This window comes from Arthrobacter sp. TMS2-4 (assembly GCF_054511075.1).
In genome coordinates, this window is record NZ_JBTNDI010000003.1 from 113,671 (window position 1) to 227,116 (window position 113,446).

Annotated in this window: 109 protein-coding genes, 2 tRNA genes and 4 pseudogenes (2 of these 115 running past the window's edge); 75 read left to right on the forward strand and 40 right to left on the reverse strand. The window is 67.7% G+C overall.

The genetic code is table 11. The annotated features are described in order from the left end of the window. From ACX80F_RS06025 to ACX80F_RS06035, 3 genes and pseudogenes are all read right to left on the reverse strand, one after another. Positions 1-464 carry the beginning of an APC family permease gene (locus ACX80F_RS06025; RefSeq protein WP_459335656.1) on the reverse strand. Its footprint begins 778 nt before the window's first position, so 464 of the gene's 1,242 nt are visible here — the first part of the coding sequence; it begins with the start codon at positions 462-464; its stop codon lies beyond the left edge, outside the window. 175 nt (positions 465-639) lie between these two features. Then, positions 640-834 (reverse strand): annotated as a pseudogene (locus ACX80F_RS06030) (DUF1622 domain-containing protein); the annotation flags it as partial. A gap of 63 nt (positions 835-897) precedes the next feature. Then, the gene (locus ACX80F_RS06035) at positions 898-1,164 is read right to left on the reverse strand and encodes a YrhK family protein (protein WP_459335480.1); all 267 of its coding nucleotides are present in this window, start codon (positions 1,162-1,164) and stop codon (positions 898-900) included. 318 nt (positions 1,165-1,482) lie between these two features. Here ACX80F_RS06035 and ACX80F_RS06040 point away from each other — a divergent pair, with 318 nt between their 5' ends. The 3 genes from ACX80F_RS06040 (at position 1,483) to ACX80F_RS06050 (ending at position 4,378) form a co-directional block, all read left to right on the forward strand. Continuing rightward, positions 1,483-2,349, forward strand: coding sequence for a metallophosphoesterase (locus ACX80F_RS06040; protein WP_459335481.1), 867 nt, complete (start codon positions 1,483-1,485; stop codon positions 2,347-2,349). Next, a complete protein-coding gene (locus tag ACX80F_RS06045) occupies positions 2,346-3,272 on the forward strand; it encodes an alpha/beta fold hydrolase (protein WP_459335482.1) in 927 nt (308 codons plus the stop codon). The genes ACX80F_RS06040 and ACX80F_RS06045 overlap by 4 nt, the downstream gene beginning before the upstream one ends. A gap of 80 nt (positions 3,273-3,352) precedes the next feature. Beyond that, positions 3,353-4,378 carry an AI-2E family transporter gene (locus tag ACX80F_RS06050; RefSeq protein ID WP_459335483.1) on the forward strand — a complete coding sequence of 342 codons (1,026 nt, stop codon included), beginning with the start codon at positions 3,353-3,355 and terminating at the stop codon, positions 4,376-4,378. Between the two features lie 53 nt (positions 4,379-4,431). Here the strand turns inward: ACX80F_RS06050 and ACX80F_RS06055 are convergent, their stop codons facing one another. Then, positions 4,432-4,998 (reverse strand): hypothetical protein, encoded by a 567-nt coding sequence (locus ACX80F_RS06055; protein WP_459335484.1) that lies wholly within the window; start codon positions 4,996-4,998, stop codon positions 4,432-4,434. A 411-nt stretch (positions 4,999-5,409) separates the two neighbouring features. On the opposite strand from ACX80F_RS06055, the gene ACX80F_RS06060 reads away from it, so the two are divergent. The 3 genes from ACX80F_RS06060 to ACX80F_RS06070 all read left to right on the forward strand — a co-directional run bounded on the left by ACX80F_RS06060 (position 5,410) and on the right by ACX80F_RS06070 (position 7,022). Continuing rightward, positions 5,410-5,832 (forward strand): hypothetical protein, encoded by a 423-nt coding sequence (locus ACX80F_RS06060; RefSeq protein ID WP_459335485.1) that lies wholly within the window; start codon positions 5,410-5,412, stop codon positions 5,830-5,832. A gap of 219 nt (positions 5,833-6,051) precedes the next feature. Then, entirely contained in the window at positions 6,052-6,492 is a 441-nt protein-coding gene (locus ACX80F_RS06065; protein WP_459335486.1) for a hypothetical protein, read from the forward strand. Positions 6,493-6,767: 275 nt separating this feature from the next. Beyond that, positions 6,768-7,022, forward strand: a complete 255-nt coding sequence (locus ACX80F_RS06070; protein WP_459335487.1) for a hypothetical protein — start codon at positions 6,768-6,770, stop codon at positions 7,020-7,022. 130 nt (positions 7,023-7,152) lie between these two features. On the opposite strand, the gene ACX80F_RS06075 is transcribed toward ACX80F_RS06070, so the two are convergent. The 4 genes from ACX80F_RS06075 to ACX80F_RS06090 all read right to left on the reverse strand — a co-directional run bounded on the left by ACX80F_RS06075 (position 7,153) and on the right by ACX80F_RS06090 (position 11,064). Further along, entirely contained in the window at positions 7,153-7,935 is a 783-nt protein-coding gene (locus ACX80F_RS06075) for an ANTAR domain-containing response regulator (protein ID WP_459335488.1), read from the reverse strand. 67 nt (positions 7,936-8,002) lie between these two features. Next, complete coding sequence (locus ACX80F_RS06080) at positions 8,003-9,055, reverse strand: CNNM domain-containing protein (protein WP_459335489.1); 1,053 nt, start codon at positions 9,053-9,055, stop codon at positions 8,003-8,005. Beyond that, entirely contained in the window at positions 9,052-10,512 is a 1,461-nt protein-coding gene (locus ACX80F_RS06085; protein WP_459335490.1) for a hemolysin family protein, read from the reverse strand. Before ACX80F_RS06085 ends, ACX80F_RS06080 begins: the two co-directional genes overlap by 4 nt. Positions 10,513-10,887: 375 nt before the next feature. After that, on the reverse strand, positions 10,888-11,064 hold the full coding sequence (locus ACX80F_RS06090; RefSeq protein WP_459335491.1) for a CsbD family protein: 177 nt from the start codon (positions 11,062-11,064) through the stop codon (positions 10,888-10,890). 280 nt (positions 11,065-11,344) lie between these two features. On the opposite strand from ACX80F_RS06090, the gene ACX80F_RS06095 reads away from it, so the two are divergent. Then, positions 11,345-12,790, forward strand: coding sequence for an AI-2E family transporter (locus ACX80F_RS06095; protein WP_459335492.1), 1,446 nt, complete (start codon positions 11,345-11,347; stop codon positions 12,788-12,790). A gap of 193 nt (positions 12,791-12,983) precedes the next feature. Here ACX80F_RS06095 and ACX80F_RS06100 read toward each other — a convergent pair whose 3' ends face one another. Together ACX80F_RS06100 and ACX80F_RS06105 are read right to left on the reverse strand one after the other, a co-directional pair. Continuing rightward, positions 12,984-13,733, reverse strand: a complete 750-nt coding sequence (locus tag ACX80F_RS06100) for a dienelactone hydrolase family protein (protein WP_459335493.1) — start codon at positions 13,731-13,733, stop codon at positions 12,984-12,986. 59 nt (positions 13,734-13,792) lie between these two features. Next, positions 13,793-14,659: an AraC family transcriptional regulator gene (locus ACX80F_RS06105; protein WP_459335494.1), complete on the reverse strand. Its 867-nt coding sequence runs from the start codon at positions 14,657-14,659 to the stop codon at positions 13,793-13,795. Positions 14,660-14,911: 252 nt separating this feature from the next. Here ACX80F_RS06105 and ACX80F_RS06110 point away from each other — a divergent pair, with 252 nt between their 5' ends. Continuing rightward, entirely contained in the window at positions 14,912-15,334 is a 423-nt protein-coding gene (locus ACX80F_RS06110; RefSeq protein ID WP_459335495.1) for a GNAT family N-acetyltransferase, read from the forward strand. An 88-nt stretch (positions 15,335-15,422) separates the two neighbouring features. Here the strand turns inward: ACX80F_RS06110 and ACX80F_RS06115 are convergent, their stop codons facing one another. Then, the gene (locus ACX80F_RS06115) at positions 15,423-16,445 is read right to left on the reverse strand and encodes an NAD-dependent epimerase/dehydratase family protein (RefSeq protein WP_459335496.1); all 1,023 of its coding nucleotides are present in this window, start codon (positions 16,443-16,445) and stop codon (positions 15,423-15,425) included. A gap of 227 nt (positions 16,446-16,672) precedes the next feature. Then, positions 16,673-17,689, reverse strand: coding sequence for a LacI family DNA-binding transcriptional regulator (locus tag ACX80F_RS06120; protein ID WP_459335497.1), 1,017 nt, complete (start codon positions 17,687-17,689; stop codon positions 16,673-16,675). A gap of 121 nt (positions 17,690-17,810) precedes the next feature. On the opposite strand from ACX80F_RS06120, the gene ACX80F_RS06125 reads away from it, so the two are divergent. From ACX80F_RS06125 to ACX80F_RS06170, 10 genes are all read left to right on the forward strand, one after another. Further along, on the forward strand, positions 17,811-19,109 hold the full coding sequence (locus tag ACX80F_RS06125) for an ABC transporter substrate-binding protein (RefSeq protein ID WP_459335498.1): 1,299 nt from the start codon (positions 17,811-17,813) through the stop codon (positions 19,107-19,109). 39 nt (positions 19,110-19,148) lie between these two features. Then, complete coding sequence (locus ACX80F_RS06130) at positions 19,149-20,144, forward strand: carbohydrate ABC transporter permease (protein ID WP_459335657.1); 996 nt, start codon at positions 19,149-19,151, stop codon at positions 20,142-20,144. After that, on the forward strand, positions 20,144-21,016 hold the full coding sequence (locus ACX80F_RS06135) for a carbohydrate ABC transporter permease (protein ID WP_459335499.1): 873 nt from the start codon (positions 20,144-20,146) through the stop codon (positions 21,014-21,016). The genes ACX80F_RS06130 and ACX80F_RS06135 overlap by 1 nt, the downstream gene beginning before the upstream one ends. An 8-nt stretch (positions 21,017-21,024) precedes the next feature. Continuing rightward, entirely contained in the window at positions 21,025-23,397 is a 2,373-nt protein-coding gene (locus ACX80F_RS06140) for a beta-xylosidase/alpha-l-arabinosidase (protein WP_459335500.1), read from the forward strand. Between the two features lie 17 nt (positions 23,398-23,414). Next, positions 23,415-24,650, forward strand: a complete 1,236-nt coding sequence (locus ACX80F_RS06145) for an endo-1,4-beta-xylanase (protein WP_459335501.1) — start codon at positions 23,415-23,417, stop codon at positions 24,648-24,650. Between the two features lie 136 nt (positions 24,651-24,786). After that, positions 24,787-26,292 (forward strand): arabinosylfuranosidase ArfA, encoded by a 1,506-nt coding sequence (arfA, locus tag ACX80F_RS06150; RefSeq protein WP_459335658.1) that lies wholly within the window; start codon positions 24,787-24,789, stop codon positions 26,290-26,292. Between the two features lie 90 nt (positions 26,293-26,382). After that, on the forward strand, positions 26,383-27,564 hold the full coding sequence (locus ACX80F_RS06155; RefSeq protein WP_459335502.1) for a Gfo/Idh/MocA family protein: 1,182 nt from the start codon (positions 26,383-26,385) through the stop codon (positions 27,562-27,564). Positions 27,565-27,610: 46 nt separating this feature from the next. After that, on the forward strand, positions 27,611-28,306 hold the full coding sequence (locus tag ACX80F_RS06160; protein WP_459335503.1) for a ThuA domain-containing protein: 696 nt from the start codon (positions 27,611-27,613) through the stop codon (positions 28,304-28,306). Continuing rightward, positions 28,291-29,409 carry a Gfo/Idh/MocA family protein gene (locus ACX80F_RS06165; protein WP_459335504.1) on the forward strand — a complete coding sequence of 373 codons (1,119 nt, stop codon included), beginning with the start codon at positions 28,291-28,293 and terminating at the stop codon, positions 29,407-29,409. The genes ACX80F_RS06160 and ACX80F_RS06165 overlap by 16 nt, the downstream gene beginning before the upstream one ends. Before the next feature lie 185 nt (positions 29,410-29,594). Then, positions 29,595-30,179 carry a helicase associated domain-containing protein gene (locus tag ACX80F_RS06170; protein WP_459335505.1) on the forward strand — a complete coding sequence of 195 codons (585 nt, stop codon included), beginning with the start codon at positions 29,595-29,597 and terminating at the stop codon, positions 30,177-30,179. Positions 30,180-30,933: 754 nt separating this feature from the next. Here ACX80F_RS06170 and ACX80F_RS06175 read toward each other — a convergent pair. Beyond that, positions 30,934-31,122, reverse strand: coding sequence for a hypothetical protein (locus ACX80F_RS06175; RefSeq protein WP_459335506.1), 189 nt, complete (start codon positions 31,120-31,122; stop codon positions 30,934-30,936). Between the two features lie 143 nt (positions 31,123-31,265). On the opposite strand from ACX80F_RS06175, the gene ACX80F_RS06180 reads away from it, so the two are divergent. From ACX80F_RS06180 to ACX80F_RS06190, 3 genes and pseudogenes are all read left to right on the forward strand, one after another. Then, positions 31,266-31,466, forward strand: coding sequence for a hypothetical protein (locus ACX80F_RS06180; RefSeq protein ID WP_459335507.1), 201 nt, complete (start codon positions 31,266-31,268; stop codon positions 31,464-31,466). Between the two features lie 336 nt (positions 31,467-31,802). Further along, positions 31,803-32,072 (forward strand): annotated as a pseudogene (locus ACX80F_RS06185) (hypothetical protein); the annotation flags it as partial. Between the two features lie 41 nt (positions 32,073-32,113). Next, positions 32,114-32,187, forward strand: a tRNA-Met gene (locus tag ACX80F_RS06190). A 617-nt stretch (positions 32,188-32,804) separates the two neighbouring features. Here the strand turns inward: ACX80F_RS06190 and ACX80F_RS06195 are convergent. From ACX80F_RS06195 to ACX80F_RS06215, 5 genes are all read right to left on the reverse strand, one after another. Then, the gene (locus ACX80F_RS06195; RefSeq protein ID WP_459335508.1) at positions 32,805-33,230 is read right to left on the reverse strand and encodes an SLATT domain-containing protein; all 426 of its coding nucleotides are present in this window, start codon (positions 33,228-33,230) and stop codon (positions 32,805-32,807) included. 314 nt (positions 33,231-33,544) lie between these two features. Continuing rightward, on the reverse strand, positions 33,545-35,896 hold the full coding sequence (locus ACX80F_RS06200) for an ATP-binding protein (protein ID WP_459335509.1): 2,352 nt from the start codon (positions 35,894-35,896) through the stop codon (positions 33,545-33,547). Between the two features lie 508 nt (positions 35,897-36,404). Further along, positions 36,405-36,614, reverse strand: coding sequence for a hypothetical protein (locus ACX80F_RS06205; RefSeq protein WP_459335510.1), 210 nt, complete (start codon positions 36,612-36,614; stop codon positions 36,405-36,407). A 168-nt stretch (positions 36,615-36,782) separates the two neighbouring features. Beyond that, complete coding sequence (locus ACX80F_RS06210; protein WP_459335511.1) at positions 36,783-37,148, reverse strand: DNA/RNA non-specific endonuclease; 366 nt, start codon at positions 37,146-37,148, stop codon at positions 36,783-36,785. A gap of 252 nt (positions 37,149-37,400) precedes the next feature. Further along, on the reverse strand, positions 37,401-38,633 hold the full coding sequence (locus ACX80F_RS06215) for a hypothetical protein (protein ID WP_459335512.1): 1,233 nt from the start codon (positions 38,631-38,633) through the stop codon (positions 37,401-37,403). 332 nt (positions 38,634-38,965) lie between these two features. Here ACX80F_RS06215 and ACX80F_RS06220 point away from each other — a divergent pair, with 332 nt between their 5' ends. Beyond that, complete coding sequence (locus tag ACX80F_RS06220; RefSeq protein WP_459335513.1) at positions 38,966-39,841, forward strand: DUF2971 domain-containing protein; 876 nt, start codon at positions 38,966-38,968, stop codon at positions 39,839-39,841. A gap of 530 nt (positions 39,842-40,371) precedes the next feature. Further along, positions 40,372-40,671, forward strand: a complete 300-nt coding sequence (locus tag ACX80F_RS06225) for a recombinase family protein (RefSeq protein ID WP_459335514.1) — start codon at positions 40,372-40,374, stop codon at positions 40,669-40,671. A 66-nt stretch (positions 40,672-40,737) separates the two neighbouring features. On the opposite strand, the gene solA is transcribed toward ACX80F_RS06225, so the two are convergent. Further along, positions 40,738-41,886 (reverse strand): N-methyl-L-tryptophan oxidase, encoded by a 1,149-nt coding sequence (solA, locus tag ACX80F_RS06230; protein WP_459335515.1) that lies wholly within the window; start codon positions 41,884-41,886, stop codon positions 40,738-40,740. Positions 41,887-42,024: 138 nt separating this feature from the next. Further along, positions 42,025-42,519 carry a Dps family protein gene (locus ACX80F_RS06235; protein ID WP_459335516.1) on the reverse strand — a complete coding sequence of 165 codons (495 nt, stop codon included), beginning with the start codon at positions 42,517-42,519 and terminating at the stop codon, positions 42,025-42,027. Positions 42,520-42,734: 215 nt separating this feature from the next. Here ACX80F_RS06235 and ACX80F_RS06240 point away from each other — a divergent pair, with 215 nt between their 5' ends. Then, the gene (locus tag ACX80F_RS06240) at positions 42,735-43,274 is read left to right on the forward strand and encodes an SRPBCC family protein (RefSeq protein ID WP_459335659.1); all 540 of its coding nucleotides are present in this window, start codon (positions 42,735-42,737) and stop codon (positions 43,272-43,274) included. 109 nt (positions 43,275-43,383) lie between these two features. Here the strand turns inward: ACX80F_RS06240 and ACX80F_RS06245 are convergent, their stop codons facing one another. The 4 genes from ACX80F_RS06245 to ACX80F_RS06260 form a co-directional block, all read right to left on the reverse strand. Beyond that, positions 43,384-43,602 carry a hypothetical protein gene (locus tag ACX80F_RS06245; RefSeq protein ID WP_459335517.1) on the reverse strand — a complete coding sequence of 73 codons (219 nt, stop codon included), beginning with the start codon at positions 43,600-43,602 and terminating at the stop codon, positions 43,384-43,386. Positions 43,603-43,696: 94 nt separating this feature from the next. Further along, a complete protein-coding gene (locus ACX80F_RS06250) occupies positions 43,697-44,503 on the reverse strand; it encodes an SDR family oxidoreductase (protein ID WP_459335518.1) in 807 nt (268 codons plus the stop codon). Between the two features lie 95 nt (positions 44,504-44,598). Beyond that, entirely contained in the window at positions 44,599-45,054 is a 456-nt protein-coding gene (locus ACX80F_RS06255; protein WP_459335660.1) for an Hsp20/alpha crystallin family protein, read from the reverse strand. Positions 45,055-45,272: 218 nt separating this feature from the next. Then, a tRNA-Val gene (locus tag ACX80F_RS06260) sits at positions 45,273-45,346 on the reverse strand. Positions 45,347-45,537: 191 nt separating this feature from the next. Here ACX80F_RS06260 and ACX80F_RS06265 point away from each other — a divergent pair. From ACX80F_RS06265 to nhaA, 3 genes are all read left to right on the forward strand, one after another. Next, positions 45,538-45,783 carry a DUF2630 family protein gene (locus ACX80F_RS06265; protein ID WP_459335519.1) on the forward strand — a complete coding sequence of 82 codons (246 nt, stop codon included), beginning with the start codon at positions 45,538-45,540 and terminating at the stop codon, positions 45,781-45,783. Further along, complete coding sequence (locus ACX80F_RS06270; protein ID WP_459335520.1) at positions 45,783-46,451, forward strand: haloacid dehalogenase type II; 669 nt, start codon at positions 45,783-45,785, stop codon at positions 46,449-46,451. The genes ACX80F_RS06265 and ACX80F_RS06270 overlap by 1 nt, the downstream gene beginning before the upstream one ends. 181 nt (positions 46,452-46,632) lie before the next feature. Next, positions 46,633-48,051, forward strand: coding sequence for a Na+/H+ antiporter NhaA (gene nhaA, locus ACX80F_RS06275; protein ID WP_459335521.1), 1,419 nt, complete (start codon positions 46,633-46,635; stop codon positions 48,049-48,051). 1 nt (position 48,052) lies between these two features. Here the strand turns inward: nhaA and ACX80F_RS06280 are convergent, their stop codons facing one another. Both ACX80F_RS06280 and ku read right to left on the reverse strand, forming a co-directional pair. Next, a complete protein-coding gene (locus tag ACX80F_RS06280; protein ID WP_459335522.1) occupies positions 48,053-48,307 on the reverse strand; it encodes a hypothetical protein in 255 nt (84 codons plus the stop codon). After that, complete coding sequence (ku, locus tag ACX80F_RS06285) at positions 48,307-49,146, reverse strand: non-homologous end joining protein Ku (RefSeq protein ID WP_459335523.1); 840 nt, start codon at positions 49,144-49,146, stop codon at positions 48,307-48,309. The genes ACX80F_RS06280 and ku overlap by 1 nt, the downstream gene beginning before the upstream one ends. A gap of 69 nt (positions 49,147-49,215) precedes the next feature. Between ku and ACX80F_RS06290 the strand changes: the two genes are divergently transcribed. The 4 genes from ACX80F_RS06290 (at position 49,216) to ACX80F_RS06305 (ending at position 55,214) form a co-directional block, all read left to right on the forward strand. Next, positions 49,216-49,710, forward strand: a complete 495-nt coding sequence (locus ACX80F_RS06290) for an SRPBCC domain-containing protein (RefSeq protein WP_459335524.1) — start codon at positions 49,216-49,218, stop codon at positions 49,708-49,710. Between the two features lie 77 nt (positions 49,711-49,787). Beyond that, a complete protein-coding gene (locus ACX80F_RS06295) occupies positions 49,788-52,289 on the forward strand; it encodes an ATP-dependent DNA ligase (RefSeq protein ID WP_459335525.1) in 2,502 nt (833 codons plus the stop codon). 41 nt (positions 52,290-52,330) lie between these two features. Continuing rightward, entirely contained in the window at positions 52,331-54,715 is a 2,385-nt protein-coding gene (locus ACX80F_RS06300) for a phosphoketolase family protein (protein WP_459335526.1), read from the forward strand. 34 nt (positions 54,716-54,749) lie between these two features. Continuing rightward, on the forward strand, positions 54,750-55,214 hold the full coding sequence (locus ACX80F_RS06305; protein ID WP_459335527.1) for an SRPBCC family protein: 465 nt from the start codon (positions 54,750-54,752) through the stop codon (positions 55,212-55,214). An 88-nt stretch (positions 55,215-55,302) separates the two neighbouring features. Here the strand turns inward: ACX80F_RS06305 and ACX80F_RS06310 are convergent, their stop codons facing one another. Continuing rightward, positions 55,303-56,004 (reverse strand): FadR/GntR family transcriptional regulator, encoded by a 702-nt coding sequence (locus ACX80F_RS06310; protein ID WP_459335528.1) that lies wholly within the window; start codon positions 56,002-56,004, stop codon positions 55,303-55,305. 142 nt (positions 56,005-56,146) lie between these two features. Here ACX80F_RS06310 and ACX80F_RS06315 point away from each other — a divergent pair, with 142 nt between their 5' ends. From ACX80F_RS06315 to ACX80F_RS06325, 3 genes are all read left to right on the forward strand, one after another. Beyond that, the gene (locus ACX80F_RS06315) at positions 56,147-57,511 is read left to right on the forward strand and encodes an SLC13 family permease (RefSeq protein WP_459335529.1); all 1,365 of its coding nucleotides are present in this window, start codon (positions 56,147-56,149) and stop codon (positions 57,509-57,511) included. A gap of 66 nt (positions 57,512-57,577) precedes the next feature. Continuing rightward, complete coding sequence (locus tag ACX80F_RS06320) at positions 57,578-58,804, forward strand: CaiB/BaiF CoA transferase family protein (RefSeq protein WP_459335530.1); 1,227 nt, start codon at positions 57,578-57,580, stop codon at positions 58,802-58,804. Continuing rightward, positions 58,771-60,303: a carboxyl transferase domain-containing protein gene (locus ACX80F_RS06325; RefSeq protein WP_459335531.1), complete on the forward strand. Its 1,533-nt coding sequence runs from the start codon at positions 58,771-58,773 to the stop codon at positions 60,301-60,303. Before ACX80F_RS06320 ends, ACX80F_RS06325 begins: the two co-directional genes overlap by 34 nt. 54 nt (positions 60,304-60,357) lie before the next feature. Here the strand turns inward: ACX80F_RS06325 and ACX80F_RS06330 are convergent, their stop codons facing one another. Next, on the reverse strand, positions 60,358-61,467 hold the full coding sequence (locus ACX80F_RS06330) for a GTP pyrophosphokinase (protein WP_459335532.1): 1,110 nt from the start codon (positions 61,465-61,467) through the stop codon (positions 60,358-60,360). Between the two features lie 184 nt (positions 61,468-61,651). Between ACX80F_RS06330 and ACX80F_RS06335 the strand changes: the two genes are divergently transcribed. Then, positions 61,652-62,473: an alpha/beta hydrolase gene (locus ACX80F_RS06335; protein ID WP_459335661.1), complete on the forward strand. Its 822-nt coding sequence runs from the start codon at positions 61,652-61,654 to the stop codon at positions 62,471-62,473. On the opposite strand, the gene ACX80F_RS06340 is transcribed toward ACX80F_RS06335, so the two are convergent. Genes ACX80F_RS06340 through ACX80F_RS06350 form a run of 3 tightly spaced genes read right to left on the reverse strand, consistent with a single transcriptional unit; the run spans position 62,470 to position 64,887 of the window. Continuing rightward, entirely contained in the window at positions 62,470-63,267 is a 798-nt protein-coding gene (locus ACX80F_RS06340; protein ID WP_459335533.1) for an isocitrate lyase/PEP mutase family protein, read from the reverse strand. The two genes, ACX80F_RS06335 and ACX80F_RS06340, sit on opposite strands and share 4 nt — an antisense overlap. Next, a complete protein-coding gene (locus ACX80F_RS06345; protein WP_459335534.1) occupies positions 63,260-63,901 on the reverse strand; it encodes an alpha/beta hydrolase in 642 nt (213 codons plus the stop codon). The genes ACX80F_RS06340 and ACX80F_RS06345 overlap by 8 nt, the downstream gene beginning before the upstream one ends. After that, the gene (locus tag ACX80F_RS06350; RefSeq protein ID WP_459335535.1) at positions 63,898-64,887 is read right to left on the reverse strand and encodes a ring-cleaving dioxygenase; all 990 of its coding nucleotides are present in this window, start codon (positions 64,885-64,887) and stop codon (positions 63,898-63,900) included. Before ACX80F_RS06350 ends, ACX80F_RS06345 begins: the two co-directional genes overlap by 4 nt. Before the next feature lie 139 nt (positions 64,888-65,026). Between ACX80F_RS06350 and ACX80F_RS06355 the strand changes: the two genes are divergently transcribed. From ACX80F_RS06355 to ACX80F_RS06375, 5 genes are all read left to right on the forward strand, one after another. Next, entirely contained in the window at positions 65,027-65,506 is a 480-nt protein-coding gene (locus ACX80F_RS06355; RefSeq protein ID WP_459335536.1) for a PGPGW domain-containing protein, read from the forward strand. A gap of 53 nt (positions 65,507-65,559) precedes the next feature. Next, the gene (locus ACX80F_RS06360; RefSeq protein WP_459335537.1) at positions 65,560-66,483 is read left to right on the forward strand and encodes a carbohydrate kinase family protein; all 924 of its coding nucleotides are present in this window, start codon (positions 65,560-65,562) and stop codon (positions 66,481-66,483) included. Between the two features lie 28 nt (positions 66,484-66,511). Continuing rightward, positions 66,512-67,042 carry a YbhB/YbcL family Raf kinase inhibitor-like protein gene (locus tag ACX80F_RS06365; protein WP_459335538.1) on the forward strand — a complete coding sequence of 177 codons (531 nt, stop codon included), beginning with the start codon at positions 66,512-66,514 and terminating at the stop codon, positions 67,040-67,042. 74 nt (positions 67,043-67,116) lie between these two features. Continuing rightward, positions 67,117-67,926 carry an HAD family hydrolase gene (locus ACX80F_RS06370; RefSeq protein ID WP_459335539.1) on the forward strand — a complete coding sequence of 270 codons (810 nt, stop codon included), beginning with the start codon at positions 67,117-67,119 and terminating at the stop codon, positions 67,924-67,926. After that, positions 67,904-68,734 carry a glycerophosphodiester phosphodiesterase family protein gene (locus ACX80F_RS06375; RefSeq protein WP_459335540.1) on the forward strand — a complete coding sequence of 277 codons (831 nt, stop codon included), beginning with the start codon at positions 67,904-67,906 and terminating at the stop codon, positions 68,732-68,734. Before ACX80F_RS06370 ends, ACX80F_RS06375 begins: the two co-directional genes overlap by 23 nt. Positions 68,735-68,771: 37 nt before the next feature. On the opposite strand, the gene ACX80F_RS06380 is transcribed toward ACX80F_RS06375, so the two are convergent. Next, positions 68,772-69,821 carry a phosphotransferase family protein gene (locus ACX80F_RS06380; protein ID WP_459335541.1) on the reverse strand — a complete coding sequence of 350 codons (1,050 nt, stop codon included), beginning with the start codon at positions 69,819-69,821 and terminating at the stop codon, positions 68,772-68,774. 29 nt (positions 69,822-69,850) lie between these two features. Further along, positions 69,851-71,179: a uracil-xanthine permease family protein gene (locus ACX80F_RS06385; protein WP_459335542.1), complete on the reverse strand. Its 1,329-nt coding sequence runs from the start codon at positions 71,177-71,179 to the stop codon at positions 69,851-69,853. A 98-nt stretch (positions 71,180-71,277) separates the two neighbouring features. Here ACX80F_RS06385 and ACX80F_RS06390 point away from each other — a divergent pair, with 98 nt between their 5' ends. Together ACX80F_RS06390 and ACX80F_RS06395 are read left to right on the forward strand one after the other, a co-directional pair. After that, entirely contained in the window at positions 71,278-72,129 is an 852-nt protein-coding gene (locus tag ACX80F_RS06390) for an SDR family NAD(P)-dependent oxidoreductase (RefSeq protein WP_459335543.1), read from the forward strand. Beyond that, positions 72,126-73,514 carry an aldehyde dehydrogenase family protein gene (locus ACX80F_RS06395; protein ID WP_459335544.1) on the forward strand — a complete coding sequence of 463 codons (1,389 nt, stop codon included), beginning with the start codon at positions 72,126-72,128 and terminating at the stop codon, positions 73,512-73,514. The genes ACX80F_RS06390 and ACX80F_RS06395 overlap by 4 nt, the downstream gene beginning before the upstream one ends. Positions 73,515-73,542: 28 nt before the next feature. Here ACX80F_RS06395 and pgm read toward each other — a convergent pair whose 3' ends face one another. Further along, positions 73,543-75,174 (reverse strand): phosphoglucomutase (alpha-D-glucose-1,6-bisphosphate-dependent), encoded by a 1,632-nt coding sequence (gene pgm / locus ACX80F_RS06400; RefSeq protein WP_459335545.1) that lies wholly within the window; start codon positions 75,172-75,174, stop codon positions 73,543-73,545. Between the two features lie 158 nt (positions 75,175-75,332). Here pgm and ACX80F_RS06405 point away from each other — a divergent pair, with 158 nt between their 5' ends. Together ACX80F_RS06405 and ACX80F_RS06410 are read left to right on the forward strand one after the other, a co-directional pair. After that, positions 75,333-75,500, forward strand: a complete 168-nt coding sequence (locus ACX80F_RS06405) for a hypothetical protein (RefSeq protein WP_459335546.1) — start codon at positions 75,333-75,335, stop codon at positions 75,498-75,500. Between the two features lie 49 nt (positions 75,501-75,549). After that, positions 75,550-76,734, forward strand: a complete 1,185-nt coding sequence (locus tag ACX80F_RS06410; RefSeq protein ID WP_459335547.1) for a glycerate kinase — start codon at positions 75,550-75,552, stop codon at positions 76,732-76,734. On the opposite strand, the gene ACX80F_RS06415 is transcribed toward ACX80F_RS06410, so the two are convergent. The 3 genes from ACX80F_RS06415 to ACX80F_RS06425 all read right to left on the reverse strand — a co-directional run bounded on the left by ACX80F_RS06415 (position 76,731) and on the right by ACX80F_RS06425 (position 81,323). Further along, a complete protein-coding gene (locus ACX80F_RS06415; RefSeq protein WP_459335548.1) occupies positions 76,731-78,254 on the reverse strand; it encodes a long-chain-fatty-acid--CoA ligase in 1,524 nt (507 codons plus the stop codon). The two genes, ACX80F_RS06410 and ACX80F_RS06415, sit on opposite strands and share 4 nt — an antisense overlap. A gap of 164 nt (positions 78,255-78,418) precedes the next feature. After that, positions 78,419-79,882 carry a peptide MFS transporter gene (locus tag ACX80F_RS06420; RefSeq protein WP_459335549.1) on the reverse strand — a complete coding sequence of 488 codons (1,464 nt, stop codon included), beginning with the start codon at positions 79,880-79,882 and terminating at the stop codon, positions 78,419-78,421. A gap of 46 nt (positions 79,883-79,928) precedes the next feature. Further along, a complete protein-coding gene (locus ACX80F_RS06425) occupies positions 79,929-81,323 on the reverse strand; it encodes an amidase (protein WP_459335550.1) in 1,395 nt (464 codons plus the stop codon). 82 nt (positions 81,324-81,405) lie between these two features. Here ACX80F_RS06425 and ACX80F_RS06430 point away from each other — a divergent pair, with 82 nt between their 5' ends. The 4 genes from ACX80F_RS06430 to ACX80F_RS06445 all read left to right on the forward strand — a co-directional run bounded on the left by ACX80F_RS06430 (position 81,406) and on the right by ACX80F_RS06445 (position 84,189). Beyond that, positions 81,406-81,732 (forward strand): rhodanese-like domain-containing protein, encoded by a 327-nt coding sequence (locus tag ACX80F_RS06430; RefSeq protein ID WP_459335551.1) that lies wholly within the window; start codon positions 81,406-81,408, stop codon positions 81,730-81,732. Next, the gene (gene pheA / locus ACX80F_RS06435; RefSeq protein WP_459335552.1) at positions 81,729-82,709 is read left to right on the forward strand and encodes a prephenate dehydratase; all 981 of its coding nucleotides are present in this window, start codon (positions 81,729-81,731) and stop codon (positions 82,707-82,709) included. Before ACX80F_RS06430 ends, pheA begins: the two co-directional genes overlap by 4 nt. A 44-nt stretch (positions 82,710-82,753) precedes the next feature. Next, positions 82,754-83,728, forward strand: a complete 975-nt coding sequence (locus ACX80F_RS06440) for a DNA topoisomerase IB (RefSeq protein ID WP_459335553.1) — start codon at positions 82,754-82,756, stop codon at positions 83,726-83,728. Between the two features lie 86 nt (positions 83,729-83,814). Beyond that, positions 83,815-84,189, forward strand: coding sequence for a hypothetical protein (locus ACX80F_RS06445; protein WP_459335554.1), 375 nt, complete (start codon positions 83,815-83,817; stop codon positions 84,187-84,189). Positions 84,190-84,217: 28 nt separating this feature from the next. Here ACX80F_RS06445 and ACX80F_RS06450 read toward each other — a convergent pair whose 3' ends face one another. Beyond that, entirely contained in the window at positions 84,218-85,324 is a 1,107-nt protein-coding gene (locus ACX80F_RS06450) for a diacylglycerol/lipid kinase family protein (RefSeq protein WP_459335555.1), read from the reverse strand. Between the two features lie 67 nt (positions 85,325-85,391). On the opposite strand from ACX80F_RS06450, the gene serS reads away from it, so the two are divergent. Next, entirely contained in the window at positions 85,392-86,672 is a 1,281-nt protein-coding gene (gene serS / locus ACX80F_RS06455) for a serine--tRNA ligase (protein ID WP_459335556.1), read from the forward strand. 46 nt (positions 86,673-86,718) lie between these two features. After that, positions 86,719-87,555 (forward strand): HAD family hydrolase, encoded by an 837-nt coding sequence (locus ACX80F_RS06460; protein ID WP_459335557.1) that lies wholly within the window; start codon positions 86,719-86,721, stop codon positions 87,553-87,555. A 63-nt stretch (positions 87,556-87,618) separates the two neighbouring features. Here ACX80F_RS06460 and ACX80F_RS06465 read toward each other — a convergent pair whose 3' ends face one another. Together ACX80F_RS06465 and ACX80F_RS06470 are read right to left on the reverse strand one after the other, a co-directional pair. Beyond that, positions 87,619-88,248 (reverse strand): hypothetical protein, encoded by a 630-nt coding sequence (locus tag ACX80F_RS06465; protein ID WP_459335558.1) that lies wholly within the window; start codon positions 88,246-88,248, stop codon positions 87,619-87,621. Between the two features lie 161 nt (positions 88,249-88,409). After that, positions 88,410-88,880 (reverse strand): annotated as a pseudogene (locus ACX80F_RS06470) (inorganic diphosphatase); the annotation flags it as partial. Between the two features lie 176 nt (positions 88,881-89,056). Here ACX80F_RS06470 and dacB point away from each other — a divergent pair. The 25 genes and pseudogenes from dacB to dhaL form a co-directional block, all read left to right on the forward strand. Further along, positions 89,057-90,487, forward strand: coding sequence for a D-alanyl-D-alanine carboxypeptidase/D-alanyl-D-alanine endopeptidase (gene dacB / locus ACX80F_RS06475; RefSeq protein WP_459335559.1), 1,431 nt, complete (start codon positions 89,057-89,059; stop codon positions 90,485-90,487). A gap of 78 nt (positions 90,488-90,565) precedes the next feature. Further along, positions 90,566-91,723 carry a zinc-dependent metalloprotease gene (locus ACX80F_RS06480; RefSeq protein ID WP_459335560.1) on the forward strand — a complete coding sequence of 386 codons (1,158 nt, stop codon included), beginning with the start codon at positions 90,566-90,568 and terminating at the stop codon, positions 91,721-91,723. Next, positions 91,716-92,882, forward strand: a complete 1,167-nt coding sequence (gene tilS, locus ACX80F_RS06485; RefSeq protein WP_459335561.1) for a tRNA lysidine(34) synthetase TilS — start codon at positions 91,716-91,718, stop codon at positions 92,880-92,882. Before ACX80F_RS06480 ends, tilS begins: the two co-directional genes overlap by 8 nt. Positions 92,883-92,885: 3 nt before the next feature. Next, on the forward strand, positions 92,886-93,437 hold the full coding sequence (hpt, locus tag ACX80F_RS06490) for a hypoxanthine phosphoribosyltransferase (RefSeq protein WP_459335562.1): 552 nt from the start codon (positions 92,886-92,888) through the stop codon (positions 93,435-93,437). A 178-nt stretch (positions 93,438-93,615) separates the two neighbouring features. After that, complete coding sequence (gene ftsH, locus ACX80F_RS06495) at positions 93,616-95,712, forward strand: ATP-dependent zinc metalloprotease FtsH (RefSeq protein WP_459335563.1); 2,097 nt, start codon at positions 93,616-93,618, stop codon at positions 95,710-95,712. A gap of 77 nt (positions 95,713-95,789) precedes the next feature. Next, on the forward strand, positions 95,790-96,407 hold the full coding sequence (gene folE / locus ACX80F_RS06500; RefSeq protein ID WP_459335564.1) for a GTP cyclohydrolase I FolE: 618 nt from the start codon (positions 95,790-95,792) through the stop codon (positions 96,405-96,407). A gap of 11 nt (positions 96,408-96,418) precedes the next feature. After that, the gene (folP, locus tag ACX80F_RS06505; protein WP_459335565.1) at positions 96,419-97,330 is read left to right on the forward strand and encodes a dihydropteroate synthase; all 912 of its coding nucleotides are present in this window, start codon (positions 96,419-96,421) and stop codon (positions 97,328-97,330) included. A 26-nt stretch (positions 97,331-97,356) separates the two neighbouring features. Further along, entirely contained in the window at positions 97,357-97,758 is a 402-nt protein-coding gene (gene folB / locus ACX80F_RS06510; RefSeq protein WP_459335662.1) for a dihydroneopterin aldolase, read from the forward strand. Next, complete coding sequence (gene folK / locus ACX80F_RS06515) at positions 97,755-98,249, forward strand: 2-amino-4-hydroxy-6-hydroxymethyldihydropteridine diphosphokinase (protein WP_459335566.1); 495 nt, start codon at positions 97,755-97,757, stop codon at positions 98,247-98,249. Before folB ends, folK begins: the two co-directional genes overlap by 4 nt. Positions 98,250-98,255: 6 nt before the next feature. Beyond that, positions 98,256-98,744: a DUF3180 domain-containing protein gene (locus tag ACX80F_RS06520; RefSeq protein ID WP_459335567.1), complete on the forward strand. Its 489-nt coding sequence runs from the start codon at positions 98,256-98,258 to the stop codon at positions 98,742-98,744. Continuing rightward, positions 98,737-99,252: a PH domain-containing protein gene (locus ACX80F_RS06525; protein WP_459335568.1), complete on the forward strand. Its 516-nt coding sequence runs from the start codon at positions 98,737-98,739 to the stop codon at positions 99,250-99,252. The genes ACX80F_RS06520 and ACX80F_RS06525 overlap by 8 nt, the downstream gene beginning before the upstream one ends. Further along, positions 99,249-101,024 (forward strand): PH domain-containing protein, encoded by a 1,776-nt coding sequence (locus ACX80F_RS06530; RefSeq protein WP_459335569.1) that lies wholly within the window; start codon positions 99,249-99,251, stop codon positions 101,022-101,024. The genes ACX80F_RS06525 and ACX80F_RS06530 overlap by 4 nt, the downstream gene beginning before the upstream one ends. After that, on the forward strand, positions 101,011-101,985 hold the full coding sequence (locus ACX80F_RS06535; protein WP_459335570.1) for a Rossmann-like and DUF2520 domain-containing protein: 975 nt from the start codon (positions 101,011-101,013) through the stop codon (positions 101,983-101,985). The genes ACX80F_RS06530 and ACX80F_RS06535 overlap by 14 nt, the downstream gene beginning before the upstream one ends. A 65-nt stretch (positions 101,986-102,050) precedes the next feature. Continuing rightward, positions 102,051-102,977: a pantoate--beta-alanine ligase gene (gene panC, locus ACX80F_RS06540; protein WP_459335571.1), complete on the forward strand. Its 927-nt coding sequence runs from the start codon at positions 102,051-102,053 to the stop codon at positions 102,975-102,977. A 42-nt stretch (positions 102,978-103,019) separates the two neighbouring features. Then, positions 103,020-104,522, forward strand: a complete 1,503-nt coding sequence (gene lysS, locus ACX80F_RS06545; RefSeq protein WP_459335572.1) for a lysine--tRNA ligase — start codon at positions 103,020-103,022, stop codon at positions 104,520-104,522. Continuing rightward, positions 104,519-104,713, forward strand: a complete 195-nt coding sequence (locus tag ACX80F_RS06550) for a hypothetical protein (protein WP_459335573.1) — start codon at positions 104,519-104,521, stop codon at positions 104,711-104,713. Before lysS ends, ACX80F_RS06550 begins: the two co-directional genes overlap by 4 nt. A 92-nt stretch (positions 104,714-104,805) precedes the next feature. Next, the gene (locus ACX80F_RS06555; protein WP_459335574.1) at positions 104,806-105,144 is read left to right on the forward strand and encodes a histone-like nucleoid-structuring protein Lsr2; all 339 of its coding nucleotides are present in this window, start codon (positions 104,806-104,808) and stop codon (positions 105,142-105,144) included. Between the two features lie 122 nt (positions 105,145-105,266). Further along, positions 105,267-107,774 (forward strand): ATP-dependent Clp protease ATP-binding subunit, encoded by a 2,508-nt coding sequence (locus tag ACX80F_RS06560; protein ID WP_459335575.1) that lies wholly within the window; start codon positions 105,267-105,269, stop codon positions 107,772-107,774. Between the two features lie 157 nt (positions 107,775-107,931). Further along, positions 107,932-109,950 (forward strand): S9 family peptidase, encoded by a 2,019-nt coding sequence (locus tag ACX80F_RS06565; RefSeq protein WP_459335576.1) that lies wholly within the window; start codon positions 107,932-107,934, stop codon positions 109,948-109,950. A 188-nt stretch (positions 109,951-110,138) separates the two neighbouring features. Beyond that, positions 110,139-110,393, forward strand: a complete 255-nt coding sequence (locus ACX80F_RS06570; protein ID WP_459335577.1) for a hypothetical protein — start codon at positions 110,139-110,141, stop codon at positions 110,391-110,393. 33 nt (positions 110,394-110,426) lie between these two features. After that, positions 110,427-111,020 (forward strand): annotated as a pseudogene (locus ACX80F_RS06575) (bacteriorhodopsin); the annotation flags it as partial. Positions 111,021-111,118: 98 nt separating this feature from the next. Further along, positions 111,119-111,628, forward strand: a complete 510-nt coding sequence (locus ACX80F_RS06580) for an amino-acid N-acetyltransferase (protein ID WP_459335578.1) — start codon at positions 111,119-111,121, stop codon at positions 111,626-111,628. 129 nt (positions 111,629-111,757) lie between these two features. Continuing rightward, on the forward strand, positions 111,758-111,934 hold the full coding sequence (locus ACX80F_RS06585) for a CsbD family protein (protein WP_459335579.1): 177 nt from the start codon (positions 111,758-111,760) through the stop codon (positions 111,932-111,934). Between the two features lie 213 nt (positions 111,935-112,147). Further along, positions 112,148-113,149 (forward strand): dihydroxyacetone kinase subunit DhaK, encoded by a 1,002-nt coding sequence (gene dhaK, locus ACX80F_RS06590; RefSeq protein ID WP_459335580.1) that lies wholly within the window; start codon positions 112,148-112,150, stop codon positions 113,147-113,149. Positions 113,150-113,151: 2 nt separating this feature from the next. Further along, positions 113,152-113,446: the start of a dihydroxyacetone kinase subunit DhaL gene (gene dhaL, locus ACX80F_RS06595; RefSeq protein ID WP_459335581.1), read on the forward strand. The gene runs 356 nt beyond the window's last position; only the first 295 of its 651 coding nucleotides appear in the window; the start codon lies at positions 113,152-113,154; its stop codon lies off the right edge, out of view.

Below are 113,446 nucleotides of genomic sequence, written 5' to 3' on the forward strand. Positions count from 1 at the left end.
AGCCCGGAGGCGAGGATCCCGCCGATGGCGAGGACCGCGATGCCGATGATCTTCAGGGCTGCGGTGACTGTTGCCGAGCGTTCCACCCACTGGTTACCGACCAGATTCACCAACGCGGCAGCGGCGATTGCAAGGACCGCCAGGACCGGTACCCACAGTGCTGAGTCCTGCATGCCGAAGGGACGCAGGAGGTAGGTGCCGAAGGTTCGACCCAGCAGGCTCTCGGCGAGGATCATCGATACATACATGAAGAGGGAGAACGAGCCGGCGATCACACCGGGGCCGTAGGCGGCTTTGAGCAGCATCGCGATCCCGCCGGACGAGGGATTCGCGGCTGAGTAGCGGATGTAGGAGTAGGAGCTGAAGGCGACGACGACGGCGCCGGCCAGGAATGCCAGGGGGACCCAGCCGCCGGCGAGTTCGGCGACCTGACCGACGAGGGCGAAGATCCCTGCCCCGATCATGACGCCCGTGCCGAGGGCGACCGATCCGACAAGAGAGAGTTTCTGCTGACCCTCGGACCCATCACCAGAATGCTGATCAGCAGGATCCTGTTCCGCAGCGCCCGCCGGATCTCGCGCCGAGCCGTCTTGCGGTGGGGTGTTCGAAGCCATCGTAAGGTCTCCTTCTATTGCTGCGTCAGCGACTATTGGTGGAACTGGACGATGGTTCCTTCTGCCAGGGCCATCTACCGGTGATCTCGAGTTCCGGGGAGAAGCTGAGGAACGTCCGGATGAGGACGATCAGGGCCAGAACGCCGACCGAGGTGGAGGTCGAGGTGACGGCTACCGTTCGGATGATGTCGGTTGCTACGAGGAGCTCGAGTCCGACGAGGTTGAAGGACTGATGAAGCCTGGGACCATCCGCCCAGTCGTGGTGACATGCAGTACGTCGTTGTCAGTAGTTGCCGGTGTCCGTCCTTCTCGACACTGAGGTGATGTGGATGTTCCTGCTGAGGCGTATGACGGGGCGTATGAGGAGTTCGATGGACCCGGCGAGGAACAACCAGGTTCCTGCAGTCGTGGTGCTCTCGTTGAAGAAGAGGATGCTGCCGGCGATGAACCACAAAGCGATCAGGACGTCGTTCACGATCGAGAGGGTTTCGTACCGGTTGTGGAGCACCAGCTCCGTGTTGCCGAAATCGAGATCCAGATCGTTGCCCACAGTTCGTGTCCTGTTCCTCATCGGCGTCAGATCGCGGCAGCCCGCATCCTTGCATCTCCAACAGCGCTCAGCCGCAAGTCTGATAAACCGTACGCAGGCCGAGCAGGGCAGGGCAACTTTCGCAATCGTGTTGAATTCGGGCCGGGTGTTGTTCGTGCCTGCCATGCTTGGGGGGTTTGTTCACGCCGCAGGTCTGTGCCGGTCGGCCTGTTTCAGGCACTCACTTTCGGGCGAGGCGCCTGATTCTGGGAGTTCTGCCCGGGCTTCCATAGCTTGTGTTCGAGTGAACTGACGGTGTCCGAAGGAGTGAGGAGACCTATGAAGCGCTTGGTGAAGTCGATCGTGACGATCGGGACGGTGCTGGTGGCACTGTTGGTGGCATACGGCGTGCTGGTGGAGCCTCGGGTGATGCTCGATGAACAGCGCCATGAAGCCATGGTGCCGGGCCTGACCTCGGAGGCGGATGGGACCGAGATCGCGGTCATCGCCGACCTGCAGGTGGGTATGTGGTTCGCCAACATCGACATGATCGAACGCATCGTGGACCGGGTGGTGGAGGAGGATCCGGCTGCGCTGCTGATCGCCGGTGATTTCGTGTACGGGGAAGATCCGAGGACGCCGGAGACGGTATCGGACTTGTTGGAGCCGGTTCGTGAGGCCGGCATCCCGGTCTTCGCGGTGCTGGGGAACCACGACTACCTCAGCGGTGAATCGGAGGCGTTGATCGATGAGCTGAAGTCGCGGGACGTGAACGTGCTGCAGAACGAGTCCGCCGCGCTACCGTTGCCGAGCAGCAGTACTGATCTGCGGATCGTCGGTGTCGCCCCGGCCTACAACGGGCTGGCGGACGTGCAGCAGTCCCTCGAAGGAGTGCCCGAGACCGCGCCACGAGTCGTGATGATGCACAACCCCACAACATTTCCGTCACTTCCCTCAGGCACAGCCCCTCTTGCCGTCGCCGGACACACCCACTGCGGGCAGATCGCAGTTCCGGGCACGCCTGATTGGTCGTGGCTCGCCTGGACCACTGATGAGACGATGGTGGCAGACGGCTTCGCACCGCAGGACTACGGCCAACAGGGCAACACCCTCTTCGTCACGTGCGGCATCGGCTTCAGCAACCTACCCATGCGCGTCAGCGCACCACCTCAGCTTGTCTTCTTCGACCTTCAGGCCACCTCATGACGGACCAGTCACCGGCCTCCCGAGTGGTAGAGGTGGTGTGCGACGACGGGGTCAGCCTCTACGTACGGAAGGACCGTGTGGGGGCTGGCGCCCCGACCTACGTGTTCGTCCATGGCGTCGCCTCCAGCTCACAGGAGTTCCGGGAGCAGCTCGAGGCCTTCCGAGGCCACGTGAACATGGTCTTCTACGACCAGCGCGGTCATGGGAAAAGTGCATGCGGTGATCCGGGAAGAATCTCCGTTTCAAGGCTCGCCCAAGACCTGAACCATGTCATCGAGAAGACGACCGCCCAGGATGAGCGCATCGTCCTGGTCACGCATTCGCTCGGCGGGATGGTGGGTCTTGCCCTCGTGGGTCAAGCCCCGGAACTCCTCGGGCCGAAGATCGCAGGCATTGCTCTGATCAGCACGGCCGCGACGAGGATCCCGGAAGTCGCGGCACCCAGCCCGGTAGCGCGCATCCTGGTGAGGAGCCGCGCCGCGCACGGTCTTCTGCAGTTCCTGGCTCTGTGTGCGCCCGCTCTGGATGCCCTGAAGCTTCCCGAGACTTTGCCGGGCCGCTGGTACCTCCGCTACACGATGTTCGGCCGCTCCTCTCCAACGGAGACACTTCTGCGAGCGAAACAGGCTTTGTGGGCTCACACGTCGGCCGCTGTCATCGCGTCCGCTTACCGATCGCTGTTGACCTACGACCGCACCGAATCACTCGAGCTGCTTCGACGAGTTCCTGTGCTCGTCGTCAGCGGAACCACTGACAGGACCATTCCCGTGCGGCGCAGCGAACTCCTGACCCGAAGAATCGGCGCCACTGCGGAGTTGGTCGTCGTCCCCGATGCAGGACACAGCGTCAATCAAACCCACCCCGCGGTTGTGAACGACGCACTGCGGCACCTGTCGAACCGAGCGATGCGAGCAATGCAATGAGCAGCCATAGCAGCCATAGCAGTCCGAGTGGTCAGAGCAGTGTATGGGCGTCGGCCTCCGGCCGGGCGTTGGTGACCTTGTTGCTCGTTATCCTCGTCGGCGTCGCCGTCCTTGCTGTCGGGTCCGTCCTGGTACGCCTGCAACTCATCGTCGTCCCTGTCCTGATCGCCCTTCTCCTGGCATCGGCCATCCACCCCCTGGTCGATATCCTGCATCGTCGCGGCGTCCCGACCCTGGCGGCCGTGTGGCTTTCCCTGCTGGCAGGAATTACCGCCGTCGGCGGGGTGGGGTGGGCGGTCGTCCATTCGATCACGTCCCAGTGGAGTCAGATTTCGTTCAACTCGGACCTGGGCTTCGACCGGATCGAACGCCGGCTCGCAGCGACCGCCCTGCCGTTCACGGAGGAAGAACTACGCCAGGCACGGGAATCCGCCCTGGAATCTTTCTTCGGAGGCCTCTCCTTCAGCGACGCCGTGGTTGCCCTGTCCCTCCTGGCCAATGCCTTCACCGCTGTCCTGCTGTCAATCGTCGTCCTGTTCTTCTTCCTCAAGGACGGCAGGAACATGTGGATCTTCCTCACCCGGCCGCTGAACGGGAGGACACTCCAAAGGGCCACATACGCAGGCGAGCAGGCGATCGTCACCATGGGCGGCTATCTGCGCGGAACCACGACCATCGCCCTCATCGACGCCATGGGTATCGGCCTCGCAATGTTCTTCCTCGGCGTCCCGTTCGCCCTGCCGCTGACCATGATCATCTTCCTCGGCGGGTTCGTGCCCGTGATCGGCGCAACGATCACCGGGATCTTCGCCGTGCTCGTCGCCTACATCACCAGCGGCACAGGTCCGGCCATCGCCCTGGCGATCGCCGTCGTCATCGTGCAGCAAACCGAAGGAAATCTTCTGCAGCCGCTGATCATGGGCAAAGCGGTCAAACTCCACCCCGTCGTGATCCTCCTCGCCCTCGGCGCGGGAGCGATCCTCGCCGGCGTCATCGGAGCCGTCCTCGCCGTCCCCGCCTGCGCAGTGGTATGGGCTGCGATCAAGGCGTGGAACGAAAAACCCGGGCAGGGTTCGCACCCGGCCGAGCAGCCAACAGAACGCTGACAGAAGGACGCCGATTAGTCGGACACCGGACCCCTGCTGGGTTCATTCGTTTGTCAGCTTCCGGCGACCATTGGTGCGGCCTCGGTGACTTCGATGTAAGCCTTTTCCTCACGTTGGGCGAAGTCGTCCTCGTCCAGTTCGACTGCCAGATCCCCCTCGATCGCTTCGACACGGAACTCCTCGCGGACAACTCCGACGACCCCGACGGGTTGACCTGGTGTGAGCCCGGGAATCTCCTGCTCGTGGACGATCAGCAGCGGCTCGATGACCACCTCGTCGATGTCGACGACGTCCTCGGCTTCCTGGTCGCTGTCGACTGCATCGACGATGGTGAAGACGTTCGGTGAAATGACCTCACCGACAATGGCGGCCACGGTGACTTCCTCACCCACGTAGAACTCCACGTCATCGTAGAACTCGCGGTCATACACTCCCGTGTAATCAGCGAAAGAATCCTCGGCACCCGAGTCCTCCTCCGCTACCCCGGCCTCCGGCGTCGTCTCGACGATCGCCGGCAGTTCGTCCTCGGGACTCGAGCATCCACTGATGCCCCAGAGAGCGGCAGAGAGCACGACCCCGGTAGTGATCGTGCGAGTCAGCCTGCTGTTGTCCAGACGCATGATGTTCCTCGATCCTGAGGACGCGACTGCACCTCTGTTCCTGCAGCCGCGTCCTCGATTGGTGTGAAGGTGTCCATCCACCCTGTCGATGACCGCACCCACCGGTCAACCACATCCGACATGCACGCTCCAGCGACGCTCGGCAGGACCACGCGGTATACGGCTGCCACAACCCCGGCCCACCCGGAACGCCTGAAAGTCAAGACACTGGACCCGAAGGTCGCGGGCAGGTCACGATCTGTCGCGAAGGTAACGCTGCGCCCGTGGGGAGGTCACAGCGCGGTGTCGGGCACGTAACGGCGGTGGACCCGGAACGGTAAGGGTCCTTACGGTCGAAGAGACGTACATAGCCATACGCAACCACAGCGGGAAGGCGGCCGCGTCACCGCTCGCCCGTTTGAAGGAGACATCATGACCACCCAGAAGCAGATTCTGTTCGCCCGGAAATTCGCTCTCGCCGCGCTCCTGCCCTTCGCCGCCGTGAGTTTCGTCGGCTGCGCCGAGGAGACCGTCGTTCAGGAAGCCGAAGAGGCGGGCCCCACCGCCGAAGCAGCCATCCTCGGCGAGACCGTCACCCTGCAGACCGAAGTTCAGGAAGTGGTCGGCCCCAATGTCTTCAGCGTCGGAGAAGACGAAACCCTCATCGTCGGCACCGGACTGGGTGAGGAAGTCGAAGAAGGCGACAACGTCCAGGTGACAGGCACGGTACGGAACTTCATCCTCACCGACCTGGAAGAAGAAGGATTCACCTTCGACGACGACGAGTCCACCTACGTCGTGGAATACGAGCAGGAACTCGTCGTCGTCGCCGACGACGTCGAGGACCTTCCCTAGTACCGCCCAACCACGTGCGGCCGACCCGAGGCCGGCCGCACCCCGACAGGAATGCGACGAAACGGGGCCTTGAGGCCCGAATAGTCCACCACCACACAGGCGTCGAAAGGCCCCGTTTCAGTCTCCGACATCCCTGTACCCACCAGTCCTACAGCCAGAAGGAATGCCGTGACACCGACTCCGAAAGCACCGCACGACCGTCGCCATACACTGCGTCCCTTGACCAGACGGATCAGCACTGTGGCCGCAGCCGCCACCATGACGTGTCTCGCCATCACCTCCTGCTCATCGCCCGACACCGTGGACCAGGACGTCAGCGCTGTCGGTGAGAACGGGGCAGTCGGGGACATAGACCTCCTGAGCATCCTTCTCGTCGCATCCGCCGAGGACGAGCCCGGACGGCTTCTGGGCACACTGGAGAACGAGTCGGACGAATCCGTTGACGTGACAATCAGCGACGACGACGACGAGATCATCGTCGCCGTCCCTGCGGGTGAGGAATACCGACTGGAGGACAACGAGCACATCTTCGACTCGGTCGGCGACGCGCCCGGAGCCAACACGACCATCACCGCGAGCACCGCAACTGAAAGCACCGAACTCCTCGTACCGGTCCATGACGGCGCCCTCGAACGATTCCAGCCCTACCTTCCCGACTAGGTCGAACGTCGTCTCCTGAATTGCGCGTGCTCGGCCAGCCGCCGCCGGGACCTTGTGGACCTTCTTCGGTCTGGGATTCGCGCCACGGCCGGAAAGCAAGAAGGTCAGCTCCACCATCGTGTGACGCATCCCCGAGCGACGACGCCCCGGAGCGAGGGCTACCCTGAAGAAGTCAGCAGTGTCTGCTGGGGCTCTTCCGGTTCCCCAGAGGTGTTCTCCTCAGGGACATGGACATAGTTCATTTCCCGGTTATAGGCGCCTAGGCGGGCATCCCCATGAATGAAGAAACCCAGCGACTCAGCATCCTCCTTGCAGCACGCGACGCGGACATCACCACGGAAGCCATCTGGTGGAATTACTTCGGCATGACTGGCAACCTGCAGGAGTTCGAGCTCGACGCGTACCTGCACGGCATGTATCACCTACCAGCCATGGACCGGGACCTCATCGCCATGGCCCTGAACGAACTGATCGACGACCTGCCCCAACACCCCAGGGCGGCCTGCTCCTACGACGCCCCGCGAATCTAGCGAGACCGTTTTTCGGACAGTCCCGGACTGACAGCGGGTGGGATGTCGGTGGGGACTTGCAGGGGTCAGTGCCCTTGCCTGCAGGGGAGCCGGGTCTGCCTGCGGACACGCTGCGGGAGATGCGTGGTGGCTATCCGCCGCGGCGCAGTGTCGTCACCTGGTAGATGATGGCGTTTGCTACGTCCTTCAGCTTGACGTGGGTGTCGTTGGACATTTTCTGCAGCCGGAGGAAAGCCTCTGCGCTGGTGCAGTGGTGCTGAGCCATGAGAATGCCCTTGGCCTGCTCGATGCCGGCCCGGGAACTCATGGCTTCCTGCAGTTGCTCCACCTCTCTGCGCGCGGAGCGATAGAGACCGGACGTCACCATGGTCGCCGCCGAGTACTCGGTGAAGCGCTGTTTCCGGTCCGCGTCGGACGCATCCGGATCAGCGCTGAGGTAGGCCAGAAGACGGACGAGATCCTCGCGGTGCTCGGTGACGTCGTGCACCTCCTGCAAGAGAGCGACCACGTGACCCTCGTCGTCCAGGACGGGGCTGTTGACCGGGCTCCAGTACCGCTCCAGGAACGCGCCGGGGTGGGCAGGATCAGGGATGTCGAAACGGTGCAGGAGCAGGCTGTCCCGCTGCCCGGTCTTCTTGACGCGTTCGAGCGATTCGCGCATGACCCGGGCCGGTTCCTGCTCCGCCTGTGACGGGCTCTCGGTGAACACCTCGAATGCCTGGCGTCCGACGAGATCAGTAGCGGAGATGCCCACGAGCTCGACGAACGCGGGGTTAACGTCGAGGATCACGTACTCGGGATCCATCAGCGAATACGCCGCCGCCGTTGCCTTGAAGATGCCCCGAGCATAGGCCCTGATCCGATCGACCGCGTCTGCCGCGTCTGGCGCGCCTCCACTGTCGTACTGTTCCACGTCGCTTCCCTCTCCCTTGCCAGTACCTCAGCATGCTTCGCGTGGCCGGAAAACGGAAGCTCGGTCGTCATGTCGACGGCGGGGTCCGACGTGAGCCCTTCTCGACGGCCGGGGTTGCTGATGAGGGCAGGACGTGCCCGAGGACGTCGGACAGGGTGATCACTCCGATGAGGCGCTCGTCCTCCATGACGACGGCGAGCTGCTTCCTTGCCCCCCGCAGTTGGGTGAGGGCTTCGTACACCGGGGTGGTGGCCTCGAGTTGGAAAGCGGGTCGGGCGAGGTCGCTGACCGGTCGGTCGACGGGTTCGAGGAGCGTGTCGCGCACGTGGACCACTCCGGGGCCCTCTGTCGTCGTCCCGCCCACCAAGATCCGCAGGTGCTGGGAGCGTGCGGCCATGGCTTGAACGTCGGCGATCGTCGCGGTGGATGGTACGGAGGTCGGTAGGCCGGGGGAGACCAGGTCCCTGACGGTCAGATTCTCGAGGTGCAGGACCCCGGAAAGCTGGGGCTGGAAAGAGGCATCGAGAGCACCGACGGACGCGGAGTGTTCCACGAGATGGCGGATGGTGTCGGCATCCTGGCCGCCGACAGCGGCTCGCTCCACCGGGGTGACACCGCTGGCGGCAACCAGCCGGTTTGCCACGGCATTCACCCATTTCAGAAGGGGACGGATAGGCCAGATGAAGATCCTCGACGGGATGCCGATGAGCTTCGCCGACCGCTCGGGATGCGCGATGGCCCAGGACTTCGGTGCCATCTCCCCGACGACGAGGTGCAGGAAGGTGACGAACAGCAGCGACAACGCGAACGCTGCTCCACCGGCAATACCGCCGGGCACGCCCCACGAGCTGAGGACCGGGCCCAGCCACGCATCGACCGCGGGCTTGGTGATCGCACCCAGGGCGAACGTGCATGCGGTGATGCCTAGCTGCGCTCCTGCGAGCATGAGGGTCAGCTCGTTGATGCCACGCAGCGCGGCGCGGGCGGAACGACTGGTCGCGGCTTCCGGCTCGAGGCGGTGACTGCGGGCACCGAGCAGCGCGAACTCGATGACCACGAAGAACGCGCTGAGGATGATCAGCAGGATCGTGGCGAGGGTGACGATCAGCGGGTCCGTCATCGGGTCTCCTCCTGCTGTGGTGCGGCCTGCCCGTGGTCAGGTGCTTCAGCCCCAGCGGTAGCACCCGGGGTGGCGCCCGTGTCAGCCTGCGTGTCCGTGTCGTCGAGAGTGATCTGGCGCAACCGGACGTCGAGCATGCTGGGAACGTGGCGGTCGATGTCGAGTACCGTGATGTCGAGGAGCCGGCGGACGGGTTCGTCCAGGACGTAGTCGCGTGCGTCGTCGGGAAGCTCCACCGTCACGCTTTCACCGAGTGCAGGCAGTTCACCTCGCGTGGCGATGAGGAGACCGGCGAGTGTTTCGTAGTCACCCTCGGGAAGGCTGTGACCCAGGGCCCGTTCCACCTCGTCGGTGTGGATGCTGCCGCTCATACGCCACGTCGTCTTGTCCTCTGTCTCGATGAACGGTGCTGCGTCGTCGTCATGTTCGTCGGTGAGTTCGCCGAGGAGTTCTTCTGCGAGGTCCTCGACGGTGATGACACCGGTGAACCCGCCGTATTCATCGATGACGCAGGCCAGCTGGTTACGGGACTGCATCAGCCGTTCCAGCGCGTCGGGCAGTGACATCAGGGTAGGCAGAACCAGGGCCGGACGCATGATCGTGGTGACCGCAGCGTCCCCGTCGATGTCCGGACGCAGCAGGTCCGACAGGTGCACCACGCCGAGAGGTTCCTCCTTATCGGAGACCACCGGGTACCGGGTGTGCGCCTCGGCCATCCTGGCGCGCACCTCGTCGATCGAGGAAGCAGGGGTAACAGTTCCGACCTGCGATCGGGGAATCATCGCGTGGTCGATGTCGCGGTCCGGGAAGTCCAGGATGCGGTCGATGAGCATCGACAGGTCCTCGGGCAGGTCACCGCTGTCCCGGGAGTCGGCGACGATCCGGTCGAGATCCTTCGCGGTCGCCGTGGTGTCGACGTCGTGGACGGGCTCGACCTTCACCAGGCGCAGGAGGGCGTTCGCGGCGTGGTCGAAAACGGTGATCAGCCAGCCGAAGGCGGCGAGGTAGATGGTGGTGGAGCGTGCGAGCCCGCGGGCTAGTGGTTCGGGGTTCGCGATCGCGAGGTTCTTCGGATACAGCTCGCCGAAGATCATCTGCACCACGGTGGCGAGGACCAGTGCCAGGATGGTGCCGATCGAGATGCTCAGGGCAGCAGGAACGCCTGCGCCGCCGAGCAGTACTCCCAGGGATTCCCCGACCAGCGGCTCGGCGACATACCCGATCATCAGACCGGTGACCGTGATGCCCAACTGGGCCCCGGAGAGCATGAACGAGGTGCGGCGTGTCACCTTCAATGCCCGTTTCGCGGCCACGTCACCGGCTTCAGCGCGCGCTGCCAGCCGCGTGCGGTCCACCGACATGTAGGCGAACTCCTGCGCCACGAAGTACCCGTTCGCGGCGATGATCGCCAGGATCACGACGACGCCGAGGAGGAGCGTGAGGACGGCCGCGATCACCGGCGTGGCCTTCGGCGCCAGACACGTTGTGTGCCCTCAGCATCAGATCTCGAACAGGACGTACACCCGGGGTCGGGGTCATCGATCGACCCATGACGCGCGATCAGTTGAACCAGCATCCCTTGGTCGGCGACAGAAAATGAATGACTACAACGATACCGAGGCACCATGGGAGCGGCTCTCATGATTGTGTGTATCGGGTCCTTGCGGCGGCGCCGGCCGCATGCCTGCGCCCTCCCGGATGTCGTGACAGGAGGGCACCGCGGGCGGGCGGACAGGGTACGGAAGAAGGGGAACGCACCGTTGAGGTGCGTTCCCCTTCTTCTCTTCACCTTCGCTACCTGAGTCCTGGCGCAGTGCAGGATTGCAGGAGCGTCAGTCTTTCTTGAAGGCGTCCTTGATCTTCTCGCCGGCCTGCTTCAGATCACCTTTGGCCTGATCGCCCTTGCCTTCGGCTTTGAGGCTGTCGTCACCTGTGGCGTCTCCGGCGGCTTCCTTACCCTTACCGCCAAGCTTGTCGGCGGTGTTGCCGATTTTGTCGTCCAGTCCCATGATGTTCTCCCTACGGTTGACGTCATTGGTGGTACCACCGGCCTCGTACACCGGCCGTTCCAGTCTATGCACGGTCACCCCCGAGCCCTGAGGTCCGAGCCACGAGCCCTGAGGGTGTTGCACGCTTCCCTTCCTGGTGCAGGCCGGCTCGCGTCACCTACCCCAGTGGGGTCCGGGTTCTCTTGTATCCGCCCGCATCCGACAGCGTGGTTTCGACGCATGGCGGGCAGAATCGTCTCCAGCACCCGCACGCAGCAGGGTTATCGAAAGGCCACACCTCATGAGTTCCTCCGCCTCATCACGAGCGCTCCCGCGCCGTACCGATCATCAGGATGCCTGGGCCGGACCGCTCGGCCGTGCGGCCCACAGAGCTACGCAGGTCCTGCTCCTGCTGGCACTGTTCACGGTGGTCGTCTATGCCCTGATCCAGATACGCCTGGTGATCATCCCGCTCCTGCTGGCCCTGATCCTCGCCTCGGCGATCGGACCGTTCGTGTCCTGGCTGCGACGCAGGGGATGGTCGAGTTCCCTCGCGACCGCGGCGTCCTTCGCCATCCTTCTCGCGCTTATCGGCGGCCTGCTCACGGGAATCGTGTTCGCGATCATGGGCCAGACCGACACCCTCACCAGCAGTGCCGTTCAGGGTGTTGATCAACTCATCGATTTCGTGGAGAACGGGCCCATCCCGGTCGATGACGGGCAACTCCAGGCGGCCCGCGACGCGGCGGCGGACTTCGCCACCAGCAGCGCCGCCGGCACCACCGCCCTGGCAGGACTGAGCGCCGCGACGAACTTCCTCACCGGGCTTGTGTTGATGATCGTCATCCTCTTCTTCTTCCTCAAGGACGGCGAGAAGATCTGGGCCTTCATCCTGAGGGCCTTCAAGGGCACCCGCCTGGTCAAAGCCCGGAAAGTCGGAGACCAGAGCGTCGCGGTGCTCGGCGGATACGTCCGCGGGACCTCGATCGTCGCGGCCGTGGACGCGTTCTTCATCGGACTGGCCCTGGTCATCCTCGGGGTACCCCTCGCCTTGCCGCTGGCAGCGATCGTGTTCATCGGGGCGTTCATCCCCCTGGTCGGCGCGACCCTGGCAGGCGCCCTGGCGACCCTTGTCGCCCTGGTCACCAACGGACCGGTCACCGCGTTGATCGTGCTCGGCGTCGTCATCCTCGTCAACCAGCTCGAAGGCAATTTCCTTCAACCGGTCGTGATGGGCCACACTCTCAGCGTCCACCCCCTCGTCATCCTCGTCGCCCTCACCGCGGGCACCGTCCTGGCCGGGATCATCGGCGCGATCCTCTCCGTCCCCCTCACCGCCGTGGCATGGGCGGGCATCAAAGCATGGAACGCCGACCGCGACGAGGACATCACCGAGGAGGCCATCGCCCGGGCCGAGACACACACCCTCATGGACGAACAAGGCCACGGACCCCGCAACACACCCACCAGCAAACCAGCCGAACAGAGTCCCCGACACGCTTCCGAAGGCGATTCCGGACAGGGTTCAGGGCAAGGTTCAGGGCATGACCCCGGAGCGGGCGAGCAGCAGGACGGGGTAGGCCAGACAGAGCTTGCCCGGGTCAGCGCGCACGCGACTGACCTGGGCGAGAGGAGCCCCGTCGATTCTCGCCAGGAAGCACTCGACGCCGCGGACACCAGCACCAGCACCGACGCCGACACCGGCGCCGGCCGTGACCCCGATCCGGGCGCCGGGCCGGGCCGGTAACCCCACGCGCCCACAGGTCAGCGGAGGTCCCGGCGGCGAGCCGACAGCAGCCTTGCCGGAGCCCCGAGAGAGGTTGACCGCCCGCCCCGGCCGGGAAATCGTTGCGTTCCTGGAATCGGGTGACCGGTCCCACGAAGTTCCAGGGCCCGTTGCTCAAGGATGGTGTCGCGGCCGGATCAGCCGCTGCTCATGGTCATGCTGAGGAGGATGTATCTGGGCGCAGGTGTGTGGTGAAGAACCGAATGATGCGCCGGCGGGCATCCGCGGTGGCGGCCTCGTCGTACTTGGTGCCGGAGATGCGGGCGAGGAAACGCAGGAACAGGGTCTGGTCCTCGGGTGCGTGGTCATTCATGAACCCGTGACCCACCCCCGGGTAGATCTTGACGTCGTGGGGCACCTCGAACTCGGTGAGCAGCTCGTCCAGCTGCTGACCGGCGCGCGCGCCCAGTGGGGACCTGTCAGCACCTCCGAAGCTCCCCACGACCGGGCACGCCTGCGTCAACCAGTTCCTTGCATCTGAGGGGCAGCCGCCGTAGTTGACGGCCGAAGCACTGAAACCGTGACCCTCGGCCAAGGCGATGGCGTACCCGCCTCCCATGCAGAACCCGACCACGCCCACGACATCTGTGCATCCGTCGTGAGCTCGGAGCCATTGCCGCGCTGCCTCGATGTCGTCGAAGGACCGACCCCGGCGCGGGCCGAGGGCTCTCATGATCGTGCGCAGGCAGCGCAGTCTGCTGCCCCAGTAGTAGAGGTCAGGTGCGATCGCCAGGAACCCTTCCCCAGCCAGCCAGCGGGCGTGGCCCTGAAGGTCCTGGCTCATCCCGGTGAAGTCGTGGATCACGACGACGCCTGGCCATGGTGGTTCCGTCGTCGGCACCGCCACATAGGCGGGCATCAACCCACGACCGGTGTCGATCTCGAGCAGTGCTGACGTCTTCATAGCTCAGTGTCGGCGACGTCGCGGTCTTTGGCCAGAGGAGGACCAGACCCGGTGGCCGGTTACGCGTGTTCTACAGGGAGCCACAGTTCGCACGTGGCTGTGCTGAAATCGTCGGCTCGTTCGAGGACCAAGACGATGGATGGGCCCGGGCGCAGACGCCACGGGTTGGAGGGGAACCAGTCCGTGGCAGTAGCCGCCCAGGCGGACTGCAGGGTAGCCGGGTACTCGCCCTCGGTCCGGAACACCGCCCACGTCCCAGCAGGTACCTCGATGACGTCCAGCTCCTCGGGCGCGCGGATCAGCTCGGTGATGGCAACTCCGTGCAGGTAGGTCAGTTCACTGCCCTCTGAGTAATCGGGGTCGACCTCGGCGCTCACCTGCAGCAGGCCGGCCGGCTCGGTGTTGCCCAGGCCTTTGAGCCGTGCGTGTTCCTCGGATGGTAGGGACGCGACGTGGGCCTGAATGTGCGGGTTGATGCCCTGGTGGATGAGGGGTACCCGGGCTGCGTGGCCGACGAGGCGGAAAGCCGGGCGTTCTGCGATGCGGGTGTCCATGGTGGTGTTCCCTTCTACGGTCAGGCGGAACCTGAGCTGTGGTTGAGTGCGAAGGGGGCCGCCGTCCCGCCGTACGTCGCGGGGCCTTGCGCCGTGCACGGAGCGGAAAGCCCGGCCAAAGGCTTCGGTCGAGCCGTAGCCGTAGCGCACTGCGATGCTCAGCAGGTCTTCGTCACCAAGCACGTCCGCTGCAGCGTGTGTCATGCGGCGGCGTCGAACGTACTCCGACAACGGGATACCGGCCAGCGAGGAAAACATCCGACGGAGGTGGTACTCCGTCGTCCCGAGGCTCATCGCAACAACGGAGACGTCCAAGTCGTAGGTCAGATTGTCCTCGACCAGTTCAACGAGTCTGTTCAGCTCAGTGATCACGGCTCTCCCTTCACCATCCAGCCTTCCGGGTCTCCGTCATCGGCACCCTACTATCGCGGTCCGATCGGATCACCGCCAGCGCGGTAAGTCCTGGCAACGCTCGAGACATGGCGGTCACGGACTACGGTCGCACATCGATACCCATTCCAACGGGACTATCCTCGAACCCTCCAAAACCCTCCAGAAACGGATGGTCCAGCGAGCGAGCATTTCGCCCGCTCTCGCCGAGTGAGCTTCATGTTTGGATGAAGCATGACGACCATACGTGTAGTGAATGCCGAGGACTTAGCGCTCAGTGAAGTCCTCGCGCTGTACGGTGCGGTGGAGTGGTTGGCCTACACGAAGGACCCGGACAACCTTCAACGAGCATTGGAGGGGTCCTCGACCCTCGTGGCCGCCCGTGATGGCGAAACGCTGGTTGGCCTGGCACGTGTCGTCTCCGATGGTGCCTCGATCTGCTACCTCCAGGACATCCTCGTACGGCCGTCACACCACAGGAGAGGCATCGGACGAGCCCTCGCTGAACGAGCGCTCGAACAGTATCCGCATGTGCGCCAGAAAGTCTTGATCACCGACGACGAGCCACAGCAAAAAGCGTTCTATGAAGCGCTCGGCTACACCCAGACCGAGGAGTTCGAAGGCGGATCAGTCAGAGCCTTCGTACGGTTCGATTGATCGTCAGGGTCCGCAAACGGATCGCTTGCCGGTACAGCCCCACCGTGGCGCAATAAAGTGCCATCCGGCGGGGAGCGCGGTCGGGGTGTCAGAGAGGACGCGGTGCGTACGCTTCGGCGAGCCGGTCCATCAGGGCGTCCATGTGGGCGTCCACGGTTCGGCGCGACGGATCCGCGTCATGCCAGGCGATCATTTCCCGAGCGCCTTGACTGAAGGGGATGCTGGCGGTGAATCCGGGAACGAGGGAGCGGATCTTCGTGTTGTCGAAGATCATCGTGTGCGATTTGTCGCCCAAGAGGCCCGCACCCCATTCACGGTCGGCTGCGGCGATGGAGTCTGAGGCGACATGGACCAGGAAGGGGTCCGGGACGCCGGCAGCCGCCGCGACCTGGGCGTAGATCTGATTCCACGACGGAGTCTCCTGACCGGTGATGTGCACGGCTTCACCGATTGCGGAGGTGTTTCCGAGCAAACCTGTGAACCCTTGTGCGAAATCGCGGCTGTGGGTGATCGTCCATAACGATGTTCCGTCTCCGGGCACGATGACGGGTCGCCCGGCGCGCATGCGTTCAACAACTGTCCATCCTCCGTCGAACGGGATCAGCGTCTCGTCGTAGGTGTGAGAGGGACGGACGATCGTGACGGGGAATCCCTCTTCGCGGTAGGCCGCAACGAGCAGGTCCTCACAGGCGATTTTGTTGCGCGAGTACTCCCAGAAGGGATTCTTCAATGGAGTGGATTCCAGTATGGGCAGGTGTGTTGGCGGTGTCTGATAAGCCGATGCCGAGCTGATGAAGACGTATTGTCCGGTGCGTCCGGCAAATATCTCGATGTCCTGCTTCACCTGATCGGGAGTGAAGTTGACCCAGCTGACCACGCAGTCGAAGTTGTGACCGGTTATGGCATCGGAGACGGCCTGCTTGTCCCGGGAATCCGCGACCAGGGTGGTGACAGCATCGGGTACTTGGCGCAGGGTGTTGATCCCGCGGTTGAGTAGATAGACGTCCATCCCTGCCTCGACTGCCTGTTTCGTGCAGGAGGCGCTGATGATTCCGCTGCCGCCGATGAAAAGTACTTTCAAGCCCTGCATGGTTTTCTCCTGGTGGTTCATTCGACCCCGCCTGTTGCAAGTTCGCTAACGATACGCCGCTGAAAGTCCTGCCGAGTGCTTCGTTGTTCGCTCGACCCGGGCGGGTCCGATCGCCACCTCAATGGCTTCCGGGACCACTCCAGCGCATCATCAGCATCCGGCTGGACAGGTGCTGTTCACCGGCACCGCGTTCGTGCCCATGCAGGATCGCGACGTCGAGGGATGGGCTCCATCTCAGCCTCGGCCCGTCAGCCCGCAGCCGGCGCGGCGGTACTGTCACGGACGACGAGCCGCGTTGCGAGGTCCATCCGGGGGATGGTTTTGAGGGTGCTCTCACTCATGCGGATCACGAGCCGCGCCGCTTCCTCGCCCATCGCCGTGAGCGGCTGATGCACGGTTGTGAGCGCAGGACTGGACCACTGAGCGAGCTGCAGATCGTCGTAACCGACGATGGACAGATCAACGGGCACCCGGAGCCCGAGGGTTCTGGCAGCCTCGATGACGCCGAGCGCCTGGAGGTCGCTTCCCGCGAAGATCGCTGTGGGGCGGTCGGGCAGCGTCAGGAGTTCGAGTGCGATGCTGCGGCCACCGTCGACCCGGAAGTTGCCGAATCGCACGAAGCGTTCGTCGATGTCGATGCCGGCCGTGTTCATGGCGGACCGGTATCCGTCGACGCGGGCGAAGGAGCACATCATGTCGTCGCGACCGGTGATCGCGGCAATCCGTGTGTGTCCCAGTTCGATGAGATGGCGGGTGGCGACGAGGCCGCCGGACCAGTTCGCCGACCCGATCGCGGGGACATCCGGGGCTGGATCTCCGGCCGGGTCGATGATCACGAACGGAATAGCGCGAGATTGGAGGGTTGCTTTCGCCTCGGCCGCGAGATCGGCGAAGACGAGCACCACCCCGACCGGGCGCCGGCGGAGAACCCCGGTGAGCCAGGCCGGGGACGGGGAGTGGCGGTCACCGGACTCGGTAAGTACGACGCTTAAATCGTTCGCGCGAGCGATATTTTCGACTCCGCGGATGATCTCCATGGCCCATGCTGTCTCGAGTTCGGGGAAGACGAGCTCGATCAAGGTGTCCCTGTTGGGCAGGCCTGGGCGTCGTTGGTATCCGTGCTTGCTGAGGAGCTCTTCGACTCTTGTCCGCGTCTGCGCGGACACGTCCGACCGTCCGTTGAGGACCTTGGAGACCGTGGAGAGCGAGACTCCGGCCTCATCGGCCAATTCATTGAGTTTGACCTTGCGCCTTGAGTCGATCATGAGGATCCAATCTTCATTCGTTGCGGGAAACACTTGCGTCTCCCCGGGCCACCACTGTTAGGCTCACACCACACTAAGCGTCTTCGACGAAAATGTCGAAACTTTCGAGAGGTGTTCAACGATGAACAAGCACAGCATGAAGAAGCTGATGACCGTTGGGGCGGCGACAGCAATCGCCCTCGGCGGTTTGTCAGCGTGTGGCTCCGACACTGGAGCAACAGAAGGTGGCGACGTCACCATGACGTTCTGGCACAACTCGACGACGGGCGCTGGCAAGGCGCACTGGGAGAACACGGTCGCAGCGTTCGAGGAGGCGAACCCTGGCGTCACGATCGACATCCAGTCCATTCAGAACGAGGAGATGGACGGGAAGCTCCAGACGGCGCTGAACTCCGGCGATGCACCCGACATCTTCATGGCGCGCGGTGGCGGCAAGCTTGCGGATGTCGTTGCGGCCGGACAGGCCATGGACATCACGGATTCCATCGACGACGCCACCAGGGCTGCTGTGCCCGAAAGTGTGTTGGACGCTTTCGCGGTCGACGGCAAGATCTACGGGATGCCGACCGCCTTGCTGCCGGGTGGCATCTACTACAGCGAAGACCTCTTCGCCGAAGCGGGCGTCGAGGGAACACCGACGACCCTCGACGAGCTCGGCTCTGCCGTTGACAAGCTCAAGGGAGCAGGAATCGACCCCATCGCCGTCGGCGCGAAGGATGCCTGGCCTGCAGCGCACTGGTACTACTTCTTCGCGGTTCGCGCCTGCTCGCAGGACGTCCTCACCACGGCCGCCGAAACCATGGAGTTCGACGACCCGTGCTGGCTGGAGGCCGGCAACAACCTGCAGGAATTCGTCGACACGGAGCCGTTCAACAACGGATTCCTCACCACCTCGGCGCAGCAGGGTGCAGGCAGCTCGGCCGGACTCCTCGCCAACAAGAAGGCGGCCATGGAGCTCATGGGCGCGTGGAATCCCGGTGTCATCGCTTCGCTGACCCCTGACGAGAAGCCTCTGGCAGACCTGGGCTGGTTCCCGTTCCCTGAGGTCGACGGCGGCGAGGGTGAGCCTGGCGCCATGATGGGCGGCGTCGACGGATTCACTTGCTCCGCTCAGGCTCCGAAGGAAGAGTGCACCGCGTTCCTGAACTTCTTCATGCAGCAGGAGCACCAGGAAGGCTACGCGGAAGCGTTCCAGACGATCCCCGCCAACCAGGACGCCCAGGCAGCTGTGACTGACCCGGCGCTCCAGTCGATCCTCGAAGCGTACAACGACGCTCCGTACGTCACGGTGTGGCTCGACACCCTGTTCGGACAGAACGTCGGAAACGCGCTGAACAAGGGTGCTGTCGACCTGTTCGCCGGTCAGGGCACAGCTGAAGACATCGTCTCCGCTCTGAACGACGCAGCGGCCAAGGGATAGCAGCAGATCATGATTGAACCTGCAGGGGGTGCTCCGTTGATGACGGACCAGCAGCCGCCGCGGGGCACGGTTACGGCAGGGGATGGCGCTCACGCGGCGTCCCCTGCCGCGCCGCGGCCCAGACGGCGTCCAGCGGACTGGCGCAAGCGCCTCGAAATCACGCTTCTGGCCGGGCCGGCGATCGTCGTTTTTGTCAGCTTCGTGATCTTCCCGGTCGTCCTCGCTGGCTACTACGGTTTCTTCCGCTGGAAGGGCTTTGGGCCGGCTACCGACTTCGTCGGTTTCGAAAATTACATGATCATCTTCCAGGACAGCGCGTTCCACGACGTGCTGCGCCACAACGGGTTCATCCTGGTGCTCTCCCTGGTCCTCCAGGGACCCATCGCGATCGTCCTCGCGCTCTTGCTCAACCAGAAGATCCGTGGCCGCTCGCTCATCCGCGTGCTCATCTTCGTCCCGTACATCATCTCCGAGGTCATCGTCGGGATCGGCTGGGGTCTCATGCTGCAGACATCCGGTTCCGTCAATGGGCTGCTCGACAGCATCGGGTTGGGAGCTTTCCAGAGAGACTGGCTCTCCGATCCGAGTATCGCCATCTGGTCCCTGATGGTGATCATCTCGTGGAAGTACATCGGCTTCGCCGTCATCCTTTTCCTCGCCGGATTGCAGAGCATCCCGGACGAATTGTTCGAAGCGGCCGCGATCGACGGCGCCAGCTACTGGCAGATCCAGCGCACCATCACCCTGCCGCTCCTCGGGCCGACCGTGCGGATCTGGGCGTTCCTGTCGATCATCGGCTCGCTGCAGTTGTTCGACCTGGTCTTCATCATCTGGGGCCAGTACGTCGCCTCGACTGCCGGGACCTCGACCATGGCCACCTACATGGTCGCCAACGGGCGCACGTCGGGCAACTTCGGCTACGGCAGTGCGGTCGCCGTCGTCATGTTCCTGATCTCCCTCGTCATCGCATTGATCTACCAGCGGTTCGTTCTTTCACGCGACACCGCCGGTGCCCTCACAGAAGGAAAGAAGTGATGGCTGTTCTCGAAGCTCCCACGCGCCTGCACAAGAAACGTCCACCGAGTGACCGCCAGGAGTGGGGCAGCCCGGCGACCTACTTCATCGCCTTTGTCTTCATCGCACTCTGTCTCGGACCCGTCATCTACATCATCCTCGGTGGGTTCCGCGACAACTCGCAGATCACCAATTCACCCGCGGGGTTCCCGAACCCGTGGAATTTCGACAACTACGCTGAGGTGCTCGCGAGCCCGACCTTCTGGCAGCAGGTCGGCAACTCGGCGATTGCCGGGATCGCTACGACCATCGGTGTGGTGACGCTCGGCCTGATGGCGAGCTTCATCCTCGCGCGGTACAGGTTTGCCGGTCGCGGAGCGATGTATTCACTGTTCGCCGCCGGGCTCATGTTCCCGATGACCGTGGCGATCACGCCGCTCTACATCCTCGTCCGGGACCTGGGCCTGATGAACAGCCTGGCTGGAGTGATTCTCCCGCAGATCGCCTTCGGCTTGCCGGTGACGATCATCATCCTGGTGCCGTTCCTCAAGGCCATCCCCGATGAGATCGAAGAGGCGGCGTCGATCGACGGCACCAGCCGGCTGGGCTTCTTCTTCCGGATGGTCGTTCCCTTGTCGCTGCCGGGCGTGGTCACGACGGGCATCCTTGCTTTCGTGGCGAGCTGGAACAGCTATCTCCTGCCGCTGTTCATCCTCGGTGACCAGGCGACGTACACCCTGCCGCTCGGCGTCCAGGCGTTCGCTTCGCAGTATTCGGTGGACACGGCGAAGGTACTCGCCTTCACCTCACTGTCCATGATTCCTGCACTGATATTTTTCACGCTGTTCGAGCGTCGCATCGTCGGCGGACTCACCGGCGCCGTCAAAGGTTAGGACCTCCCTTGAGCACCACGACATCCACGACGACCACGCCGGCATGGCACGACGTGACCGCGTCCGCTTCCGACCGCGTCGAAGCACTCCTCACCGAGCTCACGCTCGAGGAGAAGATTGCCCAGCTGTTCGGCGTCTGGGTCGGCGCGTCCAATGAGGGCGGGGACGTAGCGCCGCATCAGAACGACATGGACGACGTCGTCGACCTCGATGCGCTCCTGCCGAACGGGCTCGGCCAGTTGACGCGGCCGTTCGGCTCGGCTCCGGTCGACCCGGCGCTCGGGGCGCTGTCCCTCCTCCGCAGCCAGCGCCGGATCGCGGCCTCCAACCGGTTCGGCATCCCGGCTGTTGCGCATGAAGAGTGCCTTGCCGGCTTCGCCACCTGGGGGGCGACCGCGTATCCGGTGCCCCTCGCCTGGGGGGCCTCGTTCAATCCGGGGCTCATCGAGCGGATGTCACACCGCATCGGGTCCGACATGCGCTCGGTCGGCATCCACCAGGGCCTTGCCCCGGTGCTCGACGTGGTGCGGGATGCCCGCTGGGGTCGCGTCGAAGAGACCATCGGTGAGGACCCGTATCTCATCGGGACCATCGGAACGGCGTACGTCCGTGGCCTCGAGTCCGCAGGAATCGTCGCAACCCTCAAGCACTTCGTCGGATACTCGGCGTCGAAAGCCGGCCGTAACCTCGCGCCGGTCTCGGTCGGTCCGCGTGAACTCGCCGACGTGCTGCTCGTTCCGTTCGAAATGGTCATGCGGGAAGGCAAGCCGCGGTCGGTCATGCACTCCTATACCGACATCGACGGCGTGCCATCGGCGGCTGACGAGTCACTGCTCACCGGGATCCTGCGTGACACCTGGGGCTTCGACGGCACCGTCGTGGCCGACTACTTCGGGATCGCCTTCCTGAAACTGCTTCACGGCGTCGCGGGTTCGTGGGGCGAGGCCGCTGCTCTCGCGCTCACTGCGGGCGTGGACGTCGAACTGCCGACGGTGAAGACCTTCGGTGCGCCGCTGGTCGACGCGGTCCGGTCAGGTGACCTGCCCGAGGCGGTCATCGATCGTGCCCTCCGGCGTGTGCTGCGCCAGAAGATCGAACTCGGACTGCTCGATCCTGACTGGGACGCCACGCCCGAAGCGTTGCGGGACGTCGACGTGGACAACGCGGAGGGCATCCGCGGCACCATCGACCTGGACAACGCCGGTAATCGGGCGGTCGCCCGCGAGATTGCCGAACAGTCCATCGTGCTTGTGAGCAACGACGGAACCCTTCCGCTCGCCGCCCCGCGCCGAATTGCTGTTGTCGGACCGACGACCGACGACCCCTTCGCCGTTCTCGGCTGCTACTCGTTCCCTGCGCATGTCGGCGTGCAGCATCCTGACACACCGCTCGGTATCAAACTGCCTACCCTGCTCGATAGCCTCCGCATCGAGTTTCCCGAAGCCGATATCGAATACGTGCCAGGCACGACGATCGACGGAGGAGAAACCGCCGGGATCTCCGCGGCGGTGGATGCTGCAACACGGGCGGACGTCGTCATCGTCGCCCTCGGCGACCGGGCCGGGCTTTTCGGCCGCGGCACGAGCGGTGAGGGCTGCGACGTCGAGTCGCTGCGTCTGCCCGGTGCCCAGCAGGACCTTCTCGACGCCGTCCTGGCAACATCGACTCCTGCCGTCGTCACCCTGCTCGCTGGACGACCGTACGCGCTGGGATCCGCTGTCACGGGCGCCGGCGCGATCGTGCAGGCGTTCTTCGCAGGAGAAGAAGGAACCGCCGCACTCGCCGGCATCCTCTCCGGCCGGGTCAATCCGAGCGGACGCCTGCCTGTCAGCATCCCGGCCTCAGAGGGAACGCAGCCGTCCACATACCTGGCCGCCCCCCTGGCGCGCTCCAACGGAGTGTCGAGCATCGACCCGACCGCGGTCTTCGCGTTCGGGCACGGGATCGGGTACACGACCTTTGAATGGAGCGCCGGCCAGCACGGGCCGGATACGGTCGGAGTCGACGGCACGGCGACCCTCGGCCTCCGTCTCCGCAACACCGGGGACCGTTCTGGGACGGAAATCGTCCAGATCTACGTCCACGATCCGGTCGCGTCAGTGGTGCGCCCGGTGCAGCGTCTGGTCGGTTTCCAGCGCGTTGACCTGAAGCCGGGCGAATCCGTCGAGCTCTCGATACACGTTCCCGCCGACGTCACCGGCTTCACCGGCCGAAATGGCGAGCGGGTCGTCGAACCGGGAGAGATCGTCCTTGGCCTCGGAGCGTCGAGCACCGACCTGCGGATCACCCACTCGGTGCAGCTCTCCGGTGAAGCCCGCGTCGTGGGCTTCGACCGGGCCTTCCACCCGACGTTCCACGAGATCACACGGAGTGCCTCGTGAGTGTCGATCATCGCCGGGTGACCGCGCAGGTCACCGTGCTGGACGCCGTCGGCAACCCTGTGCGGAACGCGGATGTCACTGTCGAACAGCAGCGTCATGACTTCGCCTTCGGCAACATCGGTTTCGACTTCATTCCGCTTGCCAATGGGGAGACCGAGCAGGATGCCGCGGCGGAGCCCGTTTTCGGCGGGGCCGGGCTCGCCGGCCTGCGGGAGCTCGAGACGATGTGGCTCGACCTCTTCAACACCGCGACCCTTCCATTTTACTGGCGAGGATTCGAGCCGACCCGCGGCAAGCCTGACACCCGAAGACTTCTCCGGACCGCCTCGTGGTTCGCTGAGCACGGAGTGACGGTGAAGGGGCATCCGCTCACCTGGCATACGCTCGCGCCCGAGTGGCTGGCCGGTCTCCCGGTGGCGGAGGTCGAGCGGCTGCAACGCGAGAGGATCCGACGCGAGGTGACCGACTTCTCCGGGGTCATCGACACGTGGGACGCCATCAACGAAGTCGTCATCATGCCCGTGTTCACTGCAGAGGAAAACGGAATCACTCGGCTTGCGCAGAGCATTGGTCGCGTGCCCATGATTCAGCTCGCGTTCGAGGAAGCTCGCGCCTCGAACCCTTCGGCGACGCTCGTCCTGAACGACTTCGACTTGTCGAGCGACTACGAAGCTCTGATAGAGCGCGTGCTTGAAGCGGGGATCGCCGTGGACGCGATCGGCCTGCAGACGCACATGCATCAGGGGTATTGGGGAGAAGAGACCATGCTCGCGATGGTCGACCGATTCGCCCGCTTCGGGCTGCCCCTCCATCTGACCGAGACGACTCTAGTGTCGGGGGACCTCATGCCGCCGGAGATCGTCGACCTCAACGACTATCAGATCCCATCCTGGCCATCGACGCCCGAGGGAGAGGCCAGGCAAGCGGACGAGATCGTCCGCCACTATCGCTCGCTCGTGGGCCACCCGGCCGTGCAGGCCATCACGTACTGGGGGTTCACCGACGACGGAGCGTGGCTAGGCGCGCCGGGCGGGCTTGTTCGCGCCGACGGCACGCCGAAACCCTCGTTCCACGCACTGCGGTCGCTGATCAAGGACGAATGGTGGCTGCCGCGAACGTCGATGCGCACGGATGATGACGCACGCTTGTCGATCACGGGTTTCTTCGGTGATTACGTGATCAAGCGCGACGGGCAGAGTGCGCCGGTCTCGCTCTCGCGGGGGAGTGAGACGGACACCGTCCGATTCCGCTGACTCTGGCGCGATCGCGCTGACCAGCTCCCCGCTTCACATCAAGATCAAGGGCCCCGGGCTGGGAGCCGTGCCTTTACGCGCTCCTTGGCTCCGAGGAACTAGTTCTCTCGTACGTAATCATGGACAGGATGATGTTGTGCCCGATGCCCGTATTGTCATTGAGCGTTCGGCGGTCGTTGCGCCCCTGAATCGGAGGATCTTCGGTTCGTTCGTGGAGCACCTCGGCCGGTGTGTGTACGGCGGGATTCACGAGCCGGATCATCCCACCGCCAACGAGGACGGGTTCCGACTCGACGTGGTCGAGTTGGTCAAAGAGCTCGGCTCGACGACGATCCGCTACCCGGGCGGCAACTTCGTCTCCGGCTATCGGTGGGAAGACGGTGTGGGCCCACGCGACCAACGCCCGGTACGCCGTGACCTCGCGTGGCATGCCCTGGAGTCGAACCAGGTGGGCATCGACGAGTTTGCCCGCTGGTGCAAACTCACCGGATCCGAGTTGATGATGGCCGTGAACCTCGGGACCCGCGGGATCGACAGTGCCCTCGACCTCCTGGAGTACGCCAACCACCCATCAGGAACGGCACTGAGCGACCAACGGGTCGCCAACGGCGCAGTAGAGCCTTACGACATCCGCATGTGGTGTCTCGGAAACGAGATGGACGGACCCTGGCAGACCGGATACATGAGCGCGGACGCTTACGGTCAGATCGCTGCCCGCACCGCACAGGCCATGAAAGCGGCGGACAAGACGCTGGAACTCGTAGCCTGTGGATCCTCCGGCTCCTCGATGCCCACCTTTGGCGACTGGGAGCGCATCGTGCTCGAACACGCCTATGAACACGTGGACTACATCTCCTGCCACGCGTACTACCAGGAGCGCGGCGGCGACCTCGATTCCTACCTCGCCTCGTCATTGGACATGGAGTACTTCATCCAAGCCGTCGTCGCCGCCGCCGATCACGTCAAACACAAATTGCGCAGCGACAAGACCATCAACCTGTCCTTTGACGAGTGGAACATCTGGTACCTCGACGAGCACCAAGCCTCCGGCGAGGTCAACGACCAGTGGACGTATGCGCCCCGCCAACTCGAGGACGTCTATTCCGTCGCCGACGCCGTAGTGCTCGGCAACCTCATGATCACCCTGCTCAAGAACCACGACAGGGTCGCGTCCGCGTCCCTGGCGCAACTCGTCAACGTCATCGCGCCGATCATGACCGAACCAGGTGGTGCTGCATGGCGTCAGAGCACTTTCTTCCCCTTTTCGGTCACCGCACGCCTTGCCCGAGGCGAGATTCTTCGCCCAACCATCGAGGTGGACACCTATGAGACGTCCGTCTACGGCCGGGCGCCCCTCGTCGACGCCGTGGCAACAATGGATGTAGAGGCCGGCTCGTCGGCGGTGTTCCTCGTGAACCGCAGCCGAACCGATTCGATCGAAGTCTCGATCGACGTCGCCGATCTTGATGCCACCACGATCACCGAGGCGCTCACCCTGCACGATGACGACGTCTATGCGAAGAATACGTTCGAGGACCAGAACCGGGTCGGCCTCAAAGCACTCGACGGCGTCTCGGTCGACGGAGGGACACTCACAGTGACGCTGCCACCCGTGTCATGGTCAGCCATCAGCCTCACCTAGCCTCGATATTTCGTGAGGCAGCTCGTCTGCTGCATATGGCGGGAATGATCTGCCGGCATCGGTTTGTGAACGAAAGGAACCACTAGTCTCATGACGTCCACGTCGCAACCCGCCCTGCGGGTCGGAATGATCGGCTATGCCTTCATGGGCGCGATGCACTCCCATGCCTGGCGCACCGCGCCGCGCTTCTTCGACCTCCCGCTGCAGCCCGAACTCGCCGTCCTCGCCGGGCGGAACCCGGCGGCCGTGACGACCGCCGCCGAGAAGATGGGCTGGCGGGACACCGAGACGGACTGGCGGGCCCTGGTGGAACGCGACGACGTCGACCTGATCGACATCTGTACCCCCGGGGACACGCATGCCGAGATCGCCATCGCGGCGCTGGAAGCCGGCAAGCACGTGCTCTGCGAGAAGCCGCTGGCGAACTCGGTCGAGGAGGCGGAACGCATGGCGGCGGCCGCGAAGGCCGCCGCAGCGAAAGGGGTCTTCGCCATGTGCGGGTTCTCCTACCGGCGCACGCCGGCCCTGACCCTCGCTCGGCGGCTCGTCGAGCAGGGGAGGATCGGGACCATCCGCCACATCCGCGCACAGTACCTGCAGGACTGGCTGTCGGACGAGAATGCACCGATGACCTGGCGCCTGGACAGGAGCAAATCAGGTTCCGGTGCACTGGGGGACATCGGAGCGCACAGCATCGACGCGGCGCAGTACGTCTCCGGCCTGCAGGTCACGGGAGTGTCCGGTCTTCTCAACACCTTCGTCCACGAGCGTCCCCTCGGCGGGACCCTCGTGGGCCTGGGCGGCCAGGGCGCCAGTGATGGGGGAACCGGAACGGTCACGGTCGACGACGCCGCGATCTTCAGCGCGCGCTTCGACTCAGGGGCGATCGGGGTGTTCGAAGCCACCCGCTTCGCACTCGGCCGGAAGAACTCCATGAGGCTCGAGGTCAACGGCACGCTCGGTTCGCTCGCCTTCGACTTCGAGCACATGAACTCCCTGGAGTTCTACGACGGCACCCAGCCCGCCGAGACCGCGGGCTTCAGCACCATCAACGTCACCGAACCCGTGCACCCCTACACCGGGAATTGGTGGCCAGCCGGTCACGGGCTCGGCTACGAGCACGGGTTCACGCACCAGGTCGTGGACCTGGTGCAGGCAATCGCGGACGGCACCACGCCCTCGCCGTCCTTCGACGAGGCGCTCGGTGTTCAGAAGGTCCTGCACGCCATCGAGCAGAGCGCAGCGAACGACTCGGGGTGGCAGCATGTCTGAGGCCGCCCCGACCGGGATTGCACTACGTCATCACGAAAGAGGGATCATGACCAGCAGGGAAGCACTCGTCGTCCGCGGGGGGTGGGACGGTCACCAGCCCGTCGAGGCCACGGACCGGTTCATCCCGTTCCTCGGTGAGAACGGATACGCCGTCCGGGTCGAGGAGTCACCGAAGATCTACGCGGACGCGGACTACATGCAGACCGTGGACCTGATCCTGCAGTGCAACACCATGAACACCATCGAGAAGGACGAATTCGCGGGACTCCGATCGGCGATCGAGGCCGGGACCGGGCTCGCCGGATGGCACGGAGGGATCGCGGACTCGTACCGCAACGAGTCCGACTACCTCCACCTGATCGGCGGGCAGTTCGCGTGCCACCCGGGCAAGCACCCGGATGAGCGGGTCGGCGAGCAGTCCGACAACTACGTGCCGTACCGAGTGAACATGCTCCCGGCTGCGGCGGACCATCCGATCACGCAGGGAATCGGGGACTTCGACCTCGTGACCGAGCAGTACTGGGTCCTGGCCGACGACTACATCGACGTGCTCGCGACCACGACCCAGGCGGTCCGGGACTGGGACCCGTGGAACCGTCCCGTGACGTCCCCTGCCATCTGGACCCGTCAGTGGGGCGAGGGGCGCATCTTCGTCTCGACCCCCGGTCACCGCGTCGAGATCCTCGACGACCCGAACGTCCGAACCATCATCGAAAGGGGTTTGCTGTGGGCGAGCCGTTGAACGTCGGAATCATCGGCTGCGGCGCGATCGTGGCCCAGTACCTGAAGACCCTGCCATCCCTGCCGTCCGTGAACCTCGTCGCGGTCGCGGACCTGGACTTCAGCCGCGCGGAAGCCGTCGCCGCATCGCAGGAGGGCGTGCGCGCAACGACCGTGGACGACCTCCTGGCGGACCCCGGCATCGACACGGTCCTGAACCTCACGATCCCTGCCGCGCACGCCGAGGTGGCCAAGCGTGCGATCGCGGCGGGCAAGCATGTCTACGGCGAGAAGCCCCTCGCGGCCAACACGAGCGAGGCGCAGGAGGTACTCGCCCTGGCAGACGAGGCCGGCGTCCGCGTCGGGTGCGCCCCGGACACCGTTCTGGGGACGGGCATCCAGACAGCCCGCGATGCCATCGACAGCGGCCTGATCGGCCGCCCGATCTCGGCGTCTGCCACGATGATGACGCCGGGACACGAACGATGGCACCCCAACCCCGACTTCTACTACGTCCCCGGTGGCGGACCCCTGCTGGACATGGGCCCGTACTACGTCACCGCGCTGGTCACCCTGCTTGGCCCGGTCACCTCCGTCATCGGTGCGGCCAGCCACACCAGGGACAAGCGAACCATCGGGGGTGGGCCCCGTGCGGGTGAGACGGTGCCGGTGTCCATCGACACGCATGTCACCGGAGTCCTCGTCCACGAATCCGGAGCTCTCTCCACCCTGATCATGAGTTTCGACGCCGTACAGACGCGGGCTTCCAACATCGAGATCCATGGTGAACTGGCCAGCTTGACCGTTCCTGACCCGAACTACTTCGACGGGGAGGTTGCCGTGTGCGACCTTACGAACCGGGAGAACGGATGGGAGGTCCTTCCTGCCAGCGCAGGCTACATCGACGCGGGCAGGGGATACGGCCTCGCGGACATGGCACTAACGCCATCCGGTATGGAACACCGCGCGAACGGCCAACTCGCCTACCACGTGCTCGACGTCATGGAGTCGCTCCTGAAGTCGGCAATAAGCGGCAGCTCCGAATCCGTGGGAAGCACCGCGGAGAGACCCGAGTTAGTGCCACTCACATCCCTTATGGAGTTGGCTGCGTCCACCTCCCGTTGAGGCAGCATCAGTAGAGCTTGTCTTCTGCACATTCTGTGACCGCAGATTCTGGAAACTCAATCCGCCTTACGGCATCACCAAGTCCGCTCAAATTGCTCTACGTCCCATCCGGTCCGCGATAGCTGGATGGGTGCTCGATAGGTCGGACGACGCACTAGCAGGTCGAGGAGAAGGGCCTGATTGCAGTGAGTGGCTGCAATCAGGCGGCGGCGTGTGAGAGCGGGCAGGAGTGGCTGCTCATGTACTCCCGGGGTGTGCCCGTGTCGGTGACTGCCGCCTGGTGTCGGGTCGCTGTGAAGCGCGTGGTCCGCACCGTCGACCGGCAGATCGAACGGGATCCGGCGTGGTTCGACGCGTGCTGGCTGAAACATGACCAGCCGGCGTGGCCGGCGAACAAGAAGCACCGCCGGCGGACCCGGGAGCAGGCGTGGTGGGAACACTACGCCCGCCTCACAGCCCATGTGCGCGAGAACGGGAGGATCCCGGCGCAGAACGACAGCCAGGACAGCTGGGTGCTGTATCGGTGGCTGGAGAACCAGCGCAGGAACCACGACGCCGGTACCCTCACCCCCGACAGGACCGAAGCGTTGAACGCGTTGGGGGAGTGGGTCGGTACGCGGAGGGGTAACGCGGACGTGCTGTGGGAGCGGCGCCTCGACGAAGTCCAGCAATTCCTGGCTGCTACCGGCCGGTTCCCGATCTACTACCGCGCCCGGCACCCGGACGAGAAAGTCCTCGCCGTGTGGCTCGGCCGACAACGCACTTGGTAGCGGCAGGGCCGGCTCCGAGGGGACCGGCAGCGGCGGCTCGAGGAAACGCTACCCGGCTGGCAGGGGACCAGACCGTGACGAGCTACGTCAGGTATGCAAGGGCAGGGCACAAAGACGCCTGAGTGTTCAGCTTGTCTCCGACCCATCGTCGGTAGGGGGTTTTGCTAGTGCTTTTGTGACGGTCCCAGTAGAACTTGATGAGAGCACCCACGAAGAAGACAACAGTCAGCGGACCGAAGACGGTGATAATGGCTTGAGGACTGCTGTCTACGTAAGGAAAGCCCCAGGGAGTCCTCCAACGCTTGTCCGTAGAACCAGGGCTCGAGTTATCCGCGGACCCCGTCATGCGTCTCCCCCGGCCTTGTGAACGTATGTGCTTGTCACAATTTAGTCCGCGACTTGTCTATCGGAATATGGTCCCCCCCGGTCGCCGCCGGACACGCTGGCGTGCCTGCCAGGCATAGTTGTGAGTTGCATCTATCGTGCGGCACCATCGGGGGACCCTCGGGGGTGGTCTTCCCGCCGCGTTGCATCGATGGAGGCAGGGGTGCTGGTGGCGGCCAGATAACGATCAGCAGCGTGGCGAACGGACCCAGAAAGAGGGAGAGGAAGAACCAGGCGAGGCGGGAGCGATTCTTCTGCTCTGCCAGACCAGCGTTGATCAGCGCCAGTGCGAACCAGAAAGCGCCACTTTCCGGGCTGGCAACGGTACTGACGGGATCCGAGTACGTCGTGACCGGTCCCGAGTAGTCGGTCATCGCGAGTCGGAGCGCGGATCAGGACCAGAGCCCTGCGACATGCTGGCGTAGTAGGACCGCATGCCGTGCTTCACCCCGAAGTGGATGATCCCGTACAGGACCAGGGCTGCGAACCCCCACAGCACCGCGAAGATGAGAAATCCGAAGATCGGAAAGAATCCCGGATCGAGTGGATTGTTGCCCATTGCTTCCCCCATATCTGAAACGAACAGTCGGTCCAGCGAGCCTACCCGGGGGAAGTGGAGACCAACCGGTACACCGCACCCGGGACTGACAGGGCCGGCCGGTACAGTGAAACCAATGTCACCGACCAGGAAAGAGGCGACCTTTGGCACCCCCGGGTTACATCGCACCGGCCTCAAGTATCACCCTGACGACGCCGTTCAGTGAGAGTCTGAGCGTTCACGCCTTGCAGCTCGCAGCGCCCAGCGTGGAGGACCGTCTCAAGGTCGGGCCCGTCGCGTTCTCCCACCCCGAGCGAGTCGACTTCACGTGGACGCCGGCAGCGGACAAGGATCTTGTCGGGTAGCACCGCACCTACCCAGCCGAGGGGCGCGGCCCTCCACAGGGCGGCATGGACACTGGACGTGCAGCCCTTCTTCATGTCACAGCGCTCACGCGACGAGCCGTTCGGCCGGCTACTCCTCGACAGGGCCGATCGCCACATGCTCACGTCGGTAGTCGACGACGGAGCAAATCAGGACCACAGACGAAGCCAGAACCATGGCGAAGATCATCCCGCCCATCGACGACGAGCGACGTCGTGGTGTTTGGAGGATGGAATGCTGAATCCATGACAGACCAGCCCCAGGACGACGGGCAGCCCAGGCCGTTGCGGTTCCTCACTCTGTAGCAGGTAGCCGAGGAGCTGACCACGAAGCACAGCACCATCCGTGCTCTCATCGCGTCAGGGGACTTGCCGGCCATTCAGATCGGCGGCCGCGGCCAATGGCGCATCGGACGATCCAGGCTCGTGAACTACATCGCCGGCACCTACGCCAGGGCCCGCACGGACATTGGGAAGGGCGAGGTGTTGGCGTGGTTGACCTGCAGATCTAGAAATTGGCAGCCGAGGCGGAGAATGTACGGGATCCCGATGGTCCTCGTCTCGGCGCTTACACTGGGGGCGGCCTGACTGGTGTCTTCCTCGTGTGGTGCGTAAGGTCGTCTATGCGCCGCGGGGTGGAGCAGCTCGGTAGCTCGCTGAGCTCATAACCCAGAGGTCACAGGTTCAAATCCTGTCCCCGCAACAACCGGGCACCTACTCACGATTGTATTGAGTAGGTGCCTGAATCGCATCACGCCGCGTTCAAAGCGACACACGATGACGACGCTGTCGTCCTCAGCCCAGCCGTATTGGGTCCCTCTTGCTATTACCGCCGATAACAGCGCATATGTTAAGTCGGCACCGCGGGGAAGGCTCATCTAAGTACCGACCGACTGTCCTAGGAACCGGCCGGGCCGGGCCCCCGAAAATACGGGCCAGCGCTCGACGAGTCACCCACGTCAGTGTCGAGAAAGGCTGCCTCGCTATTCCTTCGGTAAGTGCTTGCGCTCGGCCTTATCGCGCCGAGATCAGCGCCTGCCGGACAGCGCTTAGATGATTCGCGTATCTGGTTGCCCGCGCACGAACAGACAGCCCCTCAACCCGGGCGTTTCTGCGGATCTGTGAACATAAATTGATCCTCTACTTTATTTGAACAAGCCTTCCGTTGCGCTCATCAACTGATGAGTCCAACGGTGGGTCGAAATCCGAAGATCATCGGAACAGCAAAGTGAGTAGCATCAGGCCGCAGATGAACCAGAGGCCCGCGAGGTCCCTGAGGGGCGCCATCGAAGGGTTCAAATATAACGAATCACTATCGTATTATTTTCCATCCGCCCTCCTTTGCTCGAGCCACTGATCGCTAAACTGCTCCCAAACTTGGGTATATTTATGGTAAAAGCTCATGACTTCGGATTGGTCCAATTTTTCTATTTCTCTGTTTGCTACGTAAAGGCTGAGGTCCTCCTCAATCCGATGCCACCTGGCGAGTGCTTCTTCAGCCAAAACCCACCGCGACCGCCAGTTGAAGAACGGTTCAATTGCTCCTATTGTTGTCACCAGTGCAGAGAAGATAAAGCCCCACTGGGCGGGTCCGTCAAGATCGCTGAGTCCGAGAATTACGGTCGCGGTGGCCGAAAGTGCAAGTCCGAAAAGATGTGTGCCGCTAGCTAACGTCCTCCAGGACTTTCTACGCCACCGTGCGTAGTCCTTTGCGCTGTACAGGCTGGCCCTTATGTACTTTGCCAATTCGAAAGGCGGAAGGCCTGCCACTAGCTCCACAGAGGGTTCGCGAGGGGACGGCTGATGGTCTGACCACCACCCAAATCCTTGTAAGAGTTTCACGAAATCATTATGCCAGAAACTCACGTGATGTGGACATACCCGCCGGCTGCGGACGTATCGCGCATCGCCGCCGGTACCACCCAAAGAAGCTGATCTCTCGAACGCCTCGTTAGTGTCGTCGTGGCAATAACGGGACGCTGGCGAGATCTTAGAACCCTCCTCACTTCGTGTGAAGTCATGTCAGGAAGTGACTCTTGCCGGTTCAGCTACACCTGCAGTCAGATGACATTCGTGTCTAGCCAACGTTTGGTCGCAGTGCAAGCCTCTTGAACCTCTGGTTCGTCGCGGTGACGGAGTAAAGCTAGCCTACCGAAATGCACTAAATCCTCCTTCAACGAGACTTTCTCCTGTCGGGACATAGATACAGTACGAAGCCAGCGCAGACCAAATGTGAGAAAGACCGTGAATGTATGTGGACTATTTTTGCTTGAGTCGATCATGATGCTACGCAAAAGCTTGAATGCTTCAGTGATTTCTGCCTGCGCAGTCGGCGATGTGGGATTGTTAACACTCCGTTTGAGCAGCAGCATGCTCCAGGCAGTGTCTATTCTAGCGTCGTCCAATTCGGCAAGTGCTCGCGCTTGGCGAAGAAAATTCTCCGCCAATGAAAGATCGCCGTACGTCGTTTCGAAACTGCCACGCTGCAACCAGTAATGAGGGTCTCGCGCCAGCCACCTTTCGATGGTTCCATATATCCGCTGAACTGTAGCGGTGTCAACTACAAGCTTTTTCAACGACTCGTGGTTTATCAGACGAATAAGCAGCCGACCATAGCGGGACTGACGAACGCTCGCCAGATCGTAATGCGAGGCGGTGAGGAATATCAGGTCGGTGAGCCAGTGCTCAAGAAGCCCTTCCTCGCGGAAGTAATCAATTGCTGACTCCGCCACCACCCTATGGCGGGCACGATAGCCACTTGCGTCACCGAGTACAATCTTTGAATCTTCGAGGCTTCGGAGGGAGATTAGTGCGGCGTTAGAATCGTAATTTCTCGTTGCAGCAAAAAGTACGTCCTGACGGTTCAGTTTTCGGTTATCTGCCCACATTGAGGTGCAAATAAGCCCATAGATGGCCTGATCAGGTCCGCGTAGAGAGCGGCACTCATCGGCTACGCGGTCGTGGAACCGCTGGCCGGACGTTGCTTCGATCAAAGTCACGAGAAGTTGACGGTCGTCGCGTTCTGTGATCTTTCGTATCTGTTGGGCTCGAGTCGATCCGACCAATGAGCCCATGCGGTTACCTCTGGACAGCTGCGACAAGAGAGCTACAGCATCTGCGTCCGAGAGACGCTCCTGCGGGAGGGTGGCTTGGAGGTCAAGTCGATCCGCGTAATCAAGCTGAGAGAATCGAATGCTCCTCGCGGAGATTACAAGTTTCAAATCTGGGGCGCTCTTGCGAAGCAATCGGAGTAGGGCGCTTGCTTGGCCGGCGAACCGGTCTATATCATCAATGAATACGTAGTTGGGGGATAATCGGGCAACTTCATCCTTGATGTGGCTGAATGTAGATTCGGTTTCCCGATCTAACCAAACGACCGTATCACCTTGAGCGGATAAAGCAGTTGCAGCACGCATCAACGAGGTCGATTTTCCGGATCCGGCGCTACCAATCACGGCGACGGTGCCGGACGAAAGTGCGTCAATGGTGCAGCTAAGTTTAGTGTCGAAGTCAAATGTGGCGGCATAACCGTTAACCACATCTCCCCAGGTAGGGGAGGCGCCTAGAAGGAAATCAGCGGCGCCGGGTGGTGCATTCCGAACCTGGTCTGCTACTGACAAAAAAGGACTGGTCGGGGTGAGCGTTGAGCGCTGCGGTTTCTTCCCGGTGAGGGTAGACAACTCCGGTGCAATAACGCGCGTATAGAAAGCACTTTCTGTTTCCTCGAGATGCTCAAAGTTGAGTCTTTGTAGCATCGCGCGACGGCCTGGATCTAGTCGAGGCGTGACGAGCCACGACTTTGGACGAAGTTCGCGGGCATCACCTCGTTGTCCCCTGAGACTCAGGTAATGCCAAAGCGGCGGCTCATCGAGGACAGAACCGATGACAACCACTGGTCGCGTCGTGATGTCGGTAATAAACTCTTGATACCAGCTGTCTTGTCGGGCGGTGCGCTCAGCAAACTCCCAGGGCGAGAAGGTTACCCTAGGAAAGTCATCGAGAACGCCATTGATATGGACGACCGACAGTAAGTTGGAGTTTATGGTGCCGGGGCTGGAGGTCAAGGCCGAAACTATCTGAATCTTATCCAATCGCTCTTCTGCAATGGCGCTGTCACCATCATCAATATTGAGCGTGTAAACGCGGTGCCAGGGTAGTGAGTACCAGTCGTGGTATCTGGGTGGCATGATTGATCGGTCAATCGTAAAATGACGGTAGAGCTGTTCGCGCAGTAGACCCTCGGATTTTCGGAGGGCTTCCTCGTACACTAAGCTCAGCGGGGTCGAACTTTCGAACGGTTCATCACCAAAAGCGATCGGCCATATGCTTTCGGAAAGCTCTGTGCCAATTGGAAGCAAGTCTCCAAAGGCGTCGGTCAGTCCTCGTGAGAAGCCAGCACCCGTCAGTAGCACCGCGTCTCCTCGTGCTATTGCATTAGTGACGGGTGTTCCGTGCATCTTCATTTAGTCCCGCTCTCCCGCTCGGTGCTATTTTGTTCTCGGTCGTGCTCAGAAGTGGCTTAGAAGTCGATCGCACAGTGAAGGCACAGGCGCAAAGCTTAGGCTCACTGCGCCGTGGGAGGGCGGCGACGATGCGCCTTCGCGGTTCAGATGTACGCAGAGTGCCTTATGTGTCTTATGTGCGTTCGCTAGTTCACTAGGGTGTTGCGCTAAGTACACCATGCGAGGGACCGATTTGCGCGCAACCCATCGCCGTCCAGCCGTCCCGCCGATGAATTCTTCGGCCGGACTGCGGACAAGGTTGGGCAGAGCCGTGAAGCCCAGCACCGGCGGGGCGTGTGCGGCCATCTCTCATCTCAGCAATGTGTCGCACTGCGTCGGTTCTCACCAAGAGGGCAGAGCAGCGTTTGATGAGAGGGACGGGCGCTGATACTTGATGTGGGGGCTCGCCTAGTGGCACCTAGTTTGTGAGGTCGAATCTCAGCTCCAGGTATTCCGGGCTTGACAGCTCGCGCCAGGCCGACGTCACGCATGCGCTTTGCAGCGCTGCGGCGATCGGCATGCTGTCGGCAGCGATCAGCTGCGCCAAGTTCGATCCGGTGAGGTGAGTGATGTCGCGGATGGGAACCTGGAAGGTGTGGAACGGGCGCAGGGGGAGCGTAGTCCTCACCGATGGCACCGGGCCTTGGGACTTCCGGCAGGTCCTCAAGCTGTGGTGTCTGGTCCACGACGTGGCCTGTCGCGGCCAGCGACCCGGCATGCAGGAACGCCGCGACTTTAAAAACCGCAGCGGGATGTTTATGCCCCGGTACATGGGGTCTGGGTTGCTGAGAATGGGTCAAGTGAAGATAATCAGCCGTCGGCCATAATCGGCGTTTTGCAGCAGATATGTTTCCAGGCCGTGCCACAGCCGGAGGCTTTGGTTGAACTTCGCCGCTTGCGGTGCGGCGTTGGTGTAGTGGAACGTGTCCTCGTTGGCTTGGGCTGCTTCGGCGCGGGTGTCACCCCAAACAGCGGAGGCCCGGCGAACGAGGTGCCCACGGTCGAAGTCGTTGCGGGCGTACACCCTTTCCCCGGTCTGCTGATTCGCGAGCAGACGAGGGTCCAACCGCCAGTTGATGCCGGACCGGTCCAGATCCATTAGCTTCTCCCCATCGATTCCGAGCGCGCTGACGGGAGCGAAATGCTTATCTAGGCGCATCAAGACCGAGAAATGCGTTTAGGGCAGCAGCACCGTCTCGGCATCCTCGCGTGTCGGTACGGGAACAAGCCGGCCACGGGACTGCTCATCGAACCCGGTCCGGTCGGAGAGATCCTCGTTAGGAGCGGGAAGGGGATTTGGCGGCAGCTCATCCATGATTGGAAACTACCAGCGGCCAATGATCGTTACGTGAACACCCCTTCCCCGCAGCTCTTGCTGCTGCCAGAAGCGAACGGATTGGAGTCTGCTCCCTGCCTAGGACTCGAAGTCCTGCTTGGGTGCCCCATAATTTCGAAGACCAAGAACGAGCTCGATTTGCAGCTCTTGAACTCCATCAACGATCAATGGTGCTTGAAGGCCCTCAAGAACAGCTAGATTCCCATCACGTAGAGTGCCAAACCTCCGCACCTCTCCAAGTGCTTTATGGACGGTAGTAGCCTTGGCCGCTCCACTGATGCCAAATTGTCGATCGTTTCCCGTGCTCTGAAACCCTTCGGCGCGAAGAGTAATGAACTTACCGCCCGCGGGAGTCAGCTGATACTCGCCCGCTAGCTCCTCCTTCAGTCTCGTTTCGTCGTTGCTCACGAAGATTTCAACCTCGTAATGAAGAGACTCCGCCATTGGTTCTTGGCCAGCAGCCACTAAGCCAGCACTCGAGAATTTGGTGTCAAGGTACTCGATCGTAAGCGCACGGAACATGAGGGCGTAGCGGTAACGGGCTTCGGTAATTAAGATTCGAGAGCCCCAATCCTGTGGGGTCCAGACTGTGCGTCCACTCTTCGCATGGAAAATTGCTGTCCGAAGTTTGCAGTAAAGCTCGTCATAGATGGCATTATTTGGCGATCGTGGTGAAGTGGGAGCAAAAGGCTGAAGGTCAACCAGTTCATGAACTTGCTTCAACGCCCTTTTGAGCCAAACACCGTCTCCTTCACGCCAATTATCAGTTGCGCGATAGTCCGGTGGGACGATGGAACTGAGAAGGGATTCTAGGGCTAAATACAGGTTGCGAAACGAGTCATAAAGATCCGTCGAGGACTCACTGATGCGGTAGTAACGAAGGCTTTCGTGCCAAATCCCAGGCGGTGCAGGGAGAGACTCGATGACATCACCGTGACTGTTATATGCCACCCCTTTTGCTATCAGCCTGCTGGACATGTGGTTTTCGCCGACGATTCTCAGCGTCATTCCTGCATCAGCATGCCAACCAACAATATACGGGCTATCTTTATGTGCAAGGAGAAGTGGTCGACCTCCATGGCTGAAGTGGACATCGATGGCGCGGTTTGCTGCCTCGAGGGCTGCGGCGTGGGTTTCCTCAAACCCTCCTCGCGGACAGTTCGTCACCACGATGTATTTGCTGTTTGCCGGAATGGTGACGGATATATTGTCAGTAGATTGGTACGCGAAATCCTCAACGTCTGATTCAGACGCAAGATCGAAGACCCCCACGCCGTCGACGCCAAGGTCGATCCCTCCGAAACTAGCCATACCTCACTGTGGCAGAGGCTGCGCATGATGAGTACCTCTACGGGAACGACGCGCACCGGTAGCACCGTCTACTGCGGACGCTGGGATGCCCAAGCTCCTGCATCACTTGAAAGTCTGTTCTTGAGTGACACTTGAGTGACACCTGAGTTCAGCTTCGTTACTGTGTCTGAGCTCCGTCGCGCGATAGCTTACGGGACGCATCGTTTGCCCGCTAAGCCGAGCCAGAGTGTGTTGTGCACTGGTCTGTCTATCGGTGGCTACAACCGGCATCTGCATCTCGAGTATTTCCGTGGCGTGGCGTGGTGCCGAGGCGAGCAAGTAGAGTCGCTTTTATGACTGAAAGCCCTTTTAGAGCCCTAAATCCGGATGGAACCCCTAGAAATGCTGAAATGCTTGTGTATCACTATACAAATGGTGCGGGCGCACTTGGCATCGCATCCAGTGGTCTCATCTGGGCAACAAATGCACGGTTTCTCAATGATTCGACAGAAATTCACTCTTCATTCTCTCATGCCGCGGGTCTCCTGGAGTCAAAATATCGCCCCGATCACGCCGACCTCAAAGAAGGGTTAGATCAATTTGTGAATTATGTGCGAGAAGCTGGAAAGATCTCACCCAACATCTTCATTGCATGCTTCTCTGAAGCGCCTGACCTGCTCAGTCAATGGCGTGGTTACGGTGGCGCTGGGGGACAAGCGGCCCTCGGCTTCAATGTCGAGGAGCTTCGCCAGCTTGCCGTTGCGCGCGGGTGGCGACTGGAGCGCTGTATCTACGACCGAGCTGCCACGTACGTTGTGATGACGCGTTTGCTTGAGAGCGTCATTCAAGCCTTCATTACACGACATCGGGATACGAGTGAGGCAGGTCGTGCGCAGATCTTATTCAATATGATCTATAGCACGGTTCTACATGCAAGCCCCACAATGAAGCATCATTCATTCAGCGAAGAGAAAGAGTGGCGTCTTATATCGCCTGTTATTTCAGCTGGGGCAGGTGCAGAAGTGAAATTTCGGCCAGGGAGAGACAGCCTAGTTCCTTACATGGAATTTGAATTGCCGAGGGAAGGCGATCGCCTCCGAATTCCGCACTACTATGTGGGCCCTGGGCCTCATAAGGCTCTCGCTACTGAAGGCCTTAGCATGCTCTTTAGCGTGAAGGACGTCTCGGTAGAGGCCACCTCCATAAGTCAGATTCCCTTCCTCCCATAAGAAAACCCTGAGTACCATCGTCGGAGCATCGACTACGCCGTCGTGCGCTTGATCCACCCACAAGTACTCGCGGCGATCGGGTGTGCGGAGCCACACCGAACCCACCTGTCCTTCCTCGGTGATATGAAGAATGCCACACTAGGCAAGAGCTGCCCGCGTGGCTTGCAGGAGCTCGGGGTAGTTTTGCATCCATTCAACGTGCCCGATGCATTGCGAAAGGACTAGAGAGAAGCTCTGTGCGGGTCGCACGGCTGCAAAACGGGCTGGTCAGTGCCGTCAGGCCGGGGAGCGGTCATTTGTCCCGGACAATGAAACTGGGCGGAAAGGCACCATAAGTGAAACGCCGATCCTGGTCGGCCGTGCGCCGAGGGTGTCTCGGAAACCTATAGCTTTGTGAGGCGTGCGACAGTGGGTGCCGGCGTTCAGAAATTTCCCCGGGATTCCGCAGATGTGTCTGTCTTGGAAAGTCGTCTCATGGTGAGGTGTCGCGGTGGTCATGTCGCCGGCACTTTATGAGGCAGATTGCTGGCATGAGGCATCTCGGCTGTACCCGCGTGGGTGCATCGGCTCAGGATTCGAAGCTGCAGTTCGACGCGTTGCTCGCCGCCGGGTTTCATAAACGCGGTGTATTAGCCGACGTCACTTCGGGAAGCCGGGCCGCAGTCGACCGGCCCGGAATGAAGCAGCTCCTTGAGTACGCCGACGAGGGCGACACCGTCGTGGTGGGGCGCGTCGACCGGTTGGGCGGGTCGCTCAGCCGCCGGAAGGCTCCCTCGACATGGCAGGGGCTCGCGAAGCACTATATGACGTGGACGCTGGAGGCTCGATAGCGAAAGAGCCTCGTCACCACAAGTTGCCAGCACGCCGGATATCGGCAACCTGGCCACCGCACCTGCCTACCGATTGTGCAGATGGCGGCCGAAGACCCGGAAGATTTCCGGCACCTGACCTCGGCCTGTGACGAGGTTGGCGGCCATCTCCCCGATCAGGGGAGCGAACTTCCCTCCGTGGCCCGAACAGGGGGAGACGACCGTGATGTTGTCCACCGTGTCGAGTACGAAGTTCTCGTCCGGGGTGTTGGTGAACAGGCAGGTGGTCTCAGCGTAGGGTTCAGGCACGACGCCGGGAAGGTAGCGCGTGACATATTCCCTCACTTGTTGCCGGTTGCTTTCATCCATGAGCTGGTCCTGCGCCCGGGCGGAGGACAGTACCTTCCCGCCGTTGAACTTCGCAACCTTCTGTCCCTGGTCCCGGGCATCGCGACCCCCGGGCAGACCATACACCTGCAGGTTCTCGCTCAGGTGGATGAACGTGGGCCACGGCGTCGCCGATGCCTCGGGGGGCTTCCGGTAGGGGAAGTGGTAGGCCTGTTCCTGGCGCACCTGCAAGAAGGGCATCTGCTGCACGAAGGCCTCGGGGAGGCTCAGATCGCCCAGTAGGGCCGGCAGCCATCCACCGGCGCACACGATGATGTGCTCGGCCTCCAGTGCCTCGCCGGTGGAGGAGGACACGCGGAAGCCGTTCCCCGACCGCGTCACCGAGCTCAGCTCCCACCCGGTCCTGATCTGCGCCCCGTGGGTCAGGGCGAGCTCCACCATCGTGGTGACCGCGGTCTCGGCATCGAGCACCCCGGCGCCGGGGTGCCACAGCACGTCGGTGTCGAACACCAGCTGGGGCCAGCGATGCTGGGCCTCTTCGGGGCTCAGCAGCTCGTGCTCCACCCCCGCCGACTGCAGGACCTCTGCCAGTTGCCGCGGTCGGCGTACAGATCCATGGTCGACCGACCCCGTAGGGGTGATCAGCTGCCTGTCGCTGAGCCGCTCGAGCTCGTCCCAGCCCTGCTTGGCATCGATCACCATCCGCGTGTACCCCGGCTCCGGATACGCGTAGCGGAAGATGCGGGCCGACCCGTGGGAGCTGCCCCACTCGTTGGCCGGGGTGGACCGCTCGAGCACGGTCACTTCGTGGCCACGGGAAGCCAGGTGCCAGGCGGTGGCGGCGCCGGCGAGACCTGCTCCCACCACGACGTATTTCGAGGTGTTCATGTCTCTTGTTGCTCCACATCTCAAGCGGGACGGTGTCAGCGAGATTCACTTCCAGGCGACCGCAGACGGTCCCCGGACACACAGGAGGGGGAAGCGCCGATGCGCGTCCCCCTCCCGAACATCAGGAGATCAGGTCCGTCAGACGGTTGCCTTGTCGGTGCCGGCGGGGGAGACGACCTCCGCGGTGGGCTCCATGTTCTCGGCATCGACCATCCACGCGTACTGCTCGAGCTTGGCGATGAAGCCGTGCAGCAGGTCCGCCGTGGTGGGATCCTCCTCGTCGATCTGGTCGTGGACGTCCCGCATGGTCTTGACGCTGGCATTCAGCATCCGGACCACGAGGCCCACGGTGTCCTTGGTCGAGACGAGGCCCGCCGGGAACGGGTCGATCTTGGTGCCCTCGGCCACGGCCACGCTGCGGCCGTCGGGCACGGCATGCAGTGCGCGCATTCGCTCCGCCATCTCGTCCGCGAAGAGGCGTGCGTCCTCGATGATCTCGTCGAGCTGCAAGTGGAGGTCACGGAAGTTCTTGCCGACCACGTTCCAGTGGGCCTGCTTGCCCTGCAGGTGCAACTCGATGAGATCGACGAGGACGGCCTGCATGTTGTCTGTGAGGGTGGGTGATGCCTTCATGGATCCTCCAGTGCTAGAGAGATTTTCTCCCGTCGGCCGGGGCGCCGGAAGCGCCGATTCCTGCCGCAGGGACTTCTTTCACCCTAGCCGCGCGCGTTGGTCAATTCCAGCCGATCTGCCTACGCTAAGGGGACTTACGGTTTCGTCGTCCAGATGCCTGCAACGGTGCGCGGACGACGCCGGAGTCCGATCTAGGAGGAACCGTTTTGGCTTCAGTGCAGGAATCCATCGACGTATCAGTACCGGTCAGCACCGCTTACAACCAGTGGACCCAGTTCGAGAGCTTCCCCCAGTTCATGGGAGGGGTCGAGTCGATCACGCAGACCACGGAGACCTCCACCCACTGGGTGACGAGCATCGGGGGCGTGCGCCGCGAGTTCGATGCCGAGATCACCGAGCAGCACCCCGACGAGCGGGTGGCCTGGAAGAGCACCGACGGCGAATCCCACGCGGGCGTGGTCACCTTCCACCGTCTGGACGAGAACACCACCCGACTCATGGTGCAGATCGACTGGCACCCTGAGACCTTCATCGAGAAGGTCGGGGCCGTCGTCAATGCGGACACCTCACAGGTGAAGGGCGACCTCAAGCGGTTCAAGGCGTTCATCGAGAACAGCGGTGGCGAGACGGGCGCCTGGCGTGGCGACGTCGCGGCGCCGTTCTCGGGTGTCACCACCGAGGCGGAGCCGGCGAACAGCACCCTGCCGGACACCTCGACGGACGATCCCGAGTCGGGCGGTCCGCGCGTCGGCTGACGTGTTTCGAACGAGAAGAGGCGGGCCCCGGAAGGGGTCCGCCTCTTCCCGTTCCACGGGATCGGCGTCGAGGCCCGGCGCCGGGCGATCGGCCAGCGGGCGCGTCGGGTCAGGCGCGACGCAGTCGGTAGCCGTCCTCCCGGTGGATGAGGCGGCGGCCGCCGCCGTCGTTCAGCAGGACCCATACCACGGAGGCGTCGTCGGTCCTCATGTCCAGCACGCCGCCAAGCTTGGATCCGGAGGCGTGCTGGAGGACGACGTGCTGGCCGCCCCGAAAGCCCGACCAGTCCTGGGCGTCGGCATGGGCGGTGAGGGGCAGGACGTTCATGGCGGGCCTTTCGAGAGGTTCCGGAGATTCCACGCTAGCCGTGCTCGCTGAACGGCGCGTGAACGCCCGCTGAAGGTCTCTCACCCGCACGGGGTCACAGGGTCCGCCAGCTCCCGCTCGTCAGGTGCGATCCCGCCTGGGGTCCCATGAGGAGCATCCCGCCGTCGACCACGAACGAGGCCCCGTTGACGTAGCTGGAAGCACCGGAGGCGAGGAAGGCCACGACGTCGGCGATCTCCTCCGGCGCGCCGGGCCGGCCGAGGGGGATGCCGGGACGGTCCATGTCGCGCGGGTCCTGATCCTGGGAGTCGTTCATGGGCGTGTTGATCTCGCCGGGCAGCACGGCGTTCGCGGTGATGCCCCGGTCCGCCAGTTCGAGCGCGATGGTCCGGATGAGGCCGCCGAGGCCGTGCTTGGAGGCGTCGTACGCGGCGGAGCCCACGCGGGGCTGCTCCTGGTGCACGCTGGTGACGGCGATGATGCGTCCGCCCCGGCCGCCGTCGAGCATGTGCTGCGCCGCGCGCTGCAGGCAGACGAAGGCGCCATCGAGGTTGGCACCCATGGTGCCGCGCCAGGTCTCCCAGTCCGTGTCCATGAACATGGTGCCGCCGTTGACTCCGGCGTTGTTGACGAAGACGTCGAGGCCGCCGAGCTCCTGCGCGAGGTGGTCGACGACGTCGCCGCAGGCCGGCGCGTCCGTGGTGTCGAGCCGCGCGACGGCGGCCTGAACGCCCTTCTCCCGCACGAGCCGCGCGGTCTCCTCGGCGCCCTCCTGGTCGGAGTGCCAGGTTACGCCGACGTCGCAGCCCGCCGCAGCGAGGGCGAGGGCCGTCGCGCGGCCGATGCCGGAATCGGAGCCGGTGACGATTGCTTTGCTCGGTGTGAAGTCCATGCCCCCCATCCTTCGCACCCGGCCCCCCGGCATGCAAGCGGAACTCCTCGAAGGACGCCGCGTACCCTCGGACAGGTGTCCGGGGGTACGCGCGGTGGGTGGTCCTACGCGTCGACGGCGCCCTGGGGTGTCGCATCGGAGGATGACGACCGCACCGGTTCGGCGGATTCCCCGCTGATCACTTCGATCTTGCGGGGCCTCGCGCGTTCGATGACGGGGATCGTCACGCTGAGCACGCCGTTCTCGTAGCGGGCGGCGATGCCCTCCGTGTCGACGCCCTGGCCGAGATTGAGCTGGCGCAGGAACGAGCCGCTCTCGCGCTCGCGGGTCAGCCACTTGACGCCCTCGGCGCTCCGCAGCGTGCGCTCGGCGCGGATGGTGAGGAGCTGGCCGTCGACGTCGATGTCGACGGATCCCGGGTCGATACCCGGGAGGTCCGCGGAGAGCACGTAGTGGTCCTTCTCACGGTAGAGGTCCATCGGCATGAGGCGCAGTCCGGGACGGCCCTCCAACAGGGCGCCGGTCACGCGGTCCAGTTCACGGAAAGGGTCGAATTTCATGGCCACGGGAAACAACTCCTTCGCTGATGCCACCTGTGGGTGGTTGGTTCGTCAGGGTTGAGCGCCCTCCGCTCAACTACGAAGAATGTTAGCACTCGGATGCGGCGAGTGCTAAGGGTTGGTGTTCGCCCAGAACGAACGCTCCGGGACGCAGAAAAGGCCCGTCCCGACATATCGGTACGAGCCTTTCCGTGGTGCTCTCACGAGCTGATTCCCAGTGCCTGCGCGGGGCCTCGATCCCCGGGCCTTCCGCGTGTGAAGCGGATGCTCTACCAGACTGAGCTACACAGGCAATTGGTTCTCCCATAGCTTAGGCCATCCGCGCCCCGTGCCAAATTCCCCCTACCTCCACCCCTGGCACGGCCGCGCCGGGCGGGAGTCCGGCGCCGTGCTGGCCATCGCGGTGCGGCCTCAGTAGCCTGAAGGAAAGCCTGCTGAGCGTTGTGGACGCCATCAGGCATCACCCCACGAAGGGACACCACCATGGACAACCAGGACATCCTCCAGCGCATCCAGACCCTCGTCCAGGAGGAGCACGACCTCCGTGACCAGCCCCAGGGTGCCGAAGCCGATCAGCAGGACCACGCGACCCGCCTCAAGCAGGTCGAGGAGGAACTCGACCAGTGCTGGGACCTGCTGCGCCGGCGCCGCGCGAAGGCCGACGCCGGAGAGGACCCGGCAGACGCCGACGCGCGCCCCGTCAGCCAGGTGGAGGGGTACCGCCAGTAATGGCCCTGCCGCTCGTACTGTTCGACGTCAACGAGACCCTCTCGGATCTGGGGCGGATGTCCCAGCACTTCGAGGAGGTGGGGGCTCCTCCACAACTCGCCGCGCTCTGGTTCGCCTCCGTGCTCCGTGACGGGTTCGCCCTCACGGCCGCCGGGCAGAACACGCCCTTCGGCGAGGTCGCCGAGGACGCGCTGCGCACGGTCCTCGCGGACCAGCCGCTCAACCGGGACCCCGGGGACGCGGTAGGCCACGTGATGACGAGCCTGCAGGCGCTGCCTGTCCACCCGGACGTCGCCGAGGGGATCCGGGCCCTGGCCGGCAGTGGCTTCGAGGTGGCAGCCCTCACCAACGGTGCCGCCGCGACCGCGGAAGGCCTCCTCGAGCGGGCAGGCGTGCGCGGAGATGTCGGCTCCGTCCTGTCCGTCGAGGATGCGCCGCGATGGAAGCCGGCCCCGGAGTCCTATGCCTACGCCCTCCAGGAGCTCCAGCGGGAGGCGGGCGACGTCGTGCTCGTCGCGGTCCACCCGTGGGACATCGACGGGGCCGCGCGTGCGGGTCTCCGCACGGTCTGGCTCAACCGCTCAGGCGCTCCCTACCCCGCCGTCATGACCCGCCCGGACCACGAGGTGTCGGCGATCACCGAGCTGCCCCGCCTCCTCGCAGGATGACCGCCCCACTGGGTGACCGACGCAGGTCCTGTCCGTCCGATGGACACGCTGCGGGCCGCGCAAGGCCCAGGGCGAGACATCTCTTGTCGCCGTCCGATCCGCTCCCGCGCTACGCTGGTCATTCTGGTGAGCCGGGAAGTCTGGTCGGCGCTCATACGAGCGAGCCCGATCCCAGGAACCCATGACTTCCCACGACACACCGTCCAGCCCGCCCGGAACGTCCCGCGGCGCAACGGTCTTCAGCCGGAGCAGCTACCCGGAACACCTGCGCATCTCCGGCATCCTGCGCAAGGAGACCGTCGGCGGAGGACTTCTCCTCGTCGCCACCGTGCTGGCCCTCATCCTCGCCAACACCGCCGCGGCGGACACCTACTTCGCCGTCCGCGACTTCCGGTTCGGCTACGAACCCTGGCACCTCGAGCTGAGCGTCGGCGCCTGGGCCGCGGACGGACTGCTCGCCATCTTCTTCTTCCTCGCCGGCCTCGAGCTGAAACGCGAGTTCGTCGCCGGTGACCTGCGCAAGTTCGACCGGGCGATCGTCCCCGTCGCCGCGGCGATCGGCGGCGTCGTCGTGCCGGCCCTGGTGTACGTCGCCATCACGCTGAATGCGGGCCCCGAGGCCCTGCGCGGCTGGGCCATCCCGACGGCGACGGACATCGCCTTCGCCGTGGCCGTCCTCGCCGTCGTCGGCTCCTCACTCCCCAGCTCGCTGCGCATCTTCCTGCTGACGCTCGCCGTCGTGGACGACCTCCTGGCCATCAGCATCATCGCGTTCTTCTACTCGGAGGACATCTCCGTCCCGCCGCTGCTGATCGCGCTCGTCCCGCTGGCGCTCTTCGCCTTCCTCGCGCAGCGCTTCCCCACCTTCTTCCAGCGCCGGGTCTGGGCTCCCTGGCTGATCCTGCTGCCGCTCGGCTTCGTGGTGTGGGCCCTGGTGCACGAATCAGGGGTGCACGCGACCGTCGCCGGCGTCCTGCTCGGCTTCGCGATCCCCGTCCTCCCGCACGGCGTGAAGGCCTCCGACCTGGACGACCCGGCAGAGCCCGTGGACATCGAGCCGGCCGACGGTCCGGCCAAGGCGCACGACGTGCAGCCCGACGGGCTGGCCGACACCCTCGAGCACCGCATCCGCCCGCTGTCCGCAGGCTTCGCCGTGCCGGTCTTCGCCTTCTTCTCAGCAGGAGTGGCCATCGGCGGCGTCGACGGACTCGTGAGTGCCGTCACCGATCCCATCGCCGTCGGCATCATGGTCGCCCTCGTCATCGGCAAGCCCGTCGGGATCCTGCTGGCCACCCTCGCCGTCACGAAGACCACGAAGGCGAACCTCGACCCCGATCTCACCTGGGTGGACATCATCGGCGTCGCCTTGCTGGCGGGCGTCGGGTTCACGGTGTCGCTGCTCATCAGCGAGCTCGGTTTCGGCCAGGGCACTCCGGAGGACGACCACGCGAAGGTCGCCATCCTCCTCGGATCCCTGATTGCCGCACTCGCCGCCGCCGCGCTGCTGCGCCTGCGGAACAAGCGGTACCGCGAGATCGAGGAGCAGGAGAAGATCGACGCCGATCACGACGGCATCCCCGACGTGTTCGAGCAGCGCTAAGTCAGGCGTTCGCGCGCCGCCACAGCCAGGACAGCGTCAGGGCGCCGGCACTGCGGCGGAAGCCGCTGCGCCCGGAGACGAGCTCGAGTACGGCCCAGAGGGCCAGGCACACGGCACTGGCCCGGCGCAGGCGCTCGCGGTTCTGCTCCTCGAGCGCCAGGAAGGACGCCGCGCCGAGCGCCGCCCATCCCAGGATGGGCGCGTTCGGCTTCTGGGCGACCGTCTGGCGGCCGAGGCTGTCGGTGAAGAATCCCATCACGCGCCCTTCTTCTTCGAGGAGCCGGAGTCCTTCGCGGACCCGGCCTTCTTCTCGCGGTTCTTCTCGACACTGCGCCGCAGGGCCTCCATGAGGTCCAGGACGTTGTCGCCGTCGTCGTCGCCCTTCGCGCCGCCGAACGTCTCCTCGGTGTCGAGGGTGTCGCCCTTCTCGATCTTCGCCTCGATCAGGGTGCGCAGCTGTACCTGGTACTCGTCGGTGAAATTCTCGGGGTCGAAGTCGGTGGAGAAGGAGTCGACGAGCGCAGCCGACATCTCCCTCTCCTTGGCCGAGATCCGTACTTTCTCCTCGAGGGACGGGAAGGACGCCTCGCGCACCTCGTCGTCCCACAGGAGCGTCTGGAGCATCAGGACGTCGCCCCGCACGCGCAGGGCGGCGAGGCGGCTCTTCTGGCGGAGTGAGAACTGTACGATCGCGGTGCGGTCCGTCTCCTCGAGCGTGCGCCGCAGCAGGACGTACGCCTTGGTCGAGGTGCTGTCGGGTTCCAGGAAGTAGGCGCGGTCGAGCATGATCGGGTCGATCTGGTCGCTCGGGACGAACTCGACCACCTCGATCTCCCTGCTCTTCTCGACCGGCAGGGCGGCGAAGTCCTCGTCCGTCAGCACCACGGTGTGCTCGCCGTCGTCGAACGCCTTGTCGATGTGCTTGAAGTCCACGATCTCGCCGCACACCTCGCAGCGCCGCTGGTAGCGGATGCGGCCGCCGTCCTTGTCGTGGACCTGGTGCAGGGAGATGTCGTGATCCTCGGTGGCGCTGTAGACCTTGACCGGCACGTTGACCAGGCCGAACGCTACGGCACCCTTCCAGATGGCTCTCATGGGTCCAGTGAACACCAGGCAGGCGCACCGGGCCAGAGCAAGCCCTCCGTCCACCCCTAGACTTGAGGGGTGACTTCCGAGACCGTAGAACCCATCGTCAGCAAGACCACCAGCGACGACGGCGGGACCGTGCTGCGCCTGGAGTTCCAGTTCGCCTTCCCGCCGACCGTCCTGTGGAAGCACCTCACCGAGGTCGACAAGCTGAAGTACTGGTTCCCGTGCGAGATGGAGTTCGAGCCGCGCAGGGACGAGGAGATCCTGTTCCGCTTCGCCGACCAGAAACCCCTTCGGGGGACAGTGCTGGAGGCCGAGCGGCCCTCGGTGCTGGCCTACACCTGGGAGCGGGACGCGCTGCGCTGGGAACTCACGCGGACCGCGGAGAACGGTACCCGGCTGGTGCTGTTCCTGACCCCGGGCAGCCCCCGCCATTCGGCCACCATGGCGGCCGGGTGGCACCTGACCATCGCGGGCCTGGACGACTTCCTGAACAAGCGCAGCCTCGGCCAGGACCCGGCGGTGTGGGACACCTACGTGGCCCGGTACCGCCGGCAGTTCGGGGACTGACTCCGGCAACGGCTCCATCGAGGCGTCCCTGAGGACCGGGACTGGAATACCGCGGGCATCCGGTCAAGACTGGGGGCATGGCCCCTCCCCGCTCCGCAGGGCAGCAGACCGTCACCGTCGACGGACACACGCTGCGCCTCTCCAGCCTGGACAAGGTGCTGTATCCCGCCACCGGCACCACCAAGGCGGACGTCCTCGGCTACTACGCGGCCGTGGCGCCACACCTCGTCCACCATGCGGCGCATCGTCCGGTGACGCGCAAGCGCTGGGTGCACGGGGTCGGCACACCCGAGCACCCGGGCCAGGTGTTCTTCCAGAAGAACATCGACGACAACGCGCCGGCCTGGGTTCCGCGGAACGCGATCAGGCACAAGGACCACACGAACGTCTACCCCATGGTCGACGATCTCGCCACGCTCACCTGGCTGGCGCAGATCGCCGCGCTCGAGATCCACGTGCCCCAGTGGCGTTTTGCGGCGGACGGCACCCAGGCCAACCCCGACCGCCTCGTCCTGGACCTCGACCCCGGCACTGGCGCGGGACTCGCGGAATGCGCCGCCGTGGCCCTGCTCGTCCGGCCCATCCTGCAGGGCATGGGCCTCGAGCCGTTCCCCGTCACGAGCGGTTCGAAGGGGATCCACCTCTACTGCGCCCTCGACGGCCGCCAGACCTCCGAGCAGGTCTCCGCCGTCGCCCACGAACTCGCGCGCGCGCTCGAGGCCGACCACCCGGACCTCGCGGTCAGCGACATGAAGAAGGCGCTCCGTCCCGGCAAGGTGCTCGTGGACTGGAGCCAGAACAGCGCCAACAAGACGACGGTGAGCCCCTACTCGCTGCGCGGGCGCTTCCAGCCCACCGTCGCTGCGCCACGCAGCTGGGAGGAGCTCGGGTCCGAGGACCTGGACCACCTCGACTACCGCGACGTCCTGCAGCGGGTGGAGGACCTCGGGGACCTTCTTGCCCCAGCGACGCACCCCGTCGACCCGGCAGGGGACGGCGCGGCAACGGACCGGCTCTCCACGTACCGCTCCATGCGCAACGCCTCGAAGACGCCCGAACCGGTCCCCGAGGCGGTGGGCCCGACGGGCGGCAACAGCTTCGTGATCCAGGAGCACCACGCGCGGCGGCTGCACTACGACTTCCGGCTGGAACGCGAGGGCGTGCTCGTCTCCTGGGCCGTCCCGAAGGGTCCGCCGCTGACACCGAACAGGAACCACCTGGCGGTGCAGACCGAGGACCACCCCCTCGACTACGGGTCCTTCGAAGGAGATATTCCCAAAGGAGAATACGGCGCGGGCACCGTGTCCATCTGGGACTCGGGGACCTACGAGCTGGAGAAGTGGCGGGACGGCAAGGAGGTCATCTGCACGCTCCACGGGAGCCCGGACGGTGGCCTTGCGCGGGGTGGCGCCGCGATCCGCCGCTACGCGCTCATCAACACCGGTGGGGCGCCGGGCGGCAAGAGCAACTGGCTGATCCACCTGATGAAGGAGCAGCCCGCCCAGGCGCCGCGCGAGGATCCCGCCGAGGGTCCCGTGGAGAATCCCGTGCAGGAGGAGCGCGCCGCACCCGCCGCCACCGATCCCATGCTGTCCGGCGTCGTATCCGGCGGTCCCGCCACCCTGCGGCCCATGCTCGCGACCCTCGGCTCCGAGAGCGCGATCCCCGATCCGGAGGACTGGGCCTACGAGATGAAATGGGACGGCGTGCGCTGCCTCGCCGTCGTCCGGGACGGCCAGGTCCGGTTGATCAGCCGCAACGGCATGGACACCACCCTCACCTACCCGGAACTCGGGGACCTCGACGGGCTCCTCAGCGCGGACAGCGCGGTGCTCGACGGCGAGATCGTCGCGCTGAACGCCCGGGGGCGCCCCGATTTCGGGCTCCTCCAAACACGGATGAAGCTGACTTTCCGCACCGAGATCGAGGCCGCGCAGGCCACCACACCCGTGCGGCTCATGCTGTTCGACCTCCTGGAGCTCGACGGCAACGACCTGACGGGCCTGGAGTACCGCTACCGCCGGGAACTGCTCGGAAAGGCTGTCGACGACGCCGAGGACGGGCACGTGCAGGTCCCGGCGGCGCTCGACGCCACGCTCCAGGAGGCGGTCGAGGCGAGCCGACAGCTGGGATTGGAGGGCATCATGGCCAAACGCCTCACGAGCGACTACCAGCCCGGCGCGCGCTCGGCGTCATGGGTGAAGATCAAGCACCTGCACACGCAGGAGGTGGTCGTGGTCGGCTGGCGACCGGGCAGGGGCAGCCGCGCGGCGAAGGTGGGGTCCCTGCTCGTGGCCGTACCCGACGGTGTGGACCTGCGCTACGTGGGCCGCGTGGGATCCGGGCTGAGCGAACGCGATCTCGCGGACGTGGGCGCCCGCCTGAAGAAACTGGCACGGAAGACCGCCCCCCTCGGCGACGTCCCGGACGCCGACGCCTCCGATGCCCACTGGGTCAGGCCGGCCCTTGTGGGCGAGGTCCAGTACAGCGAGCACACCGGCTCCGGTCGCCTCCGGCACCCCGTCTGGCGCGGCTGGCGCCCCGACAAGTCACCGTCCGACGTGGTCGTCGAACTGTGACCGGATCCAGTAACCACAGCGCATCACCCAAGGAGGCAGAAATGAGCACTCTCGATATCCAGGGGCTGCACGCCTGGTGGCGGGCCGCCAACTACATCTCGGTGGGACAGATCTACCTGCGGGACAACGCCCTGCTGACCCGCCCGCTCACCGGCGAGGACGTGAAGGCGCGGCTGCTGGGGCACTGGGGCACCACCCCCGGGCTCAACTTCGTCTACACGCACCTCAACCGCGTGATCTCGGAACGGCACCAGGAGATGCTCTTCGTGACCGGCCCCGGGCACGGCGGGCCCGCGAACGTGGCCAATGCCTGGCTTGAGGGGACGTACTCCGAGACCTACAGCAGCATCGGCCGGGACGGCGCAGGGCTCAACGCCCTGTTCAGGCAGTTCAGCTACCCCGGGGGCATCCCGTCCCACGCGGCACCGGAGACCCCGGGATCCATCCACGAGGGCGGGGAACTCGGCTATGCGCTGGCCCACGCCTACGGCGCCGTCTTCGACAACCCCGATCTCATCGCGGCGACGGTGGTGGGCGACGGCGAGGCCGAGACCGGACCGCTCGCCACGAGCTGGCATTCCACGAGCTTCGTGGACCCGGCGGTCGACGGCGCCGTCCTCCCGATCCTGCACCTCAACGGCTACAAGATCGCCAATCCCACGGTGCTCTCCCGCATGCCCGAGGAGCAGCTGCGGCAGCTCATGTACGGCTACGGCTACGACCCCCGCTTCGTCACGGTGTCGGACCCCTCGGCCACGGAGGCCGCCCACCGGGACTTCGCCGCGGTCCTGGACAGCTGCATCGACGACATCCACGCCATCCAGGAGGCGGCGCGCACCTCCCCGGCGGGCCCCGACGCCCCCGCGCCCCGCTGGCCCATGATCGTGCTGCGCTCCCCGAAGGGCTGGACCGGGCCGGCCGTGGTCGACGGACTGCCCTCCGAGGGGACATGGCGCGCGCACCAGGTACCGCTGTCCGGGATCCACGAGAACGAGGAGCACCTGCGCCAGCTCGAGGAGTGGATGCGGTCCTACGACCCGGCGTCGCTCTTCACGGACACGGGGGAGCTGCAACCGGCGATCGCCGCGCTCGCCCCGGACGGGCCCCTGCGCATGAGTGCAACGCCCTACGCCAACGGCGGCCGGCTCCTCCGCGACCTCGTGCTGCCCTCCTACGCCGAGCACGCCGTCGAGATCTCCCGGCCGGGCGTGGAGAAGGCGAGCCCGATGATGACCGTCGGGGGCTACCTCCGGGACGTCATCGAGCAGAACCCGCACAACTTCCGGTTGTTCGGGCCGGACGAGACGTCATCGAACCGGCTGTCCGCCGTGTACGAGGTGACGGACAAGGTCTGGCAGCCGCGCATCGAGGACGTCGACGAGCACCTCGCCCGCTCGGGCCGCGTGATGGAGGTCCTGAGCGAGCACCTGTGCCAGGGCTGGCTCGAGGGATACCTCCTCACCGGCCGGCACGGCGTCTTCAACTGCTACGAGGCGTTCGTGCACATCGTCGATTCGATGTTCAACCAGTTCGCGAAATGGCTCAAGGTGCACCGTACGCTGTCCTGGCGCCAGCCCATCGCGTCCTTCAACTACATGCTCTCGAGCCACGTCTGGCAGCAGGACCACAACGGGTTCTCCCACCAGGACCCCGGCTTCATCGACCACGTGGTGAACAAGAAGGCGGACGTCATCCGGGTGTACCTGCCGCCGGATGCCAACACGATGCTCGCGGTGACCGAGCACTGCCTGCAGACCCGCGACACCATCAACGTGATCGTCACCGGCAAGCAGCCCGCGCCCACCTGGCTGGGGCCCGAGGACGCGAAGCTGCACGTCAGGCGGGGCATCGGCATCCTCGACTTCGCCGGATCGGAGGACCCGGGGGCCGAGCCCGACGTCGTCCTCGGCTGCGCCGGCGACGTGCCCACGCTCGAAGCCGTGGCCGCCGCCGGGCTGCTCAAGGCGGCGGTCCCCGGGCTCAGGATCCGCGTGGTCAACGTCGTGGACCTCATGCGCCTGCAGGACGATGCGGAGCACCCCCACGGGCTGTCGGCCCGCGACTTCGACACCCTGTTCACGACCGACAAGCCCGTGGTCTTCGCATATCACGGCTACCCCTGGCTCATCCACCGCCTCACCTACCGGCGGACCAACCACGCGAACCTGCACGTTCGCGGGTACAAAGAGGAGGGCACCACCACGACGCCGTTCGACATGGCGATGCTCAACCAGATCGACCGGTTCCAGTTGGCGATGGACGTGATCGACCGTGTCCCGACCCTCAGGGCCACCCAGGCCCGCCTGCGGCAGGATCTCCAGGACCAGCGGCAGCGCGCGTGGCAGTACACGCGCGACGCCGGGAAGGACCTCGAGACCATCACCGGCTGGACGCTCGACGAATCTTCGCCGGACGACGCGAAGTAAAACCCGTCGTCCACGACCAGAAGGAGAACACCGCATGACAGAGACCCGCATTTCCGCGACCCGCACCATCGACGCGCCCGCCGGGGCGATCTTCGACCTCCTCTCCAACCCCGCCCGCCACGCCGCGCTCGACGGCTCGGGCATGGTGCAGTCGGACAGCAAGTCCGACCGGATCACGGGCGTCGGCCAGACGTTCACCATGAACCAGAACTGGGACAAGATGGGCGGCGACTACCAGACGGACAACCACGTGGTGGGCTACGACCCGAACAAGCTGCTCGCCTGGAAGACGGCTCCCGCCGGCGAAGTGCCCCCGGGCTGGGAGTGGGTGTGGGAACTCCAGCCGGCGGGCCCGGACTCCACCGAGGTCTCCGTGACGTACGACTGGTCGGCCGTGACCGACAAGGCGATCCTCAAGAAGCTGAGTTTCCCCGAGGTGTCGCAGGAAGCCCTCGACTCCACCCTGGCCAACCTCGCGGCGCAGGTGTCGGAAGCCTGATCCCCTGACGCCGCACAGCGGCGCGTACGGAGGCGGTCGGTCCCGAGGGGCCGGCCGCCTTCGCGCGTCCCGACCCTGGGCAGTACAGCTAGTCCAGCAGGGCGACGTTCGAGACGAGGTCGATGTGACGCTCCATGGCTTCCGCTGCCGCGACCGGGTCCTGTGCCCGCACGGCCTCGGTGATGGTCCGATGCGATGCGAGGGACTGCTCAGGGCGGCCGGGCTGGGCCAGGGATTCGAGTCGCGTCTCGAGCACCATCTCGCCGATGAAGGCCATGAGCTGCGCGAGGACGGGGGAGTGGGCGGCTGCCGTGACCGCCTGGTGGAACAGCTCGTCGCCCCGGGCGCCCCGGCCGCCGTCGTCGATCTCCGCCCGCATCTCCTCGAGTGCGCGGTCGATCGCGGTGAGGTCCTCGTCCGTCCGGCGTTCCGCCGCGAGGGCGGCGAGCCTGACCTCGAGCGTGCTGCGGGCCTCGACGATGTCGGGGAGGCGGCTCCGATGCTCGCGCAGCCCCTTGATGACGGTCGCCACGCTGGCACGGTGACGGAGGACCGCTCCGGTGCCGTGCTGGACGTCGATGACCCCGAGGACCTCGAGTGCCACGAGCGCCTGGGCGAGAGTCGCCCGGGACACACCGAGCCGTTCGGCGAGATCACGCTCGGCGGGCAGGAGATCGCCCGGGCGCAGCTTCGCCGATTCGATGTACCCGAGGAGCTGCTCCACGAGCTGTTCGTAGAGCCGCGGACGGTGGACGCGGCCGAGCGGCGGTGGATTGGCGTCGTCGGTCATCCTGGTTCTCCCCGTGTCGTGGTGGACCAATATTACCGCTCGTTGATTGACAAGGACACCCACTGTCCTACAGGCTAGGCCAGTGCTTCTGTAATGCAGGTCACAGCTCAGCTCCCTGTCCGTCGCCCCCTGGAGGATAACGATGTCCGCCCCACTCCTGTCGATCATCATCCTCGCGGCGATGTTCCTGATAGCCACCGTCCTGCCCATCAACATGGGGGCGCTCGCCTTCGTCGGCGCCTTCCTGCTCGGTGCGGTCGTCCTCGGCATGGAGACCGACGACATCATCGCCGAGTTCCCCGGTGGGCTGTTCCTCACCCTGGTCGGGGTGACCTATCTCTTCGCCATCGCCCAGAACAACGGGACGATCGACCTCCTCGTGCAGGGCGCCGTGAAGCTCGTGCGCAACCGGGTGGCGCTCATCCCCTGGGTGATGTTCATGATCACCGCGGTCATCACCGCGGTCGGCGCTCTCGGCCCCGCGGCCGTCGCCATCATGGCCCCCGTGGCCCTCGGCTTCGCGGCCCGCCACAAGATCTCCCCGCTGCTCATGGGCATGATGGTGGTCCACGGCGCGCAGGCCGGCGGCTTCTCACCCATCGCCGTCTACGGCGTGATCGTCAACGACATCGTGGGGGAGTCCGGATTCGAGTACAGCCCGCTCGCCGTCTTCCTCGCCAGCCTCATCTTCAACCTGCTCATCGCCGTCGTGCTGTTCGTGGTCCTCGGCGGCCGCGGCCTCATGTCCTCACGTGTCACCCGGTTCGTGGAAGAGGCCGCCGAGGCCCGTCTGAGCGTGAGCCCGGGAGCCCGCCGGGCCGACGTCGCCTACAAGGGGACCGGCAGCGGCACCTACGGTCCCCGCGATCCGGCCGGCGACGGCGTCGTCGCCACCCGGAGCCGGGAGGATCGCGTCTCCCAGGGCGCCACCATCCTCGGCCTCATCGCGCTCGCGGTCGTCGCCCTCGGCTTCAGCGTCGACGTCGGCTTCGTCGCCATCACGGTTGCCGTGGTCCTCGCCCTGATCTCCCCGAAGGCGCAGAGCGGCGCGGTCAACAAGATCGCCTGGTCCACCGTCCTGCTCATCTGCGGCATGCTCACCTTCGTGGGCGTCCTCCAGGCCGCCGGCACCATCGACTACGTGTCCGACGGCGTCGCCAGCCTCGGCATGCCGCTTCTCGCGGCGCTGCTGATCTGCTACATCGGCGCCGTGGTGTCCGCCTTCGCGTCCTCGACGGCCATCCTCGCGGCGCTGATCCCGCTGGCCATCCCGTTCCTCGAGACCGGAGCCGTGGGGGCCGTCGGCGTGGTCTGCGCGCTCGCCGTGTCGTCCACGATCGTGGACGTCTCGCCGTTCTCCACCAACGGTGCACTCGTCCTCGCCAATGCCCCGGAAGGCACGGACAAGGACCGCTTCTACAAGCAGATCCTCGGCTACGGGGCGATCGTCGTCGTCGCCGGCCCGCTCATCGCCTGGCTCGTCCTCGTGGTTCCCGGCTGGCTCTGAGCCGGCCCACCGCCGACACGCCGCAGAGCCCACGCCACCAGCCCAGGCCCCGACTCCGGAGGAACCATGACCGCCGAGACCACCGCACCGCAACCGACCGCCGACGGGGACCGAGGGGGTCCGCTCGCCGGGCGCCTCGTCGTCGACCTCAGCCGGGCCCTCGCCGGACCGCACGCCGGAATGATGCTCGGTGACCTCGGTGCGCGTGTCATCAAGGTGGAGACGCCCGGCACCGGGGACGACACCCGCGGGTGGGGACCGCCCTTCGTGGGACCGGACGAGGACCGCCAGTCCACCTATTTCCTGTCCTGCAACCGGAACAAGGAGTCGATCGCCCTCGACCTCAAGAGCGACGACGGCCGGGCGGTCCTCACGGAGCTGCTGCGCCGCGCGGATGTCGTCATCGAGAACTTCCGGCCCGGTGTGCTGGACCGGCTCGGTTTCTCCACGGAGGCGATGCTGGAACTCAACCCCGGGCTGGTCATTCTCTCCATCACCGGGTTCGGGCATGACGGGCCCGAGGCGAAGCGCAGCGGGTACGACCAGATCGTCCAGGGCGAGGCGGGCCTGATGTCCGTCACCGGGCCGGACCCGGACAGCCCGCAGCGCGTCGGCGTGCCGATCGCCGATCTCCTGTCCGGGATGTACGGCGCGTACGGGGCGGTCGCCGCCCTGCTGGAACGCGAGCGGACGGGCCGCGGTCAGGTGGTGCGCACGTCGCTGCTCGCGGCGATCGTCGGTGTCCATGCCTTCCAGGGCACGCGCACCACCGTGGCGGGGGAGGTGCCCCGGGCTCAGGGCAACCACCACCCCTCGATCGCGCCCTACGGACTGTTCAACTGCCGGGGTGGCAAGGTGCAGATCAGTGTGGGCAGCGAGAAGCTGTGGTCCGCCTTCACCACGGCGTTCGGGCTCGACACCGACAGGCCCGAATTCGCCACGAACGCGGACCGGGTGCGGAACCGGGACCTGCTGATCGGGGTCGTGGAGGATGCGTTCTCCGGCCACGATCCCGAGCCCCTCCTCGCGAAGCTCAACGAGGCCGGAATCCCCGCCGGCAAGGTCCGCACGCTCGACGAGGTGTATGCGTGGGACCAGGTCCACTCCCAGGGACTCCTCCTGGACGTCGACCACCCGGTGCTCGGCAGCATCGCCCTGCCGGGCCCACCGCTGCGCTTCTTCGACGGGGCGTCGGAGACCACGCCGCGAAGCCATGGGGCGCCGCCGCTGCTCGACGGCGACGGCGACGCGATCCGTGCATGGCTCGCGTCGTCGAGCAGCAGCGACGCGTGAGCGCTGACCCCGGTGCTCGGCACCTGACCGCACGCGAACTCATCGACGCCGTCCTCGACGGCGGGTCCTTCGCCTCGTGGGACAGCCCCGTACCGTCGCCCTACCCCGGCGGGAGCGCCGCCTACGAGGACGAACTGCGGCGGGCACGCGACCGCGGAGCCGACGAGTCCGTGCTGACCGGCGAGGGACTCATCCGCGGCAGGCGCGTCGCCGTCATCGTCTCCGAGTTCTCGTTCCTCGCGGGCTCGATCGGCACGGCCGCCGCGCGCCGTATCACCGCCGCTGTCACCCGGGCCACGAGCGAGCGGCTGCCCCTCCTCGCCGGTCCGGCCTCCGGGGGCACCCGCATGCAGGAGGGTACGCCCGCGTTCCTGTCCATGGTGGACATCACCGGTGCGGTGCGGGCCCACCGGCAGGCGGGCCTGCCCTACCTCGTCTATCTCCGGCACCCCACGACCGGCGGCGTCATGGCATCGTGGGGATCCCTCGGCCACGTCACCGTCGCCGAACCCGGCGCGCTGCTCGGCTTCCTGGGGCCGCGCGTCTACGAGGCGCTGTACGGGGAACCCTTCCCGGCCGGTGTCCAGACGGCCGAGAACCTGTTCGACAAGGGACTCATCGACGCCGTCGTTCCTCCCGGGCAGCTCGCCGCGATCGTGGACACGGCGCTGTCCGTGCTGCTCGCGGACCCGGTCAACCTCCCCCCACCGCCCCCGACCGCCACGGTCGCCCCGGGGGACGGCGACGCCTGGACGTCCATCCTCATCTCGCGCAACCGGCGGCGCCCCGACCTCCGGCGCCTGCTCGCCGCGGGAGCCCGCGACGTCCTGCCGCTCAACGGGACCGGGCAGGGCGAGAAGGACCCCGGGCTGCTGCTCGCCCTGGCCCGCTTCGGGGAGCAGCCGTGCGTCGTGCTGGGCCACCAGCGGCCGCGGCGCCCCGAGGACTCCGTGATGGGGCCCGCATCGCTCCGGGAGGCGCGGCGCGGCATGAAGCTCGCCGAGGAACTGGGGCTCCCATTGCTGACCGTCATCGACACCGCCGGCGCCGACCTGTCCAGGGAAGCCGAGGAGGGCGGCCTCGCCGGGGAGATCGCCCGGTCCCTGCACGACCTCATCGGGCTGGCCTCCCCGTCCGTCTCGGTGTTGCTGGGCCAGGGGGCCGGAGGCGGCGCGCTCGCCCTGCTACCGGCGGACAGCACGATCGCCGCCGAGCACGCCTGGCTCTCCCCGCTCCCGCCCGAGGGCGCCAGCGCGATCGTGCACCGCACCGTGGACAGGGCCCCGGAGATGGCGGAGGCGCAGGGCGTGAAGGTCGCCGCGCTGGTGGAGCGGGGCGTCGTCGACCACGTGGTGGACGAACGGCCCGATGCCGCCGAGGAGGGGCGGGCGTTCTGCGAGCGGATGGCCTCGGCCATCGAGTACGAGCTGGGGCGGGTGAAGGGCCTGCCGACCGGGGACCGACTGGAGCGCCGGGCCGGGAAGTACCGGGGCGCCTGACCGTGCGCCCCGCCGGGACGCGATGGACCGGAACGGGTGGGGCGCGGGTGGCGCTCAGGCGCCGGGGTGCTGCGCCCGGTAGATCTCCATCTGGCGGTGCCGGCGCTGCAGGCTGTCCCGGCGGGACGTGCTCTCGGCATCCGGCGCCTCGGCAGTGAGGTCGATGTGGCGCTCGCCGTAGTGCCACAGCAGCATGTCGTCGAGGAGCCGATCCGGGCCGGGGGAGTACCGGTGGTCGAGGGCCTTGCGCACCGTGGTGATGGTGTCCGCCTGCAGCAGGTCCACGAGTTCCAGCGTGGTCTTCCGCCCGTGTGCGGCGAGGAGTTCGGCCGCCCACCCCCAGTTGTCGTCCGACTTCCGGTCCACGTGGGGCAGCAGCGTCTGCCAGACGTCGCGGATGCGGTTGGGCGTCAGCGGGGCGCTGCCCTCACCGTCCTCGTCCCAGAATCCCGTGACCGTCTCGTACCGCTCGTGCAGTTCCGCGAAGGCGGACTCCACGGTCTCCAGCATGGCCGCCGTCCCGGTGAACTGGCGGTCGAAGTAGGGGCTCCACGCCTTCGGGTTGGACGCCTTGAAGCGGATGTCGTGCTCGATCTCCGACCACGCGTGCGCCAGCACGGTGCGCACCTGCACCTCGAAGAGGTAGCTCCCTGCGGCCTTCGTCTCGGGGTCCACGGCCTGCTGGAAACTGCGCACCACGTCGTTGTGGATGGTGCGCATGATGAGGTGGCGGCTCGAGTAGCCGTAGGTACCGGACTCAATGGACCCGATGTCCTTCTCCCGGTCTCCCCGGCAGTCGAACTCGGAGCGCTGCCGCTTGAGGAGGTTCGCCGCGAGGTCCACCTCGTGGGGCAGGGTGGTGATGATCCGGACCCCCACGAGATCCGTGAGATTCCGCATCGGGTCCGGGAAGACGAGGGCGGGCGGGTCCGCGGGGTTCACGGCCGGCAGCGTGCGCGAGGCCTTGTCGCGGAAGGACTCGACCGTCTTGGTGCGTGCCGTGACGAATAGGGGGCTGATGTCCGAGCCCTCGAAGATCGCCGCGATGCTGGACCGCATAGCCTCGGTGACGCGGTCCAGGGCCGGCCGGACCCGTGCGAACTCCCGCGTATGCGCCTCCACGGCAGGGCGCAGCTGCTCGTCGAGATCATCCCACGCGCCCATGCATCCAGCCTTTCCGAGGAGAGTCTTCATCGTAGCCAACCGCGGTGACCGTTACGCTTCCCCTGTGCATCGCGAGAACACCGTCCGTCCGCCGGCCCGCCGCTCCGTCCTGGCCCTGCTCGCCGCCGCCGGGGCCGCCGTCCTCACCGCCTGCGGCGTGCGGCGGGAGACCGGGCCCGGCGTCGTGGCGCCCCAGCGGTACCGGTACGGCGACGATCCCAGCCAGTATGCGGACCTCTACCTGCCCGGCCCGGGGACGGCGGTGCGCGGCGTCGTCGTGATCATCCACGGCGGGTACTGGCGTTCCACCTACGGCGCGGAACTGGGCATTCCCCTTGCGCGGGACCTCGCCCCCCGCGGCTACGCGTGCTGGAACCTGGAGTACCGGCGCGCCGGGAACGGCGGGGGCTGGCCCGCCACCTTCGACGACGTCGCCGCCGGCATCGACCACCTGGCCGTCGCGGCCGGGGAGCACGGCCTGGACCTGGGCCCGACGGCGGCGCTCGGCCATTCCGCGGGCGGCCACCTCGCCGTCTGGGCGGCAGGGCGTTCCTCGCTCCCTCCGGGCGCCCCGGGTGCCGGCACGCCGGTGGTGCCGCTCGCCGCCGTCGTCAGCCAGGCCGGTGTGCTGGACCTCGCGCAGGCCCGGACGCTCGGACTGAGCGACAACGCCGTGGAGAACCTGCTGGGAGCGCCCGGAGACCCGGAACGCTACGAACTCGCGGACCCGATGACCGCCATCCCGCTCGCCGTCCCCGTGTACGCGGTGCACGGCACGGAGGACACCACGGTGCCGCCGAGCCAGTCGGAGGCCTACGTGGCCGCGGCCACGGCGGCGGGCGCAACAGCAGAGCTGGTCACCGTCCCGGGCGACCACTTCGCCGTCATCACCCCGGGATCCGAGGCCTGGGAGGCCGTCCTCGACCGCCTCGCCGAGGCGACCGGCCCCGGCCGGTCCGCGCAGGGCCGACCGGGGCCGGACTCCCCGTCCACGGGAAGCGCCTAGTTCAGGGGAAGCGTCCCCTCGGGCAGCGCGCCGCCGGCGAGCAGCTCGCGCGCGGAGTCCGCCAGCGCCGTCAGGGCGACGCGCTGCGTCCACGGACCGTAGGAGATCCGCGCGACGCCGAGTTCCTGCAGGTGCGCGGGCGTCAGGCTGCCCGGCACGTTGATCACGCTGAGCCGCTGCGGGCCGAAGGCCTCCACGAGGGTGGCCACGGCGTGCTCGTCGAGCAGGCCGGGGACGAACACGTTCGTCGCACCGACGGCGAGGAACGCCCTGCCGCGCTCGACGGCGTCGGCCAGGACGTCCGCAGGGTCTCGGTCGCCCGCCTTCACGAAGGCGTCCGTGCGGGCGTTCAGCACGAAGTCGATGCCCTCGGCCCGGCCGGCCTTTACGACCGCCTCCATCTGCGCGACGGCGTCGGCCAGCGGGCGCATCTGGTCCTCGATGTTGGCGCCCACGATGCCGACGCCGATCGCCCGCCGCACGGTCTCGCCGGGGTCACCGTAGCCGGATTCGAGGTCGGCGGACACGGGAAGCGTGGTGGCCGCGGCGATCCGCCCGACGGCCGCGATCATCTCCTCCACCGGGATGTTCTCGCCGTCGTCGTAGCCGAGGGATGCGGCGATCGAGTGGCTCGCCGTGGCGAGCGCCCTGGTGCCGGGGAGGTCTGCAATGGTCTTCGCGCTGATGACGTCCCAGACGTTGACGACCTGCAGGATCTCGGGGGCGGTGTGCAGGTGCGCAAGGGCTGTCGCCTTCGCGGCGAGGCCGGTCTGCTCGGTGTGCGTCTCAGTCATGGGGAACCTTCCGGGTGAGCGAGGCGATCCAGGCGGCTGCGCCGTCGACCTCGGTGGGGTGGATGCCGTGACCGCCCTCGCGGACGTTCCGGTGTACTTCGGCGCCGCGGCTCTCGAGGATCGACCCGAGGCGGGTCACGCTGTCGATCGGGGCCATGGCGTCGGACGTCCCGTTGAACAGGGCGACGGACGTCCCGGTCAGGTCCGCGTCGATGGTGCGCCCCTCGAGCGGGTACATGCCCGAGAACGCGACGGCGCGGAGGACGGCGTCCGGGTGGAGCAGCGCGGTGGCGAGGGCGATGTTTGCCCCGTTCGAGAAGCCGACGGCGACGAGCGGTCGGTCGGCGATGCCGTAGTGGTCCCGCGCCCAGCGGAGGAACGCAGCGAGCTCACCCGCGCGGCGGACGACGTCGTCGACGTCGAACACGCCCTCGCCGAACCTGCGGAACCACCGGTTCAGGCCGTGCTCCTGCACCGGGCCCCGCGGGGCGAGGTAGCCGGCGCCGGGTGCCAGGCGGTCCGCCAGCGGCAGGAGGTCCTGTTCGGTGCCGCCCGTGCCGTGCAGGAGCAGGAGCACCGGGGTACCCGCCGCTCCCGCCTCGAACAGGTGCGGCCATGCCTGCGGGCCGGTCATGATCCCGCCTTCTTGAAGAAGGCCTGTACAGCGGGGTTGTTCTCCTCGGGCAGGTCGATGGTCGCGACCGCGTGGGAGATGGCCTCGCGGTTCGGCTCGAGCCACGGCGGCAGTTTGAGCGAGCGACCGAGTTCGAGCAGGGGCTCGTCGATGTCGAAACCCGGTGTGTCCGTCGCGATCTCCAGCAGGGTCCCCCCGGGCTCGCGGAAGTAAATCGAGGTGAAGTACTGGCGATCGAGGATGGCCGTGACGCCGTAGCCGCGCTCGGCGAGTTCCTGGCGCCACACCTCCTGGGTCTGCTGGTCGGGCACGCGGAAGGCGATGTGGTGCACCGTCCCGCCGGCCACGAGGCCGCGCTCGCCGCGGGGGTCGGTGACGACGTCGACGACGGTGCCCGGCTCCCCGGCGTGCGTGCTGAGGCGGTAGCGGCCGTCCTTCTCGGCGAGGACCGTCATGCCGAGGTCATGAGTGAACGTCTCGAGCGTGCGGGTCGGGTCCTGGACCGTGAGCACCGAGGAGTGCTGGCCGCGGACGGCGTACTCGGCCGGGACGGAGGCGGAGTCCCACGGGTCGCGGGGGTCGGACAGGGAGGAGGCCACGAGGTCGATCTGCAGCCCGTCGGGGTCGCGGAGGGAGAGCCGCTCCTCCTCGGACGAGGCACGCGCGATGGTCGACTCGACGCCGATCGCCTTGAAGTGCTCCTGCCACCAGCCGAGCGTTCCCTGCGGTACCGAGAACGCCGTGGTGGTCGACTGCCCGCTGCCCACGCGGCCACTGCGGATGCCCTGCCACGGGAAGAAGGTCAGGAGGGAGCCGGGCCGGCCGGCCTCGTCGCCGTAGTAGAGGTGGTACGTCCCGGGATCGTCGAAGTTGACGGTCTTCTTGACCAGGCGCAGTCCCAGGCCCCTGATGTAGAAGTCGATGTTCTTCTGCGGGTCGCCCGCAATCGCGGTGACGTGGTGAAGACCTTCGGTTCGAGCGGTCACGCTGTCCTCCTGGGTTCGGACCGGCCTTCCCTGCACCGGATTGTCCATGCAAACACATGTATCCGGGATTTTGTTCCGGTCCCCAACGTTCACCTCCCGGGCGTCGTGCGCACTCGGGAGCCTGTGGCATCCTGTGAACATGGCAGACAAGCGGTTCCCGGGGTGGGTTCACCGTACCGCCGCTGAGGTGATCGGGTGGACCCTCGTGGTGCTCGGGCTCGCTGCCCTCGTGCTGCCGGGCCCCGGGCTCCTGATGCTCGCCGCGGGCCTCGCCGTGCTGTCACGGCATTACCACTGGGCGCGGTACTACCTGAAGCCCCTCAAGGAGAACGCGTTCCATGCCGCCGCCCTCGGGGTGAAGACGATCCCCCGCATCACGGCGAGCTGCATGAGCTCGTTCGTGATCATGACCCTCGGCGTGGTGTGGATCATCGAACCCACCACACCCGGCTGGTGGTTCCTCGCGGACAAGTGGTGGCTCTTCGGCGGCACCGGCACGGGTGTCAGCCTGATCGTCTCGTCGATGATCGCTCTCGCCCTGATCATCTACAGCGTGCGGCGGTTCCGCGGCCGGCCGATACCACCGCGGCCGTCGATCCTCCACCGGCGCCCGAGGTAGGCCGCCGGGAGGCATACCGGGACCGCAGCGACCGCGGCTGGTACGTTGAACGGGTGCTCACCGTGATCGGGGAAACCCTCATCGACGAAGTCGTCAGCGACACCGCGCCCATGCGCGCTCACGTGGGAGGCAGTCCCATGAACGTGGCGGTGGGCCTCGCGCGCCTCGGCCACCCCGCCCAGTTCGTCGGCCGCTACGGCGACGACGACTACGGGCGGATGATCCAGCAGCACCTCCGCGACAACGCCGTGCCGTTCCCCGTCCGCCCGGACGCCGAGCCGACGAGCGTCGCAACCGCGCGCCTCGACCCGGCGGGAGGTGCGTCCTACGCGTTCCAGCTGGTCTGGGACCTCCCGGGACTGGCAGGGAAGAAGGACACGCTCCTCGACGGGTCCACCCTGCTGCACACCGGGTCCATCGCCACCATGCTGACGCCGGGGGCCGACGACGTCCTGGGCCTGGTGGCCCGCGCCCATCCGCTCGTGACGGTCACCTACGATCCCAACTGCCGGCCGACGATCATCCGGGACGCGGTGTTCGCCCGGCGGCAGGCCGAGAAGTTCGTGGCCCTCGCCGACGTCGTCAAGGCCTCCGACGAGGACCTCGAGTGGCTGTACCCGGACCGCACGCCCGAGGAGTCGGCGCGCGCCTGGCTGGACGCCGGTCCCGCGGTCGTCGTCGTGACGCGCGGGTCGACAGGGCCGTGGGCCGTCTGCCGTGCCGGGGAAGCGGCGGTCCCTGCGCCCCCCACCTCCGTGGTGGACACCGTCGGCGCCGGGGACTCCTTCATGGCGGCCCTCGTCGGCTCGCTCGTGGACGCCGGGCTCGACGGCGCCCATCACCGCGACGAGCTGCACCGAATCACCGTCGACCAGCTGACCGGGATGCTGCAGTACGCTGCCCGTGCTGCGGCCATCACGGTCTCCCGCGCGGGAGCGAACCCGCCCACGCGGGACGAGATGGCCCCCGGCGCGTGAGTGCCCCGACCGACGACCAGAGGAGCACATGATGACCCGCGACCCGTACGCAGACCTTCCGCAGGTCCCCGAGTTCGACCTCACCAGCGACACCGTGACCGACCACGCGCCCCTCGACCCCGCGCAGGCCTCCGGGAAGATGGGGGCGGGCGGCAAGGACGAGTCGCCGCAGCTCGCCTGGAGCGGCTTCCCCGAGGGCACCCGCAGCTTCGCGGTGACCGTCTACGACCCGGACGCGCCGACCGCGAGCGGCTTCTGGCACTGGGCGGTGGCGAACCTGCCGGTCACGACGACGTGGCTGCCCGCCGGTGCGGGAACGGAGGGCTCCGGCCTGCTCCCCGAGGGTGCCGTGCAGTTGCGGAACGACGGCGGTTTCCCCGGGTTCGTGGGCGCAGCTCCGCCCGAGGGGCACGGGCCGCACCACTACCACGTGGTGGTCCACGCCGTGGACGTCGAATCGCTGGACATCCCGGCCGACGCCAGCCCCGCCTACCTCGGCTTCGCCCTGTTCTCCCATACCCTCGGCCGTGCCCGCCTGACCGGCACCTACGAGCAGTAGCGGCCCTGCCGACACGTCCTGCGGGCAGCCGGCCCGCGGGTAAGGTTGAGGTCCCCGATCCGAAGGAGTGGACGATGCGCCTCGTGGCGAGCGACATGGACGGCACCGTCGTCGGACACGACGGCAGGATGAGCGACCGGACCATCCGCGCGTTCCGGGCCTGCGTGGACGCCGGAGTGGACGTCGTCTTCGTCACCGGCCGTCCGCCCCGCTGGCTCCACCCCCTCCGGGACCAGCTCGGGCACACGGGGACGGTCATCTGCTCCAACGGCGCCCTCACGTACGACCTCGCGTCCGAGCGCGTCCTCGACGCGAAGCTCCTCGCGCCCGAGAACATCTACGCCGCGCGCGACATCATCCGTCGGCTCTTCCCCGCGGCGACCTTCGCTGCCGAGACCGTGTCGGGGTTCAAGGTCGAGTCCGGTTTCGCCGACGCCGCCACGGCAGAACTGCTCGGGGGCCTCACGGCCCAGGCCTTCGAGGAGTCCCTGCCCGGTGAGGAGATCGTGAAGTTCATGGCGCGGGAGCGGGCCGTCTCGCCCGACGACTTCCTGGCCGCGGTCCGTCCCGCCGTCGCGCACCTGGTCTCCACGACGCACTCCGCACCCTCGATGGCACTCCTCGAGATGGCCGTGCCGGAGATGAACAAGTCCGTCACCCTCGCCCGGTACGCGGCGGCGCGCGGCATCGAGGCCGCCGATGTCGTCGCCTTCGGGGACATGCCCAACGACGTCCAGATGCTCGACTGGGCGGGCCACGGGTACGCGATGGCCTCCGGTCACCCCGACGCGCTCGCCGCCGCGAACCTGGTGGCCCCCGCCTTCGAGGAGGACGGCGTGGCGCAGATCCTGGAGCAACGGCTTGCGGCGCTCCGCACGGCCTGACCCGGGCCGCTACCCCTACCTCGACAACGCGGCCGGGACGCCGCCCCGGCCGCGACCGATCGCGCTGTCCCACCGCGGCTTCGCGCCCGAAGGCGGGGAGAACACGCTGGCCGCCTTCGAGCGGGCCGTGGACCTCGGTTTCCGGTACCTGGAGATCGACGTCCAGGCCTCGAGCGACGGCGTCGTCATGGTCTTCCACGACGAGGTCCTCGATCGCGTCACCGGTGACCGGGGCCCGATCGGGGCGCGGACCGCGCAGGAACTGGACGGGCTGTCGGTCGGCGGGGGCGGGGGGATCCCGACGCTCGAGGCCGTCCTGCTCCGCTGGCCCGGGATGCGGCTCAACATCGACGTCAAGAGCGATGCGTGCGTGCGGCCCTTCGCCGAGCTCATCAACAGGCACGGCGCCCACGACCGCGTGCTCGTCGCGTCCTTCTCGGACCGGCGGAGGCGGGCGGTCCTGCGCCTGCTCGACCGGCCGACGGCGTCGTCCGCGGGCATGGCGGTCAACGCCCTCCTGAAGATCGCCGCGCCGCTGGGGCTGGCCGGGGCGATGGCCCGGACCGCCCGCGTCCACGCGCTGCAGGTGCCCGAGACGTACCGGGGCATCCGGGTCGTGACCCCGAGGTTCGTCCGGCGCTGCGAGGACGCCGGCCTGCAGGTGCATGTCTGGACGGTCAACGAGCGGGCGGGGATGGACCGGCTGCTGGACCTCGGTGTCCACGGGATCGTGTCCGACGCGGCGGACGTCCTCGCGGAATGCATGGGGGAGCGGGACGTCTGGCCGCAGGGGCGCCCGTCGCCCTGAGCGGGACAACGGCGCCGTCGGCGTCCCGGGTACCGGGCTATGCCGTCAGGACCGGGTCCGTCAGCGTCCTCAGGTAGTGCAGCGCGGCGGGGGCGTACGCGCGCATCGAGTCGTCGTCGGCGTAGACCAGCAGGCGCAGCCACGAGCCGTACCGATGCACGCCGGCCAGCGCGAGGGCGGGTTCGACGGCGGCCAGCAGGTCGGGCAGCGGCGCGTAGTCCGTCCAGCGCTCGAGGTAGGCCGCGATGACCGCCTGGATCCGTGGGTCCTCCGGCGTCGTGTTCCACTGCTCCCGCATCTGCGTCACGGGTACGAGCAGGGCACTGAACGGATGCGCCCAGTAGGCGTCCGCGAAGTCGAAGAACCGCAGCGGATCGGCGTTCGTCCCGGGCAGGAAGCAGTTCCGCGCGTGCAGATCGTTGTGGTCGAGGGACAGCGGCACCGGGACGGCCCGCAGCGCATCGACGGCGCGGTGCACGGCCGGCAGGCGGCGCACGACGTCGTCGGCCTCCTCCGCCGACAGGTACAGCGGGTGTCCGGCAGGCAGCCCCGTGTGCAGGAGCAGCTGGTTCTCGACGAAATTCGCCGCGACCTCCGGGTTCATGGTCACGAGGCCGGCCTGGGCGAGCCTCTCACCGTGCGGGGCGGCGAGCCGCTGCAGGTCGGCGAAGTCCGCGGCGATACGCGCCCAGACCGCGGGGTCGTCCGACCCCAGGCTGTCGAGCGTCGCGCCATGGTCCGCCGTCAGCATCCACCCGCGTGAGGGTTCGATCGCGAGTGGGGCCGCGACATGCTCGGGCGCCACTTCACCGAGCAGGGAGACGATCGAGGCCTCGGCGAGCTGCCCGAGGTTGTTCTCCTTGAACCAGAGCGTGCCGTGGTCCGTGGGCACGGTGAGCTGTGTCGACCAGAAGCGGATCCGCGGCTGGTCGGTCGGCCCCGTCCGGGACACCCCGAACGATTCCAGGGCCAGGTCGATCCACTGCTCCGCCTGCTGCCGCCACCCCGGGGAGGCCCATACCTCACGCGGATTGTTCATCGGACGCCGGGCACGGCGGAGGGAGGCGACGCGGCCGCGGGAGGACACATGGATCCCATCATCGCAGCAGGCACGGGTCAGCCCAGCGAGGAGGGCCTCGTGCCGAGGTCGCTCGATGCGAGCTCCTCCGCCCCGAGGACGTGCTCGCTGCCGCGCGCCCGCGCGATCGCCGTCATGCCGTGGAAGATGATGAGCGCGGCAGCCGTGCCGAGGGCGATCCCCGCGAAGGTCAGATCACCGATCACCCAGGTGAAGTCCGCGATGCCGATGACCAGTGCCACGCCCGCCGTCGACAGGTTGATGGGGTTGGAGAAGTTGACCTGGTTCTGCACCCAGATGCGCACCCCGAGGATCCCGATCATCCCGTAGAGGACCACACCCGCGCCGCCCAGCACCCCGGCGGGGACGGTCGCGATGAGGGCGCCGAACTTCGGGAAGAGGCTCAGGAGGATCGCGACGATACCGGCCACCCAGTACGCGGCGGTCGAGTAGACGCGGGACGCCGCCATCACGCCGATGTTCTCGGCGTAGGTGGTGGTCCCCGATCCGCCGCCGGACCCGGCGATCATGGTCGCGAGGCCGTCAGCCATGAGGGCGCGTCCGGTGTACGGGTCGAGGTCCCGGCCGGTCATCGCGGCCACCGACTTCACATGGCCGATGTTCTCGGCGACGAGCACGAGGACCACGGGGATGAAGAGCCCGACGACGGAGAGGTGGAACTCCGGTGCGTCGAACTCCGGGAGGCCGATCCACGCGGCGCTGCCGATCGCGGCGAAGTCCACCTCGCCGCGGACCATCGCGACGGCGTACCCGGCGAGGACTCCGACGAGGATCGACAGGCGTCCGAGAATGCCCCTGAACAGCACCGTGACGAGCAGGATCGAGACGACGGTGACCAGCCCGGTCAGGGGGGCCTGCTCGAAGCTCGCCTTGGCGGTCGGCGCGAGGTTGAGGCCGATCAGCGCCACGATGGCACCCGTGACGACGGGCGGCATGGCGAGCTGGATCCACCGGGTGCCCGCCCGATGGACGATGAACCCGATGAGCGCGAGGGCCGCCCCGGCCATGATGATGCCGCCGAGCGCGCCGGCCGCCCCGTGCTGGGACTGCGCCGCCGCGATCGGGGCGATGAAGGCGAAGCTCGACCCGAGGTAGCTGGGCACGCGCCCGGCGGTGACCATCAGGAACAGGATGGTCCCGATCCCGGAGAAGAGCAGGGTGGTCGAGGGCGGGAAGCCGGTGATCAGCGGGACGAGGAAGGTCGCACCGAACATCGCGACGACGTGCTGGGCGCCGATGCCGATGGTCCTGGGCCAGGTCAGGCGCTCCTCCGGGGCGACGAAACCGCCAGGCCGGACGTTCTTCCCGTCACCGTGGACGGTCCAGCCGATGCCTCGTGCGCTCATGGGTATGCCTTCCGAAGGGGGCGGGGGTTCCGGGAAAGCCTACCGGGAGCACACGGCCTTCGATGTTACGTTGCTTGTTCCGAAGGAAGAGGGACACGATGGGATTCACGGTTCGAGGGCGCACCGTCCTGGTCACGGGCGCCGCCATGGGCATGGGCAGGTTGTACGCCGAACGCGCGGTGAAGGAAGGCGCGGCTGCGGTCGTGCTGTGGGACGTGGACGGGCGCGCCCTCGAGGACGTCGTCGCAGGCCTCGCCTCGAGCGCCGCCTCCGTGCACAGCTACGTGGTCGACGTGGCCTCCGTGGAGTCCATCCAGGGGGCGGCCGGCGCCGTCCTCGACGAGGTCGGCGTGCCGGACATGCTGGTGAACAACGCCGGGATCGTGCGCGGGAAGTACTTCTGGGAGCACGACCACCACGCGGACATCGACCTCACGCTGAGCATCAACACCGGCGGACCCATGCATGTGACGCGCGCCTTCCTGCCCGCGATGATGGAGCGCGGCACGCCCGCGCGCATCCTCAACGTCGCCTCCGCCTCGGGCACGCTCGCCGTGCCCCGCATGAGCGTCTACGCCGCCTCGAAGTGGGCGGTCATCGGCTGGAGCGATTCGCTGCGCCTCGAACTGGCGTCCGTGGGCCACCCCATCGCCGTCACCACCCTCATCCCGAGCTACATCAGCACCGGTATGTTCGAGGGCGCCCGCGGCCCGCTTCTGACACCCCTGATGGAACCGGAGTACGTCGTCGACAAGGCCTGGCGCGCCACGCTGGCGGGCCGGGCCCGCGTGCAGCTGCCCTGGACGGTGCAGTTCGGCAGCACCCTCCGCAACCTCCTGCCCCAGCCGGTCTGGGACGTCGTCGCTGGGCGGATCTTCGGGGTGTACGGCTCCATGGACCGTTTCACCGGGCGCCCGGGCAGCACCCCCGATCAGGCGGGCGCCCGATGAGCGCCGAGATGCGGGCGACGGACGCCGCGGAACTGCTGGCCGGCCGGCGACGGTACTTCGACACGGGCGTCACCCGTCCCGCGGCCTGGCGCCGCGGACAGCTGCGTGCCCTGCGCCGGCTGCTCTCCGAGCGGGCGGACGAGCTCACGACGGCGCTCGAGCAGGACCTCGCCAAGAGCCGCACGGAGGCGTTCCTCTCCGAGATCGCCTCCGTGCGGGCCGAGATCGACTTCGCCCTGAAGCACCTGGACCGCTGGATGGCGCCCGAGAAGGTCGGCGTGCCCACGGGACTGCTCCCGGCGCGGGCCTGGACGCAGGCGCGTCCCCTCGGCGTCGTCCTGATCATCGGGCCCTGGAACTACCCGCTGCAGCTCGTGCTGGCGCCCCTCGTCGGGGCGCTCGCCGCGGGCAACACCGCCGTCATCAAACCCAGCGAGCTCGCCGCCGCGACGTCCCGCCTGCTCGCCGTGCTCGTACCGCAGTACCTGGACCAGGGGGCGGTGGCCGTCCTCGAGGGTGACGCCGATGCCAGCACCGCGTTGCTCGCCCAGCCGTTCGACCACATCTTCTACACCGGGGGTGAGCGCGTCGGGAGGATCGTCCTGAAGGCCGCGGCCGAGCACCTGACGCCTGTCACGCTGGAACTGGGCGGGAAGTCGCCCGCCGTCGTCCTGGGCGGTGATCTCCGCGCCGCGGCGCGCCGGATCGTGCTCGGCAAGTTCATGAACGCCGCGCAGACGTGCGTGGCCCCCGATTACATCCTCACGACGCCGGCGGCCGCGCCGGAGCTGGCCGCAGCGCTGGCGGCCACCGTCCGGGACTTCTACGGCAGCGACCCGCGGACGTCCGGGGACTACGGGCGGATCATCAACGAGCACCACTTCGACCGCCTCGTGGGCCTGCTGGCGGACGGCACGGTGGTCTCGGGCGGACGGCACGAGCGTGCGGAGCGGTACATCGAGCCGACCATCCTGCGCGACGTCGACCCCTCGTCCGCCCTCATGCAGGAGGAGATCTTCGGGCCGCTGCTGCCCATCCTCGAGGTCGAGGACCTGGACGAGGCGATCCGCTTCATCGGAGCCCGCCCCCACCCGCTCGCCGCCTACCTGTTCAGCGACCGCGACGAGCACCTGAGCGCGTTCACGGAGCGCGTCCACGCGGGCGGGATCGCCCACAACGTCTGCACCATCCAGCTCGCGGTCCCCGGCCTGCCCTTCGGCGGCGTCGGTGCGAGCGGGACGGGCAGCTACCACGGGCAGCAGTCGTTCCGGACCTTCAGCCACCTGCAGCCCGTGTTCTCCAAGCCCACCGGGGTGGATACGCTGCGCCTCGCGTACCCACCCTTCGGGCCGATCAAGCGGAAACTGCTGAGCCTGCTGCTCTAGGCATCCGGAGGCAGCTGGACGGGACGGTTCAGCTGATGACGCCGTCTACCAGGGCCTTCGCCTCGGCCTGCACCTGCTGCAGGTGCTCCTCGCCCCTGAAGGACTCGGCGTAGATCTTGTAGACGTCCTCGGTGCCCGACGGCCGTGCCGCGAACCATGCGTTCTCGGTGGTGACCTTCAGCCCACCGATGGACGCGCCGTTGCCGGGCGCCTCCGTCAGGCGGGCGGTGATCTCCTCGCCGGCGAGCGTGGTCGCGGTGACGTCCGACGGCGAGAGCTTGCCCAGCGCCGCCTTCTGCTCGCGCGTGGCTGCGGCGTCGATCCGCGCATACACGGGTGCGCCGAAGCGGTCCGTCAGCCCGGCGTAGTGCTGGGACGGCGTCCTGCCGGTCACGGCGGTGATCTCCGAGGCGAGGAGGGCCAGGAGGAGGCCGTCCTTGTCGGTGCTCCACGGCGTGCCGTCGAGGCGAAGGAAGGACGCGCCGGCGGACTCCTCGCCGCCGAACGCGAGGTCGCCGCTCAGCAGGCCGGGGACGAACCACTTGAAGCCCACGGGGACCTCGTGGAGCACGCGCCCGAGGTCCGCCGCGACGCGGTCGATGATCGACGACGAGACGAGGGTCTTGCCGATCACGGCGTCCGCGCGCCAGTCGGGGCGGTTGGCGTAGAGGTACTGGATGGCGACGGCGAGGTAGTGGTTGGGGTTCATGAGGCCGCCGTCGGGGGTGACGATCCCGTGGCGGTCCGCGTCGGCGTCATTGCCCGTGGCGATGTCGAACTCCGAGGCCCGCTTGATGAGGGAGGCCATCGCGGACGGGGAAGAGCAGTCCATCCGGATCTTCTCGTCCCAGTCCAGCGTCATGAACGCCCACTGAGGGTCGACCGTCGGGTTCACGACCGTCAGGTTCAGGTTGTGGCGCTCCCCGATCGCACCCCAGTAGTCCACGGAGGCGCCGCCCATGGGGTCGGCGCCGATGTGCACGTCGGCCGACCGGATGGCGTCGAGGTTCAGCACCGACGGCAGGTCGTCCACGTAGTGCTGCAGGAAGTCGTAGGTGCCGATCCCGTCCGCCGTGCGGGCCTGGGCGATCGGCATGCGCTGCACCCCGCGCAGTCCGTCCTCGAGCAGGGCGTTGGCCCGGTCCGCGATCCAGTTCGTGGCGTCCGAGTCGGCCGGGCCGCCGTGCGGGGGGTTGTACTTGAAGCCGCCGTCGCCCGGAGGGTTGTGCGACGGCGTGATGACGATGCCGTCGGCCTGCTCGGTGCGCGTCGCGTTGTGGGTGAGGATCGCGTGGGACACCGCGGGGGTGGGGGTGTAGGCGCCGCGGGCATCGACCAGGACGGTCACCCGGTTGGCCGCGAGGACCTCCAGTGCGGTGTTCTGTGCCGGCTCGGACAGCGCGTGGGTGTCCTTGCCCATGAACAGGGGGCCCGTGATGCCCTGGCCCGCGCGGTACTCGACGATCGCCTGCGTGATCGCCGCGATGTGCCCCTCGTTGAAGGAAGACTTCAGGGACGAGCCCCGGTGGCCCGACGTCCCGAAGGCCACGCGCTGGCCGGGATCGGAGAGGTCGGGGTCGACGTCGAAGTACGCGTCGAGGAGTTTGGTCACGTCGACGAGGTCGCTGGGGAGGGCCACTGTGCCCGCTCGGTTAGCCATGGCCCCAGCATGCCAAAGAACACGGCCGATTACACCAGCGCACCGCGGGTTACGCCGGAGTTCCGCGGGGGCGCCTTCGGGTTGCCGGGGACCCGATCATCAGTAAGCTGAGTATCAGCGCCCAGCCAGGGAGCAGACGCACCACGGAAGGCAGCACCATGAGTGAGAATTCCAGCGACACCCCGAACTCCGACGCCGAGGAGCAGGGCGCCGACCAGGCCGGTGCGCCCGAGGACCAGGACGCCGGCGGTTACGGCGGACCTGCCACCGAGGACGAGGTGGCCCCCGGCTTCGAGGCTCACAACGACGGCGGGACCGGCGCCTGAGCAGCGGGACCCCTCTCCGGAGGGCCGCAGCCGCCGCTAGGGTGGACACGTGATCACGCCCGTGCAGCAGCGCCCGCTCAGGATCGTCCTCGCCCCCGACTCCCTCAAGGGCAGCCTCTCCGCGCGAGAGGCTGCCTTTGCCATGTCCGCCGGCATCACGGCCGCGGCCGGCCGCCTCGGCCACCCGGCGCCCGACATCGTCCTGGCCCCCCTCGCCGACGGCGGCGAGGGGACGCTCGACGCCCTCCTCGCGGCCTGGCACGTCGAGGCGCGGACCGCGCCCTGCCACGACGCGGCCGGCCGGGCGCGGACGGCACGGTACGGCGTCTCCGCGCAGCAGGGCTCCCCGGTCCGGGGAGTCCTCGAGGCGGCGGAGGCCAACGGCCTGCCGCTGGTCGCCGACCGTCCCCTCGACGCCCTCACCGCCACCAGCTACGGGGTCGGGGAGATCGCCACCCGCCTCCTCGACGACGGGGCGGAGGAGATCCTGCTGTGCATCGGCGGCTCGGCGACGACCGACGGCGGCGCAGGTCTCCTGTCGGCCCTCGGGGCCCGGTTCCTCGACGCCGACGGCGCCCCCCTCCCGCCGGGTGGGGGCCCGCTGGGCGCCCTCGCGACGATCGACGCGACGCAGCTCCATCCCCGCGCCCGCGCCGCCCGCTGGCGCATCGCGGTCGACGTCGACAACCCGCTGTGCGGACCGCGCGGCGCCGCGGCGGTCTTCGGGCCGCAGAAGGGTGCGACGCCGGAGGGCGTCGTCGTCCTCGACGCCGGCCTCGCCCATCTGGCGCGGGTGGTCGCCGACGCGACCGACGTCGACATGCTCGACGTACCGGGGGCGGGCGCGGCCGGCGGCCTCCCGGCCGTGCTGGTGCCGTTCCTCGGCGCCGAGATCGTCCCCGGCTCCGCCCTGGTGGCCGAGGCCGTCGGCCTCGCCGGCGCGCTCGCCGGAGCGGATCTCGTGCTCACCGGAGAGGGCTCCCTCGATTCCCAGTCACTCGGCGGGAAGGTTATCCACGCCGTCGTGGCGACCGCCCCGGCGACGTGCGCCGTCGTCGCGATCGCCGGACGCGTCCAGCTCTCCGCCGCCACGGTGCAGGACGCCGGGCTGGCGGCGGCGTTCTCCCTCGCCACCGGCCCGATGGCCCTCGACGAACTGATCGAGGGAGCGGGGTCCCTGATGGAGGATGCCGCCGCCCAGGTCTACGGCGTCTTCAGCGCGCTCCGGAACTAGAGCGTGATCTCGCGCTTGAGGATCTTCCCCGTCGGTCCCTTGGGCAGGGCCTCGACGAGCACCACGCGGCGCGGGTACTTGTACGCGGCCACGCGCTCCTTCACGAAGTCGGTGATCTCCGCCGCGAGGGTCTCCCGGGCGGCGTCGTCGGCCGGTGCCTGCTCGGCCCGGACACCGATGACCGCCACGATCTCCTCGCCGTGCAGGTCGTCCGGAACGCCGATCACCGCGGCTTCCGCGACCGCGGGGTGCTCGTACAGGACCTCCTCGACCTCCCGCGGGTACACGTTGTAGCCGCCGCGGAGGATCACGTCCTTCTTGCGGTCCACGATGAACAGCAACCCGTCCTCGTCCACGCGCGCGAGGTCGCCGGTACGGAACCAGCCGTCGGGGATGGCGGCCTCGGTCGCCTCCGCGTTCTCCCAGTAGCCCTTCATCACGCAGTGGCCGCGCACGGCGAGTTCTCCGACCTCACCCTGGGGCACCTCGACACCCTGGGGATCGAGCATCCGAACCTCGACGCCGTCCACGGGGGTGCCGATGGAGCCGGGCTTGCGCAGCCGCCCCACGCGGTTGAAGCTCACGATCGGCGAGGTCTCCGACAGGCCGTAGCCCTCCAGCAGGTCCGCCTTGAACACGCGCTCGAACTCGTGCAGCACCTCGACCGGCAGGGCGGAGCCGCCGGACACGGCCACGCGGACCGAGGAGAGGTCCGTGCCGGTGACGCTCGGGTGGCGGAGCATCGCGACGTACATCGTCGGGACGCCCTCGAAGATCGTCACGCGGTCCCGCTGGATGATCTCGAGGGCCTTGCCCGGCTCGAAGCGGGGCAGCAGGGTCACGGTGGCGCCCGTCAGCACCGCCGCGTTCAGTGCGCAGGTCTGCCCGAAGATGTGGAAGAACGGCAGTCCCCCGAAGAGGACCTCGCCCTCCGCGATCCCCATGAGGTCGCGGGAGATCTCCGTGTTGCGGGAGAGGTTGGTGTGGGAGAGCGTGGCGCCCTTGGGTCGTCCGGTGGTCCCGGAGGTGTACAGCACGACGGCGGTGTCCGCCCCGTCGAGTTCGACGACGCCCGGTGTGGGCTCGACCGCGGAGACACGCTGCATGAAGGCGCCGCCGTCGACCGTCACCACCTTGACCTCGCCGCCCGTCTCCGCACCCGAGGCTTCGGCCCCGGCCTGCGCCTCCGCGATGATCCCCTCCCAGGCGAACAAAAGCCTCGCCCCCGAGTTGGTGAGGTGGTAGGCCACCTCGCGCCCCTTGAGGAGCGGATTCAGCGGGACGACGACCGCCCCCGCCCGGAGGACGCCGTAATACACGAATGCCATCTGCGGAATATTCGGCATGATGAGGGCCACGCGGTCACCGCGCTGCACCCCGTACTCCGCGAGGAGCGTGGCGACCTTCTGGCTGAGTACCTCGAGGGCGCCGAAGGTGACCTCGACGTCGTCGAGCTTGATGGCCACCGCCGAGGGGCTCCTCGTCGCTGTGGCCACGAGGTTGTTGGCGAGGTTCGACACGCGATCTCCTTTGATCTCTCAACGCTTACCTGCAGGGATCCTGCACTGCCGGTACGGAAGTTACCGGTGGGTAGAAGTCTGGGTGATCGGGGGCCCCCATGCAACAGGACCCTCCCGATGCCGGACCGATGTGCGGGGAGGGTCCTGTCGCGTACGGGCTGGTGCTACCGGACGCCGCTCATGCCCTTCCGGATCGCGGGAGCACCCGCGAGCAGTGCCGCACCCAGGACGATCGCCGTGATGCCGCTGAACGCGAAGTACGGCACCTCCGTCTCCTCCGAGTACAGGCCGGCGAGCAGGCCGGACATCGTGGTGCCGAGCGAGATGGAGAGGAAGAACAGCGCGAGCATCTGGGTCCGGAACGCCTCGGGGGCCAGCTTGGTGGTCACCGACAGGCCGATCGGGGAGATGAACAGCTCCGCGAAGGTGAACAGCAGCAGGATCGCGGCGAGGCCGATCAGCGGCGTGCTGTTGGGCCCGCCACCCGCGAACGGGATGAAGGCGAGGAACGCGGCGCCCATGACGATCAGGCCGAAGGAGAACTTCACGGGCGAGGACGGCTGGCGGCTGCCGAGCCGCGTCCACAGGGTCGCGAAGACCCCGGCGAAGATGATGATGAACACGGGGTTGATGGACTGCACCATCCCGGGAGGCATCTCCCATCCGAACAGGTTCCTGTCCAGGCGGCTCTCCGAATAGAGGGCCACGACGGTGAACTGCTGCTGGAACAGGGACCAGAATGCGGCGCTGGCCACGAAGAGGGGCATGAAGGAGTACACACGGCGCCGCTCGACCCCGGAGACCCTGCTGCTCGAGAGGATCACCGCGAAGTAGGCGATGGTCGCTGCGATGGCGGTGTACGCCATGACGTCCGCCAGGTTGCCGGCGTTGAGGACGCCGGTGACCAGGGCGACGCCGAGGAGTGCGACGGCCGCGGCGGTGATGCCGATCCAGCGCCGGTACTCGGTCCGGGGCAGCGGGTTCTCGACCTCGTGCGCCGCCGCAGGCAGATTCTTGCGGGCGAGGGAGTACTGGATGAGTCCTGCCGCCATGCCGACCGCGGCCAGGCCGAAGCCCACGTGGAAGCCGTAGGCGTCCCACGCCAGGTTCGTCAGCAGCGGGCCCACAAGGGCGCCGATGTTGATGCCCATGTAGAAGATGGAGAAGCCGGCGTCCCGCCGGTCGTCCCCGGACCGGTAGAGCGTGCCCACGAGCGAGGACGCGTTCGCCTTGAGCCCACCCGAGCCAACGCCCACCAGCACCAGTCCTGCCGCGAGGCCCATCACACCGGGCAGCAGGGCGAGGGCGATATGCCCGCACATGATGACGATGGCGGAGTAGAACAGCACCCGCTCGGAGCCGAGGACGCGGTCGGCGAGCCATGCGCCCAGGATCGTCGAGAGGTAGACGCCGCCGCCGTACGCGCCGACGAGCCCGGCCGCCAGTCCCGGATCGAAGCCGAGCCCGCCCTCGGCGAGCGAGTACGTCATGTAGTAGAGGAGCAGCGCCTGCATCCCGTAGAACGAGAACCGTTCCCACAGTTCGACACTGAAGAGGTTCGCCAGCATGCGCGGGTGGCCGAGGAAAGTCTTCCCGTCAATATCAGCGGTGCGCTGCGTTGTACTCATTTGCTCCATGGTGCCGCTCGGCGCGGCGGGATGCAAAATCGCGGATCTACGGCCGATATGCCTCGATCTGGGTCGCCGCGGCGAGGAGTTGTGCCTCCTCCCCGGGCCGGCCGATGAGTTGCACGCTCATGGATAGGCCGTCGGGCAGGCGCAGTGTGGGCACGGTCACGGCGGGTAGGCCGCAGACGTTCACCATCGAGGTGTAGGGCGAGTACCGGCATTGCCGCAGGTAGTCGGTGTCGCCGTCGGCGTCGGTGTACCAGCCGACCGGCCGGGGCGTCATGGCGAGCGCCGGTGTCAGGATCATGTCGTAGCGGGAGTACTGCTCGATGGTGTCGTGCTCGAACTGCCGCAGGACGTCGACGGCGCCCGCGAGGTCCGCCGCGCTGCGGCCGAGGGCCCGTCGGCGCAGCACCCGGGTGATGTCCGTGAGTCGGTCCTCGCGGTCCTCGGGGATGGGGGCCGTGGCCAGTCCTGCCGTCCAGACGAGCTGGAAGGCGTCGTGGTAGCGGGGGTCGTAGCTCAGGTCGGCGTCGACGAGGTCGTGGCCGGCGCGCTGCAGCGTCTGGATGCCGGCGGTGAACGCGTCCGTGGCGGCGGTGTCGAGGGCGATCTCCACGGCGCCGGCGAAGGGCGAGGCGGTGCTGACGCCGATGCGGAAGCGCCCCTCGGCACGCAGCGCCGCGTCCGTGAAGGACCCCGGGTAGCGGGAGGCCGCGCTCGTGGGCCGGTAGCTCGGCTCCTGCACCAGCGCGTCGAGCAGCAGTGCGGCGTCCACGGCGGAGTGTGCGAGGGGGCCGGCGACGACGAGCTGGCCGAGATCGGCCTGCCCCGATCCCGACGGCACGCGGCCGCGGTTCGGCTTGAGACCCACCAGGCCGGTGGCCGCCGCGGGGATGCGGATCGATCCGCCGCCGTCGGTCCCGGGCGCGAACGGGATCATCCCCGCCGCCACCGCTGCGGCGCTGCCGCCGGAGGAACCGCCCGGGCTGAGGCGGCGGTCGAGCGGATTGCGGGCCGGCGGGGCGATGCGGTTCTCGCTGTAGCAGCTCAGCCCGAACTCGGGCACCTGGGTCTTGCCGAGGCTCACGGCGCCGGCCCGGCGCAGCACCGCGGCGAGCGGTGCGTCACGCTCGGCGACGGCGTGGTCGAGGGCCGCGGTGCCCAGCGTGGTCCGCACGCCGGCGACGTCGGTGAGGTCCTTGTGCGCGAGGGGCATGCCGTGCAGTGGCCCGAGAGGGGCGCCGGAGGCACGGACACGGTCGGCGTTGTCGGCGGCCCGGAGTGCGTCGTCGTACGTGACCGTGACGAACGAGTCCAGCCCGGGATCCAGGTCCTCGATCCGCCGGAGGAAGTGCTCGGTGACCTCCCGCGCGCCGGCGGCGCCGCGCGCCAGGGCATCCCGAAGGGTGAGTGCGGAGAGTTCATGGAGTTCGCTCATCAGGGACCACTATAGGAGCCGTCACCCGCCCGACGGACCGTAGCAATGGCGACGCCCCGCCGGCCCGTGAAAAGGTAGGCGCATGAGCGACATCCACAACGTACCGGTGACGGCAGTACCTCCCGACGCGCGCATCCTCGACGTGCGCGAGCACGACGAGTGGGAGGCCGGGCACGTGGCCGGCGCGCTGCACATCCCCCTCGCGGAGCTCCCCGCCCGGCTCGCGGAGCTGGATCCGGAGAAGGACCTGCATGTGATCTGCCGCAGCGGCGGCAGATCGCAGCGCGCCGCCGAATGGCTGGAGGGGAACGGCTACACGGCCGTCAACGTGAGCGGGGGCATGGGCGCCTGGCTCCAGGCCGGGAAGCCGATGGTCTCCGAGGTGGGCGGCGAGCCCACGGTCCTGTGACCGGCCCCGTCCGAACCGACGGTCCCGCCTACGCGTACCTGGGACCCGAGGGGACCTTCACCGAGGCCGCCCTGCTCCAGGTGCCGGGCGCCGGCGCCGCCCGGCGCGTCCCCGCCGCGACCGTGGGGGCGGCGCTCGACGCCGTTCGCACGCGCTCCGTCGACGCGGCGATGGTGCCCATCGAGAACTCGGTCGAGGGCGGGGTGAGCGCCACCCTCGACGCCATCGCCGTGGGAGAGCCGCTGCGCATCCTCCGCGAGGAGCTCGTGCCCATCACGTTCGTCCTCGCGGCCCGGCCCGGCACCGCCCTCGCCGCGGTCCGGCGCATCGCGACGCACGGGCACGCCTGGGCGCAGTGCCGGAACTGGGTCGACGCGCACGTGCGGGAGGCCGAGTACTTCCCGTCGTCGTCGACCGCCGCGGCCGCCTTCGGGCTCGCCGGCGAGGAGTGCGGCTACGACGCGGCGATCTGCTCGCCGCTGGTGGCCGAACGCCTCGGCCTCGCCGTCCTCGCCCTGGACATCGGGGACGTCACCGACGCCGTCACCCGCTTCATCCTGGTGGGCACGCCGGACGCCCTGCCCCCGCGGACGGGAGCGGACAAGACCACGCTCGTGATCCCCCTGCCCGACGACCATCCCGGCGCGCTCATGCAGATCCTCGACCAGTTCGCCGCCCGCGGCGTGAACCTGAGCCGCATCGAATCGCGGCCCACGGGGCAGTTCCTCGGGGACTACTTCTTCAGCGTGGACGCCGACGGCCACGTCGAGGACGCCCGGGTGGCCGACGCCCTCAAGGGCCTGCACCGCATCAGCCCCGGCCTGCGGTTCCTGGGCTCCTACGCCCGCGCCGACCGCCGCTCGCCGGCGGTGGAGCGCCACACCTCCGACGACGCCTTCGGTGCCGCCGATGCCTGGCTGGAGGGCATCGTCGGTGGAGGGAGGACGGCCCGACGCGGGGGAGCCGAAACACAGTAGGCTTAGTATCGAAGGTCCTCCTCCCACCGAAGGCTGGTTTCACGATGGCTCGATTGCGGCGCAGCAATACGCGCAGGCCCGGTATCACCCGCCGCCGGCATGGCAAGGGCTTCAGCTATCGCGCGCCCGACGGCGCGCTGCTCCAGGACCGCGACGAGGTGGAGCGCATCAGGGAGCTCGTGATACCGCCGGCGTGGAAGGACGTGTGGATCGCGCCCTACCCCAACGGGCACGTCCAGGCCATCGGCACGGACGACGCCGGCCGGCGGCAGTACATGTACCACCCGGCATGGCGGGAGCAGAAGGATCGCGAGAAGTTCGACCGGGCCCTGGCGTTCGGCGCGAAACTGCCGAGCGCCCGCCGCGCCATCACCCAGCACCTGCGCAGCGACGGCGTGCCCCGGGAACGCGCCTTCGCCGCCGCGCTCCGGATCGTCGACGCCGGGGCCCTGAGGATCGGCTCCGCCCAGTACGCGGAGGCCAACGGGTCCTTCGGCGTCACGACGCTGCTGGTGGAGCACTGCACCGTAGAGGGCAGCGTCATCATGTTCGACTTCCCCGGCAAGAGCGGCCAGCAGTGGGACACCCGGCTCGAGGACGAGGACCTCGCCGGCGCGCTGCGTCCCATGCTGGAGCGCGAGGACCCCGACACCGTCCTCGCCTACCTCACCGAGGACGGCATGTGGCACCACGTGGACGGATCCCAGCTCAACGAGTTCCTGCGCCAGGTCACGGGCGGGCCGTTCACCGCCAAGGACTTCAGGACCTGGCAGGCAACCGTCGTCGCCGCCATGGCCCTCGCCAGGGAGGACCTCGGCGCCACGACCCGCACCGCGCGGCAGAAGGCCGTCAGCGCCACGATGCGAGCCGTCGCCGACCACCTCGGCAACACCCCCACCGTGGCCAGGAGCTCCTACGTGGACCCGCGGCTCGTGGATCGCTTCATGAGCGGCGAGGTCATTCCCATCGCCTCCTACTCGGCCTCGGAGAAGGCCGTGCAGGAACTGCTGCGCGATTGACGCGGGCATTTCAAAGCATCCCGTTCGTCAGTACGCTGGCAGCGGGCGCCCAACGAGGAGCGCATCCTCCCAGGAAAGGCAGCATCATGACCGAGAACTCGCACGAAGGACACATCGTGAACCCCAACAAGGGTGACGGCTCGACGTCGGATCCCAACTGGCACGGCGACGCAGGGGACCAGGGCAACGATCTCCGCTTCGCCGAGGAGCAGGCGCTGATCAACGAGCAGTCCGACGGCGGCGCGACGGAGGTCACCAAGGACACCACGGGCAGGAAGGGCACGGAGGCCGGAGACGCCCTCGATCCCGACGGCCACTACACCAGCGCCGATCCCGTGGGCGGGTCGGGCGGCTACACCTCGGCCGAGAACCCGGCGGAGGAGGGCGAGTACACCGACAAGGACCGGCCGCTCGTCGACCCGCCCTCCGGCGAGGGCGAATACACCGACCGCGACCGCTAGCAGCCGGCGGTCCCTGCCCGGCGGTGCGTCAGCGCCGCCGCCAGGACGGGAGCGAGGTGGCGCCCGCCGGTGGTCCGGGGACCGGAGGCGGCACCCGGACCACCAGGGCGCCCGGGTCCGCGCGGGCGGTCATCGAGGTGACCGTCCCTGACGCGTCGCCGTCGAGCTGGGTGGCGATCGGTTCGCCGGACCACACGGAGACCTCCCGCGCGCGGTAGTAGCTGATGGCCGGGATGCCGCCGCGGTGCCGAAGGAGGATCTTCGCGGCCATGAACGTCCAGCCGAGCAGGCTGCGCGGACTGAGCACGACGACGTCGAGATAGCCGTCGTCGATCCGCGCGGCGGGTACGAAGTCCACGCCCGCCGGCAGTTTCCCGCAGTTGGCCACCAGCAGGCTGCGCACCTTCCGCGTCTGCGGAGGCTGGCCGTCCAGGCTGATCGAGATGCGGCGGCGCCTGCCGGGCAGGTGCCGCACGCTTGCCTCGCTGTAGGCGAGCCAGCCGTACTTCTCCTTGAGGTCGTCCTTGGTGGACGCCATGACGCTCGCGTCGAACCCGATCCCTCCCATCACGAGGAACGGATAGTCCGACGTCGTCATCGTGTGCTCGTTGCGGAGCGTGATCCGCGCCATGTCGATGCGCCGTTCGAATCCGTGCAGCGCGAAGCGGAGGCACCCTGCGACGTCGTTGTACGGCAGGCCCAGATTGCGCACCAGCAGGTTGCCGGTGCCGAGCGGCAGCAGGCCCAGGGCCGCGGGCTGATGGGCCAGGGCTTCCGCGACGGCGCGCACCGTCCCGTCACCGCCGGCCGCGATCACGAGGTCCGCTCCGGCCGCCAGCGCCTGCTCCGCCTGGCCCGTCCCCGGGTCCGCGACCGTGGTCTCGAGGATGAGCGGCGGGGTCCAGCCGGCGTCGGAGCACGCCTGTTCCACGAGGGCCCGCGTGGCGGCGGCCTGCAGCTTGGTGGGATTCACGACGAGGGCCACGCGCTGCGGCCCGGCGTCGACCGGGACGGGTTCGTGGACGGATGCGGTGGGCGTCCTCGTCTGCTGGAGGCGCCGCACGGACCAGAAGGACTGGATGGACGCGACGGCGGCGGACGCCGCGGCGGTTCCGGCGAGCAGTTTGCGGCGCATGATCACCCACAATAGCGGCCGGATCCGCCGGGCCGGGCGGTCGCGGGAGGTTGGGTAGTCTTAGCGGGTGATCGACGTCAACGACCTCCGCCTGAAGCCCGAGCAGTTCCGAGCATCGCAGCGTGCCCGCAGGGCGGACGAGTCGCTGGTCGACGCCGTCCTCGCCGCCGACACCCGCCGCCGTGAGGCCGTGACGGCCTACGAGACCCTCCGCGCCGAGCAGAATGCCTTCGGGAAGCGGGTCGCCCAGGCCAAGGGCGAGGAGAAGCAGGCGCTGCTCGCCGAGGTCAGGGAGCTCGCCGCCGCCGTCAAAGCGGCCGCCGCCGCATCCGAGGAGGCCAAGACCGAGCAGGAGACGCTCCTGCGGAAGCTCCCCAACCTCGTGCAGGACGGCGTGCCGGAGGGCGGCGAGGCCGACTACGTGGTCCTCAAGAAGATCGGGACTCCCCGCGACTTCACCGCGGAGGGTTTCGAGCCCCGCGACCACCTCGAGATCGGCGAGCTCATCGGGGCGATCGACATGGAGCGGGGCGCCAAGGTCTCCGGCTCGCGTTTCTACTTCCTGAAGGGCGTCGGCGCGCGCCTCGAGATCGCGCTGCTGCAGATGGCGCTGGACCAGGCCATCGCCGCCGGGTTCACGCCCATGATCACCCCCACCCTCGTGCGCCCCGAGACCATGCAGGGCACCGGCTTCGACATCGCCCACGACGCCGAGATCTACCGGCTCGAGGAGGACAACCTCTACCTCGTGGGCACCTCCGAGGTCGCCCTCGCCGGGTACCACTCCGACGAGATCCTCGACCTCGGTGCGGGCCCGCTGCGCTATGCGGGCTGGTCGTCCTGCTACCGCCGCGAGGCGGGCTCGCACGGCAAGGACACCCGCGGGATCATCCGCGTGCACCAGTTCAACAAGGTGGAGATGTTCACCTACACCACGGTGGAGGACGCCGCGGCGGAGCACGAGCGCATGCTGGCCTGGGAGGAGGAGATGCTTGCGAAGGTGGAGTTGCCCTACCGGGTCATCGACACCGCGGCCGGTGACCTCGGGATGTCCGCGGCCCGCAAGTTCGACTGCGAGGCGTGGGTTCCCACGCAGGGCGACTACCGCGAGCTGACCTCGACGTCGAACTGCACCACCTTCCAGTCCCGCCGGCTGAACATCCGCGAACGCCAGGAGGGCGAGGGGCAGAAGGGCACGCGCGCCGTCGCGACCCTCAACGGGACCCTCGCCACCACGCGCTGGATCGTCGCGATTCTCGAGCACCACCAGAACCCGGACGGCTCCGTGACGGTCCCCGCGGCCCTGCGTCCGTACCTGAACGGACTGGAAATCCTTCCCGTACTGTGAGGGCTGCCCTACCCGGGCGTCGGAGGCGTCTGCTTCACTAGGGGGTATGACTACCCTCAGCAACGCCGGCATCGATGACCGGCAGGAGAACCGTACACAGCATCTGGTCGCCCTCGACGTCGACGGCACCCTCGTGGATCACGAGGGGACGATGACGGACGAGGTGCGCGACGCCGCGCAGGCCGTCATTGAAGCCGGGCACGACGTCATCATCGCCACGGGGCGCTCGCTCGGTGCCACACTGCCCGTGATCGGGCTCCTCGGCATCACGCGCGGGTACGCCGTGTGTTCCAACGGGGGCGTGACGCTGCGGATCGACTCCGCCCTCCCCGAGGGCTTCGAGGTCATCGACCGCGTGACCTTCGACCCGAAGCCGGCCCTCAGCGCGCTGCGCGACCGCCTGCCGTCCGCCAAGTACGCCCTCGAGGACGACCGCGGGAGGTTCCTCTCGACCGAGAGCTTCCAGGACGCGAGCTTCGGCTCGGAGGCGGAGAGCGTCGGATTCGAGGAGATGGTCGAATCCCGCGCCGTCCGCGTCGTGGTCTTCAGTACCGACAGTTCGGCCGAGGAGTTCGGCCATGCCGTGGCGTCCATCGGCCTGCACGGGGTCACCTACTCGGTGGGCTGGACGGCATGGCTGGACATCGCCGCGGCGGGCGTCACGAAGGCCAGCGCACTCGAGGTCCTCAGGGATCGCCTCGGCACCGCCCGGGAGCTCACGGTCGCGGTGGGCGACGGTCGGAACGACATCGAGATGCTCCAGTGGGCCGGACGGGGCGTGGCCATGGGGCAGGCACCGGACGAGGTCCGCTCGGCCGCCTCCGAGGTCACGGGCAGCGTGTACGACGACGGCGCGGCGAAGGTCCTCCGCTCCCTCGTCTGACCCGCGGGTCCGCGCTCGCTCCGGCGCGCTCGACCCGTGCTCCGGGGCGCCCGATCCGACGGATCAGTAGGCCAGCGCTGCCGCGGGCAGGGACGCAGGACCGTGCGCGAGGTCCAGCAGCCGGGCCGCAGCGGGCCGCGTGGCCCACTCCTCCGTCCAGTGGGAACGCACGACGGCCCGGCTGACGGCCTGCGTGGTGATTCCCAGTTCCTGTGCCACATACTTCTGCTGTCCCCGCGCGCCGGGCGTCAGAAGGTCCACGACGGCCCACTCGGCGTCCGTCCGCGTGGCGACGATCTGGCCGAGCAGGCGCAGCACGGCCTCCGCCTCGGCGGCGATCCCGCCGTCCGGGCCCTCGACCGCGAGCGGGATCCGTTCCCCGGTCCTCCGGGCACGGTCCACCGCGCGGCGCGCGTACACGAGGCCGTAACCCTCGGCGTCCACGAGGCGTTCGGGTACGGGAGGGGTGAGCCCGCCGACGCCGATGCCGACGTGCCAGCAGCGGTGGCGGAGGGCCCGGAGCGCCGCCTCGACCGCGGCTGTCGCCGAGTCCACCACGCCCTGCACCTCGTCGCCGAACGACTGCTGGAACGGCACCGCGGCGGGCACGGGCCGCAGCGCCCTCAGCAGGTCGGCGGTGAGGTCCCCGACCTCACGCGAGTTCCGCTGATTGATCGTGAGGACGTAGTGCATGGCATCAGTATGGAGCCCGGAGGACGGGAATCAACGCAAGGGCGTTGATTCCACGTCGCTCCCGGTCAACGTCCTTCGGGCGTCTCCGTGGCGTTGCTCGCCTCGACGTCGACGGAGCGGCCCTGCGGCTCGTCCTCCTCGCTGGCGTCACCGAGATCCTTGAAGCGCTTGAGCGAGGCCTCGACCTCGGCCTCGGCCTCCTCACGGCCGGCCCAGTCCGCGGCCTCCACCCACTTGCCGGGCTCGAGGTCCTTGTACTTCGTGAAGAAGTGCTTGATCTCGTCCAACAGAAAGTCCGAGACGTCGGACAGGTCCTGGATGTGGTCGAAGCGGGGGTCCACGGGGACGCAGAGCACCTTGGCGTCCCCGCCGCCGTCGTCGACCATGTTGAAGACGCCGATGGGGCGCGATTCGACGAGGACTCCCGGGATGAGGTCGAAGTCCTGCAGCATCACCAGCGCGTCCAGCGGGTCGCCGTCCTCACCGAGCGTGTTCTCGAAGTAGCCGTAGTGCGTGGGGTACTGCATGGCCGTGAACAGGACGCGATCCAGGCGCAGGCGGTGGGTCTCGTGGTCGATCTCGTACTTGACGCGCGAGCCCTTCGGGATCTCGATGGTGACGTCGAGCTTCATCATGGCAACTCCTGGGGTAGGTCGATGGGGTGGACCCGCGGCTGCGCCCTCGGGGACAAGGGGGCTCCGCCGGTCTACTGTTTGATCGTCAGCCCTAACATATCGGTCGTCCGCCGGTACCCGGGCATTTCCCTCGACTGCAGCGCTCCTGGCGGCACTGCGCGAAAGGACACCGCGTGCGCCCGCTCCGCCTGCTGACCGGCCTCCTCCTGGTCCTGGTCATGGGAGCGGTCGCGGTCCCGGTGGCCACCCAGGTCACGCCGGGCGTGCTGGCGGCGGTCGCCCCGCCGCCGCCGGTGGTCCCGCCCGTCACCCCGCCGGCCCAGATCCCGCCCACCGGGGCGGCCGTGCCCGACGTCGTGACGACCCTCTCGCCGTCGGCGCCGGTCCCGGACCCGTCGGTGCTGGGGGCAGAGCTCGATGCCGCCCTGCAGCTCCCGGGGGCCGACACCTTCGCGGGCACCGTCGTCGACCCCGCGGACGGGAGCGTCCTCTACGCCCGGGACGCCGCACGCCTCCAGGCGCCGGCCTCCAACATCAAGCTCCTCACCGCCGTGGCGGCCATGACGTTCGGGCAGCCCGAGCAGGTCCTGACGACGTCGGTCCTCGCTGCGGAGTCCACGCCCGGAGCCCTCTACCTCCACGGCGGCGGTGACGTGCTCCTCGGGGCGGGCCCGTCGGATCCGGACGCCGTGGTCGGCCGCGCAGGCCTCGGGACCCTCGCTGCGGAGACGGCTGCGGCGCTGCCCGGACCGGGGACCTACACCGTGTACCTCGACGACACCCTGTTCGTCGGGGCGACCCTCAACCCCACGTGGGCGGAGGGTGACGTGGCGGCCGGCGAGATCGCACCCGTCCACTCCCTGGCCGTCAACTCCGCCTGGCTCCAGGAGGGGAGCAGCGGGCCACGCTCGCAGGACGCGGCCCTCGACGCGGCCCGCGTGTTCACCGCCGCCCTCGTCACGGCGGCCGCGGACCGCGGGATGATCGTGGTCCCCGAGGTGCAGCGGCGGGCGGCGCCCGAGGACGCCGAACCGCTCGCGGCCGTCGACTCGGCACCGTTGCAGGACCAGGTGCGGCGCATGCTGGAGATCTCCGACAACTACCTCGCGGAGGCCCTCGCCCGCACGGCGGCACGCGCCAGCGGACGCCCGGCCTCGTCCGGCGGCGCCACGGAGGCGATCGCGGAGGCCGCCGTGAGGACGGGGGTCCCCGAGGAGGGGCTGCTGGTGGGGGACGCCGCCGGCCTGTCCACCCGGAACGCCGTCTCACCCGCGCAGCTGGCCGCGCTGATGCGCGGGATCACCACGTCGGACCGTCCGGGGGTCGCCGCCGTCGCCGGGTCGCTGCCCATCGCCGGTCTCACCGGCACCCTCTCCTCCCGGTTCACGGCGGAGCACGGCCCCGCCGCCGGCGGTGCGGGCACCGTCCGCGCCAAGACGGGGACCCTCAACGCGGTCACCGGGCTCACGGGGCACGTGGTCACCGCTGACGGTCGCCTCCTCGTGTTCTCCTTTCTCGCGGCCGGACTCGACGGCGCCACGGTCGAGGCACGGGCCGCCGCCGACCATGCGGCGGCGATCCTTGCCGGCTGCGGCTGCCGCTAGCGGTACCCGCCCCGACCGGGCGGACGCCGGGCTCGCCCCCGGGGAGCCCCCGACGACGGGATGTGATCGAATAGGCGCATGTCCAGGAACGAGTCAGCCACGCCCCGCCCGCAGCTGGTCAACTGGGATCTCGCGGCCTCCACGGCCGCGTCCCTGACCCCGGCCGGGCCCACCATGTCCCCGGCCGACATCAACCGCGCCGTCGAGAACATGCGCCACCTCGCCGGTGTCTCCGTGGACCACGTCCACACCATCTCTCGTCTCGACGCGGCCCGCGACCTGCGGGACTCCGAGCTGCTGATCGTCGACCGCGCCTCCTGGTCCCGGGCCAACTCGCAGAGCTTCCGCGCCCTGCTGGATCCCGCACTGGACCAGCTCGCCGCGACGCGGCCCGAGGTGCTGAAGTCCGCTTCCCTGACCCTCGGCGGGACCGTGACGGGGGCGCAGCTCGGCGCGATCCTCGCGTTCCTCTCCAGCAAGGTCCTCGGCCAGTACGATCCGTTCGCGCCCCCACGCAACGGGCTGGGCGGTCGGCTCATGCTCGTGGCGCCGAACATCATCACGGTCGAGCGGGAGCTGAACGTGGACCCGTCCGACTTCCGGCTCTGGGTCTGCCTCCACGAGCAGACGCACCGGGTGCAGTTCGCGGCAGCGCCGTGGCTGAAGGACCACATGACCAGCCACATCGGGCAGCTGACCTCGGGCCTGATGGACCAGGCGGACACGCTCTCCGAACGGCTCGGCGTCGCCGTCAGGAACATCACCGCCGCGAAGACCCGCTCCCGCGGCGAGGTCACGGCGGGTGCGGAGAGCGCAGCGGCCGAGGGCGTGCCGCCGCGGCCCGCGGGACTGCTCTCGATCCTGCAGGCTCCGGAGGACAAGGCGCTGCTGTCCCACCTCACCGCCGTCATGAGCCTGCTCGAAGGCCACGCGAACGTCGTCATGGATGGCGTGGACGGCAGCATCGTCCCCTCCGTCAAGACCATCCGTCGCCGCTTCAACGCCCGCGGCAAGTCCCGCGGGCCGCTCGAGAAGGTCATCCGGCAGCTGATGGGCCTGGACGCGAAGATGCGCCAGTACAGCGACGGCTCGAAGTTCGTCCGCAGGGTCGTCAGCCAGACCGGCATGGACGGATTCAACGCGGTGTGGGAAGCGGCGTCGAACCTGCCCACCGAGCGGGAGATCCACGCGCCCGACGAGTGGATCGACAGGATGAGCCTGCGCCGTCATGGCTAGGCGTCCGCGACTGCTCCCGGCGGTCGGCACCGCGCGCAACCTGCTCGCCGCGAGCCTGGCAGGCATCCTCGCCGAACCGACCCGGGCGGGCGGACGCTCCGGCGGCCGCGGTGATGACGCCGATCACGGCGACGGCGCCACGGCGCGGGAGCTCGCGGACCTCCCGCTCGTCCTCGTCGCCTGCAGCGGTGGACCGGACTCGCTGGCCCTCGCCGCGGTCGCGGCGCACTTCGCGCACACCGGGCGGTGCCGCGTGGGCGCCGTCGTCGTCGACCACGGGTTGCAGGCCGGCAGCGCCGGGACCGCCGAGCGCGCGGCAGTCGCAGCCCGCGGACTCGGACTCGATCCCGTGGAGGTGCGTCGCGTCAGCGTGGAGCGCGACGGCATGGGCCCGGAGGCCGCCGCGCGCGGTGCCCGCTATGCCGCGCTCGACGACGCCGCGTCCAGGCTCGGGGCCGTCGCCGTACTGCTCGGCCACACGCTCGACGACCAGGCGGAGCAGGTGCTGCTGGGCCTCGCCCGCGGCTCCGGCACGCGGTCCCTGGCCGGCATGCCGGACAGCCGCGGACCCTACCTCCGGCCGTTCCTGGACCTGCGCCGGGCCGAGACGGAGGCGATCTGCGACTTCTACGGCCTCGACCCGTGGCACGACCCCACCAACCTCGACCCGTCCTACGCGCGCTCCCGCGTCCGCGGTGAGGTGCTGCCGTTCCTCGAGGACCAGCTGGGACCGGGCATCGCGCGGGCCCTGGCACGCACGGCACGCATCCTCGGGCAGGACGCCGACCTCCTCGAGCAGCTGAGCGCCGACGCGTACGCCTCCCTGCGCACCGTGGGCGACGACGGCACGGTGCTCCTGCCGGAGGACGGCCTGCGGGCGCTGCCGGCGGCGCTCCGGCAGCGTGTCCTCGCGCTCGCCGCGCTCGAGCTCGGCGCGTTCCAGCCGAGCTTCGAGCGCCTCCGCGCGGCCGAGTCGCTGCTGGACAGGAAGGGCTCGGCAGGCCCGGTGCAGCTGGGTGGGAAGGTGAGCGTGCACCGCCAGGTGCGGGGACGATCGGTTCTTCGGGGAGAACAAAGCTATGGCAATCTTGTCCTACGGAACAATGGCAGCAACAACGGTCCCGGCGGGAAGCAGCACCGCCGGCCAATCCAGGAGTAATCGGTGGATTCGAACGACGTCCAGGCAGATCTCAAGCACGTCCTCTACACCCGGGAGGAGATCCAGCAGCGGATCAACGAACTCGCGCGGCAGATCGACACCGACTACCAGGGCCGGGACATCCTCCTCGTCGGCGTGCTCAAGGGCGCGGTGATGGTGATGGCCGATCTCGCGCGTGCCCTGAACTCCCACATCACGATGGACTGGATGGCCGTCTCCTCCTACGGGTCGGGTACTCAGTCCTCCGGGGTCGTCCGGATCCTCAAGGACCTCGAGACCGACCTCATGGGCAAGCACGTCCTGATCGCCGAGGACATCATCGACTCCGGGCTCACGCTCTCCTGGCTCAAGGCGAACCTCCTGTCCCGCGGTCCCGCCTCGGTCGAGATCTGCACCCTCCTGCGGAAACCCGAGGCGGCGAAGGTCGAGATCGACGTCAAGTACGTCGGCTACGACATCCCGAACGAGTTCGTCGTCGGCTACGGTCTCGACTTCGCGGAGAAGTACCGCAACCTCGATTTCATCGGCACCCTGGCGCCGCACGTCTACGAGTAGGACTCCCTCTCGCTGCCTGCCGCCGCTACGCCCGCAGGGGAACTATTGCCCCGATCCGCGCGTGGTCAATCTCAGACGGTGTATATGTTGAGGTGCTCAGGGGGCACCCGCACGCCAGTGCGCCCGCACATTTTTACTTGCATCAGCAGGAGGGACAGGGCTTGCCGCCCTGAGACGAATGAAATTCAAGAACATCTTCAAGGGGCCCATCTTCTGGATCGTCCTGGCCGTCGTGGCGCTCCTGCTGGTCCTGCCCAGCCTGTTCGGCACGGGCAGCTCACGCGTCGACACGAACGTCGGACTCCAGCTCCTCGAAGATGATCAGGTCGCCCAGGCCAAGATCTACGACGGCGAGCAGCGCGTGGACCTCACCCTGCGTGAGGACTACGAGGACATGGGCAAGAGTGTCCAGTTCTTCTACAGCACCGCGCGGGCGGAGGGCGTGGTCGCTGCCATCGACGCCTCGGACACCGACGGCTTCACCGACCAGCCGGCGGAGAGCAACTGGCTCCTCAGCCTCGCCGGCCTGATCGTGCCGATCCTCATCCTCGGCGTCATCTTCTGGTTCCTCCTCAGCCGCATGCAGGGCGGCGGCTCCAAGGTCATGCAGTTCGGCAAGTCCAAGGCCAAGCTCATCACCAAGGACATGCCCCAGGTCACGTTCAACGACGTCGCCGGCGCGGACGAGGCGGTCGAGGAACTGCTCGAGATCAAGGAGTTCCTCCAGGAGCCAGCGAAGTTCCAGGCCCTCGGGGCGAAGATCCCCAAGGGGGTGCTGCTCTACGGTCCTCCGGGCACCGGCAAGACACTGCTCGCCCGCGCGGTCGCCGGCGAGGCCGGCGTGCCGTTCTACTCGATCTCGGGCTCCGACTTCGTCGAGATGTTCGTCGGAGTGGGCGCGTCCCGTGTCCGGGACCTCTTCGAACAGGCCAAGAACAACGCGCCGGCGATCATCTTCGTGGACGAGATCGACGCCGTCGGGCGACACCGCGGTGCCGGCGTGGGCGGCGGCAACGACGAGCGGGAACAGACCCTCAATCAGTTGCTGGTGGAGATGGACGGCTTCGACGCCACCACCAACGTGATCCTGATCGCCGCCACCAACCGTCCCGACGTCCTGGACCCCGCGCTCCTGCGCCCGGGCCGCTTCGACCGCCAGATCGGCGTCGAGGCACCGGACATGAGGGGACGCGAGCACATCCTCACCGTGCACTCCAAGGGCAAGCCGATGGCCGGCGGCGTCGACCTCAAGGGCGTCGCGAAGAAGACCCCCGGCTTCACGGGCGCCGATCTCGCGAACGTCCTCAACGAGGCCGCCCTCCTCACGGCACGCTCGAACGCCCAACTGATCGACGACCGCGCCCTCGACGAGGCGATCGACCGCGTCATCGCCGGGCCGCAGAAGCGCAGCCGCCTGATGAAGGAACTCGAGCGGAAGATCACGGCCTACCACGAGGGTGGCCACGCCCTCGTGGCCGCGGCCCTGCGCAACACGGACCCGGTCACCAAGGTGACCATCCTGCCGCGCGGACGTGCCCTCGGATACACCATGGTGATGCCGAGCGACGACAAGTACTCCGTGACGCGGAACGAACTCCTCGACCAGCTCGCCTACGCCATGGGCGGTCGGGTCGCCGAGGAGATCGTGTTCCACGACCCCTCCACGGGTGCCTCCAACGACATCGAGAAGGCCACCGGGACCGCGCGGAAGATGGTCACCCAGTACGGGATGAGCGAGCGCATCGGTGCGGTGAAGCTGGGTCAGGGCGCGGGGGAGCCGTTCCTCGGGCGCGACATGGGCAGCGACCGCGACTACTCGGACCAGCTGGCCCTCGTGGTCGACGAGGAAGTGCGCCGACTGATCGACAACGCCCACGACGAGGCGTACCAGATCCTCACGGAGAACCGTGACGTCCTGGACCGGCTCGCCCTGGAACTGCTGGAGCGCGAGACGCTCAACCAGGCCGAGATCGCCGAGGTCTTCACCAACGTCCGCAAGCGCGAACTGCGGGAGGTCTGGCTGTCCAAGCAGACCCGCCCCGTGCATTCGCTGCCGCCGGTCACGTCGCGCAAGGAACGCGCGGAGGCCCTGGAGGGCGGCCAGCCCGCCCCGGAGACCGTGGCCCCACAGGATCAGATCGCCCATGCGAACCTCCCGAACGACTTCGACGTCCACGAAGGGGAGCTGCCGGCACCCGAGCCCTCGGACAACGGGCCGCGGAGCACCGCCGGCGGACCGGAACGCCCGGAGAGCCCGGAGAGCACGGACCGGTAGGGCAGCCGGTCCCGCAGGGGAACGACCCCGGCCACCGGGCCGGCGGCGACGCAGTGCCACACCGAGAGGAAGAGCCCGTGACAGATTTCGACGACGAAGTAGTGGATGCAGCGCTGGCGGCCACCGGATCGCCCGTCGACCTGCTCCGCATCCAGCGGGCGATCCGGGAGATCCTGGTGGCGATCGGGGAGGATCCCGAGCGGGACGGACTGATCGACACCCCGAAGCGCGTGGCGAAGGCCTACGCGGAAATGTTCTCGGGATTGCACCAGGACGCGGGCGAGGTCCTCTCGACGTCCTTCGACATCGGCCACCAGGAGCTCGTGCTGGTGAAGGACATTCCCTTCTACTCCACCTGCGAACACCACCTGGTGCCGTTCCACGGCGCGGCGCACATCGGCTACATCCCCTCGGAGGAGGGGCGCGTCACGGGCCTGAGCAAACTCGCCCGGCTCGTCGAGGTGTTCGCGCGGCGCCCGCAGATCCAGGAGAGGCTGACCAGCCAGATCGTTGATGCGATGATGGAACACCTGAAACCCAACGGCGCGATCGTCGTCATCGAGTGCGAGCACATGTGCATGTCGATGCGGGGGGTGCGGAAGCCCGGCGCCAAGACCGTCACGTCGGCGGTCCGCGGCCAGCTCCGCGAGACGGCGACACGCGCCGAGGCCATGAGCCTCATACTCGGAAGGTAGGACCAGACCCGATGGATTCACTCGCCGCAACGCCCGGAACCGGCCCGGCGACCTCGCCGCTGCCTGTCATCCGGCCCGTCCGCGTCCCCAGGACGGTCCGTGATCTTCCGTCGGACCGCGCGGTCGTCCTCGGTATCCTGAACGTCACCCCCGACTCCTTCAGCGACGGCGGGCGGTACGCCACGACGGACGACGCCATCGGCCACGGGCTGCGGATGCACTACGGCGGAGCGGACATCATCGACGTCGGCGGGGAATCCACGCGCCCCAACGCCCGCGACGTACCGGTCGAGGAGGAGCTGGCCCGCGTCCTGCCCGTCATCAAGGCGCTCGTGAAGGCCGGAGCGCTCGTGAGCATCGACACCATGCACGCGGAGACCGCCCGGCAGGCCCTGGACGCCGGTGCCGCGATCGTGAACGACATCTCGGGTGCAGGCTACGAGGACGCGATGCCGGCGCTGGTCGCCGAGCGCGAGGTCCCCTACATCCTCACGCACCGCCGCGGCACCGCCGCGACCATGGGCGCCCTGACGGAGTACGACGACGTCGTCGCCGACGTGGTGCGCGAACTCACCGCGCTGCGGGACCGCTTCGTCGCGGCGGGTGTCGCCGCCGAGCAGATCATCCTCGACCCGGGGCTGGGTTTCGCGAAGACCGACGAACAGAACTGGGAGATCCTCCGGAACCTGGACGCCTTCACCGACCTCGGGCACCGCGTCCTCGTGGGTGCTTCCCGGAAGCGGTTCCTCGGGACCCTGCTGACCTCCGCGGGGAAGACGGCGGCGCCCGTGGAGCGCGACCACGCCTCCCTCGCCGTCGCGACCCTGGCCGCCGCAGCCGGCACCTGGGGTGTCCGGGTCCATGATCCTGCCGCGACGCTCGACGCCGTCAAGGTCGCAGCCGCCGCCGGCCTGCGGCCGTGACCACGGCCGCAACCACGGCCGCGACCGTGCCGCCGGCCCCCGGCCGGTCAGGCTCGCCCTCGGGGGATCTCGACGCCGTCACGCTCACGGGCATCACGGCCACGGGCTACCACGGCGTCTTCGAGCACGAACGCCGCGACGGCCAGCCCTTCGCGGTGGACCTCACGCTCCACCTCGACCTGCAGCCGGCCGGGACGAGCGACGACCTCGCCCGGACCGCCCACTACGGCGAGGTCGCGGAACTGGTGCACGGCATCATCGAGGGCGATCCCTTCGACCTCATCGAGGCCCTCGCCGAGGCGGTCGCCGCCGCGATCCTCGCCGCGTTCGCCGTGGCGGCCGTCGACGTCACCGTCCACAAGCCGAAGGCCCCCATCGCGGTCCCGTTCGGCGACGTCGCCGTGACGCTGCGCAGGAGCCGGGCATGAGCAGCACGGTGCGGTCCGTGCTGGCCCTCGGCAGCAACCTCGGGGCCAGCCGAGACACCCTGGTGCGTGCGGTCGCGGACCTCGTCGGGTCCGACGACGTCCGCCTGCGCGCCGTCTCGCCCGTGGTGCGCAGCGAACCCGTCGGCGGCCCGGAGCAGCCCGACTACCTCAACATGGTCATCGAGATCGAGACGGATCTGGGACCGTACGAGCTGCTGGCCCACTGCCAGGCCGTCGAGGAACGCCACCACCGCACGCGCACCGTGCGCTGGGGTCCGCGGACGCTCGACATCGACATCATCACCTACGGGAGCTGGGTCTCCGACGACGAGACCCTGACCGTCCCGCACCCACGCGCTGCGACCCGCGCGTTCGTCCTGCAGCCCTGGGCGTGGATGGACGCCGGGGCCGAACTCGGGGGACGACGCGTGGCCGACCTCGCTGCGGAGGCCGAGGACCGTGCGGGTCTGGTGCCGTTCGAGGAAGTCTAGGACGCCGTGAGCTCCCTTCGGTTCCGCTGGCTGGCCCTCGTGGGACTGGTGGCCGGTCTCGCCGGCTGGCTGGTCAACTGGTTCGCCACCCGCAACGGCTACGGCACACCGGCCCTCCCGCTGACATCCCTCGTCACCACGGCGGCGATCATCGCGATCACCCTGGTGTTCGGGCGGCGCGTGCTGCGCTGGCGCAACGGCAAACGCGACCGGCCGCTCGATCCGATCCTCGCCACCCGCACGCTCGTCCTCGCTCAGGCGTGCGCCTACGCCGGCGCGGTGAGCCTCGGCTGGCACGCGGGGATCTTCGTGGACCAGGTGGTGCTCCTGTCTGTCCGCGCCGCCACGGCGCCCCTCTGGGGGTCTGTGGCCCTCATGGCAGGCGGAATAGTGATGATTATGGTGGGATTGGTGGTCGAGGACTTCTGCCGGCTCCCGTCCGACGACGACGGTACGGGGGCGACAGGTGAGGAGAGCGAGGGGGAATATGCGTAGGGAACCGATCGATCCATCCGGGCTCGCGTGGTCCAGGGTGTCGCCGAAGTACCTGCGGGTCCGTGTGCTCGGCTGGCTCATCGGATCGCTGGTCTGGCTGGCCCTGGCCTGCGTCCCGCTCGTCCTGCGCCTCACCGGGGTCTGGGAGTCCTTCCCTCCGCTCTGGCTGGCCTGGCTGCTGCCCGGCGCCGTGTTCATCGGCGTGGTGTGGCGGGGGCTGCTCCTCCCGCGCCAGGTCGCCGCGATCGGCTACGCCGAGCGCGACGACGACCTCCTCGTGCGTCACGGCGTGATCTTCCAGCGCACCATGGTGGTGCCCTACGGCCGGATGCAGTACGTCGACGTCGCCGTCGGCCCCCTCGAGCGGGCCTTCGGGATCTGCACCCTCAAGCTCCACACCGCGTCCCCCGCCACGAACGCCGAGATCCCCGGGCTGCCGACCGATGAGGGCGCCAGGCTGCGCGAGCAGCTGTCCGCGCGCGGGCAAGCCCGGCTGGCAGGGCTGTGACGCAGCCGCAGCAACCGCCGCTCGAGGCGCCGCGGCCCGCGTCCGGCGACGCCCCGCCGGCGGATCCCGGCGGAGGCTGGCTGCGCGTCCACGTCATCTCCCCGCTCGTACGCGGCTGGATCGCCCTCGTAGCGATCCTCTACTTCGTGGGTCGGGACTGGTTCGAGGGACTGTTCGGCCCGGGGGCGCGCGAGCGGTCGCCCCTGCCCGAGGGGCTGGGCCTCCTCGCGGCCGTCGGGATCCTGCTGGGCGTCGTCGTCATCATCGCCGGCGCGTTCCTCCTGTCCTGGTACTGCACCCGCTACCAGATCACGCGTGACCACGTCCGCGTGCACTCCGGCGTCGTCTTCCGCCAGCAGCGGCAGGCGAGGCTGGACAGGGTCCAGGCCATCGACATCGTGCAGCCGTTCCTCGCCCGCGTCTTCGGACTCGCGGAACTCAAGTTCGAGGTGGCCGACGCCGGGGAGTCGGCGGTCCGGCTCGCCTTCCTGAAGCTCGACGACGCCCGCCGCCTGCGCGCCATGATCCTCGCCCGGGCCGCAGGAGTGGAGCCGGACCCGGACCACCCCGACGAGATCATCGAGGCCCCCGAACGCGAGGTGGTGGTGGTCCCGCCCGGCCGGGTCGTCGGATCCACGCTCCTGTCCGGGACGAGCATCGCCCTCGTGGTGGCCACTGTCGTCATCATCACCCTCGGCGTGGTGTTCGAGACGCCGGTCGTGGCGACGTCGTTCATCCCGATCCTGATCGGCGTGGCCGGATCCTACTGGTCGTCCCTCAGCACGGGATACAACTTCCGGGCGGCGACCTCCCCCGACGGCCTCCGCCTCCGCTACGGCCTGCTGGACACCCGCGCGCAGACCGTACCTCCCGGGCGCGTGCAGGCGCTGGGCATCGTGCAGTCGCCCCTGTGGCGGCTCAAGGGGTGGTACCGCGTGACCGCGAACGTTGCCGGGTACGGCGCGTCGGCGTCGAACGAGGGTCAGGCCCGGGCCACCCTCCTGCCCGTCGGGACGCGCGACGAGGTGCTGCAGATCCTCGCCCTCGTCCTGCCCGATCCGGGCACGGACCGGCCCGTCGAACTCTTCGCCGCCGGGATGGCGGGCCGCGACGGCGGGGAGGGGTTCGTCACCACGCCCCGCCGCGCACGGTGGCTCGCGCCATTGGCCTGGCGCCGCACCGGGTTCGCGGTGACCGCCACGGCCCTGCTCCTGCGCTCCGGCGTCCTGTGGCGGCGGCTCGCCGTCGTCCCGCACGCGCGGACCCAGTCGCTGGCGATCGAGCAGGGACCCGTGGATCGCCGCTTCCGCGTGGCCCATCTGGTCCTGCACACGACGCCCGGTCCCGTCAGCCCGCGCGTGAGCCTCGCGGACGCACCGACGGCGTGGGAACTGTTCCACGGGCAGGCGGCGCGTGCCGCCGAGGCGCGGCGCCGCAGCGGGCCCGAACAGTGGATGCGGCCTCTACCGGAGGAAGCGTTGCCGACCGCTGCGCCGCCGACCGATGCCCCGGCGTACCCCGCTGTGCCGCCGCTTCAGGACCGTGCTCCGCTCGCCGGTGATGGCGCGCCGGCCCCGGCCGGGCCACCAGGCGACGACGCGCCGTCCCCGGCTGGACCTCCCTCCGACGGCGGGCCGCCCGACGGCACGCCGCCGCACACCGGCCGGCAGCCCGGGCCGGCATCGCCGGCTCCCCATCAGGTGATGCCCGTCGCACCGCGCTACACGCCGTCGCCGGGGAACGCGGAGGAGGTCCCCGATGGCCGGCACTGACGCGTCCCGGCGCCCCGGTCGGCTCGGCGTCGGCATCGTGGGTGCGGGCCGGGTCGGCTCCGTGCTGGGCGCTGCCCTGCGGTCGGCCGGGCATGCCGTCGTCGGGGTCTCCGCCGTCTCCGAGGCCAGCCTGGAGCGGGCCGAGAACCTGCTGCCCGGGGTGCCGGTGCTCGAGATCCCGGACATCATCGAGCGGGCCGAGCTCGTGCTGCTCACGGTGCCCGACGACGCCCTGCCGGACCTGGTCGAAGGGCTCGCCCGGCTCGGCGCCTGGCAGGCCGGGCAGCTCGTGGTCCATACCTCCGGGCGATACGGCACCTCCGTGCTGGCTCCGGCACGCGCGGCCGGGGCCATCCCGCTGGCGATCCACCCGGCCATGACCTTCACCGGGCTCTCGCTCGATCTCGGACGCCTGCCGGACAGCGTGTTCGGGGTCACCGCACCGTCCGCCGTCCTGCCGATCGCGCAGGCGCTCGTCGTCGAGATGGGCGCCGAACCGGTGGTCATCGAGGAGGAGTCGCGGGCGCTGTACCACGCGGCCCTGGCCCACGCGTCGAACCATCTCGTCACCATCGCCGCCCAGTCCGCCCAGCTCCTCGCGGATCTCGGCGTCCAGCAGCCCGACCGCCTCCTCGGCCCCCTCATGAAGGCCTCCCTCGAGAACGCGCTGTCCTCGGGCGAGGGCGCCCTGACCGGCCCGGTGGCCCGCGGCGACGCCGCAACGATCCGGGCCCACCGCGGGGCGCTCGACGCCCACGACGCGGCGGACGTCCGCCAGGCCTACCTGGGCATGGCGCGGGCAACGGCTGTGCGCGCCATCGAACGGGGCGTCCTCTCGCCCGCCCAGGGCGAGGCGATCCTCGCGATCCTCGCGGACGCACCGGGCGGGGGCGGGCCGTCCGGTCCCCACACCTCCGGCGGTCGCGGCGCTCCCGGCGTTCCCGACGCCGGGTCCTCCTGACGTTCCCCGCACCGGCGGACCGCAACCGCGCGTCGGCCGTCCCACCACTTCCCGAAGGACCCTCCGTGATCCCGTCCGGCCCCGACAGCCCGGCCACCCCGCTCCTCGTCTCCACCCCCGCGGACCTCCGTGTGGCCGCGACCGCCCTGCTGGACGCCGCCTCCCGCGGGGCGGCGGATGATCGGCCATCGCTCGGGCTCGTCCCCACCATGGGGGGCCTGCATGCCGGCCACGCCGCGCTCGCCCGTGCCGCGCGCGCCGCCGACGACGTCGTCGTCGCGTCCATCTTCGTCAATCCCCTCCAGTTCGGCGACCAGGCCGATCTCGACCGCTACCCGCGCACGCTCGACGAGGACCTGCGGCTGCTCGGCGCGGAGGGGGTCGACATCGTGTTCGCCCCGGCTGTGGAGGACATGTACCCGGGCGGGGAGCCGCTGGTCCGCGTGAGCGCCGGCCCGATGGGCACGGTCTTCGAGGGGGCCTCGCGGCCGGGCCACTTCGACGGCATGCTGACCGTCGTCGCCAAGCTCCTCAACCTCGCGCAGCCCGCCACCCGCGCCCGGTACCGGGCCTACTTCGGCGAGAAGGACGCCCAGCAACTGGCCCTCATCCGCCGGATGGTGGTGGACCTCAACCTCCCCGTGGTCGTCGAGGGCGTGCCGATCGTGCGCGACGCCGACGGCCTCGCGCTGTCGAGCAGGAACCGGTTCCTGGCCGCCGACGAACGGGCCGGCGCCCTGGTCCTGTCGCGGGCACTGGCCGCACTTCGCGACCGGGCCGCGAGCGGTGAACCGCTCGACCTCGCCGCCGCCCGAGCGCAGATCACCGCCGAGGAGAGGGTGGACCTCGACTACCTCGACGTCGTCGACCCGGCCTCGTTCGCTCCGGCGGGCGGGACCGGCCCGGAGCCGCACGCGGCCCTCGCCGTCGTCGCCGTCCGCGTGGGCGCCGTCCGGCTGATCGACAACATCCTCCTGCCGGCCCGACGCTGACGCGCACCGGACGCCCGGACGGGAGCCGTAAACTTGTCTACCGTGACCCACGACGACACCCTCCCCGCGGACGACCTCAACGAGCAGATGCGCTTCCGCCTGCAGAAGCGCGCAGCCCTGCTCGACGCCGGAACCGAGCCGTACCCGGTCCGGCCGGAGCGCTCGCACTCCCTGGTGGAGATCCGCGACCAGTTCGCCGGACTCGAGACGGGGGAGTCGAGCGGGAAGCTCGCCGCCGTCGTCGGCCGCGTGGTCTTCCTCCGGAACTCGGGCAAGCTGTGCTTCGCGACACTGCAGGAAGGCGACGGCACCCGGCTCCAGGTCATGCTGAGCCTCGCAGAGATCGGCGCCGACCGCCTCGCCGAGTGGAAGGCGCTCGTGGACCTCGGCGACCACGTCCAGGTGCATGGCGAGGTCATCAGCTCCCGCCGCGGTGAACTGTCCGTCATGGCCGACTCGTGGACCATGGCATCGAAGGCCCTCCGCCCGCTGCCCACGCTGCACACCGGCGTCAACGAGGAGACGCGCGTGCGCCAGCGCTACGTCGACCTCATGGTGCGCGAGGAAGCCCGCCAGATGGTGCGCACGCGCGCCGCCATCACGCGGACCGTCCGGGAGACCCTCAACCGCCGCGACTACATCGAGGTGGAGACCCCCGTCCTCCAGCTCGTCCACGGCGGCGCCACGGCCCGTCCGTTCGAGACGCACCTCAACGCGTTCGACCAGAAGATGACCCTCCGGATCGCCCTCGAGCTGTACCTCAAGCGCGCGGTCGTCGGCGGGATCGACCGCGTCTACGAGATCGGGCGCATCTTCCGCAACGAAGGCGTCGATTCCACGCACAGCCCGGAATTCACGATGCTCGAGTGCTACGAGGCCTACGCGGACCAGTTCGTCATGGCCGACCGCATGAAGGAGATCATCCTCGCGTGCGCCGACCTGCTCGGGTCCCGCACCATCGAGACGGCGAAGGGCACGATCGAGCTCGACGGTGAGTGGGCCTGGCTCGGTGTCTACCCGGGCCTGTCCTCGGCCATCGGCCGGGAGGTCACGCCGGACACCCCGGTGGAGGATCTCCGCTCCATCGCCGGGCAGCACGAGGTCTCCCTCGACCCGGCGTGGGGTGCCGAGAAGATCGTGCTCGAACTGTTCTCGGAGATCGTGGAGCCCACGCTCATCCAGCCGACCTTCGTCTACGACTACCCGCCCTCCGCCCAGCCGCTCGCCCGTCCGCACCGCGACGACCCGCGACTGATCGAGGCCTGGGACCTGATCATCGGCGGCATGGAACGCGGAACGGCCTTCTCCGAGCTCATCGACCCGGTCATCCAGCGGGAGCGGCTCACGGAGCAGTCACGCCAGGCCGCAGCCGGCGACCACGACGCCATGCAGCTGGACGAGGATTTCCTCCGGGCGCTCGAATACGGTGCCCCGCCCATGGGTGGCATCGGGCTCGGGATCGACCGCCTCGTCATGCTTTTCACGAACGTCGGAATTCGCGAGTCCATCCTCTTCCCCATTCTCAAGCCGGAAGGGGGGCAGTGACCGTGGAATATGTGGCGGTCCTCCTGCCCTCGATATGCCTGGCCGTGCTTTTCTACTTCGTGATCAAGGCCATATTCAATGCGGACCGGGCCGAGCGGGAGGCCATGGCGCGTGCGGAGGAATTGCAGGACGCCGAGGACGCGCGGAGCCGGGAAACGGCGGACGAGGAAAAGGGCGAGCGGGAAAACTAGTCCACAAACAGAATTTCCTTCTTTGACCTCGATCTGACGGTGCCGCATAATTGATTGAGCGCATTCATATCGAGGAATTTCAGGAGAGCACCGTGGCACAGAAGGTAAACATCATTCTCATCGATGACATCGACGGCGGAGAAGCCGACGAAACCGTGCGGTTCGGGCTCGACGGCGTGCAGTACGAGATCGACCTCTCCGAGGCGCACGCCGCGGAACTGCGGTCGGCGTTGTCCGGTTACGTCGACAAGGCCCGCCGCGGTGGCCAGTCGAAGCAGCGATCGAACACCTCGAGCGCGTCGTCGTCGCCCTCGCGCAACCAGGAAGCCGCCCGGATCCGGGAGTGGGCGAAGGAGAACGGCTACAACGTGTCCTCCCGCGGCCGCGTGAACAGCGAGATCGTCGAGGCGTACAAGGCCGCCCAGCGCTGACCCACCCCGGGACGACGCCGGGGCGGATGCCCCGGCGTTATCTCGCCTGTGGCGAACACGTGCCCAAAGCACACCCCGGACCCGTAGCATCGAAATACGCGTTAGCTAGGAGTGTGTGTCTGATGTTCGAGAGATTTACAGATCGTGCCCGTCGTGTTGTTGTGCTGGCCCAGGAAGAGGCCCGCATGCTCAACCACAATTACATCGGCACCGAGCACATCCTGCTTGGCCTGATCCATGAGGGTGAGGGTGTCGCCGCCAAGGCGCTGGAGTCGCTCAGCATCTCGCTGGGTGCCGTGCGGGAGCAGGTGCAGGAGATCATCGGCCAGGGCCAGCAGGCCCCGTCCGGTCATATCCCGTTCACCCCCCGCGCCAAGAAGGTCCTGGAGCTCTCCCTGCGGGAAGCCCTCCAGCTCGGCCACAACTACATCGGCACCGAGCACATCCTGCTCGGTCTCATCCGCGAGGGCGAGGGCGTCGCCGCCCAGGTCCTCGTCAAGCTCGGTGCGGACCTCAACCGGGTCCGCCAGCAGGTCATCCAGCTGCTGTCCGGGTACCAGGGCAAGGAGCCCGCTGCCGCGGGCGGCCCCCAGCAGGAGGGAACCCCCGCCGGGTCCGTGGTCCTGGACCAGTTCGGCCGCAACCTGACCCAGGCTGCCCGCGAGTCCAAGCTGGACCCCGTGATTGGGCGCGAGCAGGAGATGGAACGCGTCATGCAGGTCCTCTCCCGCCGTACCAAGAACAACCCCGTGCTGATCGGTGAGCCCGGCGTCGGCAAGACCGCCGTCGTCGAGGGCCTCGCCCAGGCGATCGTGCGCGGCGACGTGCCCGAGACCATCAAGGACAAGCAGCTCTACACGCTCGATCTCGGGTCCCTCGTCGCCGGGTCGCGCTACCGCGGTGACTTCGAGGAACGCCTCAAGAAGGTCCTCAAGGAGATCCGCACCCGCGGTGACATCATCCTGTTCATCGACGAGATCCACACCCTCGTCGGGGCAGGTGCCGCCGAGGGTGCCATCGACGCCGCATCGATCCTGAAGCCCATGCTCGCGCGTGGGGAACTGCAGACGATCGGCGCGACCACCCTGGACGAGTACCGCAAGCACATCGAGAAGGACGCAGCCCTCGAGCGCCGCTTCCAGCCCATCCAGGTCGCCGAGCCCTCCGTGGCGCACGCGATCGAGATCCTCAAGGGCCTGCGTGACCGCTACGAGGCGCACCACCGCGTGTCGATCACCGACGGCGCGCTGGCCAGCGCGGCGACGCTGGCCGAGCGGTACATCTCGGACCGGTTCCTGCCGGACAAGGCGATCGACCTCATCGACGAGGCGGGCGCGCGCCTGCGCATCCGCCGGATGACCGCGCCGCCCGAGCTCAAGGAGATCGACGAGCGCATCGCGAACGTCAAGCGCGAGAAGGAATCGGCCATCGATTCCCAGGACTTCGAGGGCGCTGCGGCGCTGCGCGACAAGGAGCAGAAGCTCCACGACGAGCGCAGCGACAAGGAGCGCCGCTGGAAGTCGGGTGGACTGGACGACATCGCCGAGGTGGATGAGGAACTCATCGCCGAGGTGCTCGCCAACTCCACCGGGATCCCCGTGTTCAAGCTGACCGAGGCCGAGTCCTCGCGACTACTCAACATGGAGGCCGAGCTGCACAAGCGGGTCATCGGGCAGAACGAGGCCATCAAGGCCATCTCCCAGGCCATCCGCCGCACGCGGGCCGGCCTCAAGGACCCGAAGCGTCCGGGCGGTTCCTTCATCTTCGCCGGTCCCACCGGTGTGGGTAAGACGGAGCTCGCCAAGGCCCTCGCCGAGTTCCTCTTCGGTGAGGAGGACGCCCTCATCACGCTGGACATGTCCGAGTACTCCGAGAAGCACACCGTCTCGCGGCTCTTCGGTGCCCCCCCGGGCTACGTGGGCTACGAGGAGGGCGGACAGCTGACCGAGAAGGTCCGCCGCAAGCCGTTCTCCGTGGTGCTCTTCGACGAGGTGGAGAAGGCACACGCCGATCTCTTCAACTCGCTCCTGCAGATCCTCGAGGACGGCCGCCTGACGGACAGCCAGGGCCGCATGGTGGACTTCAAGAACACCGTGATCATCATGACCACCAACCTCGGTACGCGGGACATCTCGAAGGGCGTCATGACGGGCTTCCAGTCCGGCACCGACACCAGCACGAGCTATAACCGGATGAAGGCCAAGGTGCAGGAGGAGCTCAAGCAGCACTTCCGCCCGGAGTTCCTCAACCGTGTGGACGACACCGTGGTGTTCCCGCAGCTCACGCAGGACGAGATCGTCCAGATCGTGGACCTGTTCCTCGAGCGCCTGAGTGGCCGCATGGCCGACAAGGGCATGACGATCGACCTCACGCCCGCAGCCAAGGTGCTTCTCGCGACCCGCGGCTACGACCCGGCGATGGGTGCGCGGCCGCTGCGCCGCACCATCCAGCGCGAGATCGAGGACCAGCTCTCCGAGAAGATCCTCTTCGGCGAGATCAAGTCGGGCGAGCGGATCGACATCGACGTGGAGGGCGAGGGTGTGGACGCGCGCTTCACCTTCGTCGGACACGGCGCCCCGAAGGAGATCGAGGACGCCCCGGCCGCCATCGAGGCGACCGTCCCCGAGTAGCCTCGCCGCTCCGACGGCAGCATCCGAACCCGCCCTGGGCTCCCAGGGCGGGTTCGCTGTTCTCCGGCACCTTCGCCGGTTGGGTGCCCATGGCAACGGATTCGTCCCTGAGTGAACGCCTGTGACCTCGACCACAGGCCGGTGGTAGAGATGAGACATGACCACCCCCTTCTCATCCCTCGACGACTTCGTCGCCCTGCCCCGCCAGAGCGGGCTCGTCCTCAACCGGGAGGGCACGCGGCTCGTGACCTCCCTGGCCACCCTCGATCCGAAGAAGACCGCGTACCAGACGGCGCTCTGGGAGATCGACCCGGCCGGTAAGCAGCCGGCCCGGCGGCTCACGCGCAGCTCCGCCGGCGAGTCCGGCGCGGCGTTCCACGCCAGCGGCGACCTGCTGTTCACCTCGTCGCGGCCGGACCCGGACGACGCCGACGGCGAGAAGCGACCGGCTCTCTGGCGCCTCCCGGCCACAGGCGGTGAGGCCTCCCTCGTGCTGACCCGCGCGGGCGGGGTGGCCGGGGTGGCGGCGGCGGAGGCGGCCGACGTCGTCGTCGTGACGGGCGATGCGCTCGCCGGGTCCGCGAACGAGGAGGACGACGCCGAGCGCCGGAAGGCCCGCAAGGAGGCCGGCGTCGCCGCCATCCTGCATTCCGGGTATCCCGTCCGCTACTGGGACGCCGATCTTGGCCCCGGCGAGCCGCGCTACTTCGGGCTCAGGGACCTCGACGGCGAGGGGTCGCTGGACGACCTCGTCCCGTCCGCCCGGGGAGGCCTCAGGGACGCCCATCCGGTGCTCGCGCCCGACGGAACCGCACTGTTCTCCTCCCTCACCCTGCCGGAGGAGCGCGGGTCCCAGCGTGCGGTGCTCGTCCGGGTGGACGTCTCCACCAAGGAACTCACCGTGCTCCTCGACGACCGGGGGAACGACTACTCCCCGGGGCCCGTCAGCCCCGACGGACGCTTCCTCGTCGTCGTCAGGGACCGGCGTACGACCGCCGAGCTCGCACCGCGGACCAGCCTGCTGCTGCTCCCGCTGGACGGCGGAGAGCCCGTGGCGCTGGCGGAGGACTGGGACCGCTGGCCGTCGCCCGCCGCCTGGCTGCCCGATGGGTCGGCCCTCCTGGTGACGGCCGACGACGACGGCGCGGCCCCGGTCTTTCTCATCGACGTCGCCTCAGGGGCCGTGCGCCGGGTGACGGAGGACGCCGCCGCCTACACGGACGTCCGCGTGTCCCCCGACGGCGCCACCGTCTACGCGCTGCGCAGCTCCTACCTGTTCCCGGCGGAGGCGGTCCGCATCGACCTCGCGACCGGCCGGACGGAGCGCCTGCTCAACCCGACGGAGCGCCCCGCGGTGCCCGGTTCCCTCGAGCGCATCGAGTCCGTCGGCGAGGACGGCCAGCCCGTCAGGTCCTGGCTCGTGCTCCCGGAGGGGGCCTCCGCCGATCGTCCTGCCCCGGCCCTGCTGTGGATCCACGGTGGGCCGATCGGTTCGTGGAACGCCTGGACCTGGCGCTGGTCGCCGTGGATCATGGCGGCCCGCGGCTACGCCGTCCTGCTGCCCGATCCGGCGCTCTCCACGGGGTACGGCCAGCACATGGTCGACCGCGGGTGGGGGCAGTGGGGACGCGCGCCCTATACGGACCTGATGGCCGCCACGGACACGCTCGTGGCGCGTCAGGACATCGATCCGACGCGGGTCGCCGCGATGGGTGGCAGCTTCGGTGGCTACATGGCGAACTGGGTGGCCGGACACACCGACCGCTTCGCGGCGATCATCACCCATGCGAGCCTCTGGGCGCTCGACCAGTTCGGTCCCACCACCGACGCCGCCTTCTACTGGGAGCGGGAGATGACGCCCGAGGCCAGGGAGGAGAACTCCCCGCACCACCACGTCGCGGAGATCGCAACGCCGATGCTCGTCATCCACGGGGACAAGGACTACCGCGTGCCCATCGGAGAGGGACTCCGGCTCTGGTACGAGCTGCTGTCGCAGTCGAAGCTCGCGGCCGGCGAGGGTGGCGAGACGCCCCACCGCTTCCTCTACTTCCCCGATGAGAACCACTGGATCCTGAAACCCCAGCATGCCCGGATCTGGTACGGGGTCGTCGAGTCGTTCCTCGCTGCCCATCTCCTGGGGGAGGAGCGCGAACTACCGCTCGAGCTCGGACTGTAGGCCCGCGGGGTCGGGACGCTCCACCGGCTCTCCCGGCCCCGGCAGGAGGCGGAAATCATGAACCGCGACCTCTGGACAACTTTTCTACAGACCGTAGAATATATGCAAGCTCCGAGTGGAACGGGCTCCTTTCCGGTTCACCGGGGTGCAGGGTTCGACGCTTTCATCCCGTCCGAAGGAGCACGTCCATGATTCCTGACGCCCTCACGCAGGGCCAATTCGATACGGTCTACAACTTCCTGTCGCTCGTCATCGCAGCCCAGTTGTTCACCGCACTCTTCCTGATCCTCGCTCTCCAGCGGGTGCTGCCCCGGTACCGGCAGGCACTGATCATCGCGGCCGTGGTCTGTGGGATCGCGGCGTACCACTACTTCCGCATCTTCGACTCGTTCAGGGACGCCTTCGTCACCGACGCCGTCGGTGGCCGTGGCACCTATGTCTAGGCGCCCGGGGCCTCCTTCAACGAGGGGTACCGCTACGTCGACTGGCTGCTGACGGTCCCGCTCCTGCTGGTGGAACTCATCGCCGTGCTGGCCCTGGCGGCCGCGGTGCAGAGGACGTTGCTGTGGAAGCTGATTCCCGCCGCGACCCTGATGATCCTCCTCGGGTACCCCGGGGAGATCAGCACGACCGACGGTGCCCGGGTGCTGTGGGGCGTGCTCTCGACCATCCCGTTCCTGTACATCCTGTACGTGCTGTTCGTCGAGCTGACGAAATCCCTCGACCGGCAGCCCGCCGGCGTCAAGGCCCTGATCAGCCAGCTGCGGGTCCTGCTCCTGGTCAGCTGGCTCGTCTACCCGGTGGCCTACGCCCTGCCGTTGCTGGGCATCTCCGGCGCGGACTCCTGGGTGCTCAAGCAAGCCGGTTACTCGCTCGCGGACATCGCGGCCAAGGCGGTCTACGCACTGATCATCTACCGCCTGGCGAAGCTGAAGTCCTACGCGGACGACCCTTCGTTCGCCGCGATCGAACGGGGCTTCGACGACGACGACGACCTGCAGCCCGGGCGCCGCAGCGCTGCAGCGCAGCCGGCGCGGTCGCAGCGTCGCGAGGCGGACGAAGTGGCCTGACCGCACGACCGGACCGCCTGACCGCGGGACCGCAGCAGGCCCGACCGGGAGATCCCGGTCGGGCCTGCTGCGTGGTGGGGCTCAGTAGAGTGGGGTGAATGACCGAGCCCTTCACCATCCGCCCCGCCCGCACCTCGGACGTCCCCGCCATCAAGGCCCTCGTCGAGCCGCTCGCCGAGGAGCGCATCCTCATGGCCAAGGAGACGGTGGCGTACTACGAGGGCCTGCCAGAGTTCCGGATCGCGGAGGCCGACGGGGGCGAGGTGCTCGGATGCGGAGCGCTGCACGTGATGTGGGAGGACCTGGCGGAGGTGCGCACGCTCGTGACCTCGCCCGCCGCCCGGGGGCGCGGCGTGGGACACGCCCTGGTGGAGCAGCTCCTGGAGGAGGCCCGGGCCTTCGGTGTCAGCAGGGTCTTCTGCCTGACGTTCGAGGTCGGTTTCTTCCGCCGTCACGGGTTCGAGGTCATGGCCGACCAGTCCGCCGTCGACCCGCGCGTCTACTCCGAGCTCCTCCGGTCGCACGACGAGGGCGTCGCCGAGTTCCTCGACCTCGCACGGGTCAAGCCGAACACCCTCGGCAACACCCGCATGATCCGGACGCTGTGACCCGCCGGTGGCCGCGCTGGCCTTATCCGCGTGCACGGGGATAAGGTAAGACAGCTTAGCGTTCCTCAGGAATGACAGGCAGGCCGCCGGAACCGGTGGCCGTACACCGAGTTGAAGGAGGTCCGAACTATGGGACTGGATGACAAGATCGGGAACAAGGGCGAAGACCTCGGCGGCAAGGCCAAGGAAGGCCTGGGCAAGGCGACCGGCAACGAGAGCATGGAAGCCGAGGGCCACAAGGACCAGGCCAGCTCGAGCCTCAAGGACGCCGGCGAGAACGTCAAGGACGCCTTCAAGCGCGACTGATGCATTGCGGACCGCCCTCCAGGGGCGGTCCGGCCACCTGAGGGAGGGCGCCCGTGAGGGCACCTCCCTCAGGCGTTCAACGGGTGGGAACGGGCGATGCCGACCTATAGGCACGGGCAGCAACGGGCGGTAACGTTCACAGTGGCCAGGGTGGTCCAGGTGAGGCGGGCTGCAGGCTGTCAAAGTGTCCGTTCGCAGTCAAGGAGCAGCGTCATGAAGAAGCTCATCAATGACCCCAAGGCCGTGGTCAACGAGTCGGTCGAAGGATTCGGCATCGCGCACGCCGACCTCGTGACCGTCCATCCCGAGCCCCTGTTCATCACCCGCAAGGACGCCCCCGTCCAGGGCAAGGTCGGCCTGGTCTCCGGGGGCGGCAGTGGACACGAACCGCTCCACGCAGGGTTCGTGGGGCGCGGCATGCTCGATGCCGCCGTCCCGGGGGCCGTCTTCACCTCTCCCACCCCGGACCAGATCATCCCGGCGACCACGGCGGTCAACGGTGGTGCGGGCGTCCTGCACATCGTGAAGAACTACACCGGGGACGTCCTCAACTTCGAGACAGCTGCGGAGATGGCCGAAGCGGAAGGCGTCACCGTCCGCTCCGTCCTCGTGAACGACGACGTCGCCGTCGAGGACTCGCTGTACACGGCGGGCCGGCGCGGCGTCGGGGGGACTGTCCTGGTGGAGCGGATCGCCGGGGCAGCAGCCGAGCGCGGTGACGATCTCGACGGTGTGACCGCCGTCGCGCAGCGCGTCATCGACAACGTCCGCTCCATGGGTGTGGCCCTCGCGGCCTGCACCGTACCCCACGCGGGGGTACCGAGCTTCGACCTCTCCGACGAGGAGATCGAGATCGGGGTCGGCATCCACGGGGAACCCGGCCGGCACCGGATCGCGATGGAGAACGCCGACGGCATCACGCAGCGGCTCCTGGATCCGATCCTCGCGGACCTGGGACTGGCGTCCGGCGACCGCACGATCGTGATGGTGAACGGCATGGGCGGGACGCCCGCGAGTGAGCTGTACATCGTGTTCCGGAAGGTCGCCCAGCTGCTCGAGGGGCTCGGCGTGAGCATCGATCGCTCCCTCGTCGGCAACTACATCACGGCGCTCGAGATGCAGGGGGCGTCGCTGACGATCCTGCGGGCGGACGACGAGATGCTCGACCTCTGGGACTCGCCCGTGCACACCGCCGCACTGCGCTGGGGGGTGTGAGGATGACGCAACCCCTGGACACCCGGTGGGCCGTCCTCTGGATCCACGAGGCGGCCCGTGTCGTCGCCGAGAACCGCACGCGCCTGATGGAACTCGACAGGGCCATCGGGGACGCCGATCACGGCGAGAACATGGACCGGGGCTTCAGCGCCGCCGTCGCGAAGCTCGATGCGGGGGAGGTGCCCGCCACGCCTGCGGCAGTGCTCAAACAGGTCGCCATGACGCTGATGTCCACCGTCGGCGGAGCCGCCGGGCCCCTGTACGGGACGGCGTTCCTGCGGGCCGCGACCGCCCTGG

Bases quoted from the DNA above. Each gene is read 5' to 3' on its own strand.
- ACX80F_RS06465 (WP_459335558.1), bottom strand. From the start codon at position 88,248: ATGCACTACGTCCTCACGATCAATCAGCGGAACTCGCGTGAGGTCGGG.
- folP (WP_459335565.1), top strand. From the start codon at position 96,419: ATGGATTCACTCGCCGCAACGCCCGGAACCGGCCCGGCGACCTCGCCG.
- ACX80F_RS06265 (WP_459335519.1), top strand. From the start codon at position 45,538: ATGGACAACCAGGACATCCTCCAGCGCATCCAGACCCTCGTCCAGGAG.
- ACX80F_RS06345 (WP_459335534.1), bottom strand. From the start codon at position 63,901: ATGACCGGCCCGCAGGCATGGCCGCACCTGTTCGAGGCGGGAGCGGCG.
- ACX80F_RS06305 (WP_459335527.1), top strand. From the start codon at position 54,750: ATGACAGAGACCCGCATTTCCGCGACCCGCACCATCGACGCGCCCGCC.
- ACX80F_RS06155 (WP_459335502.1), top strand. From the start codon at position 26,383: ATGACGTCCACGTCGCAACCCGCCCTGCGGGTCGGAATGATCGGCTAT.
- ACX80F_RS06440 (WP_459335553.1), top strand. From the start codon at position 82,754: ATGGCTCGATTGCGGCGCAGCAATACGCGCAGGCCCGGTATCACCCGC.
- ACX80F_RS06090 (WP_459335491.1), bottom strand. From the start codon at position 11,064: ATGGGACTGGACGACAAAATCGGCAACACCGCCGACAAGCTTGGCGGT.
- ACX80F_RS06220 (WP_459335513.1), top strand. From the start codon at position 38,966: ATGACTGAAAGCCCTTTTAGAGCCCTAAATCCGGATGGAACCCCTAGA.
- ACX80F_RS06390 (WP_459335543.1), top strand. From the start codon at position 71,278: ATGGGATTCACGGTTCGAGGGCGCACCGTCCTGGTCACGGGCGCCGCC.
- ACX80F_RS06125 (WP_459335498.1), top strand. From the start codon at position 17,811: ATGAACAAGCACAGCATGAAGAAGCTGATGACCGTTGGGGCGGCGACA.
- ACX80F_RS06450 (WP_459335555.1), bottom strand. From the start codon at position 85,324: ATGCGCCGCAAACTGCTCGCCGGAACCGCCGCGGCGTCCGCCGCCGTC.
- ACX80F_RS06430 (WP_459335551.1), top strand. From the start codon at position 81,406: ATGAGCGACATCCACAACGTACCGGTGACGGCAGTACCTCCCGACGCG.
- ACX80F_RS06095 (WP_459335492.1), top strand. From the start codon at position 11,345: ATGAGTTCCTCCGCCTCATCACGAGCGCTCCCGCGCCGTACCGATCAT.
- ACX80F_RS06115 (WP_459335496.1), bottom strand. From the start codon at position 16,445: ATGAACCACCAGGAGAAAACCATGCAGGGCTTGAAAGTACTTTTCATC.
- ACX80F_RS06080 (WP_459335489.1), bottom strand. From the start codon at position 9,055: ATGACGGACCCGCTGATCGTCACCCTCGCCACGATCCTGCTGATCATC.
- ACX80F_RS06320 (WP_459335530.1), top strand. From the start codon at position 57,578: ATGACCGCCGAGACCACCGCACCGCAACCGACCGCCGACGGGGACCGA.
- ACX80F_RS06235 (WP_459335516.1), bottom strand. From the start codon at position 42,519: ATGAAGGCATCACCCACCCTCACAGACAACATGCAGGCCGTCCTCGTC.
- ACX80F_RS06130 (WP_459335657.1), top strand. From the start codon at position 19,149: ATGACGGACCAGCAGCCGCCGCGGGGCACGGTTACGGCAGGGGATGGC.
- ACX80F_RS06055 (WP_459335484.1), bottom strand. From the start codon at position 4,998: ATGCGTCTGGACAACAGCAGGCTGACTCGCACGATCACTACCGGGGTC.
- ACX80F_RS06040 (WP_459335481.1), top strand. From the start codon at position 1,483: ATGAAGCGCTTGGTGAAGTCGATCGTGACGATCGGGACGGTGCTGGTG.
- ACX80F_RS06570 (WP_459335577.1), top strand. From the start codon at position 110,139: ATGATTCCTGACGCCCTCACGCAGGGCCAATTCGATACGGTCTACAAC.
- ACX80F_RS06560 (WP_459335575.1), top strand. From the start codon at position 105,267: ATGTTCGAGAGATTTACAGATCGTGCCCGTCGTGTTGTTGTGCTGGCC.
- ACX80F_RS06160 (WP_459335503.1), top strand. From the start codon at position 27,611: ATGACCAGCAGGGAAGCACTCGTCGTCCGCGGGGGGTGGGACGGTCAC.
- ACX80F_RS06250 (WP_459335518.1), bottom strand. From the start codon at position 44,503: ATGGGGGGCATGGACTTCACACCGAGCAAAGCAATCGTCACCGGCTCC.
- ACX80F_RS06310 (WP_459335528.1), bottom strand. From the start codon at position 56,004: ATGACCGACGACGCCAATCCACCGCCGCTCGGCCGCGTCCACCGTCCG.
- ku (WP_459335523.1), bottom strand. From the start codon at position 49,146: ATGAGAGCCATCTGGAAGGGTGCCGTAGCGTTCGGCCTGGTCAACGTG.
- ACX80F_RS06295 (WP_459335525.1), top strand. From the start codon at position 49,788: ATGGCCCCTCCCCGCTCCGCAGGGCAGCAGACCGTCACCGTCGACGGA.
- ACX80F_RS06445 (WP_459335554.1), top strand. From the start codon at position 83,815: ATGACCGAGAACTCGCACGAAGGACACATCGTGAACCCCAACAAGGGT.
- ACX80F_RS06315 (WP_459335529.1), top strand. From the start codon at position 56,147: ATGTCCGCCCCACTCCTGTCGATCATCATCCTCGCGGCGATGTTCCTG.
- tilS (WP_459335561.1), top strand. From the start codon at position 91,716: ATGGCTAGGCGTCCGCGACTGCTCCCGGCGGTCGGCACCGCGCGCAAC.
- ACX80F_RS06300 (WP_459335526.1), top strand. From the start codon at position 52,331: ATGAGCACTCTCGATATCCAGGGGCTGCACGCCTGGTGGCGGGCCGCC.
- ACX80F_RS06340 (WP_459335533.1), bottom strand. From the start codon at position 63,267: ATGACTGAGACGCACACCGAGCAGACCGGCCTCGCCGCGAAGGCGACA.
- solA (WP_459335515.1), bottom strand. From the start codon at position 41,886: ATGAACACCTCGAAATACGTCGTGGTGGGAGCAGGTCTCGCCGGCGCC.
- ACX80F_RS06565 (WP_459335576.1), top strand. From the start codon at position 107,932: ATGACCACCCCCTTCTCATCCCTCGACGACTTCGTCGCCCTGCCCCGC.
- ACX80F_RS06480 (WP_459335560.1), top strand. From the start codon at position 90,566: ATGTCCAGGAACGAGTCAGCCACGCCCCGCCCGCAGCTGGTCAACTGG.
- ACX80F_RS06245 (WP_459335517.1), bottom strand. From the start codon at position 43,602: ATGAACGTCCTGCCCCTCACCGCCCATGCCGACGCCCAGGACTGGTCG.
- ACX80F_RS06070 (WP_459335487.1), top strand. From the start codon at position 6,768: ATGAATGAAGAAACCCAGCGACTCAGCATCCTCCTTGCAGCACGCGAC.
- dhaK (WP_459335580.1), top strand. From the start codon at position 112,148: ATGAAGAAGCTCATCAATGACCCCAAGGCCGTGGTCAACGAGTCGGTC.
- ACX80F_RS06365 (WP_459335538.1), top strand. From the start codon at position 66,512: ATGATGACCCGCGACCCGTACGCAGACCTTCCGCAGGTCCCCGAGTTC.
- ACX80F_RS06425 (WP_459335550.1), bottom strand. From the start codon at position 81,323: ATGAGCGAACTCCATGAACTCTCCGCACTCACCCTTCGGGATGCCCTG.
- ACX80F_RS06100 (WP_459335493.1), bottom strand. From the start codon at position 13,733: ATGAAGACGTCAGCACTGCTCGAGATCGACACCGGTCGTGGGTTGATG.
- ACX80F_RS06215 (WP_459335512.1), bottom strand. From the start codon at position 38,633: ATGGCTAGTTTCGGAGGGATCGACCTTGGCGTCGACGGCGTGGGGGTC.
- pgm (WP_459335545.1), bottom strand. From the start codon at position 75,174: ATGGCTAACCGAGCGGGCACAGTGGCCCTCCCCAGCGACCTCGTCGAC.
- nhaA (WP_459335521.1), top strand. From the start codon at position 46,633: ATGACTTCCCACGACACACCGTCCAGCCCGCCCGGAACGTCCCGCGGC.
- folK (WP_459335566.1), top strand. From the start codon at position 97,755: ATGAGCAGCACGGTGCGGTCCGTGCTGGCCCTCGGCAGCAACCTCGGG.
- ACX80F_RS06255 (WP_459335660.1), bottom strand. From the start codon at position 45,054: ATGAAATTCGACCCTTTCCGTGAACTGGACCGCGTGACCGGCGCCCTG.
- ACX80F_RS06385 (WP_459335542.1), bottom strand. From the start codon at position 71,179: ATGAGCGCACGAGGCATCGGCTGGACCGTCCACGGTGACGGGAAGAAC.
- ACX80F_RS06330 (WP_459335532.1), bottom strand. From the start codon at position 61,467: ATGGGCGCGTGGGATGATCTCGACGAGCAGCTGCGCCCTGCCGTGGAG.
- ACX80F_RS06535 (WP_459335570.1), top strand. From the start codon at position 101,011: ATGGCCGGCACTGACGCGTCCCGGCGCCCCGGTCGGCTCGGCGTCGGC.
- ACX80F_RS06135 (WP_459335499.1), top strand. From the start codon at position 20,144: ATGGCTGTTCTCGAAGCTCCCACGCGCCTGCACAAGAAACGTCCACCG.
- ACX80F_RS06395 (WP_459335544.1), top strand. From the start codon at position 72,126: ATGAGCGCCGAGATGCGGGCGACGGACGCCGCGGAACTGCTGGCCGGC.
- ACX80F_RS06355 (WP_459335536.1), top strand. From the start codon at position 65,027: ATGGCAGACAAGCGGTTCCCGGGGTGGGTTCACCGTACCGCCGCTGAG.
- ftsH (WP_459335563.1), top strand. From the start codon at position 93,616: ATGAAATTCAAGAACATCTTCAAGGGGCCCATCTTCTGGATCGTCCTG.
- ACX80F_RS06110 (WP_459335495.1), top strand. From the start codon at position 14,912: ATGACGACCATACGTGTAGTGAATGCCGAGGACTTAGCGCTCAGTGAA.
- ACX80F_RS06060 (WP_459335485.1), top strand. From the start codon at position 5,410: ATGACCACCCAGAAGCAGATTCTGTTCGCCCGGAAATTCGCTCTCGCC.
- ACX80F_RS06405 (WP_459335546.1), top strand. From the start codon at position 75,333: ATGAGTGAGAATTCCAGCGACACCCCGAACTCCGACGCCGAGGAGCAG.
- ACX80F_RS06045 (WP_459335482.1), top strand. From the start codon at position 2,346: ATGACGGACCAGTCACCGGCCTCCCGAGTGGTAGAGGTGGTGTGCGAC.
- ACX80F_RS06525 (WP_459335568.1), top strand. From the start codon at position 98,737: ATGCGTAGGGAACCGATCGATCCATCCGGGCTCGCGTGGTCCAGGGTG.
- ACX80F_RS06280 (WP_459335522.1), bottom strand. From the start codon at position 48,307: ATGGGATTCTTCACCGACAGCCTCGGCCGCCAGACGGTCGCCCAGAAG.
- ACX80F_RS06420 (WP_459335549.1), bottom strand. From the start codon at position 79,882: ATGAGTACAACGCAGCGCACCGCTGATATTGACGGGAAGACTTTCCTC.
- ACX80F_RS06370 (WP_459335539.1), top strand. From the start codon at position 67,117: ATGCGCCTCGTGGCGAGCGACATGGACGGCACCGTCGTCGGACACGAC.
- ACX80F_RS06585 (WP_459335579.1), top strand. From the start codon at position 111,758: ATGGGACTGGATGACAAGATCGGGAACAAGGGCGAAGACCTCGGCGGC.
- ACX80F_RS06325 (WP_459335531.1), top strand. From the start codon at position 58,771: ATGGCTCGCGTCGTCGAGCAGCAGCGACGCGTGAGCGCTGACCCCGGT.
- ACX80F_RS06580 (WP_459335578.1), top strand. From the start codon at position 111,119: ATGACCGAGCCCTTCACCATCCGCCCCGCCCGCACCTCGGACGTCCCC.
- ACX80F_RS06270 (WP_459335520.1), top strand. From the start codon at position 45,783: ATGGCCCTGCCGCTCGTACTGTTCGACGTCAACGAGACCCTCTCGGAT.
- ACX80F_RS06120 (WP_459335497.1), bottom strand. From the start codon at position 17,689: ATGATCGACTCAAGGCGCAAGGTCAAACTCAATGAATTGGCCGATGAG.
- ACX80F_RS06460 (WP_459335557.1), top strand. From the start codon at position 86,719: ATGACTACCCTCAGCAACGCCGGCATCGATGACCGGCAGGAGAACCGT.
- ACX80F_RS06225 (WP_459335514.1), top strand. From the start codon at position 40,372: ATGAGGCATCTCGGCTGTACCCGCGTGGGTGCATCGGCTCAGGATTCG.
- ACX80F_RS06175 (WP_459335506.1), bottom strand. From the start codon at position 31,122: ATGGGCAACAATCCACTCGATCCGGGATTCTTTCCGATCTTCGGATTT.